Genomic DNA, 114,156 nt, shown 5'->3' with positions numbered 1-114,156 from the left:
CCCTTTTTTGCGTCGCGGTGTCGGGTGGTTCAGTGCCCGCCCATGCCCGGTTCCATGTCCGCCTCGTCGCCCGGATGGGTGAACAGCTGGCCGCGCTCGGCCCAGAAGACAGCCAGGATGGTGAAGAGGCCGAAGAGGGCGAAGCCGACGAAAAGCGGGCGCACCGTCCCGTCGAACATCTGACCGATCATGCCGCCGAGGAGAGCGCCGCCCGTCGTGGACACGAAGCCGGTGACGGCGGTGGCCGTGCCGGCAATGTGCCCCATGGGCTCGAGGCAGATGGCGGTGAAGTTCGTCGTGATGACGGCGAAGAACATCAGCATGACGCTCAGCATCAAATAGGTGAAGAGGAAGGACGGCGTGCCGAACAGCGCAACCACGACGGCCAGCATCCCGAGCAGGGTAAAGACGATCATGCCGGCATGCGAGATGCGGCGCATGCCGAAGCGGCGGACGAAGTAGCCATTGGCGAAGTTCGCGACCGCGATGCCGGAGGCCGTTCCGGCGAAGGCGATCGGCAGCCAGTCGCCGAGCCCGTACACGGTCCCGAAAATCTGCTGCACGGTGACGATGAACGTGCAGATGACGGCGGTGAACAGCGTGAGGCCGAGCATGTAGCCGCAGGTGACGCGATTGGTCAGGACCGTGCGGAAGCCGCCGGAAATGGCCGCGACCGACAGGGGCAGACGCTCCGCCACAGGCAGCGATTCCCGCATGCGCATGCTCGCCCAGACGAAGAGAATGGCGCCGATCACGCCGAGCAGCAGGAAGATCCAGTGCCAGTCGGCATAGGTGAGGACGGCCTGGCCGAAGGACGGCGCGAGGATGGGCACCAGCATGAAGACGATCATGATGTAGGACATGACCCGCGCCATCTCCCGGCCGTCGAAGCAGTCGCGCGTGATGGCGGTGGTGGTGATGCGGATGGCCGCCCCGCCGACGCCCTGCGCGAAGCGGAAGGCGAGGAGGGCGGTAAAGCTCTCCGTCCAGGCGGCGGCAAAGGTCGTGACCGTGAAGATGGCCAGACCGAGCAGCAGGATGGACCGCCGGCCGAACGCATCCGCAAGGCTGCCGAAGACGAGCTGGGCGAAGCCGAAGCCGAAGAAGTAGACGGCGATCACGAGCTGCGCATCATTCGGATTCGTGACGTTGAGGGAGCTTGCGATATGCGGCAAGGCGGGGAGCATGCTGTCGATGGCGATCGCGATGCTGGCCGTCATCAGGGCGATGGTGACGACGAACTCGCGGAAACCGAGTCCGATGCGTTGCGAGCCTTGCGGCAGAGGTGGCAGAGGGGGCGTGGGCATACGGGACTCGATTTCTGGCGGTGACGGGTCAGCCGGCGGTGTGGTGGTGATCGGAGGAAAACAGGCGGCCGCGCTCGGCGAGAAGCACGAAGAACAGGCCGATGATGGCGACCGAGAGGAAGCCGAATGCGAGCGGCGTCACCGTGCCGTCGAAGGCCTGGCCGATCATCGCGCCGATCAGCGCGCCGCCGATGGTCTGCATGAAGCCGATCACGGACGAGGCTGTTCCCGCGACATGGCCGAGCGGCTCCATCGCCATGGCATTGAAATTGGCGCCGATCAGGCCGAACTGGAACATGGCGCTGCCGTAGAGGATGGCGAACAGCCAGAACGGCAGGAAGCCGGCTGCAGAAAAGACCGCCCAGACGGCGCTCGCGACGACGAAGAGCAGCAGCGCGATGTGGGATACGCGATGCATGCCGTAGCGGCCGACGAGGCGCGAATTCGTGAAGGATGCGACGGCCATCAGGCCGGCGAAGCAGGCAAAGACCAGCGGGAAGTAATTGCCGAGGCCAAACACGCCGACCATGACCTGCTGGGCCGAATTGATGAAGCCGAACAACGCGCCGAAGATGAAGGAGATGGCGAGCGCGTAACAGAGCGCCGTGCGGTTGCCGAGCACGATGGCGAAGGAGGCTGCGATGCCCTTGACCGTGAACGGGCGACGGCGCTCGTCCGTCAGCGTTTCCGGAAGATACAGCATGACGAGGACCGTCGCGAAGGTCGCATAGACGGCGATGACAAGGAAGATCATGTGCCACTCGGCAAAGAGCATGACGAGCTGGCCGATGCTCGGCGCAATGACCGGCACGACCATGAAAACCATCATGACGAGGGACATGACCTCTGCCATCATGCGCCCGCCGTAGATGTCGCGCACGATGGACACGCTGATGACGCGTGTGGCGGCCGCGCCGAGGCCCTGCACGAAGCGCAGCGCCAAGAGAGCGCCGAAGCTTGGAACGAAGACGATGGCGAGCGCGCACAGCGCGTAGATCATGAGGCCGGCGATCAGCGGCACCTTGCGGCCGAACCGGTCGGAGAGCGGCCCGAAGAACAGCTGGGCGCTGCCCATGCCGATCAGGTAGGAGGTGATCACGAATTGGCGGCTGTTCTCATCGACCACGCCGAGGCTTTGCCCGATCTGCTGCAGGCCGGGCAGCATCATGTCGATCGACAGGGCGTTGATCGACATCAGCATGGCCATGATGGTGATGAACTGGCCCTTCGACAACGGCATCGCGATAGCGGATTCCGGAGCGGCGGTCTCGGTCGTGGACGTCATTCTCAAGTGTCCTTCCATCCCGCCGCTGCGCGGCAGGCGATCCGACAGGAGCACGCAGCAGCGCCGCGCATCGGCCGGACGTTCGGCCATAGGTCACGCGCGATCCCCAGGATCTCCGGCCTATAGCGCTTTAATACGAAATCTGCCGGAAGCCGGCAAAGATGGGAGGCGTCGCTGCTGCCCGGTCATTCTCGGAGGAGGCCGGGTCAACGCGTGATTCGGAACCCGACGCCGAGCATATCGCGCGCCTCCGGGCTTCGATAGCGCAATCCGGCAACAGAATGGTGACGACTTACTTTGAGGGACCATCTTTTGACGCGGCGGCGAAAACGTCGCGCATGGCGCGCGCTTCACGAGCCGCGAACAGACGAGCGGTCCTCAAACAACGACCCCGGCGCAGGGCCGGGGATCGGAGCATTTCAAACACAGGCCTTATCAGGCCGAGGCTTTGACCTCGACGCCGTTTTCCTGGAGATGGGTCTGGAGTTCGCCGGCCTGGAACATTTCGCGGACGATGTCGCAGCCGCCGATGAACTCGCCCTTGACGTAGAGCTGGGGAACTGTCGGCCAGTTCGAATAATCCTTGATGCCCTGACGCAGGTCGGCATCGGCCAGCACGTTGACGCCCTTGTAGTCGACGCCGAGGTAATCGAGAATCTGCACGACCTGACCGGAGAAGCCGCACTGCGGAAACTGCGGGGTGCCTTTCATGAAAAGCACGATGTCGTTGGTCTTGACCTCATTGTCGATGAAATCGGTGATACCGCTCATACTGGAATTCCTTCTCTGTCCCGTTTCAAGGACGGGTGTCGATAACCCTTCACATAGCATGCCGCCACGCAGGTTTCACCCATTGTGGCAGAAAAAATGGGCGGCATTTCCGCCCGGCAGACTTTGCGTCTCCGCGCCCGGACGCGGTTCAGCCTCGCTTATGCTTGCTGCGCGCGGCCGCTGTCCGCTTGCGGCTCACCTGCTTCTTCGGCGCCACGGCCTTGACGATAGCGTCCTTGACGAGGTCGGTGACCACGCCGGTCGGCGTGCGGGCTTGCCGTTTCCCGCGTTTCGTCCGGCCGGTGCCGCTCTTCTTCAGGATCTCCTTCAAGACGCCGTCGACCACGCCGGCCATCAGGAGCTTGATCAGGCCTGCCACGCGCCTACTCCGGGATCGAGGTCTGCAGCGCCAGGGCATGGAGCACGCCGCCCATGTTGCCCTGAAGCGCGTTGTAGACCATCTGGTGCTGCTGCACGCGGCTCTTGCCACGGAACGCCTCGGCCACGACCTCGGCGGCATAATGATCGCCGTCGCCGGCGAGATCGCGGATTGTGACCTGCGCGCCGGGAATGCCGGTTCTGATCATGTCTTCGATATCGCCCGGTTTCATCGGCATGTGGTGTCCTCCTTGTTCCCGTGCCCGCTCGACCGTTCGGTCTGCCCTGGCTTATTCGGTCGCCGGCAGTGCGCCGGACATGAAGTCAGGGAACCACGATTCATGGGCCTTTTGCAATCGTTCGATCGGCACGGCGCGCGCCGTTCCGAGCGTCACGGTCGCGCCGCCCGTGCGGCCGATGACGGGCGCGTGAACGCCGCGGAGTTCGGCGATCTTCTGGATTTCCTCCACGTCGTCCGCCTTGACCGTCACGACGTAGCGGGCCTGGTCCTCGCCGAAGAAGACGGGGATCGGATTGCGGCCCTCGACCGGATCGATGACGGCGCCGATATCGGAGGCGATCGCCATTTCGGCAACCGCCAGGGCAAGGCCCCCCGACGAGCAGTCATGCACGGCGGTTGCAAGGCGATCGCGGATGAGTTCGCGGACGAAGTCGCCCGACCTGCGCTCGAGCGCAAGGTCCACAGACGGCGGCGGACCATCGGTGCGGCCGTGGATGTCGCGCAGATAGACCGACTGGGCGAGGTGGGTGCCGAGCTCGACCGGTGCGCCGACCAGCAGGATCGTCTGCCCTTCCGCGGCAAAGCGGATGCGCGCCATCGTCGACCAGTCGTCGATCAGGCCAACGCCCGCAATGGTCGGGGTCGGCAGGATCGCCTGGCCATGCGTTTCATTGTAGAGCGAGACATTGCCGGAGACGATCGGGAAATCGAGTGCCCGGCAGGCCTCGCCGATGCCCTTGATGGCGTGGACCAGCTGGCTCATGATCTCCGGCTTTTCCGGATTGCCGAAATTCAGGTTGTCCGTGGCGGCCAGCGGCAGGGCGCCGGTGGCGGTCATGTTGCGCCAGCACTCGGCAACAGCCTGCTTGCCGCCTTCGAAGGCGTCGGCCTCGACATAGCGGGGCGTCACGTCGGAGGAGAAGGCCAGGGCCTTGGTGGCGTGGCCCTCGACGCGGACGACGCCGGCATCGCCGCCCGGCAGCTGCAGCGAGTTGCCCTGGATCAGCGTGTCGTACTGCTCGTAGACCCAGCGGCGCGAGGCATTGTTGGGAGAGCCCACGAGCGTCAGCAAGGCCTCGGCGATATCGGCCTGGGGAATGTCGTCGGCGGCCAGCGGAGCCGGCACCTTTGCCGGTGTCCAGGGACGGTCGTATTCCGGCGCCTCGTCGCCCAGTTCCTTGATCGGCAGGTTGGCGACCTCCTCGCCCTGGTGCAGCACCCGGAACCGCAGGTCGTCCGTCGTCTTGCCGACGATGGCGAAATCCAGACCCCATTTCACGAAGATCGCCTTGGCGACCTCTTCCTTGGACGGCTCGAGCACCATGAGCATGCGCTCCTGGCTTTCCGACAGCATCATTTCATAGGCCGTCATGCGCTCCTCGCGCACGGGCACCTGGTCGAGGATCAGCTCGATGCCGAGATCGCCCTTGGCGCCCATCTCGACCGCCGAGCAGGTGAGGCCGGCGGCGCCCATGTCCTGGATGGCGATGACGGCGCCCGTCTTCATCAGTTCAAGGCAGGCCTCGAGCAGGCACTTTTCGGTGAAGGGGTCGCCGACCTGAACGGTCGGACGCTTTTCCTCGATCGATTCGTCGAACTCGGCAGACGCCATCGTCGCGCCGCCGACGCCGTCGCGGCCGGTCTTGGCGCCGAGATAGACGACGGGGAGGCCGACGCCCTTGGCTTCCGAGAGGAAGATCGCATCGGTCTTGGCAAGGCCCGCCGCAAAGGCGTTGACAAGGATGTTGCCGTTGTAGCGCGCATCGAACTCGACCTCGCCGCCGACCGTGGGAACGCCGAAGGAATTGCCATAGCCGCCGACGCCGGCGACAACGCCGGAGACGAGGTGGCGTGTCTTCGGGTGATCCGGCGCGCCAAAACGCAGGGCATTCATGGCTGCGATCGGGCGGGCGCCCATGGTGAACACGTCGCGCAGAATGCCGCCGACGCCGGTGGCCGCGCCCTGATAGGGCTCGATGAAGGAGGGGTGATTGTGGCTCTCCATCTTGAAGACGACACAGTCGCCATCATCGATGTCCACGACGCCCGCGTTTTCGCCCGGGCCCTGGATGACGCGCGGACCCTTGGTCGGCAGCGTCTTCAGCCATTTCTTGGAGGACTTGTAGGAGCAATGCTCGTTCCACATGGCCGAGAAGATGCCGAGCTCGGTAAAGCTCGGCTCGCGGCCGATCAGATCCAGGATGCGCTGGTATTCATCCGGCTTCAGGCCATGGGAGGCAATGAGGTCCGGCGTGATCGGGCGGGCATTTGAGATGGCCATGTGCAGGTTCCCTGAGACGTTGGCCGGTTCTTAGCCGAAGCCTGCCCGTTGCGCGACAGGAAAATACCGGAAGAATGGCGCGGGAACACCGCAAACGCTGCTTTTCCAAAACCGTTTTCCAGACGCAGGCACCCCCCAGCGATATCCCGATGCCCACACGTTTCCAGGGGGCTGCGCGATGCTTTCGGCGGGCCCGCGTGGGGTCCACGGGGTCGAAGCTCGTGAACGACGCGGGTCGACGGCGTGCTGACATCGGCTCAGCTGGCGCTGTCATATCCGGCAAGACCGCCGTCGAGAACGGTCCGGAGCAGCTCGAACCCGCGTCGAACGTCGTCACGGCCATGATTGGAAAAGGCGATCCGCACCCGGTGATGCACTTTGTCGGAGCGGCCGGCCTTGAACTCGTCCTCGCCGTCGATCATCACGCCGGCCTCGAGGGCCGCCGCCTTGAAGGTGCCGGACAGCCAGGGTTCCGGCAGGTGCAGCCAGAGGAAGGGAACCTGGGGCAGGGAACGGAAGTCGTACCCTTTGAGGCTCTCGCGTGCCAGCGTTTCCCGCGCGGCGAGTTCGGCGACGACGCGCGTTCGAATCTCCCGGGCTGCGCCGGACAGAACGAGCCTGGCTGCACATTCGGCCAACAGAAAGGCCGTTCCGCCGCTCAGCATCTTATGGGCGATCTTGACCCGGGCGGAGAAATGGCGGGGACAGGAGACCCAGCCGCCGCGAACGCCCGGACCCACGGATTTCGAGAGGCCGGAGACGACGAAGGTCCGCTCCGGGGCGAGGGAGGCGAGCATGGGCTGCGCGTCGCCGATGAGGATGCCGTAGATGTCGTCCTCGATCATGAGAACATTGTACCGCTGCGCGATGTCGGCAATCTTCTGACGCCGGACCCGATCCATCCCGGCAAGCGTGGGATTATGCAGGGTGGGCATCAGAAAGACGACGGCCGGATGCTGCTGCTGGCAGATGCGCTCGAAATCCTCGGGCACGAGACCTTGCGCATCGGTATCGCCCGCAAGGATGCGCCGGCCCATGAGACTCAACGCCCGGGCAACCTGGCTATAGGTCAGGTTCTCAAACAGGATCCGGTCGCCCGGAGCCGTCACCGCCGCAACGACGGAGATGATGGCGGCATGGACGCCTTGCGTCGCCACGATGCTCTCGGCGTCGGGCTCCCAGCCGGCACGCGACAACCAGATCATGCCTGCTTCCTGCCAGCGGTGCGGCGCCGAGCGGGTGTATTCGGAGACTTCCGTCGGCTGGTCGGTTGCGACCTGTTTCAGGATTTCCTCGATCGCGGCGGCCTGGCCGACCTGCGGCGCTCCGGTCGAATCGAATCGCAGTTTTCCGACCGGTGCGTCCCCTGTTTGTGTGCCGGCTAAGGATTGGACTTCGGTGGCGCCCGTCTCGGTGTGCGACTTCCGCTCGCGGACATAGGTGCCGCGCCCGACTTCCCCGGCCACCAGGCCGCGTTCGTGCATCAAGGCATAGGCGCGGCTGACCGTGCCCAATGTCACGCCGACATCGAAGGCGAGATTGCGCTGCGCCGGAAGCTTTTCGCCTGGCGGCAGAACACCACTGTCGATCGCGGCCTCGATCGATTGGGCGAGCCTGAGATAGAGCGGTCCATCGCCGGCAGAGAGGTCAGGGAGCCAGTTTGTCATGGTAACAATAATGACATTGCTCGATTGTATTTGTCAATTGTATTGATTGTCGAACTGACACAATTCAACGCTTCCGAGGTCTAGCCATGTTACGGCAAAGCTATAATGATACAATTGATACACTTTTCCCAGATGGATATCGGCGTGAGCGGCTATTTCGCTCCGACGGCGATATGCTCTCCGCTCCGCCCACGGCGGAACAGGGCCGACTCGCTCGGATCTGGGAAAGGTTTGTTCACTGGCGGATGAAGCGCGCGGGACGGCTCGTGCTCAGGGAACTGACGGACGATCAGCTGAAGGATATCGGCCTGACGCGCTGGGACGTTCGCGCGGAGCTCGAATCGTCCGCGTTCGTCAAGGAGAGGGTATCGTGAATCGACACTGTCCTGTCGCCGCGCCCATGGTCACGAGGCGGCTCGGAAGCCTTGTCGAACGCCTGTCGATGGCCGGGATCGATGTTCGCAGACGGACGATCGCTGCACGCCCCGTGGCGCCGGATTGACGGGCCGTGACGATGGCGGTGACGATGGCGGTGTCAGCAGCCCTTGTCGCCGTTCATCCAGCGCTTCACGTCACCTGTCATGCGCACCCCGATCGGTTCGTTGAACAGCGGGCCGAAGGCATCGACCTTGGCCGGGTGGCCCTCGGCCTGGATGACCGCGAGAGGGCGGGCTTCCGGATTGTTGCGCTTCACGAGCAGGATGCGCGGGCGTCCCGAAAAGGAGTTCAGCTCCGGCGCGAGGCGATAGGGCTTGAAGGCGGCGTCGCCCGATTTGAACCAGCACGCATTGGCACTTAGGGCGATGCGCTCCATGGTCGGCAGTGCTGCGACATTGCGGACCGGTGCGGGCGCGGGTGCAGACTGGCAGCCGGACAGCAGCGCCGCGATGGCGGCAGCGATGGAGGAGAGGCAGGCAGGATTCATCGCTGGATCTCGATATAAGCCGGGCAATCCGGCAGCTGTGTCGGAAAGGTTGCGGCCGGAAAATCAGGCCGCAATGACGTCGAGAGCGGAGGCGAACAGGGCGCGGCCGTCGGAACCGCCATGGGCGGCCTCGATCAGGTTTTCCGGATGCGGCATCATGCCGAGAACGTTGCCGCGGGCATTTGTCACGGCGGCGATATCGTTCATCGACCCGTTCGGATTGGTGCCGGCCGCATAGCGGAACACCACCTGGCCGTCCCCTTCGATCGCCTTCAGCGTTTCCGCATCGGCGAAATAGTTGCCATCGTGATGCGCGACGGGGCAGCGGATGATCTGGCCTTCCGCATAGGCGCGGGTGAAGTCCGTGGCGGCGTTGACGACCTCGAGCTTGATCTCCTTGCAGACGAACTTCAGCGAGGCGTTGCGCATCAGCGCGCCCGGCAGCAGGCCGGCTTCGAGCAGGATCTGGAAGCCGTTGCAGACACCGAGCACCCGGACGCCCTGTTCCGCCTTGGCCTTGATCGCCTGCATGACCGGCATGCGCGCGGCGATGGCGCCGCAGCGCAAGTAATCGCCATAGGAGAAACCGCCGGGAATGACGATCAGATCGACATCCGGGATCTCGGTTTCCGTCTGCCAGACGGTGACCGGCGGCTTGCCGGAGATCATGGTGAGGGCGGTGATCATGTCACGGTCGCGATTGAGACCGGGGAGCTGAACGACGGCGGACTTCATGGATGCGGATCGAACCTTGACTGTGCCTCGGCGAGCTCGCGCAGCTCGAGGCGGTTTTCAATGCGGTCGAGACGGGTCTCGTGGCGTCCGAGGATCCCGCCGATGTTGTGAATGTCCTGCTGAACCGACACAAGCGTGCCACGCATGCTCTGCATCTCGCTCTTCAGCTCCGTTACGGCATGTCTGGTGTGCGATAGATCGCCATTCATCTGCTTCAGGAGTTCGTACATCCGTTCGTTCGTGACGTTCGTCATGCCACGCTCCCGCAACCTTCAGTCGAGGGAGATAGTATAGTTCTCGATCACGGTGTTTGCCAACAGCTTGTCGCACATGGCTTTTACGTCGGTTTCGGCTTTCGCTCGGTCGTCGGTGTCGACCTGGAGGTCGAACACCTTGCCCTGGCGAACCTGGCCGACGCCGTCAAAACCGAGGGCGCCGAGGGCGCCTTCGATGGCCTTCCCCTGCGGGTCGAGTACGCCGTTCTTCAGCGTGACAGTTACGCGTGCGGTGATCACTTTCGTCTTCCTCGAAACTGGATGCTCTCGGGCTCTGGCGGCTTACTTGACCAGAACCGGACCCGAACCGCGCGGCGGCTCGTTCTCGTTCATGATGCCGAGACGGCGGGCGACTTCCTGATAGGCTTCGACCAGACCGCCCATGTCGCGACGGAAACGATCCTTGTCCATCTTTTCCTTGGTCTCGACGTCCCAGAGGCGGCAGCTGTCCGGCGAAATCTCGTCGGCCAGGATGATGCGCATCATGTCGCCTTCGAACAGGCGTCCGCACTCGATCTTGAAATCGACCAGCTGGATGCCGACGCCCAAAAACAGGCCGGTCAGGAAGTCGTTGACGCGAATGGCCAGCGCCATCACGTCGTCCAGCTCCTGCGGGCTCGCCCAGCCGAAGGCCGTGATGTGCTCTTCGGAGACCATGGGATCGTCGAGGGCATCGGCCTTGTAGTAGAACTCGATGATCGAGCGCGGCAGCACGGTGCCTTCCTCGATGCCGAGACGCTTGGAGAGGGAGCCGGCCGCGACGTTGCGCACGACGATCTCGAGCGGAATGATCTCGACTTCCTTGATCAGCTGCTCGCGCATGTTCAAACGGCGGATGAAATGCGTCGGGATGCCGATCCGGTTCAAGTGCGTGAAGATGTATTCCGAGATCCGGTTGTTCAGAACGCCCTTGCCGTCGATGACGTCATGCTTCTTCTTGTTGAAGGCGGTTGCGTCGTCCTTGAAGAACTGGATCAGCGTGCCTGGCTCCGGGCCCTCATAAAGGATCTTGGCCTTGCCTTCATAGATTCGGCGGCGACGGTTCATAGACTCTGTCTCTTATTGTTGCAGGCGCTGGGAGATGCGCCTTTTCGTTGATGCAGTTCGGGCATGATCTTCTCCCGGGTCCATAGCGGAAAAGAAACCGTTTCACAATCGGCGTCTCATCTCTCGGCGGGGGACGGCGACGCCCGGGCGGCATTGCAGGCCTGCGTTGAGGACATAACGGGGATGATGGAAGCCGAGCGATTGAGGCTGGTCGCTCATGGCTGCGGCCGTTTTTCCAGCGCCTTCGTCCGCAGGAAGGCCTCGAGGGTTGCGGCATCCATGGGGCGGGCGAGGGCGAAGCCCTGGAGCACGTCGCAACCCATGGTCTGGAGCAGATGGACCTGGGCCATGGTCTCCACGCCTTCGGCGACGATCTCGATGTCCAGAGCGTGGCCCATTTCGATGATGGCGGCGATGAGGCGGCGCTGTCGGTCGTCGCGCGTCACCGGGGCGATCAGGGCCCGATCGATCTTCAGGCGTTTCGGTCGAAGGGTCGTGAGACCGAGGACGGAGGCGTGGCCGGTCCCGAAGTCGTCGATTTCGATCGCAACGCCGGCCTTGCGGATCCGGCTGATGGCTTTCGCCATGTCGTCGTCGAGCACGTCCAGAAAGATCGATTCGAGCATTTCGAAAACGATGGTTCCTTTCGGAAGGTCTTTCGTCGGGACGTCTAAAAGCAGCTGCGGATCGAGAAGGCGGCGGGCGGACACGTTGAGCGAGAGGCGGTCGATGCGGAGGCCGTCTGCGCGCCAGCGCAGAAAATCCGCGCTCGCCTTCTTGGCCAGGGTCCGGTCGATGCGCCGCATGACGTCGATGTCTTCGGCGATCTTGAGGAAACGCTCGGGGGTCAGGATTCCGTGCTGAGGGTGCTGCCAGCGGGCAAGGGTCTCCACGCCGCAGACCTCCAGCGTCCGAGCGTCGAATTGCAGCTGATAGAATGGAAGGAAAGCGTCTTCCGCCACGCCGCGCAGGATGTCGTCCGCGGTCTGCTTGATCGCGCGGTTCCGCGCGTCGAGCTCCGTCGTGAAGAGCACGGTCCGGCTGCCCTTGCGGGACTTGGCCGCGGAGAGCGCGGTCGCCGCGTTGATCAGCGCCTGGGGGCCGTCGACCGCGTCGCCGGTCCAGGCGACCCCGACGCTGACCCCGCATCGAAAGAGATGGCCCTCGCACGGGATCGGCTGCTCGAGGCTCCGCACGATCTCGTCCGCCAGGTGCGCCGCGTCCTCGGATCGGCTGCCGGCCGTCAGGACGAGCGCGAACTCGTCGCCACTGATGCGGGCGAGGCATTCTCCTTCGTTGCGCAGAGCCGCGAGCCGGCCGGCAACGCAGATGATGGCCGCGTCGCCCGCCCGGTGTCCAAGCGTGTCGTTGATCTCCTTGAAGCGGGACAGGTCGATCTGCAGGACCGCGTGCCGGGCACGGGGAGGCGGCTCGGCCGAAAGACGATCGAGATGCAGCAGAAGAGCGTGCCGGTTCGAAAGGCCCGTCAGCTGGTCCTGCAACGCCCTCCGTTCGATTTCCCGCCACGCGCCCTCCAGCGCTTCGTAGCGGGATTCTGCAAGCGCCCGCGCCTGTTCGAGGTTTTGCTGGAGCATGACGTCGTCGGTCGCGTCCCAATTGGCGCCCAATAGGCGTCGGTGCCCCTTGCTGTCGCTGAAGGTGACGGACCGGGACCGGATATGGCGAACCGCCCCGTCCGGCCGGACGATACGAAAGGCATTGTAGAAGGGCTCGCCCGAGGCAATCCCAGCGTCGATCGTCGCCCATGCGCGATCGCGATCATCCGGGTGAAGCGTTTTTTCAAGGACGTCGCCCTCGTCTTCGTGCGGCTGCTCGCTGTAGCCGAAAATTTGCATGAGGGCGGCATCGCGCTTGACGCGACCGGTCTCCAGGTCGGCGTCGAACACACCGATCTTGGACACATCGAGGGCCAGCCTCAGCCGGCGGGCAATATCGTCTGCGGGACCGCGATCGGAGCCCGATCCGCCGTCCTCGCTTTCCCCCGTGCTTGGTTCGCTCGTCACATCCAGGTCCGCCCCGCCTGGGGAACGATGCCCTGGACAGGGTCGCCCTCAAGCACTTCACCGGACGTCAGGCTTCACCGAGTTATCAGGGTAAGTCAAGGCCGTCAGATCGTCGTCGGCGGCGGCTTCAGGCGACTGAGGAACTGCGCGAACACCATCGTTCCCTCCGGCCAGGGTCCGTGACCGGACTCCGCGTTGAGATGGCCCGACTCGCCCGCGTCGACGAGGATCGATCCCCAGGCGTTGGCGATGTCGCCGGCATGCTCGTAGGAGCCGAAATGATCGTTGCGGCTGGCGACGATCATCGACGGAAAGGGGAGCGGATCGCGCGGATATGGCCCGAAGGTCATCAGGTGTTTCGGACGGATTCTTGGGTTTTCGACATCCGGCGGCGCGACGAAGAAGGCGCCGGCGATCTTGTGCTGGTTTTCCTTGGAGATCGCATGCACCGCGGTGGCGACTCCGAGTGAGTGGGCGACGATGACCACCGGCTTCGTCGCGGCCGCGATTTCCTCGTTCATGCGCGCCACCCAGTCCTCACGGACGGGCTTGACCCATTCCGCCTGTTCGACGCGGCGCGCGGAGGCGAGCTTGCTCTCCCAGCGGGTCTGCCAATGATCGGGGCCCGAATTGGTGTATCCGGGAACGATGAGAATATCTGCTTCCGAAGCTTTCATGATGTCGCGATGTGAGGCGGCACGGTTTTCTTGTCAAGACCCACGATGGGGCCGGACAGGCGGCTTTCGCTCCGGGAGACGGGTGATTAGCGGAAAAACTTGTAGAAGGAGGCGATCTTCGCGCTCGTGTTCGACGATGTGATCAGGCGAACGCCGATCTGGTTGCCGCGCGTCCACTGGACCGAGCCGTTCAGGCGACCGAGTTCTTCGGTTTCGATGACGACATTCTGGCCCTGGGTCGCCTGGATGTCGTAGGTGAGCTGCAAGCTCATGCCCGCGTCGGACAGGTCGGTCACGGTCGCGCCGCTGGCCTTGTCCCGGCATGTTACGCGGCCCACCAGTTTGACGCGGGACCGCTTCTCGCGCTCCGTCCCCAATTGTGCCGGCATGTCTCGTGTGCTCCTCTCAGCCTCTCTGTTTGTCCAGAGTTGCAGATTAAGCAAAAACCATCACGGAAGCCTTGCGGGGAACGGTCGCATTCTATCGAACGCGGCCGTTCCGTCGTTTCTGGCACGCCTTTGCGTCGGATCGGTCAGCCGAACACGCGGCGGAAGATCGTGTCGACGTGCTTGGTGTGGTAGCCGAGATCGAACTTCTCGCGAATGTTCTCCTCAGGCAGATAGCCGCGGACCTCTTCGTCGGCGAGAAGCTCTTCCAGGAAGTCCTTGCCCTGTTCCCAGACGCGCATCGCATTGCGCTGGACCAGGCGATAGGCGTCCTCGCGCGAGGCGCCGGCCTGCGTGAGGGCGAGAAGAACGCGCTGCGAGTGGACGAGGCCCCGGAACTTGTTGAGGTTGCCCATCATGTTGTCGGGGTAGACCAGCAGCTTGTCGATGACGTTGGTCAGGCGCGCCAATGCGAAGTCGAGCGTGACGGTCGCATCCGGGCCGATCATGCGCTCCACTGACGAGTGCGAGATATCGCGCTCGTGCCAGAGCGCCACGTTTTCCATGGCCGGGATGGAGAAGGCGCGAACCATGCGGGCGAGGCCGGTGAGGTTTTCGGTCAGGACCGGGTTGCGCTTGTGCGGCATGGCCGATGAGCCCTTCTGGCCCGGAGAGAAATACTCTTCGGCTTCCAGCACTTCGGTGCGCTGAAGGTGACGGATCTCCGTTGCGACGCGTTCCACCGAGGAGGCGATGACGCCGAGGATGGAGAAGTACATGGCGTGACGATCGCGCGGGATGACCTGCGTGGAGACCGGCTCCGGCTTCAGCCCGAGGGCCGCCGCGACATGCTCCTCGACGCGCGGGTCGATGTTGGCAAAGGTTCCGACGGCGCCCGAGATGGCGCAGGTCGCGATTTCCTCGCGTGCGGCCACGAGACGGGCCCGGCAGCGTTCGAACTCGGCATAGGCCAGTGCCAGCTTGACGCCAAATGTCGTGGGTTCGGCATGGATGCCGTGCGAACGGCCGATGGTGACCGTGTCCTTGTGCTCGAACGCACGACGCTTCAGGGCCTCCAGCAGGCGGTCCATGTCGGCGAGAAGCAGGTCTGTCGCCTTGACGAGCTGGACGGAGAAGCAGGTGTCGAGCACATCCGACGACGTCATGCCCTGGTGGACGAAACGGGCATCGGGCCCGACGATTTCGGCCAGATGCGTGAGGAAGGCGATTACGTCATGCTTGGTTACGGCCTCGATCTCGTCGATGCGATCGACGTCGAAGGTGGCGGCGCCGCCTTTTTCCCAGATGGTCCGGGCAGCCTCCTTGGGGATGACGCCGAGGTCGGCGAGGGCGTCGCAGGCGTGGGCCTCGATTTCGAACCAGATGCGGAACTTGGACTCGGGCGACCAGATGGCGACCATTTCCGGCCGGGAATAGCGGGGGATCATCGGCTGTCAGCTTTCTCTCGGATATCGTTGGCCGAGCCTCTATCAAAGATGTCCTGCAAGCTCAACGCTGAACGCGCGTCAGCCAGAGGCTCATGCCGAGGAGAGCCGGGAGGCCGAGCGGCAGGTAGAGGCGGATGCCCATGACGATGAACTGGTAGATCGCGCCCGCGCCGGTGAAGGCGAACTGATAGAACCAGATCCGCGTGGCGAAGGGCGCGTGCCATTGGGCAAAGAACAGGCGGTACTGCAGGGCAAAGAGGATGCCCGTGATGCCGATCGTCAGGAGCGTCAGCGACAGGAAGCTGGCGGCAAAGCGTGTTTCGGCTGGGCGCCCGAAGGCGAGACCCTGCGCGGCGAAGACCGCGATGGGAAAGGCGAGCGAGCCGCCGAAGAAGAAAAGGACCAGGATCGCGAGACTGTGTCCGGTATCGATGCGTCCCTGCAGGAGCAGCGAGGTGACGGCGCAGAGCGCCATCGTCAGGCCCCACAGCGGCACGAGAGGAAGATGCCGTTTTGCGCCGAGCCAGCCTGCTCGCGCTTGCGCCTGCCATCCGGCCCCTTGGCCGGCATGCTCCTGCGCGGTGATCGCCGGGCGAGGGCGCTGACGCGTGGCGCGTTTCGACGGCAGCGGTGGCAGCCGCGCCGGGCCGCCGTCTCCGGTCATCCGCGGCCGCTTTCCGCCCGCGCCCGGAGGCTGGAAATGGCCGTGCGGTAGGCGTCGGGGGAGCCCCCGCCATAGATCGCGGAGCCCGCGACGAAGACATTGGCCCCGGCCTCGGCCGCGGACGCGATCGTCGCCTCCGTGATGCCGCCATCGACTTCGATGTCGATCGGCCGGTCGCCGACGAGCGCGCGGACGCGGCGGATCTTGTCGAGCGTTGGTGCAATCAGCGTCTGGCCGCCGAAGCCGGGGTTCACGGTCATCACCAGCACCAGATCCACCGTGTCCAGCAAATACGCGATGGTTGCTTCCGGCGTTGCCGGATTGATGGCGACGCCGGCTCTTTTCCCGAGGTTGCGGATGGTCTGCAGCGAGCGGTGGAGATGCGGCCCCGCTTCCGCATGCACGGTGATGCTGTCGCATCCCGCCTTGGCGAAGGCTTCGAGATAGGGGTCGGCCGGGGCGATCATCAGATGGCAGTCAAAGGTGGCATCGGTCAGAGGGCGCAACGCCTTCACGACGTCGGGCCCGAAGGTGATGTTGGGAACGAAATGCCCGTCCATCACGTCCAGATGCACCCAGTCCGCCCCTGCGGCGACAACGTCGCGGACCTCGTCGCCGAGCCGCGCGAAATTCGAAGCGAGAATGGAAGGGGCGATACGAAGGGGACGCGGCATGCTGAAATCTCCGGAATGTGTTTCCTTCGCGACCGACGCGAGGAGAACGACTGCATCATCGCTGTCCGAGCGGATTCCCGCCCGAATGGGGATGCAGTAGCACTGGTCGCCGAGGGCGGCAATGTCGCGGCACGGCCTGCGTGCCTCTCAGGCGGACGCGGCGTGCAGGTCGCGCCAGCAGGGACGAAGGTCGCCTTCGGCCGCCGTCGCGTCGTGAACCCCGCGCGCGATCGCCCGGGCCATCGTCGATGCAGCGGCGGCGCAGAGATCGAGAAACGCCGCGGGATCGAGGTTTCCAGGTTGCCGGCCGGTCGAAACGGCAAAGACGAGGTCGCCATCGAGCAGCGTATGCGACGGCCAGAGCGCGCGGGAAAAGCCGTCATGGGCTGCCACGGCGAGACGTTTGGCTTCAGCCTTCGTCAGCGAGACATCGGTCGCGATGACGGCGATCGTCGTGTTGGCCATCGGTGCGACGGCATCGAGCTTGGTGCGAACGGCCGTCGCGTTGGCGGGCAGCGGAGCGGGCAGGCCGCGACCGCCGAATTCTCCATCACATTCGAAGGGCGCGGCCCAGAAGCAGGCGGTATCGCCGATGGTGGCCGATCCGAGCGGATTGACGGCTGCGAGAGCCCCGACCGTGATGCCGTTTGCAAGGAGGGTCGATGCCGTTCCGAGCCCACCTTTCAGGTTCGCGGTCGTTGCACCCGTTCCCGCGCCGACGCTGCCTGTGGCCACCTCGATGCCGGCCGCCATGGCGGCCGCGAAGCCGAGGTCGCGATAGGGCGCATGGAGCCCCCAATCCTTGTCGCCACCATTGTTGAGGTCGAACAGGATGGCCGCCGGGACGATCGGGACAATGGCGGGCCCCACGGCCAGCCCGCGACCCATGGCGCGCAACGCGGCCTGGACGCCGGACGCGGCATCGAGCCCGAAGGCCGAGCCGCCGGAAAGGCAGAGCGCGTCCACCGTCTGGACGCTGTTGTGCGGCTCGAGGAGGTCGGTTTCGCGCGTCCCCGGCGCGCCGCCGAGAATCGACACGGCGGCAACCGCCGGGGGATCGCAGAGAATGACCGTGACCCCGGATTTCAGGCGATCATCCTGCGCGTGGCCGACCGCAAGTCCCGGAACATCGGTCAACGCATTCAGGGGGCCACGCTGCACCGGCATCTGCAGCCTCACTCGGTTGCGGGCGGGGCGTCGATGAAGCGCCCCTGCTGCCACATCATCAGGCGGTAGGGATTGTCTGCGAGCTCGTGTCCGGCATCGAAGCGGATCGTACCGAGCACGGTCGGATAGGCAGCCTTGGGGAGTGCGTCGGCGAGCGGCGTGCCATCCTTCAACGCGCGATCCTTGGCCTGCTCCAGAAGGCTCATCGCCGCAAAGGCGGGCAGGGTGTAGCCTTCGGGCACAATGTTCGCCGTGCGCATCGCGGCTGCCGTCTGCGCGGCGTCCGGCAGAGATTCGGGATCGGGGAGCGTGACCGCAAGAACGCCGTCCGCCAGAGGAATCGGCTGGTCCGCCGCATCGAGCGCTTCCCCGCCGAGCAGCGTCAGCGACAGCTTCTCGCTCGCGGCGTCCCGCGCGATGATCGCGACATCGCTGCGGTCGCCGCCGATCAGGACATGGGTCGCTCCGCTGCGGGCAAGGCGGCGTACGAGGCTGACCTGCTGCTCCTGCGCGGGCCGGAACGTGTCGGAGAACACCGGCGTGAGGCCCATCTCGGCCAAGGCGGCGCGCACGCCTTCCACCAGATCGCGACCGTGGATCGTGCCGTCATCGATGAGCGCGAGCGGCTCGCCCTTCCAGCGCTCCAGAATGACGCTCGTCAGCTTTTCGGTCTCCTTGCGCGCGTTTGGCACGAGCCGGTAGAACGGCCATCCGTTCTTGCGGACATCCTCCATGAGCACATCGGACCGGACGCTGAGACTGATGGCGGGGACCCCCGTGCCACCAAGCGTCGGCAGGACGGCGTCGAGGCTCTCCGTGCACAGGAAGCCGATCAGGGCCTCGGTGGCGGCCGCGGCAACAGCGGCCTTCAAGGCTTCGGCATCACCTGCCTCGCAGGTTTCGGGAATGGAAACGACCTCCGAGCCGCGCGCTTCGGCCTGGAACCGGGCTCCCTCGAGAACCTGCCGCCCCAGCGCCCCCAGCGGTCCTTCGACCGGCGCGACGACGCCCACCTTCAAGCCGGCGGCCGCTGCCCCGGATGCGCCGGCGAACCCGAGCGCAACGGCTGGGAGAAGAACGAAGAGAACGCGGAACATGGGACTTTCAACGCTGCTGAGAGGACGGATGTTTTGACCAGGGCTTCGACCGGCCGGCCAGGGCTTCGACCGGATGTCGGACCCGCGACCACGGGCACATCGCCCGCATTTCCGGCACGGTCGACATGCCCCGGCATGTTCGGCAATCCCGCAACCCGCGTCAAAGGAAAACAGCAGCCCGCCGACGACATGCCCATGTTTTCGCTGTCTTTGACGGAATCCACCGCACCTGACCGGTCCCGCGCGTGATCGATCGTCCGCCGTGGCCGATCTGTGGTCTGCCGGGAGGGCACAGGCTGAAAACCGGGATGGACGCCCTATATGAGAGCCATTGCGGCATGGGGTCGCCTCGACCCGCGCGCCGGTTCCACGATCAGGGGCATTTCCATGACACTCGATGCACAGGCACATGATCCTCTCCAGCTCGCGCAGGACTGGAACACGGCGGGACGGCGCGTCGCGCTGGCGACCGTGATCGAGACCTGGGGGTCGGCACCGCGGCCCGTCGGAAGCCATCTCGTCATCGATGCCGATGGGCATTTCGACGGGTCCGTCTCCGGGGGATGCGTCGAGGGCGCGGTGGTGGCCGAGGCCGCGGACGTGATCGAGACCGGAGCAGCTCGGATCCTGTCCTTCGGCGTCGCGGACGAGAGGGCCTGGCAGGTCGGCCTCTCCTGTGGAGGACAGATCCGGGTCCTCGTCCAGACACTTGGCGGGAACATCGACGAAGCATCTCTTAGCCGGCTCAACACATTGCGCGCCACCCGGCATGCGGTGGTCGCCTGGACCGAGCTTGCCACGGGGCGCACGACCGTCTTCGCCGAGGGCGACAGCGCGCCCGATGAGGTCCGGACGGCCTTCTCCTCGGGAATCTCGCGGCTGTCCGCCGACGGAAGCTCCTTCGTCAACATCTACAGGCCGCCGCCGCGTCTGGTGATCATCGGCGCCGTGCACATCGCCCAGGCGCTGGTGCCGATGGCCGAGATCGCAGGCTTTGCCACCCTGATCATCGATCCGCGGACGGCCTTCGCGACCCCGGAGCGCTTCGCGGGCGTCGATCTCGTTGCGGAGTGGCCGGAAGACGTCTTGCCGGGTCGGCCGCTCGATGCCTATACGGCGGTGGCCGCCATCACGCACGACCCGAAGATCGACGATGGCGCGCTGAAGGCGGCGCTGGAGGCCGGATGCTTCTATGTGGGCGCGCTCGGCAGCCGCAAGACGCATGGGCGGCGGATCGAGCGCCTTCAGGCGCTCGGTTTGCCACCGGAGAGCCTGGCGCGGATTTCGGCCCCGATCGGCCTTTCCATCGGGGCGGCGACACCGGCCGAGATCGCCGTTTCGATTCTCGCCGACATCATCCAGTCGCTGCGGACGCGGCCGAGCCCCGACAGCGTGCCTCTTGCGCGCGAACGCGCGGAAACCTTGGAAGCATGAAGTTCGGTCCCGTTCCTCTCAAGGAGGCAGAGGGCGCCATGCTGGCGCATGCCGTGGCGCTTCCCGATGGGCGGTTCGCGAAGGGACGACGTCTCGCCGGCGCCGATCTTGCCGCGCTTGCGGAGATCGGCCTGCGCGAAATCGTGGTTGCGCGCCTCGAGCCCGGGGACATCGGCGAGGACGAGGCGGCGAGGCTGGTCGGAACGGCGATCGCGCCGGATCACCTGACGTTTTCGCCGGCCTCGACCGGCCGGCTCAACCTGCACGCTGCCGTCGATGGACTGTTCGTCGCGACACGGGAACGGGTGGACCGGTTCAACCGCGTCGATCCGGCCATCACGCTCGCCTGTCTTGCCGATCACCAGGCAGTGCGTGCGGGGGACATGGTCGCGACGATCAAGATCATTCCGTTTGCGGTGGACCGCCAGCGCGCCGAGAGGGCCGCGGCCATTCTCGCGGAGGGGCCCGCCTTCGCCGTCAAACCCTTTGCCGCGCATGACGTCTCGCTCGTCGCCACCCGGTTGCCCTCGCTGAAGCCGCAGGTGATGGACAAGACGCGCCGCATCCTGGAAGACCGGCTGCGGCGCTCGGGGAGCCGGCTGACGAGCGAGGCGCGCGTTGCCCACCGGGCGGACGCCGTTGCCGAGGCCATCCGCACGGCCCTTGCCGAGCCCGGAGAACGACCGAGACTGGTGATCGTCTTTGGAGCCTCTGCGGTTACGGATGCGCAGGACGTCATTCCCGCGGCGATCCGCGCGGCCGGTGGCCGGGTGGATCACGTCGGCATGCCGGTCGATCCGGGAAACCTGCTGGTGCTCGGCACCATCGGCACGGTCAGGATCATCGGAGCCCCCGGATGCGCACGCAGCCCGAAGGAAAACGGCTTCGACTGGGTGCTCGACCGGATCGTTGCGGGGGAGACCATCGGCGCAAGCGAGATCACGGGGATGGGCGTCGGCGGACTGCTGGCGGAGATCCCGACCCGGCCGCGGCCGCGTGCCCGCAGCGAGACGGAGGGACGGGACCATCCGGTCGAGCGTCGCCTCGTCGTGCGCACGGTCGTTCTTGCTGCGGGTCAAGCCAGCCGCATGGGGGCCGAGGGGCATCACAAGCTGTTGGCGGAATTCGGCGGCGTGCCGCTCGTGCGTCGAACCACGGAGGTGGCGCTTGCCGCGAGCACGGGTCCGGTCACCGTGGTGACGGGGCACCGCGAGGCCGAAATCCGGGCGGCGCTATCCGGGCTCGATCTCACGCTTGCACACAACGAGGATTTTGCATCCGGCATGGCCTCGTCGCTGATCGCCGGCCTCGACTGCATCGGAGCCGAGCCGGACGGGATGCTGGTGCTTCTGGCGGATATGCCCGGCGTCACGCCTGAGGATCTTCGACGGCTGAACGCGGCTTTCGAGGACAATGCCGGCGAAGCCGTGGTGCGGGCCGTCCATCGCGGCAAGCGCGGCAACCCGGTCATTCTGCCGCGCGCGCTCTTTCCCGCGCTGCGCAAGCTCGAGGGGGACGTCGGCGCCCGGCATGTGATCGAAACCGGCAATCTTCCCGTCGTCGATGTCGATATCGGCGCGGCAGCCCATCTCGATCTTGACACGCCGGAGGCGATCGCGGCAGCTGGAGGCGTCTTGAAGGGGTAGTCGATGGACGCAGACGCGATCGAGGAACTGTTTTCCGGACTGGGTCCGGTGACGATCAAGCGCATGTTCGGCGGCAAGGGCATCTATCGCAACGGCCTGATCGTGGCGATCGACCTCAACAGCGAGCTGATGCTCAAAGCCGATCGCGACACGGCCCCTCTGTTCGAGGCTGCGGGCGCGCGCCAGTGGCATTACCCGGGCAGGGCCGGCAAGAAGCCGGTTTTCATGCCTTACTGGTCGATTCCCGATCAGGCGCTCGACGATCCCGATGAAATGACCCGCTGGGCGCGGCTTGCCTATGACGCGGCAGTCCGGTCGGCCCGTTCGGGGTAACGTGCCCGGATGGCCGAGATCGCATCGGCTGCAAAGCGCGAAAGGGGCGAGGGCAAGGCATCGAGATCAAACCATCCGATGTCCGCCAGCTTGTCCGGCTCGGTTTCCTGTGGATCGCCTGTCGTGTCGTGCGTGACATAGATGAGCGAGATCCAGTGCTGCCGGTCCTGCTCGAGCACCTGCTCGCTGACGCAGAGAAAATCGATCGCCGGACCGATGATCAGACCGCTTTCCTCCCCGCCCTCGCGCCGCGCCGCAGTCCGGCTGTCCTCCATCAGGTCGACCTTGCCGCCAGTGATCGTCCAGTGCCCGCGCTCGGGCGCTTTCAGTCGCCGGCAGAGAAGGATTTGGTTGTCGCGCAGGATGGCGAGACCACAGCCAACGCCGGGAAAGTCGATGCCGGGAGAGGCGGGGAAAGAGGGGGACGAGGGGGACGAGGCGGACGAGGGCAGGGACATCAAGGGCTCCTTCACGATCCGGCGGGCTGACATTCACGATCCCGGCGGGCTGACAGTGGTGTCGCCCGGGAGACGCGCACTTTACAAACGCAAAAAGCGTGGCGGTCAGGGACACGCCACGCTTTTCCTATGGATCAAGCGCTGATCAGGCCTTGCCGGCAACCAGCATGAATGCGGGGATCTCGTCGCCGAAGCCGACCGGGGTCGGGCCGTCGTCATGATCGCGACGGTAGCGGTTGCGGCGGTCACGATTGTCGTCGTTGGCCGGAGACGCCGGGCGATGGTTCCGGGGGCCAGCGTTCTGCGGCTTCGGGTCTGCCTTGCGTTCTGCTCTCACGGGTTCGATCCTTGGCTGCGCCGATACGGTTTCGAGGGGAGTATCGTCCGTCTTGATGTCGGACATGTGACTGCTGGCCTTGACGCCGTCCGCTTTCGCCGCATCCGGCTTGTAGCTTTCGGCGCTGTAGCCATCCGGCCGGGTGCCGTACGGGCGCGGTGCGTCGGGATTGTGATCGACGACATGGCGGGGGGCATGATCGCGCTCCCGCTCACGTCCGCGGCGCTTGCCGTCGCGGCCACCCTTCTTGTCGGGGCGACCGGACTCGGTGCTTTCCACCGGCGCCGGCAGGTCGTCGAGACCGCCATTGTGCCATTCGATCTTCTGGCCGATCAGCTTTTCGATCGCATCGGCAGCCTTCACATCGCGCCGGCTGACCAGCGTGAAGGCGGCACCCGACCGTCCGGCGCGACCCGTGCGGCCGATCCGGTGAACATAATCCTCAGCATGGATCGGAACGTCGAAATTGAAGACGTGGCTGACATCGGGAATATCGAGGCCGCGGGCGGCGACGTCCGAGGCGACCAGCAGCGTGATCGCATTGTCCTTGAAGCCGGCGAGCATCTTCGTGCGCGAGCTCTGGTCCATGTCGCCGTGAAGGGCGCCGACCGAAAAGCCGTGGCGGCTGAGAGAACGGAAGAGATCGGCGACATCGAGCTTGCGGTTGCAGAAGATGATCGCGTTCTTGAGTTCGTCCTGCGAGCGGATGAGATCGCGCAGGATGGCGCGCTTCTCGTAATCCTTGCCGTGGGTCGCGACGAAACGCTGCGTCACGGTCTTGGCGGTCGAGGAGGGCGGCGCGACCTCGATACGCTCGGGGTTCTGCAGGAAGCGGTCGGCCAGCTTCTGGATCTCCGGCGGCATGGTGGCCGAGAAGAACAGCGTCTGGCGCGTGAAGGGGATGAGCTTTGCGATGCGCTCGATATCGGGAATGAAGCCCATGTCGAGCATGCGGTCGGCTTCGTCGATCACCAGGATCTCGACGCCGGTCATCAGCAGCTTGCCGCGCTCGCAGTGGTCGAGCAGGCGACCGGGCGTGCAGATCAGCACGTCGGCGCCGCGTTCCAGCTTGCGGTCCTGTTCGTCGAACGAGACGCCACCGATGAGGAGCGCGATGTTGAGCTTGTGGTTCTTGCCGTACTTCTCGAAATTCTCGGCGACCTGCGCGGCAAGCTCCCGTGTCGGCTCGAGGATCAGGGTGCGCGGCATGCGCGCCCGGGCGCGACCCTTTTCGAGAAGGGTCAGCATGGGCAGCACGAAGGAGGCCGTCTTGCCCGTTCCCGTCTGCGCGATACCGAGGATATCGCGGCGCATCAGCGCCGGCGGAATGGCGTTCGCCTGGATAGGCGTCGGGATCGTATAACCCGCATCGGTGACGGCGGAGAGAACTTTTTGGCTCAGGCCAAGATCAGCAAACGTTGTCAAAGGGAAATCTGTTTCCGTTCCGGTTCAAACGAACTCTGGTGCCGCGGGCCGCGCTCTCGAGGTCCGTCGTGGGCGCTCTTAGGCCTACGCTCGCGGAAAGTCAAGAAAACTGGCGCTTTGCGGCAATCGAGACGCTCCGAGACGGAAAATCCACCTCGGATACGCTCAATATGGGTCGGAATGGCGCGTTGGGAAGAGGCTCAGTCGATATAAGTGCTGAGCTTCATCCCGGCATTGAGGAAACGCATGGGGTCGACGGCATCGCCGTGAAGCCGGACTTCGTAGTGCAGGTGGGGGCCTGTCGAGCGCCCGGTGCTCCCCGAGCGGCCGATCACGTCCCCTGCCGTGACCACATCGCCGACATTGACGAGAATGGACGAGAGATGGCCATAGCGGGTGCTGACGCCGTTGCCGTGATCGATCTCGACCATGTTGCCGTAACCGCCATTGCGTCCGGCGACCACCACCTTGCCCGGCGCCGTTGATCGGACGCCGGTGCCGATGGCGACGCGGAAGTCGATGCCGGCATGCAGCGCGAGACGCCCGAGGAAGGGATCCATCCGGTTGCCGAACTGGCTGGTGATGTCGCTCTGCGGGGCCGGGTTGCTGAAGGGCAGCTTGCGGACTTCTCCGCGCACCTGTTCCAGACGAACGAGAGCCGTGTCGAGTTCCACCAGTTGCCGATCGAACACGTCCTTGGTCTCCGGGGCCACGTAGGGCCCGCCCATGCCGGTATCGTCGCCGCCCGACCGGATGTCGGCGTCATCGCCCGTCGCGCGAGCTTCTTCGGCGTCTGCCGGATCCGGCGTGACCGAAAGACCGGTGCGGGCGACGATCGTTTCGATCGCGTCCGTCGCGTTGATGGCGCCGGAGGTTAGTTGGGCGATCCTGTCCTTCTGCGAGCGCTCGATGTCTTTCAGCGAGTGCGTCACCCGTGAGAAGAGCCGGTCGGCACGGTCCGTGATCGTATCGCCGCCACGCGCATCGGCGCGGGAAAACGGCGCAGCATAGGCGAGCGCCGGCCCTTTCGGTGCGGTTTTCGCAGCGAGGCCCATCAGGCGTTCGATGGCCTGGATGCCGCCGGTTGCATCGGCATGCTTCTCCGTCTCGGTCTCGTCCTTGCCGGGATCGGCCAGGCCTGATTCCTCAGCGCGCTCGATGAGGGAGCCGAGTTTGCCGTGGCGCGAGGTCAGGGCCTGCTGCTGCTGAAGAAGCTTTTCGACCTTCTCCTCCACGACCTGCTGGTCGAGAAGCTGCCGGCTGGTGACGCGATCGACCTGGGCCCGCAGGGCGGAGATGCGATCCTCGTAATCGTGCTGCATGCGCGCCTGGCGCGCCATGGTGCCGCCGATGAGGTCGTCGCGCAGGACGAGATATGAGGTCGAAGCGAGATAGCCGACAGCAAACAGCGCGCCGATGGAGACGCCGACCGCGGTCATCCAGGGACGGACCGTCATATGATGGACTTTTTCGCCGCGGGCGAGGATCAGGATCGGCTGTTCCTTGCGCTTGCCGAATATCGGGCTTCCCGAACTCTGAGACACAATTCACTCCCGCCGCATGCACTTGCTGTGGGGAAGAGTAGACCTTGTTAAGGTTAATATTTGCTTGCTGCCGCTGCGATAGACCGGGCGTCAGATATTCACCGACGCGGTCATCGAGCGGTAGAAGGAGGGTGTCAGCCCCGCCTCGGCACGTGCGACATCGTTGAACGGTGCCTTGAGGGGGCCGCGGAAGTTGGCGCGCACGAGCTCCTGGAAGGTCCGGGCGGGATCCTTGCCCTCGCGGGCACAGAGAAAGCGAAACCACTTGGCGCCGACCGCGACGTGGCCCTTTTCGTCCTCGTAGATGATGTCGAGCACGGCGGCGCTTGCGTCGTCGCCGGACTGGCGCATCTTTTCCTGAAGAGCCGGGGTTACGTCGAGGCCGCGGGCTTCGAGGATGAGGGGAACGACGGCAAGGCGTGCGGTCAGGTCGTTGCGGGTGTCGTGCGCCGCCTGCCAGAGCCCGTCATGCGCGGGCAGATCGCCATAGTCTGCGCCGAGGTCGCGCAGGCGGGCCCGCACCAGCCGGAAATGCTTGGCCTCCTCGAAAGCCACCCGCATCCAGCCGTCGAAAAACGAGTTCGGGACGCGTTCGGTCGCGAAGCGGGCAACGATGTCGAGCGCCAGATCCACGGCGTTCAACTCGATATGGGCAATCGCATGCAGAAGTGCGATGCGCCCGCGCAGCGTGGTCAGCGCGCGGCGCGGCACGCGTTGCGGCGGAATGAGTTCCGGCCTCGCCGGGCGTCCGGGCCGGGCAGGGACCTCGGTGTCCAGCGGGGAGCGCAAAGACAGGCGCCGCTCGCTCCACCTCCGGGCGGCCTCCTGCGCCAGATCCGCCTTCCGGTCGAGATCGGCGGCGCGGATGGCGAGCGCCGCTCCATCGCGGAGCGAGCGCATGGCGAGAGACGCACTGCTGCCACAGTCGGCGGACGACGCCTGATCCGTCGGGTCCGGCATCCGTGTTCCCGTCACGCGGCTGCGGCCTGCACGGCGGCGAGAACCTCCTCGGCGTGGCCGGGCACTTTCACCTTCTCCCAGACCTCGGTGACGATGCCGTCGGGACCGATCAGCACGGTGGTGCGTTCCACACCCATGTATTTCTTGCCGTACATGCTTTTCTCGGTCCAGACGCCATACGCCTCGAGCGTGGCCTTGTCCTCGTCGGCGGCGAGAATCACGGCCAGGTCGTGCTTGGCGACGAACTTGTCGTGCTTCTTCGCCGAATCGGGCGACATCCCGATGACGACGGCATTGGCTGCCTCGAAGGCCTTGATATGGGCGGTGAACGCGATCGATTCAGCGGTGCAGCCGGTAGTGTCGTCCTTGGGGTAGAAGAAAAGGACGACTTGGCGGCCCGCCTGTTCGGCCAGCGAAACCGTTCCGCCGCCATCGCGCGGCAGGGTAAAGTCCGGGGCTTTGGCACCTTTGGAGATGACGGTCATGGGGGCTCCTGTTTCCAAGCGATTGTCCGCTATTTTCATCGACGCGGCGGTTTCGACTATTTGTCGCCTCACTTATATGGTGCAAGGCAACATGTCGTCATCCCCTCGGGTCACGACGGATGATCGACGGCGGATCGACGGCTCGCCTCCTCCATCCTGGTCATCGACATGCGCGGGCGAGGTCCACAGCGCGAACGCCGGGTTGCCGCAGCATCCGCCGACAGGCAGGATGCGCAAGGCGACCCATTGATTTGTTAGTATAGGCTTACGCCTCGAGCCACGGGATTTTGCCGAGAGATGCATTTTTCGACCTTTGCAGAGGCCGACACCGCTCATGAGTGAGATAAGGGGTGAGAAGACCGTCTTTCGCAAGGAAGACATCGTCGCTTTGCATTCGCTGCCATCGGCCCAGGCGCACGACCCCTGCATTCTGCATGGCACCACGCGTCGTCGCTGGCCGCGTCGATGCCTGCAGGGCCTGCTCGGCCTTGTCTGTCTCCTGATCCTGCTTGCTGCCGGCCTGGTGGTCGCGGTGGAGGCCGGCGGGATCGACCGGATCCTCAACGCGCGCGCCCAGACGGCGCTGAACAACGCGCTCGGCGAAGCCTATCATGTCGACGTCTCGAGCACCGTGGTTCGCCTGACGGGCGACGGGGCGCTGGCGCTGAAGGCGCAGGATGTGTCCCTCAAGCGGCGCGCGTCCGACGAACAGCTCCTGACCACGGAGTCCGTGTTCATCGAGCTCGATCCGCTCGCGCTCCTGTCGGGCCGGATTTCCGTGTCCCGGATCGAGGCCGAGGGTGCCCGTCTGGCGCCGGCCATCCTGCCGCAGGGCAAGCCGCTCGACCTCACGCGCGTGCGGATCGCCGACGTCAGCGGGGCGATGGAAGCGATCTTTGCCCAGATGGACACGATCTCGAGCCTGATCGCCCGCAGCGGCACGCAGGTTGTACGGATCGCAGACGTGATGCTGCCGCTCTCCGGGCCGCGCAACCGGGTCGTGAAACTCGATGTGCACTCGCTCGATTTCGCGCGCGCGGAAAACGGATCGATGACCATCCGCGGTGACGCCGCGATCGACGGAACGCCGACGGCGCTGCAGCTGACGGCCGACAGCGACAAGGGACGGATCGTGCGTCTCGGCGGTGCTTTGACCGGCCTGCCGACGTCGGCGCTGCTCTACCGTGCGGAAACGCAGACCGAGCCGCCGTTCGGGCTGGATACCAAGGCTTCGGTCAACCTGTCGGCCGTGCGCGGCGGCGCGGGCATTGCCCCCGAACTCACCATGTCCGGCGCTCTCGACCAGGGGGCCTTCGTCGCAGGCGGCCTGCAGTCCGATCTTCTGCCGTCCGACGTCAACCTTGCCTATGATTTCGACCGCGGCAGCATCGAGGTCAAGCCGTCGACCGTCCGGCTCGGCGCGTCGGTCTTTCCCTTCAGCGGCGCCATCCGCGACATCGATTCCACGAGTGCCGCCTCCATGACGCCCGCCGCGACGCTCGCGGAGACCACGCCGCCGTCCGACCCGCTGTCGCTCGCCCTCCCCAAGGGGTTCAGCATCGATGTGCTGGTGCAGGGCGGAACCTCCGCGCCTGTCGACGTTAACGAACCACCGCTGACCTTCGATGCCAAGATTGCGGGCGACTTCCAGTCGGAGCGGCATGCCCTGCTGTTTCGCGAGCTGACGGTCTCCAGCAAGCTCGGCACCTTCGCCGGCTCCCTGTCGATCGCCTTCTCCAGCACATCGCCGCAGATCAACTTCGCAGGCCTGACCACGGACATGCAGACGGCCGGCATCAAGCAGCTCTGGCCATGGTGGGTGGGCAAGAAGGCACGCGCCTGGGTCATCTCGAACATTTTCGGCGGCGCCGTGAAAAACGGCAAGATCGAGGTGGCGATCGAGGAGGGGCGTCTCGCCGAGACGGCCGGTCCGGTCGAACTGGGGGCCGGCGAGCTGATGATCGATTTCGGTATCGATGGCGCGCGTGTCAATATTGCCGGCGATATTCCGCCGCTGCGGGACGCCACGGGGCACTTCAGTCTGCGCGGCGAACGCGCCGACGTGGATATAAACGGCGGGACCGCCTACTTCCCGTCCGGGCGAACGGTTGCGGTCAATACCGGCAACTTCATCCTGCCGAACACCTATGCCAAACCGCTGATGGCCGAGCTCAAGCTGCAGGTCACCGGCCAGGCGGATGCCATTGCCGAACTGGTCAGCTACCGGCCGCTGGAAGCCCTGCAGAAGACGCCGTTCAAGGCCGAGGACTTCTCCGGTCCGATGACCGCGGATGTGGGGGCACGATTCGGGCTCGTCCGCGACCAGAACCCGCCCGCACCGGAGTGGCAGGCGCAGATGCGCCTCAACGGCGTGTCGCTGAAGCCGGCCATGGCGGGGCGGGCGATCTCCGACATCGACGGCACGCTGCGTATCGATCCCCAGCACGCCGTGCTCGACGCAAAGGCCGGCGTCGACGGCGTGACGATGAAGCTCGACGCGGTGGAACCGATCGGCGCAAACAGCCCGGTGAAGCGCAGCCGCACCGTTTCGGGAACCTTGCCGGGGGGTGCGCTGGCGAAATTCGCACCGGGACTGAACGGGATCGTCGACGGTCCCGTCGGTCTGGACGTGGACCTGCAGGACGGCGACCGGCAGGTGGTCAAGGTCGACCTGGAAAACGCCAGCCTTTCGCTGCCGTGGATCGGCTGGAGCAAGGGACCCGGCGTGGCCGCCACATCGAGCCTGTCGGCCATCACCAAGGACGGCGTGACGTCGATCAGCGACTTCAAGATTGCCGGCGAAAGCTTTGGAGCAGGCGGGTCGATCACGATCGACAAAGCGGGTCTTGCGGCGGCCAACCTGACCTCCGTGCGTCTGGCGGCCGGCGATAACTATGCGGTTTCGGTCAAACGGCAGAAAAGCGGCTACGGGGTGATCGTCAACGGAAGTTCGGCCGATATCCGATCCGTCATCGACAGCCTGAAATCTCCCGGCAGCAAGGGCGACGTCTCGCAGGCCGCCGCCAAGCGCGTGTCGATCGATGCATCGCTCCAGAACGTGCAAGGCTTTCATTCCGAAACGCTCTCCAATGTCGACCTTTCCTATGTCGCGCGCGGGCGGGCCATCGAGGGACTGAAGCTGAAGGCCGTGACGTCGACCGGGCAGGCCGTGGTCGGCGATCTCGTGAGTTCCGGCGCCGACAACATCGTGCAACTGACAAGCGGAGACGCCGGCGCACTGGCGCGGTTTGCCGATATCTATGCCAACATGCGCGGGGGTCTCCTGAATCTGAAGCTCCGCGATCGCGGGGGCAACTCCTGGCGGGGCACGCTCGACCTGCGCAAATTCGCGCTCGTCAACGAGCAGCGCCTCCAGTCGATGGTGTCGTCGCCGTCGGGATCCAACGGCCAGAGCCTGAAGGAGGCGGTGAAGAAGGACATCGACCTGAGTTCCGTGAAGTTCGAGCGCGGGTTTGCCAACCTCGCTCTCGATGGCGGTCAGATCGCGCTCGACAACGGCGTCGTACGCGGCAACGACGTCGGCGCCACGTTCCAGGGAGTGGTGCGCGACCCCAACGGCAAGATCGACATGACCGGCACGTTCATGCCGGCCTATGGGCTCAACCGTCTTTTCAGCGAACTGCCGCTGATCGGCACGCTGCTCGGAAACGGCCGCGATCGGGGCCTGCTCGGCATCACCTTCAAGCTCACCGGCTCGTTCGCCAAGCCGAACCTGACGATCAATCCGCTCTCGATCATCGCCCCCGGCGTGTTCCGCAACATCTTCGAATTCAACTGAGAGCCATTCCCGAAGGCGTGGCACCTCCGCTCACTGGGTGGACATTCCGAGACGACTGTCGAAGAAGCGCTCGATCTCCTGATTGATGTCTCGATGAAGAGCGACGCGGTCGATTTCGGGACGATCCGTGCAAAGGGCGGGGGTTTCGCGCATCGCGTCCTCCGTGCATGGCGCAAGAAGGGTGAAATGACCGGCATTCGCCAGGATATGCAGCTCGGCCCGGCCTTCGAGATCGCGCGCGGGCGCCAATCCATTGGCCTCGGGCGACAGCGCCTCATCCCTGTCACCGACGAAAACCGCAAACGGGGCCGTGACAGGCCGGCGCGCTTCCGCTGAAAACATGACGCTCGACGGTGCGAGACGCGGCAGACGCATGCGCATGGTGTGACCCGATGCCAGATTGATCATGACATCAGGTCTATATGTGAAATGTCTTATAAATATGACAGCTCACGCGGGGCGGACGAGGATGTGCTTCTTCTTTCCGAGGGACAGCTTGATCACGCCGTCGCTGGTCAGTTCGCCTATGCCGATGGACGTGCGCTCGTCGGAGATGGCGACATCGTTGATGCGGACGGCGCCGCCCTGGACATGGCGGCGTGCTTCGCCATTGGAGGCTGCAAGGCCCGAACGGACGATCAGCGTGAGCAGGCCGAGGCCCGCCTCGAGCTCGCCCGCGGGAATGGTGATCGACGGCAGGTCTTCCGCCAGCCCGCCTTCCTCGAAGGTCTTGCGTGCGGTTTCAGCGGCAGCCTCAGCGGCCGTGCGGCCATGCAGGATCGCGGTCACTTCCGTCGCCAGCGTCTTCTTCGCCTCGTTGATCTCCGCCCCGCCGAGCGCCGCCAGCCGGGCGATCTCGTCCATCGGCAAGGTTGTGAACAGCTTCAGGAAGCGGCCGACATCGGCATCCTCCGTGTTGCGCCAGTACTGCCAGAAGTCATAGACCGGCAGAAGGTCGGCGTTGAGCCAGATCGCTCCGGAAGCGGACTTGCCCATCTTCGCGCCGGACGCGGTGGTGAGCAGGGGCGAGGTCAGCGCGTAGAGCTGCTGCGTTCCCATGCGGTGGCCAAGGTCGATGCCGTTGACGATGTTGCCCCACTGATCCGAGCCGCCCATCTGCAGGCGGCAGTCGTACCGCTTGGCCAACTCGACGAAGTCGTAGGCCTGCAGGATCATGTAATTGAATTCGAGGAAGGACAGGGACTGCTCGCGGTCGAGCCTTGTCTTGACGCTGTCGAAGGAGAGCATGCGGTTGACGGAAAAATGGCGTCCCACGTCGCGCAGGAATTCCAGATAGTTGAGCGGGCGCAGCCATTCGGCATTGTTGACCATCAGCCCCGCATTGCCGGGCTTGTCGTAGTCGATGTAATTGGCAAAGCAGCGCTTGATCGAGGCGATGTTCTCCTCGATCGTTTCCACCGTCATCAGCTTGCGGGCTTCTTCCTTGAAGGAGGGGTCGCCGACCATGCCCGTGCCGCCGCCCATCAGCGACAGCGGCCGGTGGCCGGTTTCCTGCAGCCAATGCAGCATCATAATCTGCGTGAGATGCCCCACATGCAGGCTGGATGCGGTCGGATCATAGCCGATATAGGCCGTCACGACCTCTTTCCGGAAGAGCGCGTCCAACCCGCTCTCGTCGGAGAGCTGGTGGATGAAGCCGCGCTCGTCGAGGGTGCGGAGGAAATCGGACGTGAACCTGGACATGGCGTGAACTCTTCAATCTGGCGGAAGCCGGGCCTTTAGCATTGTTTTTTGCGAAGTGCATCCGTCTCGGTCATGAATGTTTCCGACAAGGTCGGTGGATGCGATTCGGGCGGAGAGAGCGGCATGGCGGTGGTGAAGACGGCGATCGGGCTGATGAGCGGCACCAGCATGGACGGGATCGACGTCGCCCTGCTGGAGACCGATGGCGAGGCCGTCGTGCGTCGTGGTCCGTCCCACGGGCTATCCTACGATACGGGCTTCCGGGACCGCTTGAAGGCGGCGCTCGTCATGGCCCAGACGATCCGGCAGCGGGAAGAGCGCCCGGGAGATCTCGCACGGATCGAGCGGGATTTGACGCTGCTGCACGCCGTTGCCGTTCACGACTTCCTGCATGCCAACGGGCTGAAGGCCGTCGATATCGACGTGATCGGCTTCCACGGGCAGACGATCCTGCATCGGCCGGATGCGGGGCTGACCGTTCAGATCGGGGACGGCGCCCTGTTGGCGGCCGAGACGGGGATCGACGTCGTCCACGACATGCGCGCCGCGGACATGGTGGCGGGCGGGCAAGGCGCGCCCCTCATTCCGGTCTATCACCGGGCGCTTGCCGCAAACCTTGCGAGCGACCTCGAAAAGCCCGTGGTGTTCGTCAACATCGGGGGCATTTCCAATCTCACCTATGTCGGCGAAGATGGAGATCTCTGCGCTTTCGACAGCGGTCCGGGAAATATGCTGATCGACCAGTGGGTGGAAGCGCATGGCGGTGGCACCTTCGACACGGGCGGTGCGATTGCGGCGTCCGGCGCCATCGTCCCCGACCTCGTCGCCCGCTATCTCGATCACGCCTTCTTCACGGACAACCGGCGCCGCTCGCTCGACCGCGGCGATTTCGCGCCGCCGTCGATGGGAGAGGTCTCGCTGGCCGACGGCGCGCGAACGCTGGCGCACGTGACCGGCGCCGCCATCCTCACCTGCGCAAGACACCTGCCGGTCGCGCCGAAGACCTATATCGTTTCGGGCGGTGGCCGGCTCAACCCCGCTATCATGAACGACTTCGCAGCGCTGGCGGCGGCACGTGACGCCCGGGTGCTGTCGTCCGATATGGTGGGGCTCGATGGCGGGGCGATGGAGGCCGAGGCCTGGGCCTATCTCGCCGTGCGCTCGCTGCGCGGGCTGCCGCTGACGTTTCCGGGAACGACAGGTGTGCGCGCGGCGGTGAGCGGGGGTGTTCTCTCGGCGATGGACGGCATCCGGGGTCCGGCCTGACGTTCAGGGTGCCGAACGGGGGGAGCACCGCGCCGTATACCTCGTTGTCCGGGCGCGGTTTTTCTGAACCCGCATCGGCGCTCCGCAGGGCGAAAGCCGCGACGATCCGCGCCGATGGTCGTCCCGGCGTCGGCCGCCGCAGAGACAGGTCCGGGAGCCGCCGCGAAGGGATCGATCTGGCTCGGTCTCTCCTTGCGCGAGCCGTCTAGCGGATGCGCTTTGCAGCGGGCTCCGGCGTCAATTCGCCGTTCAGGCGACGGTCGAGATAGTCTTCGCATTCGCCCATCAGCGTGTCGACCTGGCCGTTGAAGAAATGGTTGGCGCCGGGCACGGTGCGGTGGGTGATCAGGATGCCCTTCTGGGTCTTCAGCTTTTCGACCAGCGTGTTGACGTCCTTCTCCGGCGCCACCTTGTCGACATCGCCGTTGATGATCAGGCCGGACGACGGGCAGGGCGCCAGGAACGAGAAGTCGTAGGTGTTGGGCTGCGGAGCAACCGAGATGAAGCCCTCGATCTCCGGGCGCCGCATGAGCAGCTGCATGCCAATCCACGATCCGAAGGAGTAGCCTGCGACCCAGCAGCTCTTGCTGTCGGGATGCATGCTCTGCACCCAGTCCAGCGCCGAAGCGGCATCCGACAGTTCGCCTGCGCCATGGTCGAACTCGCCCTGGCTGCGGCCGATGGAGCGGAAGTTGAACCGGAGCGTCGTAAAGCCGCGCTTCTGGAACATGTAGAAGAGCTGATAGACGATCTGGTTGTTCATCGTCCCGCCGAACTGGGGGTGAGGATGCAGAACGATCGCGATCGGCGCATTCTTCTGCTTGGAAGGCTGATAACGGCCTTCCAGTCGGCCAGCGGGTCCGTTGAATATGACTTCGGGCATTGGGTCTCCAGCGTGAGCATGGTTCCAAGTTGCGGATAAGACAGCCGAGCAGTCTTGACGAAAGCACTCAGCTTTTCTAGAACCAGTTTAGAACCATTCAAAACTTGGCACGGCCTGCGTGCCGGTGTCGTCTCTTACGGCAAGCGCAGCGAAAACTTCAAGGAAAATGCGGTGCCGGCCTCGGTTAAGATGGGCCGGCCTGCGCATTTGGCAAGAACACGTCCCGGCATGCACGAGCTTGCGCGGAAGAAGGTACAGGCGGTCGATATGACCACGACGCGGATCTACATGGACTGGAACGCAACGGCGCCGATGTCGGCCGCCGCGCGCGATGCGTTCCTGACCGCGTTCGACCTGACGGGAAACGGTTCATCGGTCCATGCGGAGGGTCGCCGCATCAAGACGCTGATCGAGGGTGCGCGACGGGATGTGGCCGCGCTCTGCGATGCCGAGCCTGCCTGCGTCACCTTTACGAGCGGTGCGACGGAAGCGGCGAACATGGTTCTGACGCCCGACTTCCGCATGGGCCGGACGCCACTTCGCATCGGGCGGCTCTACGTCTCCGCGATCGAGCATCCTGCGGTGCGCGAGGGCGGGCGCTTCCCGAAGGATCGCGTCCACGAACTTGCCGTCACCCCGGCCGGAACGATCGATCTCGATGCGCTCGATCGGGCCCTGGCGGATCATCCGAACGGCGAGGGCCTGCCGATGGTGGCCGTCATGCTCGTCAACAACGAGACGGGTGTGGTTCAGCCGATCGCGGCAGTGGCCGCCCGTGTAAAGGATGCTGGCGGCTTGCTCGTGGTCGATGCCGTCCAGGCGGTCGGCCGTATCCCGGTGTCGATCGCAGATCTCGGTGCGGATTTCGTCATTCTGGCGTCGCACAAGATCGGCGGTCCCAAGGGCGCAGGCGCGCTCGTGGCGCGCGGCGAGGTTTTGATGCCGCATGCGCTCATTCACGGCGGCGGCCAGGAGAAGGGCCATCGCTCGGGCACCGAAAACCCGGCAGCCCTGGCCGGCTTCGGCGCTGCCGCGCGTGCGGCGAAGGCGGCGCTCGACAGCTATGCCGCCGATGTGACGGCCTTGCGTTCCCGGCTCGAGATGGCGATGCGGGATGCTGCGCCCGACGTGCTGATCCACGGCGTGAACAGCCCGCGCGTTGCCAATACCACCTTCTTCAGCCTTCCCGGCCTCAAGGCCGAGACGGGGCAGATCGCCTTCGATCTCGAAGGGGTCGCCCTTTCCGCCGGCTCCGCCTGTTCTTCGGGCAAGGTCGGCCAGAGCCATGTGCTGATGGCGATGGGGGCAGATCCGGCGCTCGGCGCGCTGCGTATCTCAATCGGACCGACGACGACCGTCGACGAGATCGACCGGACCATCGATGTCTTCGCCCGCATTGCCGGGCGACGCCGCCTGAAGAGCGCGGCCGCATGAAGAAAGCGTGCGAAAGCTGAATTTACGGATCCGGAAAGGGTGAAACTGCCCGATCGATCCATTACATGAACGGCACGACACGATCGTGCCCCACAGAGGGCCGGATCCTTGACATCCGGCAAGACGGGAGAATGACATGGCTGCCGTGCAGGAAACAATCGATCAGGTAAAGCTGATCGACGTTGACCAGTACAAGTATGGTTTTGAGTCGATGATCGAGATGGACAAGGCTCCGAACGGCCTGTCGGAAGAGATCATCCGGTTCATTTCCGCCAAGAAGGACGAGCCCGACTGGATGCTCGAATGGCGCCTCGAGGCCTATCGCCGTTGGGTGACGCTGACCGAGCCGGACTGGGCGCGCGTCAACTATCCCAAGATCGATTTCAACGCGATCTCCTACTACGCTGCGCCGAAAAGCACGCCTGGTCCGACCTCGATCGACGACGTCGATCCGGAGATTCTCAAGATCTACGAAAAGCTCGGCATTCCCCTGCGCGAGCAGGAGTTGCTTGCCGGCGTGAAAACCTCGAAGATCGCCGTCGATGCCGTGTTCGACTCCGTCTCGGTGGTGACGACGTTCAAGGAAGAGCTGAAGAAGGCCGGCGTGATTTTCATGTCGATCTCGGAGGCCATCCGCGAGCACCCGGATCTCGTAAAGAAGTACCTGGGAACCGTCGTCCCGACGACCGACAACTATTACGCCACGCTGAATTCGGCGGTCTTTACGGACGGCTCCTTCGTGTTCATTCCCAAGGGCGTTCGCTGCCCGATGGAACTGTCCACCTATTTCCGCATCAATGAAAAGGGCACGGGCCAGTTCGAGCGGACCCTGATCATCGCGGAAGAGGGCGCCTACGTTTCCTATCTCGAAGGCTGCACGGCACCCCAGCGCGACGAGAACCAGTTGCACGCGGCCGTGGTCGAGCTTGTCGCGCTCGACGATGCCGAGATCAAGTATTCGACGGTCCAGAACTGGTATCCCGGCGACAAGGACGGCAAGGGCGGCATTTACAACTTCGTGACCAAACGTGGCGATTGCCGCGGTGCGCGGTCGAAGATCTCGTGGACGCAGGTCGAAACCGGCTCTGCGATCACCTGGAAGTATCCGTCCTGCATCCTGCGCGGCGACGACAGCCGCGGCGAGTTCTATTCGATCGCGGTGTCGAACGGCCACCAGCAGATCGATTCGGGCACGAAGATGATCCATCTCGGCAAGAACACGTCGAGCCGCATCATCTCCAAGGGCATCGCCGCCGGCGTGTCGCAGAACACCTATCGCGGCCAGGTGTCGGCGCACCGCAAGGCGACGAACGCCCGCAACTTCACGCAATGCGATTCGCTTCTGATCGGTGATCGCTGCGGCGCGCACACGGTGCCCTACATCGAGGCGAAGAACTCGACGGCGCAGTTCGAGCATGAGGCGACGACCTCCAAGATCTCCGAGGACCAGCTGTTCTATTGCCTGCAGCGCGGTATCCCGGAAGAAGCGGCGATCGCGCTGATCGTCAACGGCTTCGTGAAAGAGGTCATCCAGGAACTGCCGATGGAATTTGCGGTCGAAGCGCAGAAGCTGATCGGGATCTCGCTCGAAGGGTCCGTGGGCTGATCGCCCGACCACGGGCTTGAACGATCGCGGCCGACCCAAGGGCCGGCCGCCCTCGTCGCGAACATGAATGGAACTGAACGATCGACCGTCTGCAGGACAGGTCGGTACCGTCGTACGAAAGAGTGGACCAATGCTTGAAATCAGAAACCTCCATGCCCGGATCGCCGAGGACGGGACCGAGATCATCCGCGGGCTGAACCTGACCGTAAAGGCCGGCGAAGTTGCCGCTATCATGGGGCCGAACGGCTCGGGGAAGTCGACGCTGTCCTACATTCTTTCGGGTCGCGAAGACTATGAAGTCACCGAGGGCGACATCCTCTACAATGGCGAGAGCATTCTCGAACTCGACGCTTCCGAGCGCGCGGCCAAGGGCATTTTTCTCGCCTTCCAGTATCCGGTCGAGATCCCCGGCGTCGCCACCATGCAGTTCCTGAAGGTGGCGATGAACGAGCAGCGGAAGTATCGCGGCGAGGAGGAGTTGAAGACTCCCGATTTCATCCGCCGGGTGAAGGAAGCCGCCGCCGAGCTGAAGATCAATCCCGACATGTTGAAGCGCCCGTTGAACGTGGGCTTCTCCGGCGGTGAGAAGAAGCGCGCCGAGATCCTGCAGATGGCCCTGCTCGAGCCGAGCCTGTGCATCCTCGACGAGACCGATTCGGGGCTCGACATCGATGCGCTGAAGATCGTGTCCGATGGCGTCAACGCGCTGCGGTCGCCTGATCGTGCCGTGATCGTCATCACGCATTATCAGCGCCTGCTCGAATACATCGTCCCGGATACGGTCCATGTCCTGTACAAGGGCCAGGTCATCAAGACCGGCGACAAGTCGCTGGCGCTCGACCTGGAAGCCAACGGCTATGCCGACATCATCGGCGCGGCGGCTTGAAGGAGCGTTTGCTCATGAACATTCAAAACACGATCACCCGGACGGCCGCCGAGCAGGCGCTGCTCGAGGCGTACGGCCATCAACTGAGCGATCTGCCCGGTGACGGCGCCGTTCTCTCCGCGCGGGACACGCTTCTGTCTGATCTGAAGGATGCGGGCCTGCCGACGCGTCGGCAGGAGTCCTGGCATTACACGGACCTGCGCGCATTGCTGCGCACCGTGCCGGCATTCGACGGATCGACCTTCGCGGAACCGGTCGAGCCGTTGGCCGTGGGATCGGCCGTTCTGACCGTCATCAACGGGCATGCGGATGCCGGGCAGGCGCCCGAGGGCCTTCACGTCAAGCGCTACGGCGAAAGCCTGCTGGACGGCACCGCGGCCGGGGATCTGGTCGAGCGGAATGCGGAAGATGCCATCGGCCGCATCAATGGCACCTTCGTCCGCGACGGGTTCGAGATCGAGATCCCCGAGGGAACCGTTCTCGCGCAGCCGCTGGAGCTCCAGATCGTGCAGGGCGCCGGCCAGAGTCACAGCCGCTTCCCCGTGACCTTCGGCCCCAGATCGAAGGCGACCGTCATCGAGCGGCATCTTTCGGTCGATGGCCGGCCGAGCCTTGTCTCCTCCGTTTCCGACCTTATCGTCGAGGACGGTGCCGAGGTGACCTGGATCCTGCTGCAGCAGCAGGGCGCGGAGGACACGCATCTCGGTCAGCTCAACTTCGAGCTCGGCGAGAACGCGTCGTTTCGGCTGTTCGTCATCAACGCCGGCGGCAAGCTGGTGCGCCAGGAAGTGCACGGCGTGGTGACGGGCGAAGGCTCGGATTTCAAGCTGCGCGGCATCAACCTGATGGGTGGCGACACACTGACGGACGTGACCTTCACGCTGGGCCACGACGTGGCGAACACGACCTCCACCGAGATCATCCGCAACGTTCTGTTCGACAAGGCGCGTGGCGTGTTCCAGGGACAGATCCGGGTGGCGCAGGACGCACAGAAGACCGATGCGAAGATGGCGTGCAACACGCTGCTCCTCTCGGACGATGCGGACTTCGCCGCAAAACCGGAGCTGGAGATCTTCGCGGACGACGTCCAGTGCGGCCACGGTGCCACCGTGATCGATCTCAACCCGACGCATCTCTATTATCTCCAGGCACGCGGGATCCCGGAAAACAGGGCACGCGCCATGCTGGTCAACGCTTTCGTGGACGAGATCGTGGAAGAGCTGGAAGACGAGGCGCTGATCGAGCCGCTGGAGCTGATGATCTCCGAATGGCTGGCGCGGCACGCCTGATCGCATCGGGCCGGCGCTCGCACCGAGGCAGAAAGCAGAGGCAACATGGACCAGACGGTCTCCCCACAGGCATATGACGTCGAGCGGATACGACAGGATTTTCCGATCCTGTCGCGGACCGTCTACGGCAAGCCGCTCGTCTATCTCGACAATGGCGCGTCGGCCCAGAAGCCGCAGGTCGTCATCGATGCGATCAGCCACGCCTATGCCAACGAATATGCCAACGTCCATCGTGGCCTGCATTTCCTGTCGAATGCTGCGACCGATGCGTATGAACTGTCGCGCGAGAAGGTGCGCCGCTTCCTGAACGCGGCTTCGGTGGACGAGATCGTCTTCACCAAGTCCTCGACCGAGGCGATCAATACGGTCGCCTATGGCTGGGGCATGCCGAAGCTCGGTGCCGATGACGAGATCCTCATCTCGATCATGGAGCACCACTCCAACATCGTGCCCTGGCATTTCATTCGCGAACGGCAGGGCGCAAAGTTGGTCTGGGCGCCGGTGGACGATCAGGGTGCCTTTCATATCGATGACTTCGTGAAGTGCCTGACACCGAAGACGAAGCTGGTCGCGATCACGCACATGTCGAACGCGCTCGGCACAATCGTCGACGTCAAGGAGATCTGCCGCATCGCGCACGAGCGCGGCATTCCGGTTCTGGTCGATGGCAGCCAGGCGGCGGTGCATATGCCGGTCGACGTGCAGGACATCGACTGCGACTGGTACGTCATGACCGGTCACAAGCTCTATGGTCCGTCGGGGATCGGCGTGCTCTACGGCAAGAAGGATCGGCTGGCGGAGATGCGCCCGTTCATGGGCGGTGGTGAGATGATCATCGACGTCAGCGAGGACGCCATCAGCTACAACGAGCCGCCGCATCGTTTCGAGGCCGGGACGCCACCGATCGTGCAGGCGATCGGCCTCGGGGTTGCGCTCGACTATATGGACGGCGTCGGACGCGACAGGATCGCGCAGCACGAAGCCGGTCTGGCCGCCTACGCGGCAGAGCGGCTCCAGTCGGTCAACGCTTTGCGCGTCATCGGACAGGCGCCGGGCAAGGGCGGGATCTTCTCGTTCGAGATCGAGGGCGTTCATGCCCACGACATCTCGACGGTGATCGATCGCTCCGGGGTCGCTGTGCGGGCCGGCACGCATTGCGCCATGCCGCTGCTCAAGCGGTTCGGGGTGACGTCCACCTGCCGGGCGTCGTTCGGGCTTTACAATACGCGCGCCGAAGTTGACGTGCTGGTCGCCGCGCTGGAAAAAGCGCAGACATTCTTTGCGTGAGGATACGAGCATGACAGCTGAAACCCAGGCCGAATCTGCCGGCGAGACACAGGACGCCCGCGACGGGATCGTTCAGTCCGCCATTCCGCCGGAGGAACTGGCGCGCCTTTCGGACGACGTGATCTCGGCACTGAAGACGGTCTATGACCCCGAAATTCCGGCCGACATCTACGAACTCGGGCTGATCTACAAGATCGACATCGAGGATGACCGCATGGTCAAGATCGCCATGACGCTGACGGCGCCCGGTTGCCCGGTGGCCGGTGAAATGCCGGGTTGGGTCGAGAACGCCGTCGGCGCGGTCGAAGGCGTGTCGGGCGTCGAGGTCTCGATGACCTTCGACCCGCCGTGGACGCCCGACCGGATGTCCGAAGAGGCGCAGGTCGCTGTCGGCTGGTATTGATCGCCGGGCAAGAGGGTCTTACATTCACATGCGAAGCACTGGGCCTTGAACCCGGATGTTGCAGGGAGATTTCCATGGGTTTTGCGGTCATGAGCCTGTCCGACGCGGCTGCGCAGCGCGTCAACGCCATCGTTGAACATGCGGGTGGCGAGACGAAGGGCATCCGGCTCTCCATCAAGAAGGGCGGATGCGCCGGCATGGAGTATGCCGTCGATCTCGTCACCGAACCCAATGCCAAAGACGATCTGATCGAGCATGCCGGCGCTCGGGTCTGGGTCGCACCGGAAGCGGTCCTGTATCTGCTCGGCACGCGCATGGACTTCGAAGTCACGAAGATGCGCTCGGGTTTCACCTTCAACAATCCGAACCAGACCTCGGCCTGCGGCTGCGGCGAATCGGTCGAGTTGAAGCCCGCGGATCTGGCAGCGCTCGCCGCCAAAGGCGATGCCGTCGTGCGGGTCGGCTAAAGCGCTGCCATAAGGCGGTCGGACGGGTCTGGAACAGAAGAGTGACGCGGTCTGCGTCACGTCTCTGGGATGTTCTGGCGTCTGCGGCAGAATGACGTATCATGCCGACCGACTTCAACCGGCAGGGCGTTGTCGCTCCGATCAGGCGCCTTGCCCCGACACGCTGCAGAGGCCCGCTTTGCCGATCCCGGACCGGACGATTCTCCAGGCGCTCTACGATGCTCTTCCCGATGCCGTCGTCGTCACAGATCTTCAGGGGCTGATCCAGTCAGCCAACCCGGCATGCGCGACCGTCTTCGGCTATGACCCCGTTTCCCTGATCGGTCAGCCCTTTTCCCTTCTGGTCGACGGCGCTGGCGAAGCGCACGCGACTGTCGATCAATCAGGCCCCGTTCTCTACAGGCGCGCGGATGGCGCGTCTTTTTCCGGCATGACGCGGACGCTCGCCGTGCATGGCGAGGCAGGGGGCGACACATATGTCCTTCGGGTCGTTTCGATCCGCCACCGGCCCGACGTCCCGGAGATCGCCTCGTCCTCGCGAGCAGTCGATACCGCGCTTGACGTGATCGCCGAAGGCATCGCCATCTACGACCGGGACGAACGTCTGCTTCTCTGCAACAGGGCTTATCGTGCGCTCTTCGGCCCGGTCGGAGACCGCTTGCGGATCGGCATGTCAGTAGTCGAGATCGCGGCCAGTTTCCTGTCTGCCGACGGGATGGCGCCCGCACCCCCGGGATCTCCGGAAGCGGAAGCGTGGGTGACACGGCAGCTCGACTTCTTCCGACGGGCCGATGGCCGCGCCGAGATCATCTCCTATGGCAATGGCCGCTGGTTGAGGGCCGAAAACACGCTGATGGCCGACGGCAATACGGTCGTGATCCGCGTCGACGTGACCGATCTCAAGCGTGTCGAAATGGCCCTGGAGCGTCAGCGCCAGGATTACGCGACTCTCGTCGAAACCATACCCGATCTCATCACCCGGCTCTCGCCGGATCTGGTCTATACCTTCGTCAACCAGCGGTTCGCAGCTTTTATCGGCCTGTCTCCGGACGCTGTCGTCGGGCGAAAGGTCGGCGATTTCATCGATCGCGAGGATCCGTTGACAGCCACACTTCGCAGCCTGACGCCGGATGCCCCGGCAACGATGCGTGAGCAACGCCGGATCACGGCTGGTGGCGCGGAGGTCTGGATCCAGTGGTCGAACCTGGCCGTTTTCGAGGGCGAAGAACTGGTCGAATATGTCACCGTGGGCCGGGACATTACCGAGATCAAGCAGCAGCAGATCCGGATTGCCGAGCAGAGTTTCGAGCTCCAGCGCAAGAACGACGCGCTTGGACAGTTCACGAGCAGCGTGTCCCACGATCTCAAGGCGCCGATGCGGCAAATCTCCATGTTCGCCGAGATGATCTCCGACGACATCGCAACGAACGATCTCGGCAACGTTTCATCCTACGCGGCGAAGCTTCATGAAAAGTCGCGACGCCTGATCCAGCTGGTCGACAGTCTGCTCGACTATGCGCGGATCGCCGACAGGATCGCGAGCCCCCAGCGTGTCCAGCTGCGCGAGGTCGTGGAAGACGCGCTCGGCAACCTTCAGGCGCACATCGACGAGAGCGGCGCGCGCGTTGTCGTCGAGCACCTCCCGGATGTGATCGGCGATCAGGAACTTCTGAAGCGGCTGTTCCAGAACATCATCGGGAATGCCATCAAGTATCGCCGGACAGGCGTGGCGCCGGAGCTGACGATCAACGGGTGGCGGGAAGGGAGCTTCGTCCACATCGCCTTCCCCGACAACGGCGTCGGGATCGACCCTCGTCACGCCGACCGGATCTTCGATATCTTCCAGCGACTTCATCGCAACGAGGATCTCTATCCCGGAACCGGCGTCGGCTTGTCGCTCGCCCGCCGGATCGCCGAAAGTCACGGCGGAACGATCGTTCTCGACCCTCATTACCGGGCCGGCGCCCGGTTCATCGTCAGCCTGCCTGCCGCCTGACACATACGCGCCAGGCAGCAATCTTAGGGGACGGCACGGCTTACCGTGTTGCTTTCGCGGGGTCGGCGGGCGCGCCCGCTGTCTCCATCTCGAGCGGCGTCTCCGCGGTTCGGCAATGGGCCGGGACGATGTGCGGGACGTGATCGAGCCGCAGGCGGACATACCGCACGGCCGATGGTATCGTTTTCGGCAAGGCCGCCAGCTGCTGGATCAGCCGCATTGCCTCCCGCCTGATCTTCGACGAGGGCGCGAGCCGTGTCGTGGGCCGGATGCCGTCTCTGATCGTGCTACCAAGAGCGCTGGCCCATGTCGGCAAAAGCCGGCCTTGTTTCACAAGGGCAGGGACCATCTGGTGCACCTTCATGTAGCGCATCACCGGGAAGGACGGATCGAACAGGAAGTGATCGATCTGGCACGGCACGCGGCTTTCTGCAAGGGCGAGCAGCTGGATGGCGCCATCCTTCGTCAGGAGATAGCCCGCGCTGCCCAGATGCAGGCTCGACAACCGATGGTGTCGGTATCCTTCAGCGAGGGTGAAACTGTGGCGGGACAGAAGCACGGGCTGGCCGTGCGACTCGATCTTCACGAGATCGGCCATTGTCGTGTGGATGTTTCCGGTCGACAGGAGCGCTCCGGCTCCCTCCGCCAGGACGATGTCGTCTTCGAAGATCGCGACCACGGGATCCGAGCCATCCGCGACGAGACGCCAGCATGCGCGATGACTGAGGAAGCAGGCGACCTCGGCGTCGGTCAGGGGTTTCCATCCGCGTCGGAGGCTCGGCAGGGCGACGGCGGGCAAGCGATTTGCATCGACGGCCGACACGCGCTCGGGGACAAGACCCTGACGCTCGAATTCCGCGAGGACATGCTGCCAACGCTCGGGAGAGCGATCCAGATTGATAATTAAGCATCTCATGATGGACCGTCCTAGCGCAAGTTGCGGCGGGACGGTAGCCATGTCTGGACGAAACAGGTTGTTCTCGTCCAAAAAAAGCGCGGCGCCGCTGCGGAAAGCGACGCCGCGGCAGTTCTACTCGGCTGCTTCTGCGTAGTCCTCGAGGGGCGGGCAGGTGCAGATCAGATTGCGGTCGCCATAGACGTTGTCGACGCGATTGACGGGCGACCAGTATTTGTCCACCCGGAAGGCGCCCGGCGGGAAGCAGGCCTGTTCGCGCGAATAGGGACGATCCCATTCGCCGACGAGGTCTTCGACCGTATGCGGGGCATTCTTCAGCGGGTTGTTGGTCCGGTCAAGACGGCCATCCTCGACGGCGCGCGCTTCCTCGCGGATGGCGAGCATCGCATCGCAGAAACGATCGATCTCTGCCTTGGTCTCCGACTCCGTCGGCTCGACCATCAGCGTGCCAGCGACTGGCCAGCTCATCGTCGGGGCATGGAAGCCGCAGTCGATGAGACGCTTGGCGACATCGTCGACGGTCACGCCGGCGCTGTCGGCCAGCGGGCGCGTGTCGATGATGCATTCATGGGCGACCCGCCCCTTGGCCGACTTGTAGAGCACGTCATAGGCGCCCTTCAGCCGTGCGGCGATGTAGTTGGCGTTGAGGATGGCGACCTTGGTCGCCTGCGTCAGGCCTTCGCCGCCCATCATCAGGCAGTAGCTCCAGGAAATCGGCAGGATCGATGCCGAGCCGAACGGCGCGGCGGACACGGCGCCCGTTCCGGCGCTCTCCGGGTTGGACGGATCGCGCGGAAGATAGGGCGCGAGATGCGCCTTCACGCCGATCGGCCCCATGCCCGGACCACCGCCGCCATGCGGAATGCAGAAGGTCTTGTGAAGATTGAGGTGGCTGACGTCGGAGCCGATATCGCCCGGACGCGAAAGGCCGACCATCGCGTTCATGTTGGCGCCATCCAGATAGACCTGGCCTCCATGCCGGTGGACGATTTCGCAGACCTCGCGAACGCTTTCCTCGAACACGCCATGGGTCGACGGGTAGGTGATCATGCAGCAGGAGAGAGTATCCGCATACTGCTCTGCTTTTGCACGAAAATCCTCCATGTCGATATCGCCGTTCGCACTGACCTTGACGACCACGACCTTCATGCCGACCATCTGTGCGGAGGCCGGATTGGTGCCGTGAGCGGAGGTTGGGATGAGGCAGATGTCGCGGTGTCCCTCGTTGTTGGCGAGATGATAGGCGCGGATCGTCAGCAGGCCGGCATATTCCCCTTGCGCGCCGGAATTCGGCTGCATGGAAATGGCGTCATATCCTGTGACGGCGCAGAGCTTCTGGGAAAGATCGTCGATCATCGCCTTGTAGCCGAGAGCCTGATCGGCGGGAACGAACGGATGGATCTCGGCGAACTCCGGCCAAGTGATCGGCAGCATTTCGGCCGTGGCATTCAGCTTCATCGTGCAGGAGCCGAGCGGGATCATCGCTCGGTCGAGCGCGAGGTCGCGATCCGAAAGCCGGCGGATGTAGCGGGTCATTTCGCTTTCCGCGCGGTTCATGTGGAAGATCGGATGCGTGAGGTAGGCACTGCGGCGCAGCAGTGCCGACGGCAGGCGGTAGTCCGGCTCGAACGTGGATACTTCAAAATCGCCGCCGAAGGCGCGCCAGACCGACTGGAGCGTGATCGGACGGGACCGCTCGTCAAGACTGATCCCGATGCGGGTCTCGCCGATCTTGCGCAGGTTCACACCTTCCGCGACGGCTGCCTTCATGATGACGGACTGAAGTTTTCCGACCTCGACGGTAAGGGTGTCGAAGAAGGTTTCCGGCTCGACCGTATAGCCGAGCGCCTCGAGGCCCTTGGCGAGACGCACCGTCTTCTGGTGGATGCTCTGGGCGATCGCCTTGATGCCTTCCGGACCATGGAAGACGGCATACATCGACGCCATCACGGCCAGGAGCACCTGCGCGGTGCAGATGTTCGACGTCGCCTTCTCGCGCCGGATATGCTGCTCGCGCGTCTGGAGCGACAGGCGATAGGCGCGATTGCCGCGGCTGTCGACCGAAACGCCGACGAGCCGGCCGGGCATGGACCGCTTGTGCGTGTCCTTGACGGCCATATAGGCTGCGTGCGGGCCGCCATAGCCGACGGGCACGCCGAAGCGCTGCGTCGAGCCGATGGCGATGTCGGCACCCATTTCACCGGGCGACTTCAGGAGCGCGAGGGCCATTGGATCGGCGGCGACCACGGCAATCGCCCCCGTCTGGTGAAGGCGCGCGATCAGACCGGTGAAGTCGCTGACGTGACCGTAGGTCCCGGGATACTGGAAGATCGCACCGAACACGTCGGCCGACTGCAGATCCTCGAAGGGATTGCCGACGAGAATCGTCCAGCCAAGCGGTTCCGCCCGGGTCTGCAGGAGCGCGATGGTCTGCGGGTGGCAGTTTTCATCGACAAAGAACGTCTTCTGCTTGGACTTCGAGACGCGTTCGGCCATGGCCATGGCTTCGGCCGCAGCCGTCGCCTCGTCCAACAGCGAGGAGTTGGCGACGTCGAGACCCGTGAGATCGCAGACCATGGTCTGGTAATTCAGGAGCGCTTCAAGCCGACCTTGGCTGATCTCCGGCTGATAGGGCGTGTAGGCCGTGTACCAGGCCGGGTTTTCCAGGATGTTGCGCTGCACGACCGGAGGGGTAATCGTGCCGTAATATCCCTGTCCGATCAGCGACACGAGCGGCTTGTTCATGTTCGCCGTTTCGCGCAGCGTGTCGAGCGCCTCGCGTTCGGTCAGCGCCGCACCCCAGGCGAGCGGCGTCTTCTGGCGAATGGACGCCGGGACGGTGTCGTCGATCAGGGCGTCGAGCGAGGGATAGCCGATCACCTTGAGCATCGCGTCCATTTCGGACGGCGAGGGGCCGATATGGCGGCGATTGGCAAAGTCGTAGGGCTGATAGTCCGTGAAGGTGAAATCAGCCGGCGTGCTCACGGGCGTCGTCATCAGGCAATCAGCTCCTTATAGGCATCCTCGTCGAGCAGCGCGTTGGCGGCCGAGGGATCGGAGAGTTTCAGCTTGAAGAACCAGCCGGCCCCCTGCGGGTCGCCGTTCACGAGCGCGGGATCCTCGACAATGGCCGGATTGGTCTCGACGATCTCGCCGTCGAGCGGACAATAGACATCCGAGGCGGCCTTGACGGACTCGACCGTGGCCGCGCTCTCGCCCTTCGTCAGCGCCGTGCCGTCTTCGGGAAGCTCCACGAAAACGAGGTCGCCCAGTTGATCGGCGGCGTGCTTGGTGATGCCGACCGTTGCGATGTCGCCATCGATCTGCAGCCATTCATGTTCGTCGGTGAATTTCAGCATGGAATTGGCTCCTGATCAGCGCTTGTAGGTGGGGGTGATGAAAGGAAGGGCGCAAACGGTCATGGCGATAAACTTGCCGCGCAGTTCCGCAAAGACGGTGGTACCCGGTGCTGCACGCCCGGTTTCGACATAACCCATGGCGACGGGATGGCCGACGGTCGGGCCGAAACTGCCGGACGTGACCTTGCCGATCTCGGTCGTGCCGGTCGCATCCGTATAGAGCGTCGCGCCGCCGCGGACCGGTGCCTTGCCGTCGGGCTTCAGACCGACGCGCCGCCGCGCGGCACCATTGGTCAGCGCATCGAGGATCGTGCCGGCGCCAGGAAAGCCGCCGCACCGGGCGCCCCCCATCCGCCGCGATTTCTGCATCGCCCATTCAAGGGCACCCTCGACCGGATTGGTGCTCGTATCGATGTCGTTGCCATAAAGGCAAAGGCCGGCTTCGAGCCGCAGCGAGTCTCGGGCCCCGAGACCGATCGGCAGCACGTCGGGATGATCGAGCAGACGGCGGGCGATATCCTCGGCCTTGTCGGCGGGAATGGAGATCTCGAAGCCATCTTCCCCGGTATATCCGGAGCGGGAAATGATGCAGGGAACATCATGGATCAGGGCTTCCGCGACGTCCATGAAGCGCATGCCCGCCACATCGGCCCAGAGCTCCGCCAGCACGTCTTCCGCACGCGGGCCCTGCAGCGCCAGAAGCGCGCGGTCCTCGAGCAAAGTCAGGGCGAAACGATCGCCGAGATGCGCCTTCAGATGGGCAAAATCAGCATCCTTGCAGGCTGCGTTGACGACGATCAGGAAGCGGCCGGGAAGCCGGGCGATCATCAGGTCATCGAGAATGCCGCCCGTCTCGTCGGTGAAGAGCGCGTAGCGCTGTCGGCCCTCGGCGATTCCGAGGACATCGACGGGAACAAGGCTCTCCAGAGCCCGTGCCGCATCCTCCAGCGTCCCGGAGGCGGCGCGCAGCTCGACCTGGCCCATATGCGACACGTCGAACAGGCCGGCGGCGGCGCGGGTATGAAGGTGCTCCTTCAGAACGCCGGCGGGATATTGTACCGGCATGTCGTAGCCAGCGAAGGGCACCATGCGGGCGCCCAGTTCCAGATGCAGGGCGTGCAAGGGCGTCTGCTTCAATGCGGCGTCGTTCAAGGCTGTGTGATCGTCCAAATCCGGTCTCCAGGTTGGCGACATGCGCCGGCTCGCGTCAACGCGCACGGAATCGTGCCGTCGATTGAGCCCCCTCTGTTCCTGTGCCTGAGATTGTTATCCCTTCGGCGAGCGAAATGCTTCTCTCCAGAGTCCTGCCGGCATCCTGCTGGTTCGTGGGCCTGAGAGTTTCCGGGGCGGTTGCTCCTTCGGCACCAGCGCGAAGCTGGATTCTCCCAACAAGATCGCCCTCAGATAAGAAGGATCGCCCATCCTTGGCAAGCGGAAAATGTCGCAGGGACCAAGATTTTCGTCGCCACTGGTATGGTCGCGCGGACGGCTCTGCGGATGGTGCGAGCACTCTCTGCCGCCTTGCTTTATGGAGGGGTCGCTGTAGGAATGCGTCTGGCTCATCTGGCCGCATGCTGCCCACGGAGATCACGATATGCCTTCGGTAAAGACGTTTCTCGCTGCCCTGACGCTGGCCCTGCCATCTCTCCTCGCCGTGATGCCTGCGCTGGCCACCGAGAGCGCCGTTCCCGGCAGCCAGGTCGTGAGCGGAGCCCTGACGCTGTCGGGCGGCGGCGCCAAGCCGATGCCACCCGGGGCGAAGGTCGGTGGTGGGGGATTGACCATCGGCAATGCCGGGCCGTCCGACGACCGGCTGGTCTCTGTCGAAAGCCCGGCCGCCGGACGCGTCGAACTGCACGAAATGACGATGGAAAACGACGTGATGCGCATGCGCAAGCTCGACGGCATACCTGTGCCCGCGGGGCAGACGGTGACGCTGGCCGGCAACGGGCTGCATCTGATGTTCATGGATGTCGTTAAGCCGTTTCGCCAGGGCGACGCGATCCCTTTGACGCTGCATTTTCAGAACGCCGGAGCGGTCGCCTACACGCTGCCGGTGGGCACGCTCGCCGCGCAATAGCTAGCGTGTCACGCGTGCGCACGCCGGGGCGTCGTCACGGCGATGCTTCCGACGGGTTCCGCTGTCCGCAATTCCGCGCGCAGGTGCGGAAGCGCGTTCGGATAGGTCTCGGCGATGAACCCGATCATCTTCTCGCGCATCTCGCAACGGAGATCGAAGGTGCGGGCAGCATTGGCAGCAGAGCAGAGAATGCGGATTTCCACCGTCTCGGGCTTTAGGTCCGTCACGGCGATGTTGATGACCTGACCGTCCCACAGGGCGGAGGCCTTCGCGATCTTCTCCGCCTCCCTGCGGATCGCATCGACCGGAACGCTGTAGTCGAGATAGAGCATCACGGTGCCGATCAGGGCGGCGGTTTCACGCGTCCAGTTCTGGAAAGGCTTCTCGATGAAATAGCTGAGCGGCAGCACGAGCCGGCGCCAGTCCCAGATCTTGACGACGACATAGGTCGCGGTGATCTCTTCCACATTGCCCCATTCGCCTTCGATCAGAAGCGCATCATCGAGGCGGATGGGCTGGGTGATCGCCAGTTGGATGCCTGCAAACAGGTTCTTCAGGACCGGCTGGAGGGCCAGACCGAGCACGATGCCGGCGACCCCAGCGGAGGCCAGGAGGCTCACCCCGTATTGCTGCACGGCGGGGAACGTCATGAGGCAGGCGGCCACGCCGAGAATGATGATAATGGAGCCGGCAATGCGCTCCATGATGCGCGATTGTGTGACGTGCTTGCGCGCCAGAAGATTGTCCTCGGCATCCAGCTTGAAGCGGCGCAGATAGACGGTGGTCCAGATGTGCAGGGTGACCTTCGCGATCCATGCGCAATCCAGGATGAACCCAAGGAGAAGAATGTGATGCAGCGTGCCGGCCTGATTGTCTCTCAGCGGCGCGATGGAAACGCCGAACGAGAGCGCGACCATGATGGCGAGCAGGCGCATCGGACGCTCCGTTCGCGCGACCAGCGACCGCCAGAACAGGTCGTATTTCGCGGCGATGCGTGTCGCGATGTCGAACAGAACCCGATGGGAGAAGAGGCCGATACCGAACAACAGCGCCAAAAGGACGATGCTGACGGCCCAGGCAGGCACCCAGCGGAGAGATTGGTCAAGCCATGTGATCATTTCGCTCATGGCGCAAGGGTAGTGTGCACTGCAGCATTTGGAAGGGTCGGACAGCTTATTGTGATCGCGCTCATCCGTTCGGGTTCAGGAAAGCTTAACCTTGTAGAGCCAGTGTTCGACGTCCGCTCATGTGTGGACGCGACACAACTTTGTCGCGATTGCCATCGATAGAGGCCGCATGCCCACATTTCCGACCCTGAAAGCCCTCCGCAAGGCCTCTATCCTGACCGCCGTCTCGGTTGCCCTGGGCGTGGCGCTCAGCGGCTGCATGGCGCTGGACATCACCGAAGCGCCGCCGAAGCTCTCCTCGAAAATGCTGGCCGAGATGAGCCGCAAGGGCATGAAGGCGGAAAGCCCCGTTCTCGTGCGGATCTTCAAGCAGGAAAGCGAACTGGAGATCTGGAAGGTCGATCGCAGCGGCAAATATGCGCTCCTGAAGACCTATCCGATCTGTCGCTGGTCGGGCGACCTTGGCCCGAAGCGGAAATCGGGCGACCGGCATGCGCCGGAAGGATTCTATCATGTCACGAAAGGCATGCTCAATCCGAACTCGCAGTTCTACGTCTCGTTCAATCTCGGCTACCCCAATCAGCTTGAAAGCGCGCTCGGCTATACCGGGGAGGCCCTGATGGTGCACGGCGCCTGCTCGTCGTCGGGCTGCTACGCCATGACCGATCAGGGCATCGGCGAAATCTACGCCGTCGTCGCAGAGGCGCTCGATAGCGGGCAGGCGAGTTTCCAGGTTCAGGCCTATCCGTTCCGGATGACGGCTGCCAACATGGCGGCGCATCGCGGCGATGCGAACCTCGCTTTCTGGCGCGTTCTCAAAGAGGGCTACGACGCCTTCGAGGTTACGCGTCGGCAACCGAAGGTCTCGGCCTGCGGCGGTCGCTACGTGTTCGACAAGGCGTTCGTCGAGGGCGAGCCGTCCGACCCGCTGGCGCCGTGCCCCGAGGCGACACCCGGCATCGAACCGCAGGCTCTGGCGAAGATCGCGCAGGAGAGCCGCGCGATCGATGCGTTGATCGGCGGACCGGTTCCCGTCAGCGCGTCCATGAGCGCCTATGTCGACGGCGGCATGCATCCGGTCTTTCGCACGCTTCTGAAGCAGGCCGGCGCGAAGGGCATGGCAGCGAAGGTCTCCGGAACGAAGTATCCGATCAGCCGTCCGGAAGCGGCGCTTGCCGATCCCTTCGCAGGAAAGTAGCCGTCGGACAGGAGACGTCGGACAGAAGAGCGGCCGGCGCGGATGCGCGCCGACCGCTCTGTTCGGATCGGGCTATCCGGCTGCGGCTGACGCTCGCAGGCGCGCGTCGGAGCCGTGATCGGACACCCTGATGATCAGCGCACGATCATCACGCCGTGGCGATCAGACCGGCGTACACGTCATGCCGTTGCGCCGCGCGTTTGCGATGCAATCCGACTTGTTGACATAGCTTTCACTCGACTGTCCGACGATTGCGCCGTTTCGCGCCTTCCGCCTCCAGCGCCAGCCGTTCGACGCATAGATCTCCCACGTGTCGCCGTTCGCGTCCTTGCATTCTGCCATTGTCATCTCCCATTTCGTGACGACGACGTTCTATGTAATCTACGGCTTCTCTACTACCAATTTGCCGCATCTTCAGATTGCATTCGCAAGACGATATGCGCGTTAACCAAGCGGATTAGGCATCACGCCATTTAAATGCGAAGGCCGCCGGGCGGACCGATTGTCGTCGGTTCTCTTGTCTTGTAGCCTGTTCAAGGAGGCCTTGCCGTTGCGGCGAGGAGGATGGACGAACGTTTGAAGGTTCGTCCTCAATTGTCTGGGGGGACACATGAAAACGTTCGTACGCACAGCGCTTATCACGCTCACTCTGCTCGCCGGTCCGGTCACGTCCGCCTTCGCTTTCGGGGCGATCGCCGTCAACGACTCGCAGGGCACGGCAGCCAGTGAAGCGGGCTATGGCATGGGATGGGGAAGTTCGCGCCAGGAAGCCGAGCGCAACGCGGTGCGGGAATGCAAATCGGCCGGCAATGACGACTGCACGGTGGCCGTCTGGTTCGAGCGCTGCGGTGCCTATGCGGGCGACCGGGTCAACTACGGCATCGGATATGGATCGACTCTGAAAGCTGCCGAAAAAATGGCGACGGCCGACTGCCCGAATTGTCAGATTATCGTTTCGGATTGCCAGTAGTCCTGCACGGACAACCACGCTGGATGGGCAACAGCCTTCATATTGCCGGAGGCCGAGGCGCTCTCTCCCCAACCGTCGAGAGGGATCAGAGACGGTGAACGGTCTCGATGTTTGCTCGGGGCGCAGCTGTGCCCCGATGCGGGACGAGGACAATCGTCAGAACGGTCGCAACGAGGCATGCAATCAGGATCACGCCCAAGGGCAGGGAGGTTGGTTTCATCGTCGCAGTCCACTCGGTCGATTGAAGGCACCGCAGAAATGACAGGAGTCGCGGTGCTCTTCAAGCTATTGCACATATACGCACCATCGGATTCGAAAATCGGTGTGACGCGACCACCAGTGTGCCCTGAAAAACTGTCCGCAAGCTGTCCTGCGATCGGCAGCGTTGCCGTGCGCGAACCAAGCGAGCGGACCGCGCATCCAAATGACGAACTTTCGAGAGGAATGTCTTGCGTAAGCAAGATATGATCATACATCAGTCCTGGAAAGGATGGCCCGCCATGTATGATTTCATGATGAAGGAGTTGATTCTTGTGATCGCCGCCCTGTGCGCCGTGTCATTCCTGATGTTTTTCGCGCTCTCGCTCGGCGCTTAAGGGCAATTCGCAAGCGGTCGTCGCCGCGACGTGTCGAGCCTGCGACGCGAGGCGGGATTTCAAACTCAGAATACGAACAGGCCGATCACCATCGCGATGGGAACGGGAACGCCCACCACCCAGACCAGCAGTTCGCGCATCATGAAGGCATGATAGTCGTCGCGTTCTACGGCTTTCCGACCATTCCTTTTCCACGTGTCAAGCATCGCACATCTCCGTCAGAGCCGCTTTCGCCGCTTCAACTAGGGTGATGCAATTTCGTTCCGCAGCCGAAACCCGGTGACGCGTGGCTGCCATTACCTGCTTGTCAGTCGGTCTCAGGTCTCACGCGATGTCCGCCCGGACGAGTTCACGGCATCATCGCCGGCTTCATCGCCGCGTTCGTCCTTGGCGTCCTGATCCCCCGAGTCCGCACGTTCGGGGTTCTCGACGCCGTCTCGTTTTGAGGCGTTGGTTGCCTGCGAGTGATCCTGCTCAGCGGCCTGATCGACGGGACGAAAATCGCCGTTCTCGCCGCCGGCCATCGGGATTTTCCGAAACTCGATCATACTGCGCGCTCCTATTCCTTCAGGTGCGGCGGAAACGGCTCTGCGAAGGAAAATGTTCCTTATGTCACCAATGACGGGCGCCTTCAGCGCGGCCGTGCGCAAAAGCTGTCGGGCGATGGGATCAGGCGCGATCGACGGGCATCGCCGCATAAAAATCGAGTTCCAGACTCTGCTGCGCCCGTGCCCGCGTAAGCAGCGCCATGAGAACGGCCGAGATGCTCTCGATCCTCTGGGCGTCCGATCCTCCTTCGGTCGCCTTGAGTATTTCTATGGTTTCGTCGATCCACTCGATCTCGGACGTCTGCTCGCGCATTTGCTCCCCCAGGTTGCCGAAGCTCTATAGATCGTTTTCGAGCCGACGGGAATTGGCTCGGCAAAAAATGTCTGCGCAGAACGTTCGAATCTCCTGTCCGAAAGAGGCTGGCGGCGTTGTGGGGAAGGTTCACCATGCGGCACGCCCTTCGCGAACGGTCCAACCCGCAGTTGACAAGGGATATTCCTGGTCAGTCGCCGCTCGATGCCATGCCGTATCGCATCGTCGCCGGTGCCATGGGAGCGACGCGCCTGTGTTTGCCGACGGCAAACGAGGCGGGCAATCCCTGGCGCGCAGGCACTCAAACTTGGACCTACAGACCGAAGGTTCTGGAGCAAACGCTCACGGCGCCGATTTCTCACGATCAGCCAATGATGGACCCAGCAAGCTTGGTTGAGCGCAGAAAAGACGCGCTACCCGTATGATGACACTGTCATACTTTGTGCTATAAAGGGGGAAGACGAGGACCCTTAACATGCGTGCCAGTAAACCGATCACCGTCAGCCTCGGCAAGCAACAGGCCAGTATCGATACGCGGGTCGCCTCCGGCGCCTATGAGTCTGCCAGCGAGGTGGTGCGAGCGGCTCTCCGCGCGCTCGACCGCGAAGAACAAGCTCTGGACGCGATACTGCGTGCCAAAGTCCAAGAATCGATTGACGATCCGCGCCCCAGTCTTCCGGCAGAGGATGTATTCGCGGAACTGCAGCATTTCCATGCGGAACGGGTGAAAGCGCACAAGCGTGGCGCCTAAGGTCGTTTTTCGTCCTACCGCCAGCGCCGATCTTAAAAGCCTTTATCTCTATATCGCCGAGCAGGCGGGCAACGAGCGCGCAGGCGCATACCTTGGCCGTCTTGAGGCCGCCTGTATGTCGCTTCGGACTTTCCCCGAACGGGGCACCTTGCGTGACCATGTCCTTCCCGGGCTACGGATTATCGGGTTTGAACGGAGTGCGTCCATTGCGTTCCGTGTTATCGACAACACGGACACGGTGGAGATCCTTCGAATCTTTCGACGCGGACAGGACATTCCAGCCGCGTGGTCCAAAAAGCGAGACGTTGGTCAACGGTGAAAATACTTCGATTTGGGTGTGCTCGCCGCATATCCATGGCCGAGGACGTTCGCAAGGAACACCTTGATTCGACCCATCGATCAAGAAAAGCGCTTTACCGGGTTCCGGGCAATCAGAGTGTCCAGCGCACTCGGCTTGTTTGAAGGGTCGTGCTGAAAGTTTCTGATGCCAGTTCCGCTGCTGCAGCCGTGTTGCAAGACTGGGACGTTGGGTATCTCATTCCCGCGACGTCATTGAAGGAAAGTGGTGAGCGCGCAGGGATTCGAACCCTGGACCTACAGATTAAAAGTCCGTTGCTCTACCAACTGAGCTACGCGCTCCCGCGCCGGGCGGCGGGCCGCCTGGCGAAAGTTGGCGGAGATATGCATAGGCGCGCCGTCGCGGTCAACCCAAAAATCCGTCGTCCTCCGATTTCCCCGTGCCTCGAATGCTGTCTGCCGTGGCGGTCGTACCCCGACATCGAGGATCCCCGCGGCAGATCCGGGACCGCCGCCATCGACGTCTGCCGGCGAATGGCGTGGTCGCCGACCTGCGGCGTCAGGCACCATTGCTGGCGGCGGCATCGCGCGATAACACAGGCGCGACGCGTGTCGTGGAACCGGGGTCCGCAGCAGCGCGACGCCGATCACCGCGACCCTATGGTTTCGAAGGACGTGCTTGTGTCGATTGCCGATATCTCGATCTGGACCGCGGTGCTGGCGGGAGCCCTGTCGTTCCTGTCGCCCTGCGTGCTGCCGCTCGTACCACCCTATCTCTGCTACATGGCGGGCGTTTCCGTCGATCAGTTCCGCGCCCGCGACGGGCAGCCGGCCGTCATGACGCGCCGGGCCGTGCTTCCCTCGGCCCTTCTGTTCACGCTCGGATTTTCCACCGTCTTCATCGCCCTGGGGATCGGTGCATCGTCGGTCGGGCTGCTTCTGCGCCAGCATATGGACCTGCTGTCGCGGATCGGCGGCATCGTCGTCATCATCATGGGGCTGCATTTCCTCGGAGTGCTGCGGATCGGGCTTCTCGGGCGCGAGGCGCGCTTCCAGGGCGGGGGCAAGCCGGCGACGCTGTCAGGCGCCTATATCATGGGCCTCGCGTTCGGCTTCGGCTGGACGCCCTGCATCGGCCCCGTGCTGGGGACGATCCTCGGTGTCGCCGCATCGCGCGACACGGTGTCGGAAGGCGCCGGGTTGCTCGCCGTCTATTCCCTCGGCCTCGCCATTCCCTTCTGGATCGCCGCTGCGTTCTCGGGGGCATTCATGGGGTTCCTGTCGCGCTTTCGCCGACATCTCGGCCTTGTCGAGAAGATCATGGGCGCGCTTCTCATCGTGACCGGCCTTGCGTTTCTGTTCGGGCTGGTCAGCACGGTCTCCATCTGGTTTCAGCAGACGTTTCCCGTGCTGATGCAGATCGGCTGAGAGAGATGCCGTCTGCCGTCGGGATCATGCCATGAGCGATATCTTCAGCCTGGTCGCACCGTTCTTCGGTCTCATTCTGCTCGGCTACGGCGCCGCCTATCTCCTCGGCCGGCGAACGACAGGTCCGGCCGAGGCGGTGAAGCCGGGTCTCGAGGGTATGGCATGGCTGAACGCCTACATCCTCTATCTTGCTTTGCCCTCCCTCTTCTTCACGCTGATTTCTCGCACGCCGATCCAGGAGCTGACGCGGTTCGATTTCATTCTCACCGACGTCGCCGCGACCTATTCGATCTTCACGTTGCTCTTCGTCGTCGCGCGCTTCGTGCGCCGGACGTCTCTGGCGGAAGCGACCGTGCAGGGGCTCGCCGGCGCCTATGGCAATATCGGCTATATGGGGCCGGGGCTGGCCCTGATGGCGCTCGGGGAGCGGGCGGCGGTGCCCGTGGCGTTGATTTTCTCGGTCGAGAACGTCGCGCACTTCATCACGGCGCCGGCGATGATGGCGATTGCCGGAAGCGAAAAGCAGACCGCGGCGAGGCTTGCACTGTCCGTCGTGCGCAAGATCCTGCTGCACCCGTTCATCCTGGCAACGGCCATCGGCGTCGCAGCCGCCGCCTTCCAGCTCCAGCCACCGGTCGCGATCCGGCGGCTGATCGAGGCGCTGGCGCCGACGGCTGCGCCCTGTGCGCTGTTTGCGATGGGCGTGACCCTCGGGCTGCGGCCGCTGAGGCGCGTGCCGGTGGAACTGACCTATATCGTCCCAGTGAAGCTCCTGCTGCATCCGGCCGTCATGTATCTCGGCATGAGCGCCGCCGGCCATTTCGAGCCCGTCTGGGTGCAGGCCGCCGTTCTGCTCGCCGCATTGCCCACGGCAACCAACGTCTTCGTGATCGCCGAACAGTATGGCGTCTGGCAGGAGCGGGCTTCCGCGGCCATCCTCATCACCACCGCGCTGTCGATGCTGAGCGTCACCGGCCTGCTTTATCTGATCGGATCAGGCGGAGTGCCGGCCGATCTTTTCCCGTAGGCCGCCAAGGACCGACCGGATCGCGCTGCCGGGCCGCAACCCCTCCTGCATGACCAGACTGCGCAGGGCTCCGGCCGACGACAGGGCCTGGAGCCCCCCGGTTCGCACCATCTGGACCGGCAGGAAGCCCGTGAGCAGGGAGCGGTTCAAAAGATCCACGCTGACCGTCCGGCTCAGAATGTCGGCGCGGCGACGGCGGTCGTAGCGATCGCCGATATCCGCGGCGATCGACGGCGCGTCCGCCAGCATGGACACCAGCGCCATGACGTCGCGCAGGCTGAGGTTCAGACCCTGTGCGCCGATGGGCGGAAAGGCGTGTGCGGCCTCTCCGACGAGAATGATGCGTCCTTTGCCGAATCGGGTTGCGGCCATGCCGGAAAGCGGGAAGGCCTGCGGCTCGCTGTCCACGGTCACCTTGCCCAGCATGGATTGCATGCGCTGCTCCACGGCCAGCGACAGGGCGGCGGCATCTCGGGTCACCATCTCGGCAGCCTGCGCGGGGGTCATGACCCAGACGAGGCTGGAGCGATGGCCCGGCAACGGAACCTGGGTGAACGGGCCCTGCTGCGTATGAAATTCGGTCGAGACATTTTCGTGGGAGCGCTCATGCGCGAAATTGAGGACGACGGCCGTCTGGGGATAGCTCCAGGTGCGCGTCTCGATGCCGCGGGCTTCACGAACGAGCGAGCGGCGTCCGTCGGCGCCGATCACCAGCGAGGCCGTGACCGCGCGGCCCTCCGTCAGCGTGAGCGTGCAGGCGGCCGGGTGCTCCTCGAGGCTTTCCAGCCGTGCATCGATGCGGGAAATGGATGGCGAATCGGCGAAGCGCGCGTTGAGCACTTCAAGAAGCGGCGCGTTGGGAAGATTGTAGCCGAATGCCTCCAGCCCGATCTCCGCTGCGCGGAAGGTAACGACGGGTGCACGGAGCAGGCGATCGGTCCCGTCGATGATGCGCAGCGTGGCCAGCGGCGCTCCAAGGGCTGCGACCTCGTTCCCGAGGTCAAGCTTTCCGAGAAAGCCGATCGCCTCGTCCATCAAGGCCGTCGTGCGCCGATCCGACGGGGCAGGTGGCGCGATCAGGGCCACGCTGCGCCCGTCGCGCGACAGGGCGATCGCGGCCAGCGCTCCGGCAAGGCCTGCGCCGATGATGGCGATATCGTAATGATCCATGATCCGGTCCCTTTCTTTCGCCTTGGCCCCGCCGCCTGTCCCCGCCATGCCCTGTGCGGCCATCCGTCCCGGCCTGTTCCGGGCCATTGCGCGATCGATCGCCGAAGGCCAGCTGGTAGCGATCGTCAGGGCGTTGCGCTGCCGATGCCGCGCCCCGACAGGTCGCGTCGACCGTCTCCCACGCTCACATCTAGCGCCGAGCTTGGGCTTTTGGAATGGTCACCATTGCCGCAGGGGATGCCTACGTCCACAACGGATTACGCTTGACGCTTTGCAATCGCTTGTTTTTGCTGGCAGGGCGGGGCAAACGATGCATAGTACGGGCATGCCGGCAGCGACCAGGTCGCGGCGGAGGAGGTGGTGTGGCATGACCTTTCCGTGTTTCGGGTGCCCCACCGAGTTTACGCTTAGCGTCAGCACAGGATGCGTCTGCCGATGAAGTTCTTCAATTACAAGCCGGTCCCCTATGCCGAGATCCGGGCTTTTTCGGTCCATGTTCTCACGGCGTCCGGTTCGTTCCTGGCATTTCTCGGCGTGGTCGCCGCGGCGGAGCACCGCTTCGTCGACATGTTCTGGTGGTTGGGCCTGGCGCTTGCGGTCGACGGCATCGACGGGCCGATCGCGCGCAAGGTGCGCGTCAAGGAGGTCCTGCCGAACTGGTCGGGCGATACGCTCGACAACGTCATCGACTACGTCACTTATGTCTTGTTGCCGGCGTTCGCGCTCTATCAGAGCGGCATGATCGGCGAACCCTGGTCCTTTTTCGCGGCCGGCGCGATCGTCATGTCCAGCGCCATCTACTATGCCGATATGGGCATGAAGACCGACGAGTATTTCTTCTCCGGTTTTCCGGTCGTCTGGAACATGGTCGTGTTCACGCTTTTCGTCGTCAAGGCGAGCGAGCTTGCTGCATCCATCGTCGTCTTCGTGTCGGTGTTCCTGACCTTCATGCCGATCAGCTTCCTTCATCCGGTGCGCGTGCGGCGGCTCCGCCCGCTCAATCTTGCGGTCTTCACGGCCTGGTCGGTGCTCAGCGCCTATGCGCTGCTGATGCATTTCGAGACGCCCGCCTGGGTCGTATGGGGTGTGGTCGCCACGGGCGTCTATCTCTATGTCATCGGGTTCATCCTGCAGATCTTTCCCAACCTCGGACGCGAATAGGAACAGGCTTATGGCAAGAGCAATCATGATCCGCGAGCTTGGCGGCCCCGATGTCCTGAAGATGGAAGGCGTGACCGTTCCGCCACCCTCGCGCGGGGAGGTCCAGATCCGCCAGGAAGCGATCGGCGTGAACTTCATCGACGTGTACTTCCGCACGGGCCTCTACAAGGCTGCGAGCCTGCCCTTCATTCCGGGCAAGGAAGGGGCAGGGATCGTTACGGCCGTCGGCGACGGCGTCGCGCTGTTTTCTCCGGGCGACCGCGTTGCCTATGCGGGCGCCGACGGCGCCTATGCGAGCGAGCGCAATATCGACGAGCAGCAGCTGATCAAGGTCCCGGACGATATTCCGCTGGAAACGGCCGCTGCCATGATGCTCAAGGGCATGACGGCGCAGTATCTTCTGAACCAGACGTTTCCTGTCGGGCCGGATACGGTTCTCCTGTTTCATGCCGCCGCGGGCGGCGTCGGGCAGATCGCGGGGCAGTGGGCCAAGGCTCTCGGGGCGACGGTGATCGGCACGGCCGGATCGCCGGAGAAGATCGCGATGGCGTTGGAGCACGGCTACGATCATGTGATCGACTATCGGACCGACGATTTCGTGGCGCGGGTCAAGGACATCACGCACGGCAAGGGCGTCGATGTCGTTTACGATTCCGTCGGCAAGGATACCTATCCGGCGTCGCTCGACTGCCTGAAGCCGCGGGGTCTCTGGGTCAGTTTCGGCAATTCGTCGGGCGCGGTCGAGGCCTTCAACATCGGCATTCTCTCGCAGAAGGGATCGCTGTTCGCCACCCGTCCGACGCTCTACTCCTATACCTCGACACGCCCGCAGCTCGAGGCATGTGCAAACTCGTTGTTTGATGTTGTGCGCAGCGGCAAAGTGCGTATCAATATCAACCAGACGTATGCTCTCGACGATGCCGGCAAGGCGCATGCGGATCTGGAAGCCCGGAAGACGAGCGGAACAACTTTGCTGATCCCCTGAGAAGCCGAAACGGCGCCTGGGCATCTGCGGCATATAAGAGAGGGATGGCGTGGCGGTTGATGTGCCCAGCGCTGACGGCGCCTTGCTGTCGGCCAGCAAGCTGACGAAGATTTTCGGGACATTTGCCGCCTGCAACGGGATCGATCTCGATATCCGGCCCGGTGAAATCCATGCCCTCCTCGGCGAAAACGGCGCCGGCAAGTCCACGCTGGTCAAGATGCTGTTTGGGGTTCTGAGCCCGAGCAGCGGACAGATCACATGGCGCGGCCAGCCGGTGCACATTGCAAGCCCGGGTGCGGCCCGTCGTCTCGGCATCGGCATGGTGTTTCAGCATTTCTCGCTGTTCGAGGCGCTGACCGTGGCCGAAAACATCGCACTGTCGATGGATCCGGGCATCTCGCTCGGCAAAATTTCCGACGAGGCCGCCGCTCTCTCGATCAGCTACGGTCTGCCGCTCGATCCCAAGGCACATGTGGCCGATCTGTCGGTCGGCGAACGGCAGCGCATCGAGATCGTCCGGGCACTGCTGCAGAATCCGCAGCTCATCATTCTCGATGAACCGACCTCCGTGCTGACGCCGCAGGAGGCAGATAGGCTGTTTGAGACCCTTGCCAAGCTCAAGGCCGAGGGACGCTCCGTGCTCTACATCAGCCACCGGCTAGAGGAGGTCCAGCGTATCTGCGACCGCGCGACTGTTCTTCGCCACGGCAAGGTGACGGGCGCCTGCGACCCGCGGCAGGAAACGCCGGCCTCGCTTGCCCGCATGATGGTGGGCAGCGACGTGGCGCATGTGAGCGCAACGGGAATGTCGACCAAGGGAACGGTGCAGCTTGAGGCACGGCATCTGAAGGCCGCAGCGCGCACGCCCTTTGCGGTTTCGCTCAAGGATATCTGTCTGAAGGTTCATGCCGGCGAGGTGCTGGCGATTGCGGGCGTCGCCGGGAACGGGCAGGGCGAACTGTTCGACGCCCTCTCGGGCGAGTATCCGACGGGAGACAATGCGGCGGTGTTCATCCGCGAGAAACCGGTCGGCCGGCAGGGCATCAACCAGCGACGGGCGCTCGGCGCCGGCTTCGTGCCCGAAGAGCGTCATGGGCATGCCGCGGTGTCGGCGCTGCCGTTGTCGGACAATCTGGTGCTCGCCCGCTATTCCTCCGACAAAAAGGCGTTTCTCGGCGGCGGTGCGCTCGGGCTCATCCGCAGCAGTGCCGTGAAGCGGGCCGCAAAGCGGATTTCCGAGGCGATGGATGTGCGCAAGAGCGGCGACGATCCACCGGCAGGCTCGCTCTCCGGCGGCAATCTGCAAAAGTTCATCGTCGGGCGCGAGCTTGATCGTCAACCGTCGGTTCTTATCGTCAACCAGCCGACCTGGGGCGTGGACGCGGGTGCTGCGAGCCGGATCCGCCAGGCGCTGGTGGATCTCGCAAAGGCAGGTTCCGCCGTGTTGATCATCAGTCAGGATCTCGATGAAATCTTCGAAGTGGCGACCGAAATCGCGGTGATCAACGAGGGCAGGCTCTCCGAGATCTATCCGGCAGCAACACTGTCCCGGGAGAAGATCGGGCTCCTTATGGGGGGTATGCACGGGACGACTGCGTCCGAGACCACCCCTGGCCCGACCGTGAACGAGGGCGCCCATGCGCATTGAGCTTGAAAAACGGCCGAAGGTTTCGGTTCTCTACGCGTTCCTGTCCCCGATCATCGCGCTGGGTCTCACGATCGTCGCGGGGGCGATTTTGTTTAGCATTCTCGGCAAGGATCCGGGACTGGCGCTCTACAGCTTCTTCATCGAGCCGCTGACCGAGGTCTGGTCGCTGCACGAGCTTGCCATCAAAGCGGCCCCTCTGATCCTCATCGCCGTCGGGCTTTCCGTCTGCTACCGGTCCAACAACTGGAATATCGGTGCGGAAGGCCAGTTCATCATGGGTGCGGTCGCAGGCTCGATCGTTCCCGTCGTCTTTCACGAATGGCATTCGTCTCTCGTCCTGCCGCTGATGTTGGTCATGGGCATGATCGGCGGCGCGCTCTATGCCGCGATCCCGGCCTTTCTCAAGGCCCGGATGAACACGAACGAGATCCTCACGAGCTTGATGATGGTCTACGTCGCGCAGCTGTTCCTCGACTGGCTGGTGCGCGGTCCGTGGCGCGACCCCGGCGGGTTCAATTTTCCCGTGACGCGCGAGTTTTCGCCGGAAGCGATCCTGCCCGAGATGATTGCCTCGGGCCGCGCCAATTACGGCTTTGCCTTCGCCATCATCGCAGCGCTCGCCATCTGGTTCATGATGCGCTTCACGCTGAAGGGTTTCGAGATCACGGTTCTCGGGCAATCGGAACGCGCAGGGCGGTTTGCCGGCTTCTCCTCGCGGCGGATGATCTGGTTCTCGATGCTGCTCTCCGGCGCCCTGGCCGGCCTTGCCGGGATCTCCGAGGTTTCCGGCGCCATCGGCAAGCTGCAGCCGGTCATTTCTCCCGGCTACGGCTTTACCGCCATCATCGTCGCCTTTCTCGGACGCCTGAACCCCATCGCGATCATCGTCGCGGGCCTTGTTCTCGGCCTGACCTATCTCGGCGGCGAGGCGGCGCAAATTTCGCTCAGCCTGTCCGACAAGGTGGTGCGGGTGTTCCAGGGCCTGCTGCTCTTCTTCGTGCTTTCGTGCGACACGCTGATCCAGTACCGCATCCGGATCCTGTGGCGGCAGATGCGCCGCGCAACTCCGGCCGAAGGAGCGCTCTGACATGGGTATCATCGAGGCGATCCTCCTCACGGTGATCACGGCGGCGACGCCGCTCGTGATTGCGGCTGCGGGCGAACTCGTGACCGAGCGGTCGGGCGTGCTGAACCTCGGCGTCGAAGGCATGATGATCATGGGCGCCGTCTGCGCCTTTGCCGCGACCCAGGCGACCGGCTCGCCCTATGTCGGGATCCTCGCCGGCGTGCTGTCCGGCACGCTGTTCTCGCTGCTCTTCGGGTTCCTGACCCTGACGCTCGTGGCCAACCAGGTCGCGACCGGTCTGGCGCTCACCATTCTCGGCCTCGGCCTTTCGGGACAGATCGGGGAGCCCTATGCGGGCCAGTCGGGCATCAAGCTGCCGCAGATCGTGTTTCCCGTTCTCAGCGACATCCCGTTTCTCGGCCGGGTGCTGTTTCGCCAGGACTTGATCTTCTACCTCTCGATCGCGCTGATCGCCGGCATCCACTGGTTCCTGTTTCGCAGCCGTGCCGGGCTGAAGCTGCGCTCGGTCGGCGACAATCACAGTTCGGCGCACGCGCTCGGCATCAACGTCATCCGCACCCGTTATTTCGCCGTCATGTTCGGCGGGGGCTGTGCCGGGCTCGCCGGCGCCCAATTGTCGCTCGTCTATACGCCGCAGTGGGTTGAGAACATGTCCGCCGGGCGCGGCTGGATCGCGCTTGCGCTCGTGGTTTTCGCGTCCTGGCGTCCGTGGCGGATCGTGGCCGGCGGCTATCTCTTCGGTGCCGTCTCCATCAGCCAGCTCTACGCGCAGAGCAACGGCATCAACGTGCCGTCGCAGCTGCTGTCGGCTCTTCCCTACCTTGCAACGATCGTCGTCCTCGTGCTCATCTCGCAGAACCGCCGGATGACGATGATCAATACGCCGGCGTCGCTCGGCAAGCCCTTCGTGCCCGATCGCTGACCCGATCGGCCGCAGATATCTGTTCGACAACATGAGAGGTCCAAAATGAAGAAACTTATCCTCGCTCTCGTCGCCACGACGGCGGCCATTGGGTTTGCCGCGTCGGCAAGCGCCCAGGAAAAGGCCAAGATCTGCTTCGTCTATGTCGGTTCGAAGTCGGACGGCGGCTGGACGCAGGCGCACGAGCTCGGCCGTCAGGAACTCGAAAAGGCGCTCGGCGACAAGATCGAAACGCAGTTCCTCGAAAACGTGCCGGAAGGCCCGGATGCGGAACGCGCGATCGAGCGCCTGTCCCGCTCCGGCTGCGGGCTGATCTTCACCACCTCGTTCGGCTTCATGGATGCGACCGCCAAGGTTGCTGCCAAATTCCCGAAAGTGATGTACGAGCATGCGACCGGCTACAAGACGGCGCCGAATGTCTCGACCTATAACAGCCGCTTCTACGAAGGCCGCTACATCCAGGGCCAGATTGCGGCCAAGATCTCCGAGAAGGGCGTTGCCGGCTACATTGCCTCCTTCCCGATCCCGGAAGTGGTCATGGGCATCGACGCCTTCGTGATCGGCGCGCGTTCGGTGAACCCGGACTTCAAGATCAAGGTCGTCTGGGCAAACACCTGGTTCGACCCGGGCAAAGAGGCCGATGCCGCCAAGGCGCTGATCGACCAGGGCGTCGATGTGCTGACCCAGCACACCGATACGACCGCTCCGATGCAGGTTGCCGCCGAGCGTGGCATCAAGGCGTTCGGCCAGGCATCCGACATGATTGCCGCCGGGCCGAAGACGCAGCTGACCGCGATCAAGGACACCTGGGGTGCGTATTACATCAAGCGCACGCAGGCCTTCCTCGATGGCAAGTGGACGAGCGTGACCAGCTGGGACGGGCTGAAGGACGGCATCCTGACGATGGCGCCCTACACCAACATGCCGGACGATGTGAAGGCGATGGCAGAGGCAACGCAGAAGAAGATCGAATCGGGCGAGCTCAAGCCGTTCTCAGGCCCGCTGAAGAAGCAGGACGGAAGCGTCTGGCTCAAGGAAGGCGAGACCGCCGACGACGGAACGCTGCTCGGCCTGAACTTCTATGTCGAAGGCGTGGACGACAAACTGCCGCAATAAGGGCAGGGCACGTCCGCCGAGGACACCATTCGACCATATCAGCGCAGGGCCGTGTCACACGGCCCTGCGTTTTTAAGCGCCGTGTTGACAAGCGCAGCGTTTTTCCGACATTGCTTTTGAATTCCATTCTGCCTGAGAATGAAACGAAAATTCTACCTGTCTCCAAGACACCGATATTGTCATATGATATGATTTTTCCGTCGTCCGGGAGGAACGTGGCGATGGAACGCGTATCGAGTCCGACGAGGGGGAAGCATGAAAAAGGGTCCGCTGGAGACACTGATAACCGGCGTCGATACGCGCACGAGCCATTCGCAGGTGGTCGACGTGCTCGGCCGCGCGATCATCTCGGGGGAATTTCCGGTCGGCACCATTCTGCCTGGCGACCAGGATCTGGCGATGCGCTTCAAGGTGTCCCGAACGGTTCTTCGCGAGGCCATGAAGACGCTGGCTGCCAAGGGCCTGATCGTTCCGCGGGCGCGCATCGGCACGCGGGTCACGGCGCGCAACCAGTGGAATCTCTTCGACAGCGATATCCTGACCTGGCATTTCCACAACGGGATCGACGAGGATTTTCTGACGCATATCAGCGAGGTGCGCATGGCCTTCGAGCCGCATGCGGCGGCGCTGGCCGCGATCCACGCGACGGAAGCCGAGATCAGCCACATGATGCGGCTCGCGGTCGCCATGGGCGATCCGGCGCATACGCCCGAATCGCTGGCCGTTGCCGACCTTCGCTTTCATCTCGCCGTGGCCGAGGCTTCGGCCAATCCTTTCATGCGCAGCGTCGGCAGCCTGATCGAGGCGGCGCTTGTCGGCATCTTCAAGCTGAGTTCGCCGGCCGCAGATCGCGAGGGGATCGAAGATGTCTCGCGCAACCACATCCGCATCGTCGAGCAGATCAGCCGAAGAGACGAGGCCGGGGCAAGAGCGGCCATGGAAGTGGTGATCCGGGTAGGTCGCGCACGGGTTCGCGTGGCCATGGACGACGTGCCGCAGACGGTCGCCGGCTGACAATCCACGGCCCGTTCCTGCAAGAATGGTGAAACTTGGCCGATCTCGCCTTGCTGCATTGCGCGGTTCCGCCTATTTCATGAAAACGATGAAATCGCGCGCCCTCAAACCTGCAGGGCGTGGAGCATCGGTTTTCGAGGATCCATGTCCGAACTGCTGGTTATTTTCGTCCTTCTCCTGATCAACGCCTTCTTTGCCATGTCGGAAATGGCGCTCGTGTCGGTCAGCCGTCCGCTCCTGCGGCAAATGGCCCGGCAAGGAAACGTTCGGGCGGAGATGGCGCTCAATCTGGCGGAAGACCCGGGCAAGTTCCTATCCACCGTCCAGGTCGGCATCACGCTCGTGGGAACGCTCGCCGGTGCCTACGGTGGCGCAACGATCGCCGACAAGCTCGCACCGGTCCTCAACGACATCAGCTGGATCAATCCCTACGGCAGCACCGTCTCGGTGGCGGTGGTCGTCACGCTCATCACCTATCTCTCGGTCGTCATCGGCGAGCTTATTCCCAAACAGCTGGCGCTGCGCAATTCCGAGGGCATCGCCATGTTCGTGGCGCGGCCGATGTCGGTCCTCTCCAAGGTGGTCTCACCCGTTGTCTATCTGTTCGAAGGCTCGGCAAAGGTCTTCATGCGCGTCTTCGGCGTCAGCAGCAACAAGGACGCGGTGACGGAAGAAGAGGTCCAGGCGATCATGGCCGAGGGCGTCGAAAGCGGCGCGATCGAGAAATCCGAGCATGAGATGCTCCGCCGGATCATCCGGCTTGGAGATCGCAACGTCAAATCGATCATGACCCACCGGACCGAGGTGAGCTTCATCGATGCCAACGACACGCTGGAAGCGGTGCGCGCGAAGATCGAGCAGACGTCGCACTCCCGCTATCCGGTCATGGACACAGCGACGGGCGAGATCCTCGGCGCCGTGCTCGTGAAGGAGGTCCTGAACGTCGGCGGACGCGGCGCTTTCGACATCAGGGTGTTCGTCAAGGAACTCCACGCGCTGCCGGAAACGGCGTCCTGCCTGAAGGCCCTGGAGGCCTTCAAGTCTTCCCGCATCAACATGGCCATGATCGTCGACGAGTACGGCAGCATTGAAGGCATCATCACTATCGCCGACATTCTCGAGGCGATCGTCGGCGTGCTGCCCTCGAATTACGACGACATCGAACATGCGTTGATCCGCCAGCGCGATGACGGATCCTACCTTGTGGACGGCCGGACGCCGATCGACGAGATCCATCTCACCATCGGCATTGATGAAATCGATTCGGATGGAAGCTATGAGACGATCGCCGGGTTTCTTGTTCAGGAACTGCGAAAATCTCCGGAGGAGGGCGATGTCGCAGAAGCGTTCGGCTACCGGTTTGAAGTGGTCGACATGGACAGTCGGCGTATCGACAAGATCCTCGTGTCGAAACTGGACGTTGCCCCGCCCGAACGGTGAGGGCCGAGGTCGGGCCCGGCATGGTCGCCCCGTCCGCCAAACGCGAGTGCCAAACAACAAAAAGGTCGGGGCGTGCCCGACCTTTCGTTCTCAGAGTTCTTGTAACCTGCTAGTTCATCCGTAGTCAGATCACCTGACACTGAGTATCTGCTGGAACAGTAAATACAGTGTTAACGCGTAAGTCTTGCGCCACGCTGGAGAGAATTCACTTTTCCTGAACCGAGATGCCGCTTTCGCCGATCTTCAGTTCGACGCCCTCAGGTTCCTTTTCCCGGTCGTAGATGTAGACGCCCATGACGATGACAAGGACGACCAAGGCGCCCAGAAGGGCGTAAAGTCCGTTTCGGTTCATGCTGATATCCCCTTCGTTACCGATACTTACCGACGCCGGACATAGGGCGGACACGCGATTTGAAAAGATCCGGCAGGGCGGGGAACCACGATCGCTCATGCATGTCGCCCGAACGTGTGCAGCGGCTTCGGGAAACGACATGCATCACAACACGACCTTAAAGCGCGTTGCGTGAATCCTTTTTCACGCAACGCATTTTAGAGAAGGGGGACGTCGCGGAGCATGAACACCGTGCAGGCAGATCCCGCCTCGGTCTCGTGCGCCTCCGGCGGCCGGACGATCAGGGCATCGGCGCGCGCAAAGATCTGCATCATCGAGGAATCCTGTCGCTCGAAGGGGGTGGCCGACATGCGCCCGTCCGGCAGACGGTCGAGTTTCGCGCGGATATAATCCTGGCGCTTGTCATTGGCTGAAAGCGCCTTCGTGGTGATCGCGGTGGAGAGACGGTTTCGTTCGGGCAGGTGGCCGAGGGCAAGAACCAGCGGCTCCAGAAACAGGAAGCCGCAGACGAGGCTGGAGACCGGATTGCCGGGCAGGCCGAGCACCTGCATCTCGCCAAGGCGGCCGACCATCAGCGGCTTGCCGGGCCGCATCGCGATCCGCCAGAAGTCGAGCTCCATGCCGGCGCCGACGAGGGTCGACTGCACGAGGTCGTGATCGCCGACGGAGGCGCCACCCAGCGTCACGAGAACGTCCGCACCTCCGCTCCGCGCCGCCGCAAGCTTTTCCTCGATGCTCGAGCGTCGGTCCGGTGCGATGCCGAGATCGATCACCTCCGCGCCGTTCTCACGCGCGATGGCAGCAATGCCGAGCGTGTTCGACGCGATGATCTGGTCGGGACCAGGCGTGCTTCCCGGCGGCAGCAGTTCATCTCCGGTCGCGAGGATGGCAACGCGCACGCGCCGGTAGACGGGCAGCCTGTCATGGTTCATGCCCGCCGCAACCGTGAGGCGGCCGGAATCGAGGCGCTCGCCGGCCTGCAGCACGACGTCGCCCTCGTGGAAATCCTGCCCCTTCGGGCGGATATGGCGACCCTTTGCCGGCACGAAGCGGGTCCGGATACGGCTGCCCTCCAGCCTTTCCGCATCTTCCTGGATCAGAACCGTGTCGGCGCCCTGGGGAACAGGTGCGCCGGTAAAGATGCGCACGGCCTGTCCTTCAAGGACGGTCCCCGAAAAGCGGCTGCCGGCGGCGGACTCCCCGATGACGGTCAGGTGGGTGTCCAACTCTGCGATGTCGGCGCTGCGCAGCGCGTATCCGTCCATCGCGGACGAATCGAAGGGGGGGTGCGTGATCCGGGACGCGACGTCCTGCGCCAGCACGCGCCCTTGTGCGTCTGCAATGGCGACCCACTCGGTTCCGGTCACCGGGCGCGCGGCCGACAGCAGGCGGTGAAGCGCCGTCTCGACGGGAAGCAGGCTCATGCGGCGCCCGTCTCGTCGCGACCACGGATATAATCACCGGAACGTCCGCCGGATTTCTTCAAAAGCTGGATACCGCCGATCTCCATCTCGCGATCGACGGCTTTCGCCATGTCGTAGATCGTCAGGCAGGCGATGCTTGCCGCCGTCAGCGCTTCCATCTCCACGCCGGTGCGGCCGTTGAGCTTGGCCAGCGTTTCGACGCGCAGGCCGGGCAGGGTTTCGTCGGGACGGATGTCGACGGAGACCTTGCTGAGCATCAGCGGATGGCAAAGCGGAATGAGATTTGCCGTCTGCTTGGCCGCCATGATGCCGGCCAGCCGCGCCGTCCCGATGACGTCGCCTTTCTTGGCGTCGCCGGCCAGGATGATGCGCAGCGTCTCCGGCTGCATGCGGACATAGCCTTCGGCCACGGCGATGCGGACGGTCTCGCTCTTGTCGCCGACATCGACCATGCTGGCCTCGCCGGTTTCGCCGAGATGAGTGAGCGGCGTTCCGGACATCACTCGGCTGCCTGCCGTGTCGCCTCGGACAGCAGGCGCCGTGTGGCCGCGGCCACGTCGTCCTGCCGCATGAGGCTCTCGCCCACGAGGAACGTGCCGATTCCCACCGCCTTCAGCCGCGCGCAATCGAGCGGGGTGAAGATGCCGCTCTCGCCGACGAGATGCCGGTCGTCCGGTACCATGGGCGCAAGCCGCTCGGAGACTGCAAGGTCTACGTCAAAGGTCTTCAGGTTGCGGTTGTTGATGCCGAGGAGGGGCGACGACAGCCGCAGGGCGCGCTCCATCTCCGGTTCGTCATGCACTTCGACGAGCACATCCATGCCGAGGTCGAACGCGCAGTCCTCCAGACGTTGCGCGTCGTCATCGGTGAGCGACGCCATGATGAGGAGGATGCAGTCGGCACCCCAGGCGCGGGCCTCATGCACCTGATAGGTCTCGAACATGAAATCCTTGCGGAGTGCCGGCAGGGCGCAGGCGGCGCGCGCGGCGGTGAGAAAGTCGGGTGCGCCCTGAAAGCTCGGACCGTCCGTCAGAACCGACAGACAGGCAGCCCCGCCGTCCTCATAGGCCTTTGCAAGCGCGGGCGGATCGAAATCGGGCCGGATCAGGCCCTTGCTGGGGCTGGCCTTCTTGATCTCGGCGATCAGACCGAACCGGCCGGCGGCCCGCTTCGCCTCGAGCGCCTTGAGGAAGCCACGCGGGGCTTCCTGGCCGGAGATCAGGGCTTTGAGGTCGTCGAGCGGGACGCGTGCCTTTGCGGCGGCGATTTCCTCACGCTTGTAGACTTCGATGCGGTGCAGAATGTCGCTCATGTCAGGTCTCCACCGTGTTGGAGACGCGCACGAGCGCCTCGAGCGCCGCCCGTGCCGCGCCAGTCTCGAGCGCTTCCCGCGCCATCGCCATCCCTTCGGTCAACGATCCGGCACGACCGGAGATGACCAGCGCGGCAGCGGCATTGGCAAGCGAGATGTCGCGATAGGGCGTGACATCGCCGGCGAGGACGCCGGACAGCGCCTTTGCATTGTGCGCGCCGTCGCCGCCCTTGAGAGCGGCAAGATCGACGGTCGGGAGACCGAAATCGGCGGGGGTGAGGTCGAAGGTGCGAATCGTACCGTTCTCGATTGCCGCAACATGGGTCGTGCCGGTCGTGGTGATTTCGTCCAGACCTTCGCCATGGACCACCCAGACACTGACGGATCCGAGATCGCGCAGCACCTCGGCCACGGGCACCACCCAATGCGGCGAGAAGACGCCGACGAGCTGCCGTCCGACGCTGGCGGGATTGGAGAGCGGGCCGAGCAGGTTGAAGATCGTGCGGGTGCCGAGTTCGACCCGGGTGGGGCCGACATGGCGCATGGCCGAATGGTGCTGCTGCGCGAACATGAACCCCACGCCGGCATCGCGGATGCAACGAGCGATCACGTCGGGCGCGATATCCAGCTTGACGCCGAGACAGGACAGCGCATCGGCCGTTCCGGATTTGGAGCTCAGCGCGCGGTTGCCGTGCTTGGCGACGGGAACGCCGGCACCCGCCACGATCAGAGCGGCAAGGGTCGAGATATTGTAGGTCCCGGCGCCGTCTCCGCCGGTGCCGACGATGTCGATCGCATCCGCCGGTGCATCCACGGTCAGCATCCGGGCGCGCATGGCGCCGACCGCACCGACGATCTCATCGACCGTTTCTCCGCGCACACGGAGCGCCATCAGGAAGCCGCCGATCTGCGAGGGTGTTGCCGCGCCGGACATGATGATTTCGAAGGCGGCGCGCGCGTCGTCCCGGTCAAGCGCCTGACCGAGCGCCACCTTGGCGATGAAGGGTTTGAGATCCGCCATCCGTGCCCGCCTACCGCTGCGCCAGCGACGCTTCCGCCAGCTGCTGGTTGATCGAAACGCCGTAGCGGGTCTGCAGCTCGGTGACCATCTGGTCGAGGATATCGTCACCGCTTGCCTGGGCGATGGCATCCACCTGACGGTTGTCCTGGTCCAGCGCATCGCCTGTGCTGTTCTCGACGCTCGTGACCTTGAGCAGGATCTGGCCTTCGCCATCCGTGCCGGCGGCGTTTGCCACAAGGCCGTTGGGGCCACCAAAGGCTGCGGTGACGGCAGCCGGCGACAGGGCGGCATCCTGTGCGGTGCGCCGCAGGCCCGTCTTGGTCTCCACGGCGATGCCGAGTTCCGTCGCGATGGTCTGCAGGGTTTCCCCCTTCTCGACACGCGCCTTCAGTTCGGCTGCGCGCTTTGCCAGTTCGGCACGCTGCTGCTCGGCTGTCCAGTCGGCCACGACCTTCTCGCGCGATTCGTCCAGCGTCCGGTCCCGTGCCGGCATCACATCGTCGACTTCGAACCAGACATACCCATCCCGGCCGAGGTTGATCGGCAGGGCATCGGCGCCGGGATCCGTCTTGAACACCTCGGCCAGCAATTCCTGCGGCTGCGGCAGATCGGCGATCTTCTCGCCTTGTGCGTCGTTGCCGCGCGCGTCGACGGCGGGAATGGAGACGGCTTTCAGATTGCTTTCCGTGGCGGCATCCTGAAGCGTCGCGCCGGAAACGCGGGCATCCTCGAACTTGTCGTGAATGGCGGTGATCTCGTTGCTCGCATTGGCCAGCGCCACCTCCTGGCGGAGCTCTTCCTTGACCTCGTCGAACGACCGGGTGACGGCCGGGCGGAGATTTGTGACGCGCAGGATAACCGGACCGAAGGCGCCATCGACAACCGGCGTCGTGCCGCCATCCGTGGCCACGGCAAAGGCGGCATCGCCCAGCTTTCCATCCGGCATCCGCTCGCGCGTGAAATCGCCGAGGAGGACGTCGCCGGATGTCTTGCCCTGTTCGGACACCAGCGTATCGAAGGTCGTGCCGGAACCGAGCTTTGCCGCCGCGGCATCGGCATCCGCGCGGCTGGCGAAGGTCAGCTGCTCGACGGTGCGCGTTTCCGGCGTGCTGAAGCTTGCCTTGCGCTTCTCGTAGTCGGCGCGCAGTTCCTCGTCGGTGACGGCGGCCGGATTGGCGATGTCAGACGGTTCCAGCTTGACGTAGGAGATCTTCCGCATTTCGGGTGCGCGGTACTCGGCCTTGTGCTCTTCGAACCAGGGCGCCAGCACGTCGTCGGCCGGGGCCTTGATCGGGTCGACATTGGCGTTGGAGAGCAGGAGGTAATCGATCGAGCGGGTCTCGTTCTGGTAGGTCTTGAGCGCATCTGTGAGAACGGACGGGGCCTTGAAGCCATCCGAAAGAGCCTCGACCACCTGCGACCGCACGGCGACCTGGCTGCGGTTCGTGATGTAGTCGACCTCGCGAAGCCCGGCATTGCGGAGCACGCTGGAAAAGATGGTGCGATCGAACTGGCCGTTGACGGCGCGGAACGCAGGATCCTGGCTGATCAGCGTCGCCAGACGATCCTGCGACAGGCCGAGGTTCATGTCGCTCGACAGCTGGTCGAGCGTCGCGCCCGCAACGAGCTGCGAGTAGACCTGGGCTTCGACGCCGAAGGCGCGGGCCTGATCGCGCGACAGGCGCGTGCCGAACTGGCGCGAGAGCTGGGCCAGCTGCCGCTCATAGGCGAGCCGGAAGTCGGCGGGAGAGACCTTGACGTCGCCGACCGTCACCACCGAGGTGGCGGCGCTCGGTGCGATCGTGGACGAAACGCCCCACACGGCGAACGAGGCGACGAGAATGATCAACAGGCCTTTGACGACCCAGGTCTGGGCGCCTCTCCTCAGCATTTCCAACATTAGACTGCGCACCTCAACCGAAAAAACACGCGTTCGCCCCGTGGCAAACCGTGTCGTTCCTTACTGCATAAATTTCGAAATCGGAATCAATTTAAGGAGAAATCGCAAAGGGCGCGGAACGATCCTGACGGTCACTCCGCGGCGCGCCGGGCGGGTCGAACGAGTTCGTTGCGGATGAAGGCGTCATAGCAGGGCGTGAGGCCGATTTGCGTGTGCGTCGGACTTAGGGCCGGCCTGTAGAGTTCGAGGAGGCGCGTCTGCGTTGGCGTGGCCGGACATGTCGGCATCAGGGCAAGATCCACGGCGCGGATCGCAGCCTCTTCCGCAGCGCCCGGCGGCGGGACGGCGCGTGTTGGGTCGGCGCCCACGGCGATGGCGCGCGGCGCCTGTCGGTCCATCAGCCACGGGAACGGGTTGACGAAATCGATCGACATGACCGTCTCGAATCGAACGTCGTCGCGGGCCTCCAGGGCCAGAACGGCGGAGATCGCGCGGTCGGCGTTTTCAAGCCAGGCCCACTGGAAGTCGAAGTCGCTGAACAGGAGGACGGAGAACGGCTCGCCGGCGGCCGCCAGCGCATCGAAAGCCTTGCGGTTCTCGACGAACATCGCCTCCATCAATCGGGCGCGTGCCGCGAACTCCGGCCGGATGGCGAAGGCGCCGAGCGTGCGCAGGTTCCGATGCTCGAGAGGCACGGTCCCCAGCATGCCGACCATGGCGCGGCTCGCTTTCTGCACGACGAAAAGCGCTGGCGGGATGACCACGGCGAGCGCGAGCACGGCAACGACGCCCGAGCGCACCGTGTTTCCATGGTCACGGTGCTGATCGAGAACGACCGACAAGACGAGCGGGAAAAGGAAGATCAGCGGCTGGCTGCCGGTGTTCTGGCTTTCGAAGAACAGGCCGGCGAGGAGGAAGGCGGAAATCCATACGAAGGGAAGATCGAGGAGGGCAGCGATCGTCCTGGTCGAAGGGTGGCGCGCGACAGCCTGCAGCCTTTCGCGGACGAGGGGGAGATTGCCGAGGAGAAGCGCAAGGCAGAGGCCGGCGGTTGCAAGCGAGATGCCGATGTTCATCGACGCGGCGCGCAGCAGGCGCGGCAGCAGCGTTTCGTCGTTGAGACGCAGGAGCGCGAGGATGTCGTCCAGATAGGCAGACACGATGCCGGTTGCGCCTTCGAGAAGGATGAGCACGGCGGCGAAGATGCCGGCGGCCATCAGGGCAGACGTCAGGCGGAGCCGCCCCGCAAGGAGTGCCATCGTGCACATGAGCGCACCGGCGATGATGCCGGTGATCTTCGTGAAAAACAGGGCAAGCATGGCGACTGCCACAAGGCCACAGAGTTTTCGGCCGTTCGAAACGAACACCAGGCCTGCCGACAAAACGTAGAGAAGCTGGCAGACCTGTCGGTTGTAGATGCCGAAGCCCTCGGCGCCGGGGTAGGGGTAAAAGTTGCCGATGTTGAAGGGCAAGAGGGCGTAGAGAAGGAATGGGACCAGCAGGGCAAAGGCGAGCGCGGTCGAGCGGCGTTGAACGTCCAGAAGCACCACGGCCATCAGGGGCGCGGTGACGACGAGAAGCGACCAGGCGGAGACGAGCAGGGGGTGTCCCTGCGGAAAGACACGGTTCAGGCCGGCGAAGAGATAGTAGCCGAGGGCGCCGACCGGCGCGAAGAAATCGACGGAGGGCATCTGCCCGCCGGCTATCCGGTTGGTCACGTCGAGATAGATGTAGAGATCCCACATCATCGCGCCCATCAGCTGGGGGATGGTGGTCACAAGGGCGAGGGGCAGCAGCAGCAGAACTGCGACGAGGGTGAGGAGAGGCGCCAGCCGCTTCAGGCGAACGCGGAGGCCGTCCGGCGCTGCGAGCATTTCATTCGCGACGGATGCCATGGATCGCCTCAACGCGGCTGAGTTGTCGAACTATCCTGCTTATCGCATCGCGATCTTTTCATCGCGTTAACGGACCGCCGTGCCAAAGTCCGCCCCGGCCGCGTGCCAGACCCGCGTCTCGCACGGCTTGCAAATCGGCTTCGCGAATCCCGACCTTTTGTACTATGAGGCAGACGATCTGTCCGGCGCCCGGCCGGACGAGACAGGAGACATTGATGAGCCAGATCCCCGACACCCAAGCCCGCTCCTGTCTTGCCGTCGTTCTTGCCGCCGGCGAGAGCACCCGGATGAAGTCGTCCGTGTCCAAGGTGCTTCATCCCGTTGCGGGGCGCCCGATGATCGCGCATGTGATGGAGGCGCTTGCCGGCGCCGACATCGAGGCGGCTGCTCTGGTCGTCGGTCGCGATGCCGATGCGGTCGCCGCTGCGGCGCGCCGGGCGGATCTGCCTGTCAGCACCCATCTGCAGACACAGCGTCTGGGAACGGGGCATGCGGTGCTCGCGGCGCGCGAGGCGATCGCGAAGGGCTATGATGACGTCATTGTCGTTTTCGGCGACACGCCGCTGATCACGGCCGGCCCGCTCAAGGCGGCGCGCGCGCGTCTCGCAGCCGGCGACGATGTCGTCGTCATCGGCTTTCGCACGGAGCGGCCAACGGGCTATGGTCGCCTCATCATCGAGAACGACGCGCTGCTGGCGATCCGCGAGGAAAAGGACGCGTCCGAAGCCGAGCGCGCCATCACCTATTGCAATGGCGGTCTCATGGCGATCAACGGTCGGCGGGCCCTCGCGTTTCTCGATGCCATCGGCAACGACAATGCCAAGGGCGAATACTACCTGACGGACGTGGTGGAAGTCGCCCGGGCAGCCGGGGGCAAGACGATCGCGATCGAAGCGCCTGAAACCGAACTCATGGGGTGCAACAATCGCGCGGAACTCGCTGCGATCGAGGCGGCGTGGCAGGCGCGCCGGCGCCACGCACTGATGATCTCGGGCGTCTCGATGATTGCGCCGGAAACCGTGTTTCTGTCCTACGATACCGAACTCGAACAAGATGTGCTCGTCGAGCCCAATGTCGTCTTCGGCCCGGGCGTCACCGTGGAGCGCGATGCCGTCATCCACGCTTTTTCGCATCTTGAAGGGGCACATGTCGCGGCCGGGGCCAACGTCGGGCCCTTCGCCCGCCTTCGCCCGGGCGCGCATCTCGGCCCGAACGCCAAGGTCGGGAATTTCTGCGAGATCAAGAAGTCGGACATCGGCGCGGGGGCCAAGGTGAGCCACCTGACCTATATCGGCGATGCCGTCATCGGCCCGGAAGCCAATATCGGCGCCGGAACCGTCACCTGCAATTATGACGGCGTGAACAAGCACGTCACCCGCATCGGCGCAAAGGCGTTCATCGGCTCCAACGCCTCCCTGGTGGCGCCCGTCACCATCGGCGACGGCGCCCTGATCGCATCCGGCAGCGTCATCACCGACGATGTGCCTGACGATGCTGCCGCATTCGGTCGGGCCCGCCAGGCCAACAAGCCGGGCCACGCCAAAGTGCTGCGCGAGCGGTATCTCGCGGAAAAGGCGGCAAGAAAGCCCAAGGCCTGAGCGCACCTCCCGCGCGGTGCCGCATTACCGGCTGACACCGAAAGTGACGGTGGGTCGGTTGCTCGCTTTGAAAAAAACAGTAGTCAGCTTAGTCCATAAGGTCTGGGGCTAACAGGATCGGAGAAAGTCATGTGCGGCATCGTCGGCATCGTCGGAGCGCGTCCCGTATCGGAGAGGCTGGTCGATGCGCTCAAGCGGCTCGAATACCGCGGCTATGATTCCGCCGGCGTCGCCACGATCCACCAAGGGCAGCTCGATCGGCGCAGGGCCGAAGGCAAGCTGTTCAACCTGGAGACAAGGCTGGCCGGCGATCCGCTTCCCGGCGCGATCGGCATCGCCCACACGCGCTGGGCGACACACGGCGCGCCGACGGAAAACAACGCCCATCCGCATTTCACCGACGGCGTGGCCGTCGTGCACAACGGCATCATCGAGAATTTCTCCGAGATCAAGGACGGGCTGGTCGCCGCAGGCGCGACGTTCTCGACCCAGACGGACACCGAAGTCGTTGCGCAGTTGCTCGCCAAGCTGCGCCGGGACGGGCTCGATGCACGGCAGGCCATGCAGGCCATGTTGCGGTCCGTCACCGGTGCCTATGCGCTTGCCGTCCTGTTTGCCGATACGCCGAACACGATTCTTGCGGCCCGGTCCGGCCCGCCGCTGGCTGTCGGTTACGGGCGGGACGAGATGTTTCTCGGCTCGGATGCCATTGCCTTGGCGCCGTTTACGAACGAGATCACGTATCTCAACGATGGCGACTGGGCGGTGCTGACCGCGGATGGCGTCGAGATCCTCGACCATGACGGCCGGCACGTGACGCGGCCCCGCCAGGTGTCGATCGCCGCTGCCTACATGGTCGACAAGGGCAATCACCGGCACTTCATGGAGAAGGAGATCTACGAGCAGCCGGAGGTCATTTCCCATGCGCTCGGGCACTATGTCGATTTCACCGAGAACCGCGTGAGCGTGGCGGCGTCGGCGATCGATTTCGAGCGCATCCCGAGCCTTGCCATCGCAGCCTGCGGTACGGCCTATCTGGCCGGGCTTATCGGCAAATACTGGTTCGAGCGCTATGCCCGGCTTCCCGTCGAAATCGACGTCGCTTCCGAATTCCGCTATCGGGACATCCCCCTCTCGTCCGACGCGGCGGCGCTGTTCATCTCGCAATCCGGCGAGACGGCCGACACGCTCGCTTCGCTCCGCTACTGCAGGGATCTGGGCCTCACGATCGGGGCGGTCGTCAACGCGCGCGAATCGACCATTGCACGCTCGTCCGATGCCGTCTTTCCGATCCTGGCTGGCCCGGAGATCGGCGTCGCCTCCACGAAGGCCTTTACCTGCCAGCTTGCGGTCCTCGCAGCGCTCGCCGTCGGTGCAGGTCGGGCTCGGGGAACGATTTCCGCCGAGGAGGAGCGCGTTCTCGTCCGGCATCTCGTCGAAATGCCGCGGATCATGGCGCAGGTGCTGAACACGATTCAGCCGAAGATGGAAAGCCTCGCGCGCGATCTCTCCAAGTGCCGGGACGTCTTGTACCTCGGCCGCGGCACGAGCTTTCCCCTCGCCATGGAGGGCGCGCTCAAGCTCAAGGAAATTTCCTACATCCACGCCGAGGGCTATGCTGCCGGCGAATTGAAGCATGGGCCCATTGCCCTGATCGACGAGAACATGCCCGTGATCGTGATCGCGCCGCATGACCGCTTCTTCGAGAAAACCATCTCGAACATGCAGGAGGTCGCCGCGCGCGGCGGGAGGATCATCTTCATCACCGACGAGCGGGGTGCCAGCGCCTCGAAGCTGGAGACGATGAGCACGATCGTGCTGCCGAACGTCGACGAGCTGATATCGCCGATGATCTTCTCGCTGCCGATCCAGCTTCTGGCCTATCACACGGCGGTCTTCATGGGCACAGACGTCGATCAGCCGCGGAACCTGGCGAAGTCCGTGACGGTCGAATAGTCCGGCCAAGACGCGGTCGCAGCACGCCGTGCTGCACTGCGGCTTTTGCCATTGTCCGCTTGGCCGCAACGCCATATCATCATGGCGTGGCGGCATCTCGGCGTCGATGGAATCAGCATGACGGAAGCTCAGACGCGTATCTCCCTTGCGACCCGGCTGCGGAACAACTTCCTGGCCGGGCTTGTCATCTGCGCGCCGATCGCCATTACCCTGTGGCTGACCTGGAGCTTTGTGCGCTGGGCCGACAGCTGGGTGAAGCCCTATATTCCGGCCCGGTACAATCCGGACAGCTACCTGAACTTCGCGGTTCCAGGCTTCGGCCTGCTCATCGCGCTGATCATGATCACCATCATCGGTTTCCTCGGCAAGAATCTGATCGGACGTTCGATCGTCAATGTCGGCGAGCAGGTGCTCAACCGCACGCCGCTCGTGCGCGGGCTCTACAAGAGCCTGAAGCAAATCTTCGAAACCGTTCTCAAGGAGCAGGGCACGCCGTTCAACAAGGCGGCCCTGATCGAGTATCCGAGCGCGGGTCTCTGGTCGCTGGTCTTCATCTCCACCGATGCGAAGGGCGAAATCGCCTCGAAATTCGATGCGATGGGGCGCGATATGGTGGCCTGCTTCATGCCGCCGACCCCCGTGCCGACGGCCGGTTTTCTTGTCTTCGTGCAGCGGGACAAGATCGTACCCCTCGACATGAGCGCCGAGGATGCCGCCAAGCTCGTGATCTCGGTCGGTCTGGTCACGCCACCGGAAGGTGGGCCGGTGGCCGCGCCGGCGCGCAAGGGCCGCAAGGTCGCCGAGCCCGTCCCCGTCGTCATCGAGCCCTGAGCGTCAGCCCGCCCGGAGAAAGCGGATCGCCTCGTCGCGGCGGTGAAGGTACAAGAGCGTGCGGAGCGCTTGGCCGCGCGGCGTCGTGAGGTCCGGATCGCGCTCGATCACGTAGGCGGCATCCTTTCGGGCAATCTCCAGGAGATCGGCATGCGCCTCGAGGCTGGCGATACGAAAGCCGGGCGTTCCCGATTGTCGGGTGCCGAGCAGCTCGCCTTCGCCGCGCAGTTTCAGATCCTCTTCGGCAATCACGAAGCCGTCCTCCGTATCGCGCAGGATCGACAGGCGGGAATGCGCCGTCAGGCTGAGCGGTCCCTTGTAGAGCAGGATGCAGCTCGATGCCTCGCTGCCGCGCCCGACGCGCCCGCGCAGCTGGTGGAGCTGCGCAAGCCCGAAACGCTCGGCATGCTCGATGACCATGATGGTCGCGTCGGGCACATCGACGCCGACTTCAACAACCGTGGTGGCGACGAGCAGCCGCGTCTCGCCGTTCTTGAAGGCGAGCATGGCCGCGTCCTTTTCCGGGCCGGCCATGCGACCATGGATCAGCCCGGCGACCGGACCGAGGCGGGCGACGAGAATCCGGAAACGCTCATCCGCGGACATGAGATCGGACAGTTCGGACTCCTCGACCAGCGGGCAGATCCAGTAGATCTTCTTGCCGTCCGCGATCGCCGCACGCAGGCGCTCGACGATGTCGTCCAGGCGCTCCGTCGGCAGCGTCACCGTCTGGATCGGCTTTCGGCCCGCCGGCTTTTCGGTGAGCTTGGAGACGTCCATATCGCCAAAGGCGGCAAGCACCAGCGTGCGCGGGATCGGCGTCGCGGTCATCACCAGCATATGTGGGGACACGCCCTTTGCCGTCAGTCGCAGACGCTGGTGGACGCCGAAGCGATGTTGTTCGTCGACGACCGCGAGAAGCAGGCGGTGAAACGCGACGGTATCCTGGAAGAGGGCATGGGTGCCGATCACGATGTCCGTTTCACCGGACGCCAGCCGTTCCAGGAGGGCGTCGCGCTCGCGGCTCTTGGTGCGTCCCGTGAGAACGTCGATCCGAACGCCCGCGGGACCTGCAAGGCGGCTGAGGGTGGTAAAATGCTGGCGCGCGAGGATTTCGGTCGGCGCCATCAGGGCTGCCTGTCCACCGGCTTCCACGGCTGCGAGCATCGCCATCAGCGCCACCGCGGTCTTGCCGGAGCCGACATCGCCCTGCAGGAGCCTCAGCATGCGCTCTTCCCGCGCCATGTCGGCCAGGATGTCGGAGACGGCCGCCGTCTGGCTTCCGGTCAAGGAAAAGGGCAGAGCGGAGATGACGGGGCCGCTGAGGGCACCCGTCGCCGCGACGGGCGTCCCCGGGAGGGCACGCAGGCGCTGTCGAACGAGGGAGAGCGACAGTTGTCCGGCCAGAAACTCGTCATAGGCGAGACGGCGTCTTGCCGGTGCGCGAGGATCGATGTCGGCCGCATCGCGTGGCTCGTGCAAAGCGATGAAGGCTTCGCGCGCGGTGAGAAATTCCTGTTTGTCGAGAAGGGATGTGTCCAGCCATTCGGGAAACTGCGGAAGACGGGTCAGGGCCGCTTCGACGGTGCGCCGCAGGGTTTTCGGCGAGAGCCCGGCCGTCAGCCCGTAGACCGGCTCGACAAGCGCCATCGTCTCCGCCTCCGCCTCGCGCACCATCAGGTCGGGATGCACCATGGACGCCCGGCCGTTGAACCAGTCGACCTTGCCCGAGACGATGACCACATCATCGATCGGCAGCTGCTTCTCCAGCCAGTTGCCCTTGACCTTGAAGAAGGTCAGCGCCAGCTCCCCCGTGTCGTCCTGCAGGAAGACGCGGTAGGGCATGGACGAACGTCCGGGCGGAGGAGGCACGTGGCGATCGACCCGGCCCTTGATGGTCACGATGGCGCCAGCCAGCGCGTTGGCAACACCCGGCTGATGACGGCGATCCACGATCGAGTGCGGGGCGTGAAAGAGCAGATCCACCACCCGGCATTCCTCGATGCTCTCCCGGTTGAGAAGCCGGGCAAGAAATTCGCCGACTTTGGGGCCAACGCCGGGAAGCGTATCGAGCGAGGCAAAAAGCGGATCGAGAAGGGCAGGGCGCATCCGGGGAACTTCACTTGACGAAACGGACTTTGGCAAGGCTGACAAGTCGTTGTCCAGCGTTTATAGGAGCGGCGGGACGGCGGCAGCAAGGCGCAATATGTCCATCCCGACCGACGGTCACGAGACCGCACAGACGCCGCAGAAGGGACAGTCCATGACAGGCATCACCCGAACCAGTGCCGATCTCGATCTTCGCCGCCGAAAGATCCTCTTCCGCGCGTGGCATCGCGGCCTGCGCGAGATGGATCTGGTCTTCGGGCAATTCGCGGACAACGAGCTTTCCGACCTGCCGGATGCCGATCTCGACGAGCTGGAGCGCATCATGTCCGAAGAGGACAACGACCTCGTGAAGTGGATTCTGGGCGAGCGCGACCTGCCCGATCATTTCCGCACGCCGCTGTTCGCCCGCATCGCCGCCTACCGACCGGACTTCGAGCCGCAGGCGGCACCGGCGGCCGCAGGACCGACCGAATGATCGACGGATTCGACAAGAAGAAGATTGCCGGCGTTCAGCGCGAGATCACCATCGGTCCTGTGCCGGCCGGTGTCGAGCCCCTGCTGCTCGCCGAGATCGCGCGCGCGGAGGGGCCGGTCGCCTATATCCTGTCCGACGGGCAGCGTCTGGCCGACGTCGAACAGATGCTGGGCTTTGCTGCGCCCGACATCCCCATCCTGACCCTGCCGGGTTGGGACTGTCTGCCCTACGACCGTGTGTCGCCAAGCGCAGACGTGTCGGCCCGGCGCTTGTCGGCGCTGAGCGCGCTGATCGCCCATGCCCGCAAGCCGCATCCCGCCATCGTGCTGGTGACGGTGAATGCGGCGCTGCAGAAGATGGCGCCGAAGGATGTGATCGAGGGGCTCGCCTTCTCCGCACGGCCCGGCGCGAACATCCGCATGGACGATGTCGCCGCGCTTCTGTCGCGGAACGGTTTCGAGCGCGTGGCGACCGTTCGCGAGGTCGGCGAATATGCCGTGCGCGGCGGCATCCTTGATGTGTTCGTTCCCGGCAGCGCGGAACCGGTGCGGCTGGATTTCTTCGGCGACACGCTGGAGACGATTCGCTCCTTCGATCCTGCCAGCCAGCGGACGACCGGGCAGGCGCGATCGCTCGACCTCAACCCCATGAGCGAGGTTTCGCTGACGCCGGAGACGATCAGCCATTTCCGGACGCGCTACCTCGCACTTTTCGGCGCGGCGACACGCGACGATGCCTTGTATCAAGCGGTCTCGGAAGGCCGGCGCTATGCCGGCATGGAGCACTGGCTGCCGCTGTTTTACGACAACCTCGACAGCGTGTTCGACTATCTCCCGGGCTTCCGGATCGTCACGGATCATGTCGTGCGTGAGGCGGCGGCCGAGCGCTCAAAGCTCGTGCACGACTATTATGATGCGCGGCGCGAAACGGGCACGCCGGGCAAAGGCGCGACATCCCAGGGAACACCCTACAAGCCGGTTCCGCCAGAGCAGCTCTATCTCACGGCCGATCAGTTTTCAGCGGCTCTGGCGAGCGCCAACGCCATTCGCCTGTCGCCCTTCTCGGAGCCGGACGGCGAGGGCCGCAAGGTCGTGACCATCGATGCGCGACTCGGCGTGCGGTGGGCGAAGAACGCCAATGAAAGCGCGCCGGAAGGCGAACGCGTCAACGTGTTCGACCAGGCAGTGAAATACATTGCCGACAAGCGTGCCAAGGGCGCCAAGATCCTGGTGACCGGCTGGTCCGAAGGCTCGCTCGACCGTCTGCTGCAGGTGCTTGCCGAGCATGGGCTCGGCAACATCAAACCCGTGGCGTCGTTCGGAGAGGTCGGCAAGCTGAAGTCCGGGGAGGCGGCTGCGGCCGTGCTCAGCCTCGAAAGCGGTTTCGAAAGCGGCGATCTCGTCGTCATCGGCGAGCAGGATATTCTTGGCGACCGCATGGTGCGCCGCTCCAAGCGTCGCAAGCGCGGTGCGGACTTCATCGCCGAAGTGGCCGGGCTTGATGAAGGCTCGATCGTCGTCCACGCCGAACACGGCATCGGTCGGTTCGTCGGTTTGCGGACCATCGAGGCCGCCGGCGCCCCGCATGCCTGCCTGGAGCTCGTCTATGCGGACGACGCCAAGCTCTATCTTCCGGTCGAGAACATCGACCTTCTCTCGCGCTATGGCTCGGAAGGCAGCGATGCCATCCTCGACAAGCTGGGCGGCGTTGCCTGGCAGGCGCGCAAGGCGAAACTGAAGAAGCGTCTGCTGGACATGGCCGGCGGACTAATCCGGATCGCCGCCGAGCGGTTGACCCGGCGCGCGCCGGTGCTGATCACACCGGAGGGCATCTACGACGAGTTCGCGGCGCGCTTCCCCTATGACGAGACCGAGGACCAGATGACCTCGATCGAGGCCGTCCGCGACGACCTCGGTGCCGGCCGTCCGATGGACCGGCTGGTGTGCGGCGACGTGGGCTTCGGAAAGACCGAAGTCGCGTTGCGTGCGGCCTTCATCGCCGCGATGAACGGCGTGCAGGTGGCCGTCGTCGTGCCCACCACGCTTCTCGCCCGCCAGCATTTCAAGTCGTTCACCGAGCGCTTCCGCGGCCTGCCGATCCGGCTGGCCCAGGCCTCGCGGCTCGTCGGCTCCAAGGAACTGGCCTTGACCAAGAAGGAGGTCTCCGAAGGCAAGACCGATATCGTCGTGGGAACGCACGCTCTTCTCGGCAGCGCCATCAATTTCGCCAATCTCGGCCTTCTCATCATCGACGAAGAGCAGCATTTCGGGGTGAAGCACAAGGAACGGCTGAAGGAGCTGAAGTCCGACGTCCACGTGCTGACGCTGTCGGCAACGCCGATCCCGCGGACGCTGCAGCTCGCCTTGACCGGCGTGCGGGAGCTCTCGCTCATCACCACGCCGCCCGTCGATCGCATGGCGGTGCGCACCTTCATCTCGCCGTTCGACGCGCTGGTGATCCGCGAGACGCTGATGCGCGAGCACTATCGCGGTGGCCAGAGCTTCTACGTCTGCCCGCGGCTGGCCGACCTCGAGGATGTGCAGGCCTTCCTGCAGTCCGACGTTCCGGAACTGAAGGTGGCCGTCGCCCATGGTCAGATGCCGGCGACGGAACTCGAGGACATCATGAACGCCTTCTACGAGGGCCGGTATGACGTGCTTCTATCGACAACGATCGTCGAGTCTGGCCTCGACGTTCCTCGCGCCAACACGCTGATCGTGCATCGGGCCGACATGTTCGGTCTGGCGCAGCTGTACCAGCTGCGGGGTCGCGTCGGGCGGTCAAAGGTCCGCGCCTTCGCGCTGTTTACGCTGCCGGTCAACAAGACCCTGACGGGTCCCGCCGAACGGCGCCTGAAGGTCCTGCAGTCTCTCGACACGCTTGGCGCCGGCTTCCAGCTTGCAAGCCACGATCTCGATATCCGCGGTGCCGGTAACCTGCTCGGCGACGAGCAGTCCGGTCACATCAAGGAGGTCGGCTTCGAGCTTTACCAGCAGATGCTGGAAGAGGCCGTGGCGGAACTGAAGGGAGACGACGAGGTGACCGACAGCGGTTGGTCGCCGCAGATCTCCGTCGGAACGCCCGTCATGATCCCGGACGAGTACGTCCCGGACCTGCATCTCCGGCTGATGCTCTACCGGAGGCTCGGAGAGATCACGGAGCTCGCCGATATCGACGCGTTCGGTGCGGAACTCATCGACCGGTTCGGACCGCTGCCGATCGAGGTGCAGCACCTTCTCAAGATCGTCTATGTCAAATCGCTGTGCCGAACGGCAAATGTCGAGAAGCTCGATGCCGGTCCGAAGGGCGTCGTGGTGCACTTTCGCAACCGCGATTTTCCGAACCCGGCCGGTCTTGTCGGCTATATCGCCAAGCAGGGGACGCTCGCCAAGGTTCGACAGGACCAGAGCATCTTTTTCCAGCGCGATTACCCGACGCCGGAGAAACGGCTGGCAGGGGCCGCGATGCTGATGACGCAGCTTGCCGGTATCGCCAAGGGCTAAGAGGGCTGCAAGAGCTAGCAGGGCCGCAAGAGCTAGCAGGAGTTAGAGAAACGGCAGCCTGCGGTCGTTGGTGACCGCACGGCTGCCTCTTTCGTCAGGGCGTCAGTTGATGTTGGCCTGGTTCTTCATTCCGGCGATATCGCGCAGAGCGCCGGTGAGCACCTCGACCGACTGAGCCCCCATCACGGCGTATTTGCTCTCGATGATGAAGCAGGGCACGCCGGTGACGCCCATATCGCGGGCCATGTCGATTTCCGTCTTCACGTCTGCGGTGTCCGCATCGGATGCGAAGAGGGCGGTGACGACGGCGCGATCGAGCCCGCCGGCTTCGGCGATGTCGATCAGCGTTTCGCGATCGCCGACGTTGCGGCCCTCCGCGAAATTCGCCCTGAACAGGCCGGACACGACATTCGCCTGCACATCGGCGCCCTCGGCCTGCGCCCAGCGGATGAGCCTGTGGGCATCCAGCGTGTTCGGCGAGACGGTCACGGCGTCAAAGTCGAAAACCACGCCGTCGGCATGGCCGAGCGCCGTGAGCGTCTGATGCGCCCGAGCCACGGCTTCGGGTCCACCGAGCTTGGCCGCGAGATGCGCCTTGTGATCGACGCCCTCCGGCGGCAGATCGGGATTGAGCTGATAGGGACGCCAGTTGACGGTGACCAGGATCTCGCTCGCCAGCTCCGCGATCGCCTTGTCCAGCCGGGCCTTCCCGAGATAGCACCAGGGGCAGACGACATCCGAGACGACGTCGACGGTGACATGCTCCATGATCATTCCTTCCCTTGCTGAAGGGGTGCGTCGGGCGTCGGCGCTGGCGCGGCAGGCTGCTGCGGGGCCGGCGAAGACGCTTCGTTGGCAGGCGTGGTCTGTGCATCCACATCCCACCATGTCGGGAGGCTGTAGCCATAGAGCGGCACGGTGTTCGGCCGCCCGATCCGCTTGTGACGGCCAACCCATTGCGATGCCACGTGGTAGAGAGGCACCGCGTAGAAATTCGAGACAAGCATCCGGTCATGGGCACGCACGGCGGCGGTAAAGTCCTCCTGCGAACGGGCCTGCAGAATGTTGTTCACCAGGGTATCGACATCCTTGTCGGCAACGCCGGCGAAATTGTCGCTGCCTTCGCGATCCCGGGACTGCGAGGACCAGCGACCGACCTGTTCGATGCCCGGCGAGAGCGAGGACGGGAAAGACTTGATGATGATGTCGTAGTCGAAGGACTGACTGCGCTGCTGATACTGCGAATCATCGACCGTTCGCACGCCTGCGCGAATGCCGAGGGCGGCAAGGAAGCGCTGATAGGCCAGCGCCATCTTCTCCTGGCCCTCGTTCTGGGTCATGATTTCGAAGGCGAGCTGTTGCCCGGCGGCATTCTTCATCTGTCCGTCGCGAATCGTATACCCGGCTTCCCGCAGAAGGGTGACCGCTTCGCGTAGGACGTTGCGGTCGCGCCCGGAGGCGTCGGTCACCGGCAGGCGGTAGGTTCCATCCAGCACGCCGGGCAGGATCCGGTTGCGGATGTCGCCGAGCAGGCTGAGCTCGCGATCGTCGGCCGGCTGCCCAAGATAGGAGAGGCCAGAGTTCTGCCAATAGCTCTGCGTGCGCGTGTAAGCGCTGTCATAGAGGTTCTTGTTGACCCATTCGAAGTCGAAGACGAGCGCTAAGCCCTGCCGCAGCTTCGGGTTCTCGAACATGGCCCGGCGCGTGTTGAAGACGAAGCCGAGCATGCCCGAGGGGGTCTTCGGCGAGAAGGTATCCTTGATGACCTCGCCGGACCGCACGGCCGGAAAGTCGTAGCTGCGCGCCCAGCGATTGGGGCTGCCTTCGGGATAGACGTCGATCTCGCCTTTCTTGAAGGCCTCGAACAAGGAATTGTCCTGGAGAAAATACTCGACAGAGATGCGGTCGTAATTGTCCTGGCCGATCTTCGACGGCAGATCCTTCGCCCAGTAGTTCGGATCGCGCTCGTAGACAATCCTCTCGCCCGGCGTGACGGAGGCCACCTTGTAGGGTCCGGAGCCGATCGGAAACTTGAGCGTCGTCTGGTCGAAGCTTTCGACAGCAGTTGCATGCCTGGGCAGGATCGGCGTCATTGCGATGAGCAGCGGGAATTCGCGGTCGCTCTTCTCGTTGAAGGTGAAGCGCACGCTGCGTTCGCCGACCTTCTCCATCTTGGCGACCTTGTCGAGCCGCGATGCGAACGGCACGCGACCCTTGTCGCGGAAGATCTCGAAGGTGAAGATCACGTCCTCCGGCGTCACCGGCTGGCCGTCGGACCAGTGCGCCTTCGGATTGAGATTGAACTGGATGAACGTGCGATCCTCGTCCCACTCCACAGTTTCCGCCAGCAGACCATAGAGGGAAAACGCCTCGTCGCGCGAGCGCATCATCAGGGAGTCGTAGACGAGATTGCCATATTCCGGATCGAGCATGCCGCGCGCGGTCGTGCGCATGCTCTTCAGGATGAACGGGTTGAGATTGTCGAACGACCCGACCACCCCGTAGGAGATGTGGCCGCCCTTTTTCACCTGCGGATCGACATAGGGAAAGTTCTTGAAGCCGGCGGGCAGGGCAGGCGTCCCGTGCATGGCGATGCCGTGTACGGGTTCGGCCATGGCAAAGCCGGCAGCCATCAGCGAGGTGGACAGGGCAAGACCCAGAAACAAGGCGCGCACGCGGTTCTCCGATGCGGACAGGCCCGCAAATCTCGAGCAGATCCAGAAACGATTCCCGGCAACCTATCACGCCGGGCCTGTTTTTGAAGCTTGCCCCCGCAGAATGGCAGTTCTATGGGCCGCGCGCGCCAAAATCATCGATGCCGGATTGCGTTTTTCGACGGGCAAGGCTGGATTAGGCGCGCGTGACGCGCTAGGAGAGGAAACCGCCCCTGGACGGGTCATGCAATTGCCTCAATTGACCAACAGAGGAGCGGGCGGCCGAGCACTCGCCCAGTCGAGCAATCAGTTTGTGGACGTGCCAGCGACATCGGGATGAGCGGATTCGCTTCGGTGGTTCTCAAGACCGTTTCGGGTCCGGCGCAGAACGATCGCAACCGATCCTGTCGTGAACGTGATGTTGCGCGTCTCGTCTCGAGAGCGCTAGATCCGAGCCGCAGAAACGATGAATTCAGGAGACGGATATCGTTATGACCTTCAAGCCCACCCTTTCCAGGAAAGTCGCACTTTCGGCTTTCGTCGGCGCCGTCGCGGCCGCCGCAATGCCGTCGGCTTCCTTCGCGCAGCAGGCCGGCCAGCGCGCGCCGCAGGGCTGGTTCAAAGTCTGCACCAAGCAGGAAGACAACGATGTCTGCATCGTCCAGAACCTGCTGTCCGCGAATAACGGCCAGCTCGTGACAGCGGCAGGCCTCATCAGCGTGCAGGGCAAGGTCAACCGCAAGATCCTGCAGGTCTCGGTGCCCTCCGCGCGTCTCCTTCCCCCTGGCGTTCAGGTCCAGATCGACGGCGGCAAGCCGATCAAGCTCGACTACGCGATCTGCATGCCCGACAAGTGCGTGGCCGAAGCGCCCCTGACCGACGCCGTCATCGCAAGCCTGAAGAAGGGTAGCGAGGTCGTGTTCACCTCGATTAACTTCCAGCGTGCGCCGAACCCGATCAAGATGTCGCTCGAAGGCTTCACCGGCGTGTTCGATGGCGAGCCGATCGAGCAGTCGAAGCTGCAGGAACGCCAGCGCCTGCTGCAGGAAGAGATGCAGAAGAAGGCAGAAGATGCCCGCAAGAAGCTTGAAGAAGCCCAGAAGGCTGCCAAGCAGAACTGATCGGTCGCAAGACCCCCAAAAGAAAAGCCCGGATCTGACGATCCGGGCTTTTTGCATGTCCTTAATGTGGTCATTTCACAGCCACGCTGACAGGAGCGTCCGCAGATCACGTCAATGCGTGACGACAGCCTTCGGCTTGTACTGTCCGATGGTCTCCGGGTCGAAGAACGTTTCGACCTGCGAATGGCGAACCGGCGTTCCCGTCTCGTCCGACATCAGGTTCTGCTCCGAGACATAGGCGACATATTCGCTCTCGTCGTTTTCTGCCAGCAGGTGGTAGAAGGGCTGGTCGCGATCGGGCCGGACCTCGGCGGGGATGGCGTTCCACCACTCTTCCGTGTTGGCATACTCGGCATCCACGTCGAAGATCACGCCACGGAACGGGAAGAGCCGGTGGCGCACCACTTGTCCGATCTGGAACTTTGCATCTCTCTGTTTCATCATGATCGTATCCTTTCCTTCAATATGTGGGAGGAAACGCTGCAAGATCAAGGGACGAAGCGGCAACACGAATGCGTGACGCGGCGACAGCGAGCGAGGCCTGCGTGGGGCAGCTGCCAGCGCCTGCCCGTACCCGCTCAACGAAAAAGGCCGGCGCGTGTGGCGCCGGCCTTTCTGTTCGTTCGGATCGTTCTCAGGCCGAATAATACATGTCGAATTCGACCGGATGTGGCGTCATGTCGTAGCGCATGACCTCCGCCATCTTCAGCTCGATATAAGCGTCGATCTGATCGTCGTCGAACACACCGCCGGCGGTAAGGAACTTGCGATCGCGATCGAGATTCTCGAGCGCTTCGCGCAGCGAGCCGCACACGGTCGGAATCTTCTTCAATTCCTTGGCGGGCAGGTCGTAGAGATCCTTGTCCATGGCCTTGCCGGGGTGGATCTTGTTGCGAATGCCGTCGAGACCAGCCATCAGCATAGATGCAAAGGCCAGATAGGGGTTCGCCAGCGGATCGGGGAAGCGGACTTCGACGCGCTTGGACTTGGCACCGGAGCCGAACGGGATGCGGCACGATGCGGAACGGTTGCGCGCGGAATAGGCCAGCAGGACCGGAGCCTCGTATCCGGGGACCAGACGCTTGTAGGAGTTGGTCGTCGGATTGGTGAAGGCGTTGATGGCCTTGGCATGACGGATAATGCCGCCGATGTAGAACAGGCAGTTTTCCGAAAGGCCGGCATATTCGTCACCCGCGAAGGTCGGCTTGCCGTCCTTCCAGATCGACTGGTGCACATGCATGCCCGAGCCATTGTCGCCGAAGATGGGTTTCGGCATGAAGGTGGCCGTCTTGCCATAGGCGTTCGCCACCTGGTGCACGACATATTTGTAGATCTGGATCTGGTCGGCGCTGCGAACCAGCGTATCAAACTTGACGCCGAGTTCGTGCTGGGCCGCGGCCACCTCGTGGTGCTGCTTCTCGACGGTCACGCCCATCTCCGAGAGAACGGTGAGCATTTCCGAGCGCATGTCCTGGCAGCTGTCGATCGGCGGTACCGGGAAGTAGCCGCCCTTGACGCGCGGGCGGTGACCCAGGTTGCCGGTGTCGTAGGCCGTGTCGTCGTTCGACGGCAGCTCGGAGGAATCGAGCTTGAAGCCGGTGTTGTAGGGATCGGCCTTGTAGCGCACGTCGTCGAAGATGAAGAACTCCGGCTCGGGTCCGACGAACACGGTGTCGCCGATACCGGACGACTTCAGATAGGCTTCCGCCTTCTTCGCGGTTCCGCGCGGATCGCGATTGTAGGCCTCGCCCGAAATCGGATCGAGAATGTCGCAGACCACGACCATGGTCGACTGGGCGAAGAACGGGTCCATGTGCACCGTCGTCGCATCCGGCATCAGAACCATGTCGGACTCGTTGATGGCCTTCCAGCCGCCGATGGACGAGCCGTCGAACATGACGCCGTCGACGAACATGTCTTCATCGACGCAGGACACATCCATGGTCACGTGCTGAAGCTTGCCCTTGGGGTCGGTGAAGCGAAGATCAACGAACTTGACGTCGTTTTCCTTGATCTGCTTAAGGATGTCGCTCGCAGTCGTCATATCGGAGATGTCCTTCCCTGCCGGTTATAGACCGCCGCGCAAATGCGGCGGCATGAAATCAGATAGCGTCGACGCCGGTCTCGCCCGTGCGGATTCGGATGACCTCTTCCACGTTCGACACAAAGATCTTGCCGTCGCCGATCCGCCCCGTCTGGGCGGCCTTGCGGATCGCCTCGATGACGGCGTCTGCATTCTCGTCCGCGAGAACCACTTCGACCTTCACCTTGGGCAGGAAATCCACGACATATTCGGCGCCCCGATACAGTTCGGTGTGGCCCTTCTGTCGTCCGAAACCCTTGGCTTCCGTCACCGTGATGCCCTGGAGGCCAACTTCCTGAAGGGCCTCCTTCACTTCATCCAGCTTGAATGGCTTGATGATCGCCTCGACCTTTTTCATGAGAAAATGTCTCTCCGCTTCTCCCGTTGGAACAGGGGAATCCCCGCTCGCCCCACCTTATGCATTTAGCATGCCATGTCTTCAATATCTCGACGCATTTGCCGCTTGTACGTCCGGGAAGAAACGTGGCCCCGACATTGCCGACCAATCTTGCAGGGTAATGCCTATTTCTTGTGACGTGCAGGCCATTTACGGCAATTTGATGCATTACGGACGGAAGTTCACCAACTTTAGCATGATATTTAGGCGGCAAATATATGCAGATGCTCAGGAATTGGTCAACTCGCATTCCCGTGACGACCTTGATTTCCGGTATCGCCCCCTACACTGTAAGGGCAGGATCACGTATTTCGGCGCAGGTGGCAAGATGGGTATCAAAACGGACATCGCATCATGGATCATCAAGCCGGCGGACATGGCGAAGGTTGACACGGAGGCCGCCGCATCGGGCATCGACTCCTTCGGCCTGATGCGGGCCGCAGGCCATGCCGTCGCGGCTTCCGCGTTACGGCACTATCCCGGAGCCGTTCGGTTCGCCTGTCTCTGTGGTCCCGGCAAGAATGGCGGCGACGCCCTGATCGCAGCCGACGCGCTGCTGGAGAGCGGCGCGAACGTAACGGTGTTTCTGCTCGATGATCCCGCCCGTCTGACGGGAGACGCAGCTTCCGCGTTCGCTCGGCTCTCCGCGGCCTGCTTCGCTCTGGCCGACTATGTCCCTGAGACGGGCGACGTCATCGTTGACGGGCTCTTTGGTGCCGGTCTTTCGCGGCCTGTTTCGCAAGATGTCGCGGATCTCATGGCAGCCGTCACGGCGGCGCGTCTGCCGGTGGTCGCGATCGACCTGCCATCCGGGATCGACGGCCGCTCCGGGCAGGTTCTCGGGGCCTGCTTCCAGGCAGCGCGGACGGTCACGTTCATGACCCGCAAGCCGGGTCATCTCCTTTTGCCGGGGCGCTCTGCCTGCGGCGATCTGGAGGTGGTCGATATTGGCATCCCCGGGCGGATCCTGGAGGCGTACCGGAAAGACATCATCGAGAATGTACCGGCGCTCTGGGAGGACGCCGTGCAGGCGCTCGACCCGTCGACCCACAAATATCGCCGCGGACATCTCGTCGTCTTCTCCGGCCCGGCCGCCAGCAGCGGCGCTGCCCGCATGAGTGCGACGGCGGGCCTCGCCGGAGGCGCCGGACTGGTCACGATGGTCGCGTCCTCCGAGGCGATCCCCACACTGGCCGCACATCTGACGGCGGTCATGCTGAAACCTGTCGATGGCGACGCAATGCTGGAGGACCTGATGGCGGATGAGCGCCTCAATGCGTTTGTTCTTGGCCCGGGATATGGACAGGCCGACCGGGCCCGCAGCATCGTCACCGCCCTCGCCAAGCGCGCGCTGGTGCTCGACGCAGACGGCATCACCGCGTTTCGCGACGATCCGCAGGCTCTGTTTACCGCGTTCCACGGGCCGGTCCGCCTGGTTCTCACGCCGCATGACGGCGAGTTCGCACGCCTCTTTCCCGATCTCGCGGCAGACGATCAGGCGTCCAAGATCGACCGCGCGACGCGCGCCGCACGGCGCAGCAATGCCGTGATCGTGCTCAAGGGGTCCGATACCGTCATCGCCGCCCCGGACGGTCGGATCGCGATCAACGCAAATGCCCCGCCCTGGCTTGCAACGGCCGGCTCGGGCGATGTCCTCGCGGGCCTCGTCGGCGCGCATCTCGCGCAAGGCATGCCCGCCTTCGAGGCGGCGGCCAGCGCCGTCTGGCGTCACGGCGCTGCCGGACATATGGCAGGCGAGGGGATGACGGCCGAAGACCTGCTCCGCGCGATCCGCCCGCTGCCGCACACGTCGGAACGATCGTAGAGACCAAGAGCGGCTGCAACCTTGGACACAATGACGCCGTCGGCGGCCCGCCGCCTGACGCGCGTTGCATGAAAAAGAATTCACGCGACGCGCCTTAAGGTCTTGTTGTGATGCATGTCGTTCCCGAAACCGCTGCAAACTTTCGGGCGATGCATTAGCCCACGCGCTTCTGCAGCTCCATGGCGCCCCCGGGGGCGTTGACCTTGCCCTCGTGGATGAAGAAGGCAAAGACGTCTCTTGGATGCTTGGGCGGAGCGTCCGAGAGCAGCGGCAGCCCGTCCGCAACGCCACCGGATCCCCAGGCCTCAAGGCGCGCTTGCCATTCGGAGAGACGCGGCTCGTCGTAACAGGTCTCGACATCGTCGCTGCCCGTCTGCAGGCGGGTATAGACAAAGTCTGACGTCACATCCGCAATCATGGGATAATCCGCATGATCGGCACAGACGATGGCGACGTTGTGCCGTCGCGCCAGATCCACGAAAGCCTCGACCTGGAACGACGGGTGACGAACCTCGATCGCGTGCCGCAGGGCAAGGCCATCCTGCGTCTCGGGCAGCAGGGCCAGAAACGCCGCGAAATCCGCCGCATCGAACCTCTTCGTCGGCATGAACTGCCAGAGGATGGGCCCGAGCTTGGGCCCGAGTTCGGTCAATCCCTGGCCGAGGAAACGGGCGACGGACTCGCCCGCATCTGCCAGCACCTTCTTGTTGGTTGCGTAGCGGCTTGCCTTCAGCGTGAAGACGAAATCGTCCGGCACCTCTGACGCCCACTTTGCGAAGGTTTCGGGCTTTTGAGAACTGTAGTAGGTTCCGTTGACCTCGATCACCTGCAGCGCCTTGCCGGCGAACTCCAATTGCCGCTTCTTCGCGAGCCCCTCGGGATAGAACGTCCCTTCCCACGGATCGAACGTCCAGCCACCGATGCCGACACGGATCCTGCCGCCTTTACCACGCATTCCGATACCCCTCGCCAACGTCAAAAGCCTTGGACGACCTGCTCGACAGCCTATTCCGCCGCGACGGCCTTACGCACCGGACGGCGCTCCAGCAGTTCCTTGAGGAAGTGGCCGGTGTGCGACCGCTTCTCCCGCACGATCTGCTCCGGCGTTCCCTCGGCCACGACCTGCCCGCCGCCATCGCCGCCCTCCGGCCCGAAATCGAGGATCCAGTCGGCTGTCTTGATGACCTCCAGATTATGCTCGATCACGACGACCGAATTGCCCTGGTTGACGAGCTCGTGCAGCAGCTCGAGCAGCTTGGCGACGTCGTGGAAGTGCAGCCCCGTCGTCGGCTCGTCCAGAATGTACAGCGTGCGCCCCGTCGAGCGCTTGGACAGCTCCTTGGCCAGCTTGACGCGCTGCGCTTCGCCGCCCGACAGCGTATTGGCCTGCTGGCCCACCTTGATGTAGCCGAGGCCGACCTCGTTGAGCGTGACCAGCTTGTCGCGCACGGCCGGCACGGCCGCGAAGAATTCCACGCCCTCCTCGACCGTCATATCCAGAACGTCCGCGATCGACTTGCCCTTGAAGGTGACGTCGAGCGTTTCGCGGTTGTAGCGCTTACCATGGCAGACATCGCAGGTGACGTAGACGTCCGGGAGGAAGTGCATCTCGATCTTGATGACGCCGTCGCCTTGGCAGGCCTCGCAGCGACCGCCCTTCACGTTGAACGAGAAACGTCCCGGCTGATAGCCGCGGGCTTTTGCCTCCGGCAGCCCCGAAAACCAGTCGCGTATCGGTGTGAAGGCGCCGGTATAGGTCGCCGGGTTCGAGCGCGGTGTCCGGCCGATCGGTGACTGGTCGATATCGATGACCTTGTCGATATGTTCGAACCCGTCGATGCGATCATGGTCGGCCGGAATTTCACGCGCGCCCATCACGCGTCGCGCAGCCGACTTGTAGAGCGTCTCGATGAGGAAGGTGGATTTGCCGCCCCCGGAAACACCCGTTACCGCGGTGAAGACGCCCAGCGGAATCGACGCGGTGACGTTCTTCAGATTGTTGCCCCGCGCGCCGACGACGGTCAGTTCCTTCTTTTTCTTCGGCTTCCGCCGCTCGGCAGGCACGGAAACCGAGAGATCGCCCGACAGATACTTCCCCGTCAGAGACGTGGGATGATCGATGATCTCCTGCGGCGTGCCGGAAGCGACGACCTGACCGCCATGGATGCCGGCGGCCGGACCGATATCGACCACATAGTCGGCGGTCAGGATGGCATCCTCGTCGTGCTCGACGACGATGACGGTATTGCCGATGTCGCGCAGATGCCGCAACGTATCGAGCAGCCGCGCATTGTCGCGCTGGTGGAGGCCGATCGATGGCTCATCGAGGACATAGAGAACGCCTGTCAGGCCCGATCCGATCTGCGAGGCGAGCCGGATACGCTGGCTTTCGCCGCCCGAAAGCGTGCCCGAATTTCGCGAGAGGCTGAGGTAATCCAGCCCGACATCGTTCAGGAAGCGCAGACGATCGCGGATCTCCTTGAGAATCCGGACGGCAATCTCGTTCTGCTTCTCGGTCAGCCGCGCGGGAAGATCCTCGAACCAGTCGCGCGCGACGCGGATCGACATGTTGGTCACCTCGCCGATATGCAACCGGTCGATCTTGACGGCCAGGGCCTCGGGCTTCAGACGGAAACCCTTGCAGGCCGGGCAGGGGGCCGCCGACATGTAGCGTTCGATCTCCTCGCGCGCCCAAGCCGATTCGGTTTCCTTCCAGCGCCGTTCAAGATTCGGCACGATGCCTTCGAAGGTCTTGGTGGTGTTGTAGGACCGCGCGCCGTCGGCATATTGGAACACGATCTTCTCGTCCGTTCCCCGCAGGATCGCCGTCTTGGCAGCGTCCGAAAGGTCGGCCCAGGTATTGCTCAGCTTGAAGCCGAACGTCTTGCCGAGGGCCTCCAGCGTCTGATTGTAATAAGGAGAGGACGATTTCGCCCACGGCGCGATGGCGCCGTTTTTCAGCGTGCGGTCATGCTCCGGCACGATCAGGGCTTCGTCGATCTTCTGCTGGCTGCCAAGGCCGTCGCAGGTGGGGCAGGCGCCGAACGGATTGTTGAAGGAGAACAGGCGCGGCTCGATCTCCGAGATCGTGAAACCCGACACAGGGCAGGCAAACTTCTCGGAAAAGAGCACCCGTTCGTGCGTCTCGTTCAGCGACTTGTTGGCCGAGCCGCCGGCCGACGTCTCCTTCTCGGGCAGGGGCTTGTCGGCGAACTCGGCGATGGCCAATCCATCCGCCAGCCGCAGCGACGTCTCGAGACTGTCGGCGAGCCGTGCGGCAATGTCGCCGCGAACGACCAGGCGATCGACGACCACGTCGATATCGTGCTTGTACTTCTTGTCCAGCGCCGGCACGTCCGCAATTTCGTAGAACTGGCCGTCGACCTTCACACGCTGGAAGCCCTTCTTCATCAGCTCGGCGAGCTCTTTCTTGTACTCCCCCTTCCGGCCCCGGATCATCGGCGCGAGGATGTAGAGGCGGGCACCTTCCTCCATTGCCAGGATCCGGTCGACCATCTGGCTGACCGTCTGGCTTTCGATCGGCAGGCCGGTCGCCGGTGAATAGGGAACGCCGACGCGCGCGAAGAGCAGCCGCATGTAGTCGTAGATTTCCGTCACCGTCCCCACGGTGGAACGCGGATTCTTGGACGTCGTCTTCTGCTCGATCGAGATCGCCGGCGAGAGGCCCTCGATCAGATCCACATCCGGCTTCTGCATCATTTCAAGGAACTGGCGCGCGTAGGCCGAGAGGCTCTCGACATAGCGGCGCTGCCCCTCCGCATAGATGGTATCGAATGCGAGCGACGATTTTCCCGACCCCGAAAGGCCGGTCATCACGATCAGCTTGTTGCGCGGGAGGTCTAGATCAACCCCCTTGAGATTGTGCTCCCGCGCACCGCGGATCGAAATGGTCTTGAATTCGCTCATGGTAGGATGCTCTGTGTGGGGACGAAGCCATTACTTAAGATCGATACTTCATATGTCGAGCCGGCGTCGCGCGAAACCGAAATTCCACGCTGAAGCAATCCGCCGGACGGATGGCGGCCGGAAGGGAACGCGCGGTCCGTCTTGCGAACCCGCACGACCCGTCTGGCGCGTCGCTCGATTGACAGGATCATAGCGAACACCTAGAACAAATAAAGAACAAATTTGCAAACTGTGGATTGCCGCCGGCCGGGGGCGAAAAGCCACGTCGAAAAGCGTAGGCTTCCGGCACACTGCGGATGGTCGAGCCGCGTTCAGGAGACAGGACAAAGAGATGGCTGGTAGCGTAAACAAGGTGATCCTCATCGGAAATGTCGGTGCGGACCCGGAAATCCGGCGGACGCAGGACGGCAAGCCGATTGCCAACCTGCGCATCGCCACCTCCGAAAGCTGGCGGGACAGGAATTCCGGCGAGCGGCGCGAGAAGACCGAATGGCACACGGTTGTCGTCTTCAACGAGGGTCTCTGCAAAGTCGTCGAACAGTATGTGAAGAAGGGCGCGAAGCTTTACCTCGAAGGCGCGTTGCAGACACGCAAGTGGCAGGACAAGGACGGCAACGACCGTTATTCCACCGAAGTGGTGCTCCAGGGCTTCAATTCGACGCTGACCATGCTGGACGGACGTGACGGCGGCGGCGGCGGTGGAGGCGGCGGAAGCCGCGGTGGCGCCGATTACGGCGGCAGCAGCGGCCCGAACTATGGCGACGACTACGACCGTCCGGCGTCGTCTTCCAGCGGCCGGTCCGGCGGGGGTGCCGGCGGATCTAGCGGTGGTTTCTCGCGGGATCTGGACGACGATATTCCGTTCTGATTCCGTTTCCGATTATCACGATCGAACAGTTTTCGCCGTTGCGAATGTCTTCGCGACGGCGTTTCTGTATGATGCTTGGCCTCTGCGCGATCGAGAGATCGTATCGTGCCAGAAGCGCCTCCAAACCAAGAAAAAAGCTGATGGAAATAGCGGGAAGCGAGCCGACGACAGTTGAGTTAGGCGGAATGGGACTTGCAGAACACATGAGGAACATATAACACTGTTCTTGCTTTGTTTCGTGACTCTGGAGTCGATTGATCATGCTGACCCGCAAGCAACAAGAATTGCTGATTTTCATTCATGAGCGCATGAAGGAATCGGGTGTCCCGCCGTCGTTCGACGAGATGAAGGATGCCCTCGAGCTGGCATCCAAGTCCGGCATCCATCGTCTCATCACGGCGCTCGAGGAGCGGGGTTTCATCCGGCGTCTGCCGAACAGGGCGCGCGCGCTGGAGGTGATCAAATTGCCGGACGCCTATCTCGCGTCCACTCCGCCGAAGCGCGGCTTTACGCCCAGCGTCATCCAGGGAAGCCGTCCGGCTCCCGCTTCGGAGACACCGCTGACGCCGCCGTTGGCGGTGGGAAACGACAACAGCGTATCGGTTCCTGTCATGGGCCGCATCGCGGCGGGGGTTCCGATCTCCGCCATTCAGAACAACACGCATGACATTGCCGTACCCGCCTTCATGCTGGGCAGCGGCGAACATTACGCCCTGGAGGTCCGCGGGGACTCCATGGTGGATGCCGGTATTCTCGATGGCGACACCGTGATCATTCGGAACGCCAACAGCGCGAGCCCCGGTGAGATCGTCGTTGCGCTGGTCGATGACGAAGAGGCGACCTTGAAGCGCTTCCGACGCAAAGGAGCGTCCGTGGCCCTGGAAGCAGCAAATCCCGCCTATGAGACCCGCATTTTCGGACCGGACCGTGTCAAGGTTCAAGGAAAGCTTGTCGGCTTGATTCGCCGCTATCAGTAAAATCCACGCACACCTGACCGCACCACGTCGGACAGAAATCGGCGACCGGTATCGCTGACCGAGCAAGATGGCCGCTGGTGCGATGGGTTCGCTCCCGGTCGTCGTGTCGCGAAAGCGCGCGCGTGATGTTGTGCGTGCGGTTTCGTCTCGCGTCCTTGGTCGTATGAACGTTCCACGGGATCAGGCTAGCAGTTGCGTTTCGGTACGTGGTGGCCAAAGCCTGTCGCCGAGCGACAGTGCCGTTCTCCTATCGATTGAGTCGTGTGACGGGACTGTGGAACCGGTTGCAGGCGGCCGCGTTAACCGTCCGAATGCTGCGGAGACCGAGATGCCGGGAACAACGGAAAGTTTTGAAGTCCTGGTCTTCGATGTGAACGAGGGCGAGGTCTCTCAGTCACGCGAACCGATCATGGCCGAAAGTGCCGACGCTGCACGGCAGTTGGCGGGTCGGCTGGCGGAAACGCACGCCGGGACGATTGCCCTCTCCAGGCGCGGACGCGTGGCGATCGGAGAGTGCGAGCCATCCGTCGTTCTGGAACAGCACGGTCGGATCGGTGATTTCGACTGAGAAGGCCGACCTCGCGGCCCCACTTTTTCCGCGCTTTTGCGCAAAGGATCATGTCTATGAGAATGATTTTCGTCGGGATGCTTGCATCCGTCCTCAGTATCCTCGTGATCAAATATGCCAACAACGACCTTGGCAACAGTGTCCCGATGACCACCGTCGGAGCAGCCAGCTCCCTCTAACAGAGACGCCAGGCTGCTCCGGAGTGCCGGAAAGGCCGCGCAAGCATGGCGCGGCGCGACCAGACCTCGGTCACTCGTGGATCGTGTAGGATCCCATCTCGCAGAGGTTCTGTTTGTCTTCCGTCGTTGCGAGGTTCGATCCCTCTTCGAACTCGAACCGCATGTCATAATCGCAAACATCGCGACCATCTGCGATCGTCAGTTCGATGGTCTCGCCCGGATTGAGAACCTGCTCGCCGAATACGTCACCTTCCCATTCGCTGACGCCGACGGGCGACGTGTAGAACCGCGTGAGGACGGATTGCGTGCCGTTTTTGAGCGAGAAGACGAGATCTTCCGCTTGTGCCGTTCCGGACATCAAAATCGTGCCCAAAACAAGCGCGCCTGTCAGCCGTGCCAGTGTCAACATTGTGTTTATCCCCCCAAGGAATCTCTGTGGCGTCCGTTCGTGGACGCTAAATGAAGAATAGCGATGGCTTAAGCGGGTTCAACGGGAATCTGACGCCTGCCACCGATTTAACGGCGTGTAACCTACGCGGAGTGATCCCTAGGGATTTCAAGGCGATGATGCGGGAAAGATGCACTGAACGGCAAAGGGGAGAGAGGCGCACCCTCGTCACGGCGGCCGCAGCTGCCTGAGGCGACGGCTCTGTCGTTACCATTGGAAAATTTGGACGGCCGCCGTAACCTCGTGGCAGCGACGTGACGTCAATCTGTCGCCCGACCCCGCTCTAGAACCAGCGGCAGTCGCGTCCGAGGTCCTTCTGACAGAAGTCGAAACATCCGTCCACTCCCCATCACCGCCATATGCAGTGCTCGCCCTGGACGATGTTGCTCGGGATAAGTATCTCCGTCATCATGAAGCTTCAAATGGCTAGGTTGATCAAGGTGCGGCCTTGGGGCTACGCCACTGCGCAACACGACGTTCACCGGGAGAGCGACATCAGCCAACCGGAGCTCGCCAGGGTAACCGCTGAACCTCAAGATTGCCGCGCCTGTGGAAAACAGGTTGCTTGATCAGACAGATAGGGGAGAAGCGGGTGAGAATGGAGGCCTCGCCCGGAATTGAACCGGGGTGCAAGGATTTGCAGTCCTCTGCGTCACCACTCCGCCACGAGGCCTCTTAGGGTCGATCAACGAGCCGTGGCCAGCGTTTAGAATCATCCCAGACGAAGCGCAAGAGGAGGGGCCTGCTTTTCCAACTTTTCTTGGGACCAGCAGCCACAGGATCGCGGAAGGGGCGCCACTGCGTCCGTCTGTCGGTCAAGCCTTTCGAAACCGATGCAGGAATGGCCCCGAAAAAATTAGGACGACGGTCTCCGTCCTAAGCCGCACCTGTCGCGTAGCGTTGGGTCGCCCGAAGAGGTTCGGAGATTTCGGAGGCCTAGGTCTGCCAAGAGGATGCGTCGCGCGGGTGATCTGTGAACATGACGCCCTCAGGGCTGCCCGCCACGCTTGATGAAGATGACCGCGACCCCTCCGCGAACCACTCTAACGCCGGCGTCACTCGGTCGGGTATAATGGTTGCGCTTCCGACGCCTTTCGGCGGGCCTCAGCATAGCGCGTCTGGAACCCGAATAAAGCCGTTGCCAGACCCGAGGGATCGTTTCCGCTGCCATCAAAATTTCATGGCGTGCGTTCGCTATCACTGAACAATCTCCAAAAAGCCGCGGTAGGGTTCCAGCCCAAAACCTCCGGCTTTTCCAGGCTCGTAGCGTTCAATGCATAGGTCGAACGCCAATTCTTACCTACAACAGTGAACCGAATATTTTGTAACACGTCTGCAGTTGCAGCACTCTTGCAGGATATGTTGACAATGTTGCAGCGGGTCCAGCCAAGGCGGCGAAATTCGTCAACCAATTTTGATAAGCTATAACATAGGCTTGTGGCGGAAGAGGTGGGATTCGAACCCACGGTACGGTCTCCCGCACGCCGGTTTTCAAGACCGGTTCCTTAAACCACTCGGACACTCTTCCGGATGCGCGCATGCGAGGGTTTCACCGGATTAGCGGCTCACGGCGGGATCGTCAACTCGGCTTCGCGCTGGGTCTCGGCAATGTCATGCGCGCGGACCGCGCGGCGCGAGCGCTCGTGGCGGTCCATGGAACAAAAATCAGTCGGGCGGGTTCCAGCGAGTAGATCAATCGTAACGATGGAGATGAGCAATGCGGAACGTCTTGACGATCTCGGCTCTCGTTCTTGGTGTTGCTTTGTCGCAGCCGGCCGTTGCTGCACTCGGCACTCCGGGGGCAAAGGATTATGATGAAATCGCGTTGGCGGGCCTCTCGTTCGCGACGCCTGTGAACGGCGAGGCCTATGAACAGCGGGCCGAGGTCTGCGTGCCGCCGGAAGAACAGTATATTCCCTCCTTCGTGCGCGATCCCGGCGGTCGCATCGTCGGCGTTACCTATACGATCATTGAATATGTCTGCTGATATCGTCCCTTGCGCCAATTAACCAAGTATTAACCATAAACATCAATTCCGTCCGCATCACTGCTGTGGCGTTCGCATTTACGCCATGTTGCTGTCATTTTTGACGACTGTATCTTTTTGGTACGATCGGTCCACCTACGGGGGTAGGGGTATCGGTTCGTCAGACAGCGGCAATGGGACACATGACTTTCAGACATTATGCTCGTCTTCTCGCGAAAAGCGCAGGCTTTGTGGCCGTTCCGGCCATTTGTCTGGTGCTGACATCCTGTGGGACCACAGGGCAGGTCAATGCCCCGAAAAAGCGCAGCAAAGAGTATTTTCCGGAGTCGGTCTATGGCGTCAAGGCGAGCCCCCGCGTCGCCGACGGCAAGAACATCCCGAAAGGCGGTGGGCGCTACCAGGTCGGCAAGCCCTATAAGGTCAAGGATACCTGGTACACGCCGAAAGAGGATTTCAGCTACAACAAGGTCGGCATCTCCTCCTGGTATGGATCTGCCTTCCACGGACGCCTGACCGCGAACGGCGAAGTCTACGACACGGCGCACCTGTCCGCCGCTCACCCGACGTTCCCGCTGCCCAGCTATGCCCGCGTGACAAATGTCGAGAACGGCTCTTCCGTGATCGTCCGTGTCAACGATCGCGGTCCTTACGAGTTCGGACGGATCATTGACGTTTCCTCGAAGACGGCCGATCTGCTCGACATCAAGCGCAAGGGCAGCGCGCAGGTTCGCGTCCAGTATGTCGGTCGCGCGCCGCTCGAGGGCAACGACATGCCGTATCTCATGGCATCCTACGCGCCGAAGGGAAGCCGCGTTCCCGGCATCGCGCCCGAGGGACAGATCGCGTCCGGCGTCATGGTCGCCTCGAACGAGCCGCTCGCGCGGCAGGTGCGCACGTTCGGGTCGGCTGGACTCGGCTCTGCTCCCGTTCCGTCTCAGGCATCATCGCAGCAGGCATCATCGCAGCAAACAGGGCGCACACGCCCGGCACCGTCTGCCGTTTCTTCGCTCGATCGGGACTCGTCGATGACGGCGCTCGCCGAGCCGGAGCACGTTCTCCGGGCACCGGGTGCCATGGAGGCGCTCGAGGCTTTCGTGACGTTGCCGGACATCGGCCCGATCCCGGCAGAGCGTCCCGGCAATGTCGGCCGTCCGGGCAACGGCGTCCTCTATGCGGCCGCCTATGTCGAGGCACGTGTGAGCCCATCGGAAGCGGCCTTCGACGCGATCATGGTCGATCCGCACGCTCTTACGTCATCCGCGATCGTGGCCCATGCCAAACGCAACGCCCGCTAGGCGGCGTATGGTCTGCGCCGGCGTGGAGGGTGCTCCGTGCAACGGCTGAAGCGGGGCGGTGTGCTCGCAATCGCGATGGTCCATGCGTTGCTCGGCACCCCGTCGCAGGCGCAGGAGTTTGAAACCAAGGCCCGCCAAGCCCTGGTGATCGACGCCCTGACCGACACGATCCTTCTGGCGAAGGCCGCCGACGAACCCGTGCCGCCCGCATCCATGGCCAAATTGATGACCGTGGAGCTCGTGCTGTCTGCGCTCAAGGATGGGAGCCTGTCGCGTCAAACGCTTTTTCCGGTCAGCGAACATGCCTGGCGGACGGGCGGGGCCCCCTCCGGCACCTCCACGATGTTTGCGGCCTTGAAGTCGAGCGTATCCGTCGCCGATCTTCTGCAGGGCGTCATCGTGCAATACGCCAATGATGCCTGCATCATTCTGGCCGAAGGCATGACGGGCAGCGAAGACCAGTTCGCCGAACGCATGACGGCACGGGCGCGCGACATCGGATTGAAGGCATCGACCTTCGCCAATCCGACGGGTCTCCCGGCGGCAGGCAATCTGACAACGATGCGGGATCTCGTCACCCTCGCACGGCATCTGCGTTCCGCCTATCCGGACGACGTCGCGCTCTTCCGGCAGCCGGAGTTCGAATGGAACAAGATCCGCCAGAGAAACCGCAATCCGCTGTTGTCGGCCGAGATCGGCGTGGACGGTTATGTCACCGGCTTTGCCGAGGGCTATGGCTACGGCATTGTCGCTTCGATGGAACAGGGTGGCCGGCGGGTCGACCTGGCGTTGAACGGGCTTGCGACGGACAAGGAACGGGTCGCCGAGGCGAAGCGCGTTTTCGACTGGGCGATGACGCAGTTTTCCGAGAAACGCCTCTTTGCAGCCGGTGAGCAGGTTGCCGAAGCAAGCGTGTATGGCGGCAACCTTGCCACGGTGGGACTGGTCACCGCCGGACCGGTCGATATCCTCCTCCCGGTGAAGACGCCACCCAAGCTGTCGGCACGCGTTGTGTATCGCTGGCCCCTGGCGGTTCCCGTGCGCGCCGGCGATGTCGCCGCCACGCTGCGAATCTGGAACGGCGACCACCTCCTGCGCGAGGTACCCCTGAAGGCCGCGACCTCCGTCGAGGCGGGCACGCTGACGAGCCGCGCGGCCGACGCGCTCCAGGAGCTTCTGTTCTTCTGGCTCTGATCAGCGAATACGGCGTCTGAAGCGCGCCGTCACGTCGCGCGTTTTCCGCGCTGCCGGTTTTCAGACGCTGCGCAATGGTCTACTGCAACGGAGCTGAGCGGGACGTCGGACCGGATGACCGCGTCGGCAGGACGCAGGGCGAAACCGGCGTCTTCCGGACGACAGAGGGCGATGTATCTTGGCGGCAGACGCAGTGTTCGTGACATTCGAAGGCGGTGAGGGGGTGGGCAAATCCACCCAGATCCGCCGGCTGGCCGATGCCCTCAAAACGCAAGGGCATGACGTTCTCATCACCCGCGAACCTGGAGGGTCTGCGGGGGCAGAAGCGGTGCGGCACGTCATCCTGTCCGGGGCTGCCGAATCCTACGGGGTTCGCATGGAGGCGCTGCTTTTTGCCGCTGCACGCAGCGACCACGTGGAAACCGTGATCCGGCCGGCGCTGGATGACGGGCAGATCGTTCTCTGCGATCGCTTCATGGACTCGTCACGCGTGTATCAGGGGATCACGGGAAATCTGCCGGAACCGTTGATCGACGGGCTGGAACGCGTCGCGATCAACGGTCTGCGTCCGGACATGACCATCATCCTCGACATGCCGGCCGCCCAAGGCCTCGCGCGCGCGCGGGAACGGGCGAACCAGTCTGCAGAGAGCCTAAAAGCCGTGCCGGACCGTTTTGAGAAAGAGGAACTGGAAACGCACGAGAAACGCCGGGAAGCCTTCCGCGACATCGCGGCACGCAATCCCGAGCGGTGCCGCATCGTCGATGCATCGCGCCCGATCGACGTGATTGCCGGCGACGTGCTGGCGGCCGTTCAGGCCCTGATCTCCGAGCGGCAGGCGCGAAAGGAAAGAGCATGAGCGAGGGACGGTCCGATGCTCTGGAGGGCGCCATTGCGCCGTCCGACAACACCGTGCTCTTTGGGCATGAAGAGGCCCAGGCTTTCCTGGCGGCCGGCTACCGGTCGGGCAAAGCCCATCACGCCATCCTCATCGAGGGGCCGGAAGGGATCGGCAAGGCAACACTTGCCTTTCGCTTCGCCAACCATGTCCTCAGCCATCCGGAGCCTGCCGATGCGCCGACCGTGATCGCCGATCCCGATCGCGGATCCGTGGTCAGCCGGCAGATTGCGGCGGGATCGTCCCACAATGTCCTGCATCTCGCGCGTCCCGTCGACGAAAAGACCGGCAAGGTGAAAAGCGCGATCACCGTGGACGAGGTGCGGCGGGCAGGGCGTTTCTTCTCCCAGACATCGGGCACCGGAAACTGGCGCATCGTCATCATCGATCCGGCCGACGACCTCAATCGGAACGCGGCGAATGCGATTCTGAAGATTCTCGAGGAGCCCCCGAAACGCTCGATGTTCCTTGTCCTCAGCCACGCGCCGGGTCGCCTCCTGCCGACGATCCGATCGCGCTGTCTGCCGCTGACCTTGAAGCCGCTGACCGATGCGCACATGATCAAGGCGCTGTCGCATCTCGATATCCGGCTCGAAGGAGAGCTCGGCTCAAGGGTGCTCGCTGCGGCCAAAGGCAGCGTCTCCGAGGCCCTGAAGCTCGTCCACTACGGCGGGCTCGACATCATCGACGCGTTCGACCACATGCTCGCGCATCCCGACGATGCACCGGCCCGGCGCGAGATGCACAAGTTGGGCGATGTGCTCGCCGCCAAGGACAGCGACACGATCTTCGACTTCTTTGCGACATTGGTGGCGCGGCATGTCACCACGCAGGCGAGGGCGGCCGGGCTCGCCGGGGACCTTGCCAGCGCCGAACGCTTTGCGCGGTTGTCCTCGGATCTGTCCGAGCGCCTGACGGTGGCTCAGGCCTACAATCTCGATCGGAAGCAGACAGTCCTGTCCATTCTCGATGATCTGAGGGCGGCAGGAACGGCGGCCTAGGCCGTCCGGTCCCGAGAACCACAGATCCCTTGCGGAGAGGGACCCGTTTTTCCGCCTCTTGCATTCCCTCGGCTCCGGGATTGGTTTAAGGACGATCCACGCCCCGCGCCCGATACCTCGACCTGCAGAAGTCCCGCCCATGACCGACACGTCCCCCTTCTACATCACCACCGCCATCGCCTATCCGAACGGCCGGCCGCATATCGGCCATGCCTACGAGCTGATCGCGACCGACGTCGTTGCGCGGTTTGAGCGACTCGATGGGCGCGATGTCTTCTTTCTGACGGGAACGGACGAGCACGGGCAGAAGATGCAGCAGACGGCGCGTCGGGAAGGCCTGACACCGCAGGAACTTGCCGATCGCAACGCCGCCGAGTTCCAGGCGATGGTGAAGCGTCTCGAAGGCTCCAACGACGACTATATCCGCACGACCGAGGCTCGCCACCACGAGGCGGTGAAGGTTATCTGGAACAGGATGGCGGACGCCGGCGACCTGTACAAGGATGCCTATTCCGGTTGGTACTCCGTGCGCGACGAAGCCTATTATCAGGAGAGCGAAACCGAGGTGCGCGCCGACGGCGTGCGCTATGGCCCACAGGGAACGCCGGTGGAATGGGTCGAAGAGGCGAGCTATTTCTTCCGGCTCTCCGCCTATCAGGACCGGCTGCTGCAGCATTACGAGGACAACCCGGATTTCATCGGTCCGGCCGAACGCCGCAACGAGGTGATCTCGTTCGTGAAGTCCGGTCTGAAGGACCTCTCCATGTCACGCACCACCTTCGACTGGGGCATCCCCGTGCCGGGTGACCCGGCGCATGTCATGTATGTCTGGGTTGATGCCCTGACGAACTACATTACGGCCACGGGTGCCCTGACGGACCCGGCGGGGCCCCGCGCCAAATACTGGCCTGCAAGCATCCACATGATCGGCAAGGACATCATTCGCTTCCACGCCGTCTACTGGCCCGCCTTCCTGATGTCGGCAGGCCTGCCACTGCCGAAAAAGGTCTTCGCCCACGGCTTCCTGCTCAACAAGGGCGAGAAGATGTCGAAGTCGCTCGGCAACGTGGTCGATCCCGTGAATCTGATCGATCATTTCGGTCTCGACCAGATCCGGTATTTCTTCATGCGCGAAGTCTCGTTCGGGCAGGATGGAAGCTACAGCGAGGAAGCCATCGCCACCCGGATCAATTCCGACCTTGCCAACGGGATCGGCAATCTGGCGAGCCGCTCGCTGTCGATGATCGTCAAGAATTGCGATGGCGCCATTCCGACCTGCGGACCCCTAAGCGATGCAGACACGGCGATGCTGGCTGCAGCTGACGCGCTGCACGCGTCGACCCGTGTCGACATGGATGCGCTCGCCATTCACAAGGTGCTGGCCTCGATCATCGCCGTGGTGTCGGAAGCCGATCGCTATTTCGCCGGGCAGGAGCCTTGGGCACTGAAAAAGACGGATCCGGCACGCATGGGAACGGTGCTCTACGTAACCGCGGACGTCGTCCGCCAGGTGGCGATCCTGCTGCAGCCCTTCATGCCGGGTTCTGCGGCCAAGCTTCTCGACCTCGTCGCTGTTCCGGACGACCGTCGCAGCTTTGCGTTTCTGGGAGCCGCCGGACGCCTCGCGTCGGGAACGCCGCTCGAAGCTCCGAAGCCGGTCTTTCCGCGCTACGTCGCACCCGAGGTTTGATCGTGGCGTCTCCCTTGTTGATCGACACGCATTGCCACCTCGACTTCCCGGATTTCGAGGCCGAGCGGGACGACATCGTTGCGCGGGCGGCGGACATCGGCGTGTACAAGTTGGTCACCATCTGTACGCGCGTCAAACGCTTCGAGACGATCCTCGCGGTCGCCGAACGGTACGACCAGGTGTTCTGCTCGGTTGGAACGCATCCGAACAACGCGGACGAGGAGCTCGACGTCACGACGGAGGATCTTGTCCGGCTCTCGGCCCATCCGAAGGTGGTCGCCATCGGCGAGGCCGGTCTTGATTATTTCTACGACACGCAGAAACCGGACGATCAGAAGACGGGCCTGCTTCGTCACATCGCCGCCGCGCGGGAAACGGGCCTTCCGCTCGTGATCCACAGCCGATCGGCAGACGACGATATGGCCGACATCCTGACGACAGAGACAGGGAAGGGGGCCTTCCCCTTCATTCTCCACTGTTTTTCGTCCGGGGCGGAACTCGCGCGCATCGGCGTGGACCTCGGCGGCTATATCTCCTTCTCCGGCATTCTGACCTTTCCGAAATCCGAGGATCTGCGAACGATCGCCCGCGCAGTGCCGCACGATCGGCTGCTCGTCGAAACGGACGCGCCCTATCTTGCGCCCAAACCCTTCCGCGGCAAGCGCAACGAGCCGGCCTATGTCGCGCATACGGCTCAGGTTCTCGGGGAAACCCTCGGCCTTTCCCTTGAAGAGATCGCGGCGGTGACCACCGAAAACGCCCATCGCGTCTTCTCCAAGATGCCACGATCCTGAACCGGTGGCGTCGATGGCAGCAAGACGGATCTTCACCATTCTTGGCTGCGGCTCGTCGCCCGGGGTACCGCGCATTACCGGCGATTGGGGGGCGTGCGATCCGCGCAATCCGAAAAATCGCAGGTTGCGTGCTGCCTTGCTGGTCGAGCAGGTGTCGGAGAATGGCGGACGCACGACGGTGCTGATCGACACAGGGCCCGATCTGCGCGAGCAGCTGATCTCCGCCGGGGTGAGGGGTCTCGACGCCGTGGTCTACACCCATTCGCATGCCGACCATCTGCACGGCATCGACGATCTGCGGGGCTTCGTGATCCATAATCGCCGCCAGACGCCGATCTGGGCCGATGCCTTCACCCTGGCGCGGATCCGCGAGGGATTTCGCTACTGCCTGGAATCACCGCCCGGGAGCAACTACCCGCCGATCATTCGCGCCTGCCCGATCACGCCATCGCTCGAACCTTTCCATGTCGAGGGCGAAGGCGGCACAATAATCTTCGAGCCGCTGCTGCAGATGCACGGCTCCATCCACTCCCTGGGTTTCCGCATCGGCGACGTCGCCTACTGCACGGATGTCTCCGATTTCCCGCCGGAGACGGTCGGCAAGCTCGCAAACCTGCAGACCCTGATCCTCGACACGCTGCAATATGAATATCATCCGAGCCACCTGTCGCTTGGACAAGCGCTCGCCTGGGTCGAAACCCTCGCGCCGAAACGTGCCGTTCTCACGCACATGCATGTTCCGCTCGACTACGATACCGTCATGGCGGAAACACCGGCTCATGTGGAGCCGGCGTATGATGGCTTGCAGATCGTGACGGAGATCGAGACCCGTTACCCGGCGAAGTAAGGCCTGAGGTTCTCCCGGATGCGGGCGAGGACGCTCTCGCCGCGCAGATCCGGCGCGAATGCCTCGCCGGTGATCGTCTCGTAGGCTTCGATATAGACCCGCGAGGTCTGTGTCACGAGCGCGTCCGGAATGGCTGGAATCGGATCCTTGTAAGGATCGCAGCGTTCGGTCACCCAGGCTCGTACGAAATCCTTGTCGAAGCTCTTTGGACGGCCGCCTGTCGCAAAGCTTTCAGGGTAGCTCTCGGCGATCCAGTAGCGGCTGCTGTCCGGCGTGTGGATTTCGTCGGCCAGCACGATCCGCCCGGACGCGTCGGTGCCGAACTCGTATTTCGTATCGACCAGGATCAGCCCGCGTCGGGCGGCCAACGCCTGTCCACGCTCAAAAAGCGCCAGCGCATAGGTCGAGACCGTTTCCCACTGGTCCGGCGTCAGAAGCTTCTGCGCCAGGATCTCATCCGCCGAGAGCGGTTCGTCATGGCCGCCGTCGAACGCCTTGCTCGTGGGCGTGATGATCGCGGTCGGAAGCTTCTCGTTGTCCTTCATGCCATCGGGAAGCTCGGTCCCGTACATGACCCGCTCGCCGTTTCGATATTTCGTCAGGATCGACGTGCTGGTCGTGCCGGCGAGATAACCGCGCACGACGATCTCGACCGGCAGGATATCGAGCCGTGTCCCGACGACGACATTGGGATCGGGATATTCGAGCACGTGGTTGGGGCAGATATCCGCGGTCTGTTCGAACCAGTAGCGCGCCGTCTGCGTGAGAACCTGGCCCTTGAACGGGATCGCCGTCAGCACGACGTCGAACGCACTCAGCCGGTCGGTCGCGATGATGATCCGTCGTCCGTCCGCCAGATCGTAGTTCTCGCGGACCTTGCCATTGTATCGGCCGGGAAGCTCGGGAATATGGGCGTCGGGGAGAATACGCTGATTGCTGTCGGTCAAGGGCCCATCTCGTCGCTCGTGGAAACACCTCCGTCGATTAGCCGTGCTTTGGACGCTGCGTCAACACAGGAATGCCCGTGGCGACAGCACCGGTGCAGAACCTGAGGCCGTCCATTCCAGTGCCATCGATATCGTTCTGTTCCATAATCTATCTTATCTGATCGGTACGTTTAGCCGGGGCAGATTCCATTTTCAAATGCAACGAGGACAATAATGGCCATGGTTTCAGGAGGATG

Annotated in this window: 101 protein-coding genes, 3 tRNA genes, 2 pseudogenes and 2 riboswitches; of the genes and pseudogenes, 48 read left to right on the top strand and 58 right to left on the bottom strand. The window is 63.6% G+C overall.

Annotated features, from left to right (window positions below; all coding sequences use genetic code 11):
- Window positions 1-29 precede the first annotated feature (29 nt).
- The 7 genes from ASG03_RS15450 to ASG03_RS15420 form a co-directional block, all read right to left on the bottom strand.
- Window positions 30-1,307, bottom strand: a complete 1,278-nt coding sequence (locus ASG03_RS15450) for a multidrug effflux MFS transporter (protein ID WP_062694375.1) — start codon at window positions 1,305-1,307, stop codon at window positions 30-32.
- Window positions 1,308-1,335: 28 nt separating this feature from the next.
- Complete coding sequence (locus tag ASG03_RS15445) at window positions 1,336-2,592, bottom strand: multidrug effflux MFS transporter (RefSeq protein WP_062695220.1); 1,257 nt, start codon at window positions 2,590-2,592, stop codon at window positions 1,336-1,338.
- Window positions 2,593-3,027: 435 nt separating this feature from the next.
- Window positions 3,028-3,363, bottom strand: a complete 336-nt coding sequence (gene grxD, locus ASG03_RS15440; protein ID WP_062473654.1) for a Grx4 family monothiol glutaredoxin — start codon at window positions 3,361-3,363, stop codon at window positions 3,028-3,030.
- Window positions 3,364-3,511: 148 nt separating this feature from the next.
- The gene (locus ASG03_RS15435; RefSeq protein WP_062694373.1) at window positions 3,512-3,742 is read right to left on the bottom strand and encodes a hypothetical protein; all 231 of its coding nucleotides are present in this window, start codon (window positions 3,740-3,742) and stop codon (window positions 3,512-3,514) included.
- A gap of 4 nt (window positions 3,743-3,746) precedes the next feature.
- Window positions 3,747-3,980, bottom strand: coding sequence for a BolA/IbaG family iron-sulfur metabolism protein (locus ASG03_RS15430; protein WP_062473650.1), 234 nt, complete (start codon window positions 3,978-3,980; stop codon window positions 3,747-3,749).
- Window positions 3,981-4,031: 51 nt separating this feature from the next.
- Window positions 4,032-6,263 (bottom strand): phosphoribosylformylglycinamidine synthase subunit PurL, encoded by a 2,232-nt coding sequence (gene purL, locus ASG03_RS15425; protein ID WP_062694372.1) that lies wholly within the window; start codon window positions 6,261-6,263, stop codon window positions 4,032-4,034.
- Between the two features lie 257 nt (window positions 6,264-6,520).
- Window positions 6,521-7,930 (bottom strand): aminotransferase-like domain-containing protein, encoded by a 1,410-nt coding sequence (locus ASG03_RS15420; protein ID WP_062694369.1) that lies wholly within the window; start codon window positions 7,928-7,930, stop codon window positions 6,521-6,523.
- Between the two features lie 86 nt (window positions 7,931-8,016).
- Here ASG03_RS15420 and ASG03_RS22150 point away from each other — a divergent pair, with 86 nt between their 5' ends.
- Complete coding sequence (locus ASG03_RS22150) at window positions 8,017-8,304, top strand: DUF1127 domain-containing protein (protein ID WP_082475798.1); 288 nt, start codon at window positions 8,017-8,019, stop codon at window positions 8,302-8,304.
- Window positions 8,305-8,465: 161 nt separating this feature from the next.
- On the opposite strand, the gene ASG03_RS15415 is transcribed toward ASG03_RS22150, so the two are convergent.
- The 13 genes from ASG03_RS15415 to ASG03_RS15355 form a co-directional block, all read right to left on the bottom strand.
- Window positions 8,466-8,855, bottom strand: coding sequence for a hypothetical protein (locus tag ASG03_RS15415; RefSeq protein ID WP_062473642.1), 390 nt, complete (start codon window positions 8,853-8,855; stop codon window positions 8,466-8,468).
- Between the two features lie 63 nt (window positions 8,856-8,918).
- The gene (gene purQ, locus ASG03_RS15410) at window positions 8,919-9,590 is read right to left on the bottom strand and encodes a phosphoribosylformylglycinamidine synthase subunit PurQ (RefSeq protein WP_062694368.1); all 672 of its coding nucleotides are present in this window, start codon (window positions 9,588-9,590) and stop codon (window positions 8,919-8,921) included.
- Window positions 9,587-9,844, bottom strand: a complete 258-nt coding sequence (locus ASG03_RS15405) for a hypothetical protein (protein ID WP_062694366.1) — start codon at window positions 9,842-9,844, stop codon at window positions 9,587-9,589. The genes purQ and ASG03_RS15405 overlap by 4 nt, the downstream gene beginning before the upstream one ends.
- Window positions 9,845-9,862: 18 nt before the next feature.
- Window positions 9,863-10,105 carry a phosphoribosylformylglycinamidine synthase subunit PurS gene (gene purS / locus ASG03_RS15400; protein WP_062473636.1) on the bottom strand — a complete coding sequence of 81 codons (243 nt, stop codon included), beginning with the start codon at window positions 10,103-10,105 and terminating at the stop codon, window positions 9,863-9,865.
- Between the two features lie 42 nt (window positions 10,106-10,147).
- Window positions 10,148-10,912: a phosphoribosylaminoimidazolesuccinocarboxamide synthase gene (purC, locus tag ASG03_RS15395; RefSeq protein WP_062473634.1), complete on the bottom strand. Its 765-nt coding sequence runs from the start codon at window positions 10,910-10,912 to the stop codon at window positions 10,148-10,150.
- A 215-nt stretch (window positions 10,913-11,127) separates the two neighbouring features.
- Window positions 11,128-12,936, bottom strand: a complete 1,809-nt coding sequence (locus ASG03_RS15390; RefSeq protein ID WP_062694364.1) for a putative bifunctional diguanylate cyclase/phosphodiesterase — start codon at window positions 12,934-12,936, stop codon at window positions 11,128-11,130.
- Window positions 12,937-13,040: 104 nt separating this feature from the next.
- Entirely contained in the window at window positions 13,041-13,613 is a 573-nt protein-coding gene (locus ASG03_RS15385) for an RBBP9/YdeN family alpha/beta hydrolase (protein ID WP_062694362.1), read from the bottom strand.
- 86 nt (window positions 13,614-13,699) lie between these two features.
- Window positions 13,700-14,002, bottom strand: coding sequence for a PilZ domain-containing protein (locus ASG03_RS15380; RefSeq protein ID WP_062694360.1), 303 nt, complete (start codon window positions 14,000-14,002; stop codon window positions 13,700-13,702).
- Window positions 14,003-14,145: 143 nt separating this feature from the next.
- Window positions 14,146-15,447 carry an adenylosuccinate lyase gene (gene purB / locus ASG03_RS15375; protein WP_062473627.1) on the bottom strand — a complete coding sequence of 434 codons (1,302 nt, stop codon included), beginning with the start codon at window positions 15,445-15,447 and terminating at the stop codon, window positions 14,146-14,148.
- A 61-nt stretch (window positions 15,448-15,508) separates the two neighbouring features.
- Window positions 15,509-16,111 carry a hypothetical protein gene (locus tag ASG03_RS15370; RefSeq protein ID WP_062694358.1) on the bottom strand — a complete coding sequence of 201 codons (603 nt, stop codon included), beginning with the start codon at window positions 16,109-16,111 and terminating at the stop codon, window positions 15,509-15,511.
- Window positions 16,108-16,785 carry a ribulose-phosphate 3-epimerase gene (gene rpe, locus ASG03_RS15365; protein WP_062694356.1) on the bottom strand — a complete coding sequence of 226 codons (678 nt, stop codon included), beginning with the start codon at window positions 16,783-16,785 and terminating at the stop codon, window positions 16,108-16,110. Before rpe ends, ASG03_RS15370 begins: the two co-directional genes overlap by 4 nt.
- Window positions 16,786-16,932: 147 nt before the next feature.
- Complete coding sequence (locus tag ASG03_RS15360) at window positions 16,933-17,952, bottom strand: P1 family peptidase (protein WP_062694354.1); 1,020 nt, start codon at window positions 17,950-17,952, stop codon at window positions 16,933-16,935.
- Between the two features lie 8 nt (window positions 17,953-17,960).
- Window positions 17,961-19,049, bottom strand: coding sequence for an ABC transporter substrate-binding protein (locus ASG03_RS15355; protein ID WP_062694352.1), 1,089 nt, complete (start codon window positions 19,047-19,049; stop codon window positions 17,961-17,963).
- Window positions 19,050-19,436: 387 nt separating this feature from the next.
- Here ASG03_RS15355 and ASG03_RS15350 point away from each other — a divergent pair, with 387 nt between their 5' ends.
- From ASG03_RS15350 to ASG03_RS15340, 3 genes are read left to right on the top strand one after another with little or no spacing between them, the layout of a single operon-like run.
- Window positions 19,437-20,483, top strand: coding sequence for an XdhC family protein (locus tag ASG03_RS15350; protein ID WP_062695218.1), 1,047 nt, complete (start codon window positions 19,437-19,439; stop codon window positions 20,481-20,483).
- Window positions 20,480-22,129, top strand: a complete 1,650-nt coding sequence (locus ASG03_RS15345; protein WP_062694350.1) for an NTP transferase domain-containing protein — start codon at window positions 20,480-20,482, stop codon at window positions 22,127-22,129. Before ASG03_RS15350 ends, ASG03_RS15345 begins: the two co-directional genes overlap by 4 nt.
- Window positions 22,130-22,132: 3 nt before the next feature.
- Window positions 22,133-22,462 carry a TfoX/Sxy family protein gene (locus ASG03_RS15340; protein WP_062694348.1) on the top strand — a complete coding sequence of 110 codons (330 nt, stop codon included), beginning with the start codon at window positions 22,133-22,135 and terminating at the stop codon, window positions 22,460-22,462.
- Here ASG03_RS15340 and ASG03_RS15335 read toward each other — a convergent pair.
- The 5 genes from ASG03_RS15335 to ASG03_RS15315 form a co-directional block, all read right to left on the bottom strand.
- Window positions 22,426-22,920, bottom strand: a complete 495-nt coding sequence (locus ASG03_RS15335; RefSeq protein WP_062694345.1) for an NUDIX domain-containing protein — start codon at window positions 22,918-22,920, stop codon at window positions 22,426-22,428. The genes ASG03_RS15340 and ASG03_RS15335 overlap by 37 nt on opposite strands.
- Before the next feature lie 145 nt (window positions 22,921-23,065).
- Window positions 23,066-24,682, bottom strand: a complete 1,617-nt coding sequence (locus ASG03_RS15330; protein ID WP_062694343.1) for a DEAD/DEAH box helicase — start codon at window positions 24,680-24,682, stop codon at window positions 23,066-23,068.
- 200 nt (window positions 24,683-24,882) lie between these two features.
- A complete protein-coding gene (locus ASG03_RS15325; RefSeq protein ID WP_062694341.1) occupies window positions 24,883-26,226 on the bottom strand; it encodes a M23 family metallopeptidase in 1,344 nt (447 codons plus the stop codon).
- Between the two features lie 90 nt (window positions 26,227-26,316).
- A complete protein-coding gene (locus tag ASG03_RS15320) occupies window positions 26,317-27,126 on the bottom strand; it encodes a ferritin-like domain-containing protein (RefSeq protein ID WP_062474522.1) in 810 nt (269 codons plus the stop codon).
- Window positions 27,127-27,197: 71 nt separating this feature from the next.
- On the bottom strand, window positions 27,198-27,671 hold the full coding sequence (locus ASG03_RS15315; protein WP_062473605.1) for a peroxiredoxin: 474 nt from the start codon (window positions 27,669-27,671) through the stop codon (window positions 27,198-27,200).
- 334 nt (window positions 27,672-28,005) lie between these two features.
- Here ASG03_RS15315 and ASG03_RS15310 point away from each other — a divergent pair, with 334 nt between their 5' ends.
- Window positions 28,006-31,470 (top strand): YhdP family protein, encoded by a 3,465-nt coding sequence (locus ASG03_RS15310; RefSeq protein ID WP_062694339.1) that lies wholly within the window; start codon window positions 28,006-28,008, stop codon window positions 31,468-31,470.
- 30 nt (window positions 31,471-31,500) lie between these two features.
- Here ASG03_RS15310 and ASG03_RS15305 read toward each other — a convergent pair whose 3' ends face one another.
- Both ASG03_RS15305 and tyrS read right to left on the bottom strand, forming a co-directional pair.
- The gene (locus tag ASG03_RS15305) at window positions 31,501-31,878 is read right to left on the bottom strand and encodes an alpha/beta hydrolase (protein WP_062694337.1); all 378 of its coding nucleotides are present in this window, start codon (window positions 31,876-31,878) and stop codon (window positions 31,501-31,503) included.
- A 42-nt stretch (window positions 31,879-31,920) separates the two neighbouring features.
- Window positions 31,921-33,174, bottom strand: coding sequence for a tyrosine--tRNA ligase (gene tyrS, locus ASG03_RS15300; protein WP_062694335.1), 1,254 nt, complete (start codon window positions 33,172-33,174; stop codon window positions 31,921-31,923).
- Between the two features lie 123 nt (window positions 33,175-33,297).
- On the opposite strand from tyrS, the gene ASG03_RS15295 reads away from it, so the two are divergent.
- On the top strand, window positions 33,298-34,440 hold the full coding sequence (locus ASG03_RS15295) for an anhydro-N-acetylmuramic acid kinase (protein WP_062695216.1): 1,143 nt from the start codon (window positions 33,298-33,300) through the stop codon (window positions 34,438-34,440).
- Window positions 34,441-34,645: 205 nt separating this feature from the next.
- Here the strand turns inward: ASG03_RS15295 and ASG03_RS15290 are convergent, their stop codons facing one another.
- Window positions 34,646-35,323: an alpha/beta hydrolase gene (locus ASG03_RS15290; RefSeq protein ID WP_062473597.1), complete on the bottom strand. Its 678-nt coding sequence runs from the start codon at window positions 35,321-35,323 to the stop codon at window positions 34,646-34,648.
- Between the two features lie 267 nt (window positions 35,324-35,590).
- On the opposite strand from ASG03_RS15290, the gene ASG03_RS15285 reads away from it, so the two are divergent.
- The 8 genes from ASG03_RS15285 to ASG03_RS15250 all read left to right on the top strand — a co-directional run bounded on the left by ASG03_RS15285 (window position 35,591) and on the right by ASG03_RS15250 (window position 44,691).
- Window positions 35,591-36,757 (top strand): cysteine desulfurase family protein, encoded by a 1,167-nt coding sequence (locus tag ASG03_RS15285; protein WP_062695214.1) that lies wholly within the window; start codon window positions 35,591-35,593, stop codon window positions 36,755-36,757.
- Between the two features lie 136 nt (window positions 36,758-36,893).
- On the top strand, window positions 36,894-38,363 hold the full coding sequence (sufB, locus tag ASG03_RS15280; RefSeq protein WP_062473595.1) for a Fe-S cluster assembly protein SufB: 1,470 nt from the start codon (window positions 36,894-36,896) through the stop codon (window positions 38,361-38,363).
- Between the two features lie 130 nt (window positions 38,364-38,493).
- Window positions 38,494-39,249, top strand: coding sequence for a Fe-S cluster assembly ATPase SufC (gene sufC, locus ASG03_RS15275; RefSeq protein WP_062694333.1), 756 nt, complete (start codon window positions 38,494-38,496; stop codon window positions 39,247-39,249).
- A 14-nt stretch (window positions 39,250-39,263) separates the two neighbouring features.
- Window positions 39,264-40,538 (top strand): Fe-S cluster assembly protein SufD, encoded by a 1,275-nt coding sequence (sufD, locus tag ASG03_RS15270; RefSeq protein ID WP_062694331.1) that lies wholly within the window; start codon window positions 39,264-39,266, stop codon window positions 40,536-40,538.
- Window positions 40,539-40,583: 45 nt separating this feature from the next.
- Window positions 40,584-41,825 carry a cysteine desulfurase gene (locus ASG03_RS15265; RefSeq protein WP_062694329.1) on the top strand — a complete coding sequence of 414 codons (1,242 nt, stop codon included), beginning with the start codon at window positions 40,584-40,586 and terminating at the stop codon, window positions 41,823-41,825.
- Window positions 41,826-41,835: 10 nt separating this feature from the next.
- On the top strand, window positions 41,836-42,228 hold the full coding sequence (locus ASG03_RS15260) for an SUF system Fe-S cluster assembly protein (protein ID WP_062473587.1): 393 nt from the start codon (window positions 41,836-41,838) through the stop codon (window positions 42,226-42,228).
- Window positions 42,229-42,302: 74 nt separating this feature from the next.
- Window positions 42,303-42,695: a Fe-S cluster assembly scaffold SufA gene (gene sufA / locus ASG03_RS15255; protein WP_062473576.1), complete on the top strand. Its 393-nt coding sequence runs from the start codon at window positions 42,303-42,305 to the stop codon at window positions 42,693-42,695.
- A 178-nt stretch (window positions 42,696-42,873) separates the two neighbouring features.
- Complete coding sequence (locus ASG03_RS15250; protein WP_062694327.1) at window positions 42,874-44,691, top strand: PAS domain S-box protein; 1,818 nt, start codon at window positions 42,874-42,876, stop codon at window positions 44,689-44,691.
- 40 nt (window positions 44,692-44,731) lie between these two features.
- Here the strand turns inward: ASG03_RS15250 and ASG03_RS15245 are convergent, their stop codons facing one another.
- From ASG03_RS15245 to gcvT, 4 genes are all read right to left on the bottom strand, one after another.
- Window positions 44,732-45,607 (bottom strand): glycosyltransferase family 25 protein, encoded by an 876-nt coding sequence (locus ASG03_RS15245; protein WP_062694325.1) that lies wholly within the window; start codon window positions 45,605-45,607, stop codon window positions 44,732-44,734.
- A 114-nt stretch (window positions 45,608-45,721) separates the two neighbouring features.
- Window positions 45,722-48,592 carry an aminomethyl-transferring glycine dehydrogenase gene (gene gcvP, locus ASG03_RS15240; protein ID WP_062695212.1) on the bottom strand — a complete coding sequence of 957 codons (2,871 nt, stop codon included), beginning with the start codon at window positions 48,590-48,592 and terminating at the stop codon, window positions 45,722-45,724.
- Window positions 48,593-48,603: 11 nt separating this feature from the next.
- Window positions 48,604-48,966 carry a glycine cleavage system protein GcvH gene (gene gcvH, locus ASG03_RS15235; protein ID WP_062473564.1) on the bottom strand — a complete coding sequence of 121 codons (363 nt, stop codon included), beginning with the start codon at window positions 48,964-48,966 and terminating at the stop codon, window positions 48,604-48,606.
- A 15-nt stretch (window positions 48,967-48,981) separates the two neighbouring features.
- Complete coding sequence (gene gcvT / locus ASG03_RS15230; protein WP_062473561.1) at window positions 48,982-50,160, bottom strand: glycine cleavage system aminomethyltransferase GcvT; 1,179 nt, start codon at window positions 50,158-50,160, stop codon at window positions 48,982-48,984.
- A 41-nt stretch (window positions 50,161-50,201) separates the two neighbouring features.
- Window positions 50,202-50,276, bottom strand: a riboswitch (glycine riboswitch).
- 3 nt (window positions 50,277-50,279) lie between these two features.
- Window positions 50,280-50,364, bottom strand: a riboswitch (glycine riboswitch).
- 310 nt (window positions 50,365-50,674) lie between these two features.
- On the opposite strand from gcvT, the pseudogene ASG03_RS15225 reads away from it, so the two are divergent.
- Window positions 50,675-51,046, top strand: a pseudogene (locus ASG03_RS15225) (copper chaperone PCu(A)C); the annotation flags it as partial.
- 8 nt (window positions 51,047-51,054) lie between these two features.
- On the opposite strand, the gene ASG03_RS15220 reads toward ASG03_RS15225, so the two are convergent.
- Window positions 51,055-52,164, bottom strand: coding sequence for a mechanosensitive ion channel family protein (locus ASG03_RS15220; RefSeq protein ID WP_244475283.1), 1,110 nt, complete (start codon window positions 52,162-52,164; stop codon window positions 51,055-51,057).
- Window positions 52,165-52,342: 178 nt separating this feature from the next.
- Between ASG03_RS15220 and ASG03_RS15215 the strand changes: the two genes are divergently transcribed.
- Entirely contained in the window at window positions 52,343-53,371 is a 1,029-nt protein-coding gene (locus tag ASG03_RS15215) for a L,D-transpeptidase family protein (RefSeq protein ID WP_062473555.1), read from the top strand.
- Between the two features lie 162 nt (window positions 53,372-53,533).
- Here ASG03_RS15215 and ASG03_RS15210 read toward each other — a convergent pair whose 3' ends face one another.
- Entirely contained in the window at window positions 53,534-53,713 is a 180-nt protein-coding gene (locus tag ASG03_RS15210; RefSeq protein WP_062474511.1) for a YegP family protein, read from the bottom strand.
- A gap of 268 nt (window positions 53,714-53,981) precedes the next feature.
- On the opposite strand from ASG03_RS15210, the gene ASG03_RS15205 reads away from it, so the two are divergent.
- Window positions 53,982-54,341 (top strand): DUF4189 domain-containing protein, encoded by a 360-nt coding sequence (locus tag ASG03_RS15205; RefSeq protein WP_062694323.1) that lies wholly within the window; start codon window positions 53,982-53,984, stop codon window positions 54,339-54,341.
- Between the two features lie 661 nt (window positions 54,342-55,002).
- Here the strand turns inward: ASG03_RS15205 and ASG03_RS21530 are convergent.
- From ASG03_RS21530 to ASG03_RS15195, 3 genes are all read right to left on the bottom strand, one after another.
- Window positions 55,003-55,143 carry a hypothetical protein gene (locus ASG03_RS21530; protein WP_156379737.1) on the bottom strand — a complete coding sequence of 47 codons (141 nt, stop codon included), beginning with the start codon at window positions 55,141-55,143 and terminating at the stop codon, window positions 55,003-55,005.
- A 111-nt stretch (window positions 55,144-55,254) separates the two neighbouring features.
- On the bottom strand, window positions 55,255-55,461 hold the full coding sequence (locus tag ASG03_RS15200; RefSeq protein ID WP_156381849.1) for a hypothetical protein: 207 nt from the start codon (window positions 55,459-55,461) through the stop codon (window positions 55,255-55,257).
- Between the two features lie 145 nt (window positions 55,462-55,606).
- Window positions 55,607-55,798 (bottom strand): hypothetical protein, encoded by a 192-nt coding sequence (locus tag ASG03_RS15195; protein WP_062473547.1) that lies wholly within the window; start codon window positions 55,796-55,798, stop codon window positions 55,607-55,609.
- Between the two features lie 134 nt (window positions 55,799-55,932).
- Between ASG03_RS15195 and ASG03_RS21525 the strand changes: the two genes are divergently transcribed.
- Genes ASG03_RS21525 through ASG03_RS15185 form a run of 3 tightly spaced genes read left to right on the top strand, consistent with a single transcriptional unit; the run spans window position 55,933 to window position 56,868 of the window.
- A complete protein-coding gene (locus ASG03_RS21525) occupies window positions 55,933-56,223 on the top strand; it encodes a hypothetical protein (protein WP_156381848.1) in 291 nt (96 codons plus the stop codon).
- 50 nt (window positions 56,224-56,273) lie between these two features.
- A complete protein-coding gene (locus tag ASG03_RS15190; protein WP_062694319.1) occupies window positions 56,274-56,549 on the top strand; it encodes a type II toxin-antitoxin system ParD family antitoxin in 276 nt (91 codons plus the stop codon).
- On the top strand, window positions 56,539-56,868 hold the full coding sequence (locus ASG03_RS15185) for a type II toxin-antitoxin system RelE/ParE family toxin (protein WP_062694316.1): 330 nt from the start codon (window positions 56,539-56,541) through the stop codon (window positions 56,866-56,868). The genes ASG03_RS15190 and ASG03_RS15185 overlap by 11 nt, the downstream gene beginning before the upstream one ends.
- A 244-nt stretch (window positions 56,869-57,112) precedes the next feature.
- On the opposite strand, the gene ASG03_RS15180 is transcribed toward ASG03_RS15185, so the two are convergent.
- Window positions 57,113-57,188: transfer RNA gene (locus ASG03_RS15180), tRNA-Lys, on the bottom strand.
- 267 nt (window positions 57,189-57,455) lie between these two features.
- On the opposite strand from ASG03_RS15180, the gene ASG03_RS15175 reads away from it, so the two are divergent.
- Window positions 57,456-58,274, top strand: a complete 819-nt coding sequence (locus ASG03_RS15175) for a cytochrome c biogenesis CcdA family protein (RefSeq protein WP_162241399.1) — start codon at window positions 57,456-57,458, stop codon at window positions 58,272-58,274.
- Between the two features lie 31 nt (window positions 58,275-58,305).
- A complete protein-coding gene (locus ASG03_RS15170) occupies window positions 58,306-59,301 on the top strand; it encodes an AEC family transporter (RefSeq protein WP_062694314.1) in 996 nt (331 codons plus the stop codon).
- Here the strand turns inward: ASG03_RS15170 and ASG03_RS15165 are convergent.
- Window positions 59,269-60,471: a UbiH/UbiF family hydroxylase gene (locus tag ASG03_RS15165; protein WP_062695208.1), complete on the bottom strand. Its 1,203-nt coding sequence runs from the start codon at window positions 60,469-60,471 to the stop codon at window positions 59,269-59,271. The two genes, ASG03_RS15170 and ASG03_RS15165, sit on opposite strands and share 33 nt — an antisense overlap.
- Window positions 60,472-60,906: 435 nt before the next feature.
- Here ASG03_RS15165 and pcsA point away from each other — a divergent pair, with 435 nt between their 5' ends.
- The 8 genes from pcsA to ASG03_RS15125 all read left to right on the top strand — a co-directional run bounded on the left by pcsA (window position 60,907) and on the right by ASG03_RS15125 (window position 69,844).
- Window positions 60,907-61,632 carry a phosphatidylcholine synthase gene (pcsA, locus tag ASG03_RS15160; protein ID WP_062473542.1) on the top strand — a complete coding sequence of 242 codons (726 nt, stop codon included), beginning with the start codon at window positions 60,907-60,909 and terminating at the stop codon, window positions 61,630-61,632.
- 10 nt (window positions 61,633-61,642) lie between these two features.
- Window positions 61,643-62,617, top strand: coding sequence for a quinone oxidoreductase family protein (locus tag ASG03_RS15155; RefSeq protein ID WP_062694312.1), 975 nt, complete (start codon window positions 61,643-61,645; stop codon window positions 62,615-62,617).
- A 49-nt stretch (window positions 62,618-62,666) separates the two neighbouring features.
- Window positions 62,667-64,265 (top strand): ABC transporter ATP-binding protein, encoded by a 1,599-nt coding sequence (locus ASG03_RS15150; protein WP_062694309.1) that lies wholly within the window; start codon window positions 62,667-62,669, stop codon window positions 64,263-64,265.
- Window positions 64,255-65,352 carry an ABC transporter permease gene (locus ASG03_RS15145; protein ID WP_062694307.1) on the top strand — a complete coding sequence of 366 codons (1,098 nt, stop codon included), beginning with the start codon at window positions 64,255-64,257 and terminating at the stop codon, window positions 65,350-65,352. The genes ASG03_RS15150 and ASG03_RS15145 overlap by 11 nt, the downstream gene beginning before the upstream one ends.
- 1 nt (window position 65,353) lies before the next feature.
- Window positions 65,354-66,274 (top strand): ABC transporter permease, encoded by a 921-nt coding sequence (locus ASG03_RS15140; protein WP_062694304.1) that lies wholly within the window; start codon window positions 65,354-65,356, stop codon window positions 66,272-66,274.
- Between the two features lie 45 nt (window positions 66,275-66,319).
- Window positions 66,320-67,390, top strand: a complete 1,071-nt coding sequence (locus ASG03_RS15135; protein WP_062694302.1) for a BMP family ABC transporter substrate-binding protein — start codon at window positions 66,320-66,322, stop codon at window positions 67,388-67,390.
- A 255-nt stretch (window positions 67,391-67,645) separates the two neighbouring features.
- Window positions 67,646-68,404: a FadR/GntR family transcriptional regulator gene (locus tag ASG03_RS15130; protein ID WP_062473523.1), complete on the top strand. Its 759-nt coding sequence runs from the start codon at window positions 67,646-67,648 to the stop codon at window positions 68,402-68,404.
- Between the two features lie 144 nt (window positions 68,405-68,548).
- Complete coding sequence (locus ASG03_RS15125; RefSeq protein WP_062473520.1) at window positions 68,549-69,844, top strand: hemolysin family protein; 1,296 nt, start codon at window positions 68,549-68,551, stop codon at window positions 69,842-69,844.
- A gap of 205 nt (window positions 69,845-70,049) precedes the next feature.
- Here ASG03_RS15125 and ASG03_RS21835 read toward each other — a convergent pair whose 3' ends face one another.
- The 7 genes from ASG03_RS21835 to ASG03_RS15095 all read right to left on the bottom strand — a co-directional run bounded on the left by ASG03_RS21835 (window position 70,050) and on the right by ASG03_RS15095 (window position 77,748).
- The gene (locus ASG03_RS21835) at window positions 70,050-70,196 is read right to left on the bottom strand and encodes a hypothetical protein (RefSeq protein WP_164490740.1); all 147 of its coding nucleotides are present in this window, start codon (window positions 70,194-70,196) and stop codon (window positions 70,050-70,052) included.
- A gap of 197 nt (window positions 70,197-70,393) precedes the next feature.
- Window positions 70,394-71,620: a molybdopterin molybdotransferase MoeA gene (locus ASG03_RS15120; protein WP_062694300.1), complete on the bottom strand. Its 1,227-nt coding sequence runs from the start codon at window positions 71,618-71,620 to the stop codon at window positions 70,394-70,396.
- On the bottom strand, window positions 71,617-72,120 hold the full coding sequence (moaC, locus tag ASG03_RS15115; protein ID WP_062473515.1) for a cyclic pyranopterin monophosphate synthase MoaC: 504 nt from the start codon (window positions 72,118-72,120) through the stop codon (window positions 71,617-71,619). The genes ASG03_RS15120 and moaC overlap by 4 nt, the downstream gene beginning before the upstream one ends.
- Window positions 72,120-72,932 carry an indole-3-glycerol phosphate synthase TrpC gene (gene trpC / locus ASG03_RS15110; protein WP_062694298.1) on the bottom strand — a complete coding sequence of 271 codons (813 nt, stop codon included), beginning with the start codon at window positions 72,930-72,932 and terminating at the stop codon, window positions 72,120-72,122. Before trpC ends, moaC begins: the two co-directional genes overlap by 1 nt.
- A gap of 1 nt (window position 72,933) precedes the next feature.
- Window positions 72,934-73,953: an anthranilate phosphoribosyltransferase gene (trpD, locus tag ASG03_RS15105; protein ID WP_062694296.1), complete on the bottom strand. Its 1,020-nt coding sequence runs from the start codon at window positions 73,951-73,953 to the stop codon at window positions 72,934-72,936.
- Between the two features lie 10 nt (window positions 73,954-73,963).
- Window positions 73,964-75,853, bottom strand: coding sequence for a peptidylprolyl isomerase (locus ASG03_RS15100; RefSeq protein ID WP_062694294.1), 1,890 nt, complete (start codon window positions 75,851-75,853; stop codon window positions 73,964-73,966).
- A gap of 131 nt (window positions 75,854-75,984) precedes the next feature.
- Window positions 75,985-77,748, bottom strand: coding sequence for a hypothetical protein (locus tag ASG03_RS15095; protein ID WP_062694292.1), 1,764 nt, complete (start codon window positions 77,746-77,748; stop codon window positions 75,985-75,987).
- Between the two features lie 215 nt (window positions 77,749-77,963).
- Here ASG03_RS15095 and glmU point away from each other — a divergent pair, with 215 nt between their 5' ends.
- The 3 genes from glmU (at window position 77,964) to ASG03_RS15080 (ending at window position 82,133) form a co-directional block, all read left to right on the top strand.
- Window positions 77,964-79,346: a bifunctional UDP-N-acetylglucosamine diphosphorylase/glucosamine-1-phosphate N-acetyltransferase GlmU gene (gene glmU / locus ASG03_RS15090; protein WP_062694290.1), complete on the top strand. Its 1,383-nt coding sequence runs from the start codon at window positions 77,964-77,966 to the stop codon at window positions 79,344-79,346.
- 129 nt (window positions 79,347-79,475) lie between these two features.
- A complete protein-coding gene (gene glmS / locus ASG03_RS15085) occupies window positions 79,476-81,302 on the top strand; it encodes a glutamine--fructose-6-phosphate transaminase (isomerizing) (RefSeq protein ID WP_062694288.1) in 1,827 nt (608 codons plus the stop codon).
- Window positions 81,303-81,419: 117 nt separating this feature from the next.
- Window positions 81,420-82,133: a DUF502 domain-containing protein gene (locus ASG03_RS15080; RefSeq protein ID WP_062695205.1), complete on the top strand. Its 714-nt coding sequence runs from the start codon at window positions 81,420-81,422 to the stop codon at window positions 82,131-82,133.
- A gap of 3 nt (window positions 82,134-82,136) precedes the next feature.
- Here the strand turns inward: ASG03_RS15080 and recG are convergent, their stop codons facing one another.
- Window positions 82,137-84,242: an ATP-dependent DNA helicase RecG gene (gene recG, locus ASG03_RS15075; RefSeq protein WP_062694286.1), complete on the bottom strand. Its 2,106-nt coding sequence runs from the start codon at window positions 84,240-84,242 to the stop codon at window positions 82,137-82,139.
- A 154-nt stretch (window positions 84,243-84,396) separates the two neighbouring features.
- On the opposite strand from recG, the gene ASG03_RS15070 reads away from it, so the two are divergent.
- Window positions 84,397-84,717: an FAD assembly factor SdhE gene (locus tag ASG03_RS15070; RefSeq protein WP_062474506.1), complete on the top strand. Its 321-nt coding sequence runs from the start codon at window positions 84,397-84,399 to the stop codon at window positions 84,715-84,717.
- The gene (gene mfd / locus ASG03_RS15065; RefSeq protein WP_062694284.1) at window positions 84,714-88,220 is read left to right on the top strand and encodes a transcription-repair coupling factor; all 3,507 of its coding nucleotides are present in this window, start codon (window positions 84,714-84,716) and stop codon (window positions 88,218-88,220) included. The genes ASG03_RS15070 and mfd overlap by 4 nt, the downstream gene beginning before the upstream one ends.
- Window positions 88,221-88,322: 102 nt before the next feature.
- Here the strand turns inward: mfd and ASG03_RS15060 are convergent, their stop codons facing one another.
- Together ASG03_RS15060 and ASG03_RS15055 are read right to left on the bottom strand one after the other, a co-directional pair.
- Window positions 88,323-88,988, bottom strand: coding sequence for a DsbA family oxidoreductase (locus ASG03_RS15060; RefSeq protein ID WP_062695203.1), 666 nt, complete (start codon window positions 88,986-88,988; stop codon window positions 88,323-88,325).
- Window positions 88,989-89,086: 98 nt separating this feature from the next.
- Window positions 89,087-90,853, bottom strand: a pseudogene (locus tag ASG03_RS15055) (extracellular solute-binding protein); the annotation flags it as partial.
- Between the two features lie 512 nt (window positions 90,854-91,365).
- Between ASG03_RS15055 and ASG03_RS15050 the strand changes: the two are divergent.
- A complete protein-coding gene (locus tag ASG03_RS15050) occupies window positions 91,366-91,995 on the top strand; it encodes an invasion associated locus B family protein (protein ID WP_062473485.1) in 630 nt (209 codons plus the stop codon).
- A gap of 111 nt (window positions 91,996-92,106) precedes the next feature.
- Here ASG03_RS15050 and hspQ read toward each other — a convergent pair whose 3' ends face one another.
- From hspQ to ASG03_RS15035, 3 genes are all read right to left on the bottom strand, one after another.
- Complete coding sequence (hspQ, locus tag ASG03_RS15045) at window positions 92,107-92,436, bottom strand: heat shock protein HspQ (protein ID WP_062474500.1); 330 nt, start codon at window positions 92,434-92,436, stop codon at window positions 92,107-92,109.
- 193 nt (window positions 92,437-92,629) lie between these two features.
- Window positions 92,630-94,039 carry a type I glutamate--ammonia ligase gene (gene glnA, locus ASG03_RS15040; protein WP_062473482.1) on the bottom strand — a complete coding sequence of 470 codons (1,410 nt, stop codon included), beginning with the start codon at window positions 94,037-94,039 and terminating at the stop codon, window positions 92,630-92,632.
- Window positions 94,040-94,097: 58 nt separating this feature from the next.
- Complete coding sequence (locus ASG03_RS15035) at window positions 94,098-94,436, bottom strand: P-II family nitrogen regulator (RefSeq protein ID WP_062473479.1); 339 nt, start codon at window positions 94,434-94,436, stop codon at window positions 94,098-94,100.
- Between the two features lie 367 nt (window positions 94,437-94,803).
- Between ASG03_RS15035 and ASG03_RS15030 the strand changes: the two genes are divergently transcribed.
- On the top strand, window positions 94,804-96,300 hold the full coding sequence (locus ASG03_RS15030) for a bifunctional ADP-dependent NAD(P)H-hydrate dehydratase/NAD(P)H-hydrate epimerase (RefSeq protein ID WP_062694283.1): 1,497 nt from the start codon (window positions 94,804-94,806) through the stop codon (window positions 96,298-96,300).
- 154 nt (window positions 96,301-96,454) lie between these two features.
- Here ASG03_RS15030 and ASG03_RS15025 read toward each other — a convergent pair whose 3' ends face one another.
- Both ASG03_RS15025 and uvrA read right to left on the bottom strand, forming a co-directional pair.
- Window positions 96,455-97,255, bottom strand: a complete 801-nt coding sequence (locus ASG03_RS15025) for a DUF72 domain-containing protein (RefSeq protein WP_062694281.1) — start codon at window positions 97,253-97,255, stop codon at window positions 96,455-96,457.
- A gap of 50 nt (window positions 97,256-97,305) precedes the next feature.
- Window positions 97,306-100,227: an excinuclease ABC subunit UvrA gene (gene uvrA, locus ASG03_RS15020; protein WP_062473469.1), complete on the bottom strand. Its 2,922-nt coding sequence runs from the start codon at window positions 100,225-100,227 to the stop codon at window positions 97,306-97,308.
- Between the two features lie 331 nt (window positions 100,228-100,558).
- Between uvrA and ASG03_RS15015 the strand changes: the two genes are divergently transcribed.
- The 3 genes from ASG03_RS15015 to ASG03_RS15005 all read left to right on the top strand — a co-directional run bounded on the left by ASG03_RS15015 (window position 100,559) and on the right by ASG03_RS15005 (window position 102,640).
- The gene (locus tag ASG03_RS15015; RefSeq protein ID WP_062694279.1) at window positions 100,559-101,095 is read left to right on the top strand and encodes a single-stranded DNA-binding protein; all 537 of its coding nucleotides are present in this window, start codon (window positions 100,559-100,561) and stop codon (window positions 101,093-101,095) included.
- Between the two features lie 260 nt (window positions 101,096-101,355).
- Complete coding sequence (gene lexA / locus ASG03_RS15010; RefSeq protein WP_062694276.1) at window positions 101,356-102,072, top strand: transcriptional repressor LexA; 717 nt, start codon at window positions 101,356-101,358, stop codon at window positions 102,070-102,072.
- A 328-nt stretch (window positions 102,073-102,400) separates the two neighbouring features.
- Window positions 102,401-102,640 carry a hypothetical protein gene (locus ASG03_RS15005; protein ID WP_062694274.1) on the top strand — a complete coding sequence of 80 codons (240 nt, stop codon included), beginning with the start codon at window positions 102,401-102,403 and terminating at the stop codon, window positions 102,638-102,640.
- 249 nt (window positions 102,641-102,889) lie between these two features.
- Here the strand turns inward: ASG03_RS15005 and ASG03_RS15000 are convergent, their stop codons facing one another.
- From ASG03_RS15000 to ASG03_RS14985, 3 genes are all read right to left on the bottom strand, one after another.
- The gene (locus ASG03_RS15000; RefSeq protein ID WP_156381869.1) at window positions 102,890-103,177 is read right to left on the bottom strand and encodes a hypothetical protein; all 288 of its coding nucleotides are present in this window, start codon (window positions 103,175-103,177) and stop codon (window positions 102,890-102,892) included.
- Window positions 103,178-103,866: 689 nt separating this feature from the next.
- A tRNA-Cys gene (locus tag ASG03_RS14990) sits at window positions 103,867-103,940 on the bottom strand.
- Between the two features lie 765 nt (window positions 103,941-104,705).
- A tRNA-Ser gene (locus tag ASG03_RS14985) sits at window positions 104,706-104,795 on the bottom strand.
- Window positions 104,796-104,984: 189 nt separating this feature from the next.
- Between ASG03_RS14985 and ASG03_RS14980 the strand changes: the two genes are divergently transcribed.
- From ASG03_RS14980 to ASG03_RS14945, 8 genes are all read left to right on the top strand, one after another.
- Window positions 104,985-105,254, top strand: a complete 270-nt coding sequence (locus ASG03_RS14980; RefSeq protein ID WP_062694268.1) for a hypothetical protein — start codon at window positions 104,985-104,987, stop codon at window positions 105,252-105,254.
- 182 nt (window positions 105,255-105,436) lie between these two features.
- Complete coding sequence (locus ASG03_RS14975; protein WP_062473296.1) at window positions 105,437-106,549, top strand: septal ring lytic transglycosylase RlpA family protein; 1,113 nt, start codon at window positions 105,437-105,439, stop codon at window positions 106,547-106,549.
- Between the two features lie 75 nt (window positions 106,550-106,624).
- Complete coding sequence (locus tag ASG03_RS14970) at window positions 106,625-107,743, top strand: D-alanyl-D-alanine carboxypeptidase family protein (RefSeq protein WP_062695201.1); 1,119 nt, start codon at window positions 106,625-106,627, stop codon at window positions 107,741-107,743.
- Between the two features lie 175 nt (window positions 107,744-107,918).
- Complete coding sequence (gene tmk / locus ASG03_RS14965; RefSeq protein ID WP_443216633.1) at window positions 107,919-108,602, top strand: dTMP kinase; 684 nt, start codon at window positions 107,919-107,921, stop codon at window positions 108,600-108,602.
- On the top strand, window positions 108,599-109,642 hold the full coding sequence (locus ASG03_RS14960; protein ID WP_062694264.1) for a DNA polymerase III subunit delta': 1,044 nt from the start codon (window positions 108,599-108,601) through the stop codon (window positions 109,640-109,642). Before tmk ends, ASG03_RS14960 begins: the two co-directional genes overlap by 4 nt.
- Before the next feature lie 139 nt (window positions 109,643-109,781).
- Window positions 109,782-111,332 (top strand): methionine--tRNA ligase, encoded by a 1,551-nt coding sequence (metG, locus tag ASG03_RS14955; RefSeq protein WP_062694261.1) that lies wholly within the window; start codon window positions 109,782-109,784, stop codon window positions 111,330-111,332.
- Between the two features lie 14 nt (window positions 111,333-111,346).
- Entirely contained in the window at window positions 111,347-112,126 is a 780-nt protein-coding gene (locus tag ASG03_RS14950) for a TatD family hydrolase (RefSeq protein WP_062695199.1), read from the top strand.
- Between the two features lie 13 nt (window positions 112,127-112,139).
- Window positions 112,140-112,973, top strand: a complete 834-nt coding sequence (locus tag ASG03_RS14945) for an MBL fold metallo-hydrolase (RefSeq protein ID WP_062694259.1) — start codon at window positions 112,140-112,142, stop codon at window positions 112,971-112,973.
- On the opposite strand, the gene ASG03_RS14940 is transcribed toward ASG03_RS14945, so the two are convergent.
- Window positions 112,958-113,920 (bottom strand): phosphoribosylaminoimidazolesuccinocarboxamide synthase, encoded by a 963-nt coding sequence (locus tag ASG03_RS14940; protein ID WP_062694258.1) that lies wholly within the window; start codon window positions 113,918-113,920, stop codon window positions 112,958-112,960. The two genes, ASG03_RS14945 and ASG03_RS14940, sit on opposite strands and share 16 nt — an antisense overlap.
- Between the last annotated feature and the right edge of the window lie 236 nt (window positions 113,921-114,156).

It is taken from the genome of Rhizobium sp. Leaf341 (assembly GCF_001424325.1).
Classification (GTDB): Bacteria; Pseudomonadota; Alphaproteobacteria; order Rhizobiales; family Rhizobiaceae; genus Ferranicluibacter.
The sequence above is the reverse complement of the archived record's forward strand: the minus strand, read 5'-3'. Positions and strand labels throughout refer to the sequence as shown.

Bases quoted from the DNA above. Each gene is read 5' to 3' on its own strand.
- ASG03_RS15450 (WP_062694375.1), bottom strand. From the start codon at position 1,307: ATGCCCACGCCCCCTCTGCCACCTCTGCCGCAAGGCTCGCAACGCATC.
- ASG03_RS15445 (WP_062695220.1), bottom strand. From the start codon at position 2,592: ATGACGTCCACGACCGAGACCGCCGCTCCGGAATCCGCTATCGCGATG.
- grxD (WP_062473654.1), bottom strand. From the start codon at position 3,363: ATGAGCGGTATCACCGATTTCATCGACAATGAGGTCAAGACCAACGAC.
- ASG03_RS15430 (WP_062473650.1), bottom strand. From the start codon at position 3,980: ATGCCGATGAAACCGGGCGATATCGAAGACATGATCAGAACCGGCATT.
- purL (WP_062694372.1), bottom strand. From the start codon at position 6,263: ATGGCCATCTCAAATGCCCGCCCGATCACGCCGGACCTCATTGCCTCC.
- ASG03_RS15420 (WP_062694369.1), bottom strand. From the start codon at position 7,930: ATGACAAACTGGCTCCCTGACCTCTCTGCCGGCGATGGACCGCTCTAT.
- ASG03_RS22150 (WP_082475798.1), top strand. From the start codon at position 8,017: ATGTTACGGCAAAGCTATAATGATACAATTGATACACTTTTCCCAGAT.
- ASG03_RS15415 (WP_062473642.1), bottom strand. From the start codon at position 8,855: ATGAATCCTGCCTGCCTCTCCTCCATCGCTGCCGCCATCGCGGCGCTG.
- purQ (WP_062694368.1), bottom strand. From the start codon at position 9,590: ATGAAGTCCGCCGTCGTTCAGCTCCCCGGTCTCAATCGCGACCGTGAC.
- ASG03_RS15405 (WP_062694366.1), bottom strand. From the start codon at position 9,844: ATGACGAACGTCACGAACGAACGGATGTACGAACTCCTGAAGCAGATG.
- purC (WP_062473634.1), bottom strand. From the start codon at position 10,912: ATGAACCGTCGCCGCCGAATCTATGAAGGCAAGGCCAAGATCCTTTAT.
- ASG03_RS15385 (WP_062694362.1), bottom strand. From the start codon at position 13,613: ATGAAAGCTTCGGAAGCAGATATTCTCATCGTTCCCGGATACACCAAT.
- ASG03_RS15380 (WP_062694360.1), bottom strand. From the start codon at position 14,002: ATGCCGGCACAATTGGGGACGGAGCGCGAGAAGCGGTCCCGCGTCAAA.
- purB (WP_062473627.1), bottom strand. From the start codon at position 15,447: ATGATCCCCCGCTATTCCCGGCCGGAAATGGTCGCCATCTGGTCGCCC.
- ASG03_RS15370 (WP_062694358.1), bottom strand. From the start codon at position 16,111: ATGACCGGAGACGGCGGCCCGGCGCGGCTGCCACCGCTGCCGTCGAAA.
- rpe (WP_062694356.1), bottom strand. From the start codon at position 16,785: ATGCCGCGTCCCCTTCGTATCGCCCCTTCCATTCTCGCTTCGAATTTC.
- ASG03_RS15360 (WP_062694354.1), bottom strand. From the start codon at position 17,952: ATGCCGGTGCAGCGTGGCCCCCTGAATGCGTTGACCGATGTTCCGGGA.
- ASG03_RS15355 (WP_062694352.1), bottom strand. From the start codon at position 19,049: ATGTTCCGCGTTCTCTTCGTTCTTCTCCCAGCCGTTGCGCTCGGGTTC.
- ASG03_RS15350 (WP_062695218.1), top strand. From the start codon at position 19,437: ATGACACTCGATGCACAGGCACATGATCCTCTCCAGCTCGCGCAGGAC.
- ASG03_RS15345 (WP_062694350.1), top strand. From the start codon at position 20,480: ATGAAGTTCGGTCCCGTTCCTCTCAAGGAGGCAGAGGGCGCCATGCTG.
- ASG03_RS15340 (WP_062694348.1), top strand. From the start codon at position 22,133: ATGGACGCAGACGCGATCGAGGAACTGTTTTCCGGACTGGGTCCGGTG.
- ASG03_RS15335 (WP_062694345.1), bottom strand. From the start codon at position 22,920: ATGTCCCTGCCCTCGTCCGCCTCGTCCCCCTCGTCCCCCTCTTTCCCC.
- ASG03_RS15320 (WP_062474522.1), bottom strand. From the start codon at position 27,126: ATGCGCTCGCTCCGCGATGGAGCGGCGCTCGCCATCCGCGCCGCCGAT.
- ASG03_RS15315 (WP_062473605.1), bottom strand. From the start codon at position 27,671: ATGACCGTCATCTCCAAAGGTGCCAAAGCCCCGGACTTTACCCTGCCG.
- ASG03_RS15310 (WP_062694339.1), top strand. From the start codon at position 28,006: ATGAGTGAGATAAGGGGTGAGAAGACCGTCTTTCGCAAGGAAGACATC.
- ASG03_RS15305 (WP_062694337.1), bottom strand. From the start codon at position 31,878: ATGATCAATCTGGCATCGGGTCACACCATGCGCATGCGTCTGCCGCGT.
- tyrS (WP_062694335.1), bottom strand. From the start codon at position 33,174: ATGTCCAGGTTCACGTCCGATTTCCTCCGCACCCTCGACGAGCGCGGC.
- ASG03_RS15295 (WP_062695216.1), top strand. From the start codon at position 33,298: ATGGCGGTGGTGAAGACGGCGATCGGGCTGATGAGCGGCACCAGCATG.
- ASG03_RS15290 (WP_062473597.1), bottom strand. From the start codon at position 35,323: ATGCCCGAAGTCATATTCAACGGACCCGCTGGCCGACTGGAAGGCCGT.
- ASG03_RS15285 (WP_062695214.1), top strand. From the start codon at position 35,591: ATGACCACGACGCGGATCTACATGGACTGGAACGCAACGGCGCCGATG.
- sufB (WP_062473595.1), top strand. From the start codon at position 36,894: ATGGCTGCCGTGCAGGAAACAATCGATCAGGTAAAGCTGATCGACGTT.
- sufC (WP_062694333.1), top strand. From the start codon at position 38,494: ATGCTTGAAATCAGAAACCTCCATGCCCGGATCGCCGAGGACGGGACC.
- sufD (WP_062694331.1), top strand. From the start codon at position 39,264: ATGAACATTCAAAACACGATCACCCGGACGGCCGCCGAGCAGGCGCTG.
- ASG03_RS15265 (WP_062694329.1), top strand. From the start codon at position 40,584: ATGGACCAGACGGTCTCCCCACAGGCATATGACGTCGAGCGGATACGA.
- ASG03_RS15260 (WP_062473587.1), top strand. From the start codon at position 41,836: ATGACAGCTGAAACCCAGGCCGAATCTGCCGGCGAGACACAGGACGCC.
- sufA (WP_062473576.1), top strand. From the start codon at position 42,303: ATGGGTTTTGCGGTCATGAGCCTGTCCGACGCGGCTGCGCAGCGCGTC.
- ASG03_RS15245 (WP_062694325.1), bottom strand. From the start codon at position 45,607: ATGAGATGCTTAATTATCAATCTGGATCGCTCTCCCGAGCGTTGGCAG.
- gcvH (WP_062473564.1), bottom strand. From the start codon at position 48,966: ATGCTGAAATTCACCGACGAACATGAATGGCTGCAGATCGATGGCGAC.
- gcvT (WP_062473561.1), bottom strand. From the start codon at position 50,160: ATGTCGCCAACCTGGAGACCGGATTTGGACGATCACACAGCCTTGAAC.
- ASG03_RS15220 (WP_244475283.1), bottom strand. From the start codon at position 52,164: ATGATCACATGGCTTGACCAATCTCTCCGCTGGGTGCCTGCCTGGGCC.
- ASG03_RS15215 (WP_062473555.1), top strand. From the start codon at position 52,343: ATGCCCACATTTCCGACCCTGAAAGCCCTCCGCAAGGCCTCTATCCTG.
- ASG03_RS15210 (WP_062474511.1), bottom strand. From the start codon at position 53,713: ATGGCAGAATGCAAGGACGCGAACGGCGACACGTGGGAGATCTATGCG.
- ASG03_RS15205 (WP_062694323.1), top strand. From the start codon at position 53,982: ATGAAAACGTTCGTACGCACAGCGCTTATCACGCTCACTCTGCTCGCC.
- ASG03_RS21530 (WP_156379737.1), bottom strand. From the start codon at position 55,143: ATGCTTGACACGTGGAAAAGGAATGGTCGGAAAGCCGTAGAACGCGAC.
- ASG03_RS15200 (WP_156381849.1), bottom strand. From the start codon at position 55,461: ATGGCCGGCGGCGAGAACGGCGATTTTCGTCCCGTCGATCAGGCCGCT.
- ASG03_RS15195 (WP_062473547.1), bottom strand. From the start codon at position 55,798: ATGCGCGAGCAGACGTCCGAGATCGAGTGGATCGACGAAACCATAGAA.
- ASG03_RS21525 (WP_156381848.1), top strand. From the start codon at position 55,933: ATGCGGCACGCCCTTCGCGAACGGTCCAACCCGCAGTTGACAAGGGAT.
- ASG03_RS15190 (WP_062694319.1), top strand. From the start codon at position 56,274: ATGCGTGCCAGTAAACCGATCACCGTCAGCCTCGGCAAGCAACAGGCC.
- ASG03_RS15170 (WP_062694314.1), top strand. From the start codon at position 58,306: ATGAGCGATATCTTCAGCCTGGTCGCACCGTTCTTCGGTCTCATTCTG.
- ASG03_RS15165 (WP_062695208.1), bottom strand. From the start codon at position 60,471: ATGGATCATTACGATATCGCCATCATCGGCGCAGGCCTTGCCGGAGCG.
- pcsA (WP_062473542.1), top strand. From the start codon at position 60,907: ATGAAGTTCTTCAATTACAAGCCGGTCCCCTATGCCGAGATCCGGGCT.
- ASG03_RS15155 (WP_062694312.1), top strand. From the start codon at position 61,643: ATGGCAAGAGCAATCATGATCCGCGAGCTTGGCGGCCCCGATGTCCTG.
- ASG03_RS15145 (WP_062694307.1), top strand. From the start codon at position 64,255: ATGCGCATTGAGCTTGAAAAACGGCCGAAGGTTTCGGTTCTCTACGCG.
- ASG03_RS15140 (WP_062694304.1), top strand. From the start codon at position 65,354: ATGGGTATCATCGAGGCGATCCTCCTCACGGTGATCACGGCGGCGACG.
- ASG03_RS15135 (WP_062694302.1), top strand. From the start codon at position 66,320: ATGAAGAAACTTATCCTCGCTCTCGTCGCCACGACGGCGGCCATTGGG.
- ASG03_RS15130 (WP_062473523.1), top strand. From the start codon at position 67,646: ATGAAAAAGGGTCCGCTGGAGACACTGATAACCGGCGTCGATACGCGC.
- ASG03_RS15125 (WP_062473520.1), top strand. From the start codon at position 68,549: ATGTCCGAACTGCTGGTTATTTTCGTCCTTCTCCTGATCAACGCCTTC.
- ASG03_RS21835 (WP_164490740.1), bottom strand. From the start codon at position 70,196: ATGAACCGAAACGGACTTTACGCCCTTCTGGGCGCCTTGGTCGTCCTT.
- ASG03_RS15120 (WP_062694300.1), bottom strand. From the start codon at position 71,620: ATGAGCCTGCTTCCCGTCGAGACGGCGCTTCACCGCCTGCTGTCGGCC.
- moaC (WP_062473515.1), bottom strand. From the start codon at position 72,120: ATGTCCGGAACGCCGCTCACTCATCTCGGCGAAACCGGCGAGGCCAGC.
- trpC (WP_062694298.1), bottom strand. From the start codon at position 72,932: ATGAGCGACATTCTGCACCGCATCGAAGTCTACAAGCGTGAGGAAATC.
- trpD (WP_062694296.1), bottom strand. From the start codon at position 73,953: ATGGCGGATCTCAAACCCTTCATCGCCAAGGTGGCGCTCGGTCAGGCG.
- ASG03_RS15100 (WP_062694294.1), bottom strand. From the start codon at position 75,853: ATGTTGGAAATGCTGAGGAGAGGCGCCCAGACCTGGGTCGTCAAAGGC.
- ASG03_RS15095 (WP_062694292.1), bottom strand. From the start codon at position 77,748: ATGGCATCCGTCGCGAATGAAATGCTCGCAGCGCCGGACGGCCTCCGC.
- glmU (WP_062694290.1), top strand. From the start codon at position 77,964: ATGAGCCAGATCCCCGACACCCAAGCCCGCTCCTGTCTTGCCGTCGTT.
- glmS (WP_062694288.1), top strand. From the start codon at position 79,476: ATGTGCGGCATCGTCGGCATCGTCGGAGCGCGTCCCGTATCGGAGAGG.
- ASG03_RS15080 (WP_062695205.1), top strand. From the start codon at position 81,420: ATGACGGAAGCTCAGACGCGTATCTCCCTTGCGACCCGGCTGCGGAAC.
- recG (WP_062694286.1), bottom strand. From the start codon at position 84,242: ATGCGCCCTGCCCTTCTCGATCCGCTTTTTGCCTCGCTCGATACGCTT.
- ASG03_RS15070 (WP_062474506.1), top strand. From the start codon at position 84,397: ATGACAGGCATCACCCGAACCAGTGCCGATCTCGATCTTCGCCGCCGA.
- mfd (WP_062694284.1), top strand. From the start codon at position 84,714: ATGATCGACGGATTCGACAAGAAGAAGATTGCCGGCGTTCAGCGCGAG.
- ASG03_RS15060 (WP_062695203.1), bottom strand. From the start codon at position 88,988: ATGGAGCATGTCACCGTCGACGTCGTCTCGGATGTCGTCTGCCCCTGG.
- ASG03_RS15050 (WP_062473485.1), top strand. From the start codon at position 91,366: ATGACCTTCAAGCCCACCCTTTCCAGGAAAGTCGCACTTTCGGCTTTC.
- hspQ (WP_062474500.1), bottom strand. From the start codon at position 92,436: ATGAAACAGAGAGATGCAAAGTTCCAGATCGGACAAGTGGTGCGCCAC.
- glnA (WP_062473482.1), bottom strand. From the start codon at position 94,039: ATGACGACTGCGAGCGACATCCTTAAGCAGATCAAGGAAAACGACGTC.
- ASG03_RS15035 (WP_062473479.1), bottom strand. From the start codon at position 94,436: ATGAAAAAGGTCGAGGCGATCATCAAGCCATTCAAGCTGGATGAAGTG.
- ASG03_RS15030 (WP_062694283.1), top strand. From the start codon at position 94,804: ATGGGTATCAAAACGGACATCGCATCATGGATCATCAAGCCGGCGGAC.
- ASG03_RS15025 (WP_062694281.1), bottom strand. From the start codon at position 97,255: ATGCGTGGTAAAGGCGGCAGGATCCGTGTCGGCATCGGTGGCTGGACG.
- uvrA (WP_062473469.1), bottom strand. From the start codon at position 100,227: ATGAGCGAATTCAAGACCATTTCGATCCGCGGTGCGCGGGAGCACAAT.
- ASG03_RS15015 (WP_062694279.1), top strand. From the start codon at position 100,559: ATGGCTGGTAGCGTAAACAAGGTGATCCTCATCGGAAATGTCGGTGCG.
- lexA (WP_062694276.1), top strand. From the start codon at position 101,356: ATGCTGACCCGCAAGCAACAAGAATTGCTGATTTTCATTCATGAGCGC.
- ASG03_RS15005 (WP_062694274.1), top strand. From the start codon at position 102,401: ATGCCGGGAACAACGGAAAGTTTTGAAGTCCTGGTCTTCGATGTGAAC.
- ASG03_RS15000 (WP_156381869.1), bottom strand. From the start codon at position 103,177: ATGTCCGGAACGGCACAAGCGGAAGATCTCGTCTTCTCGCTCAAAAAC.
- ASG03_RS14980 (WP_062694268.1), top strand. From the start codon at position 104,985: ATGCGGAACGTCTTGACGATCTCGGCTCTCGTTCTTGGTGTTGCTTTG.
- ASG03_RS14975 (WP_062473296.1), top strand. From the start codon at position 105,437: ATGACTTTCAGACATTATGCTCGTCTTCTCGCGAAAAGCGCAGGCTTT.
- ASG03_RS14970 (WP_062695201.1), top strand. From the start codon at position 106,625: ATGGTCCATGCGTTGCTCGGCACCCCGTCGCAGGCGCAGGAGTTTGAA.
- ASG03_RS14960 (WP_062694264.1), top strand. From the start codon at position 108,599: ATGAGCGAGGGACGGTCCGATGCTCTGGAGGGCGCCATTGCGCCGTCC.
- metG (WP_062694261.1), top strand. From the start codon at position 109,782: ATGACCGACACGTCCCCCTTCTACATCACCACCGCCATCGCCTATCCG.
- ASG03_RS14945 (WP_062694259.1), top strand. From the start codon at position 112,140: ATGGCAGCAAGACGGATCTTCACCATTCTTGGCTGCGGCTCGTCGCCC.